The organism is Caulobacter sp. GW821-FHT11E11 (genome assembly GCF_058808315.1).
The window spans coordinates 260,735-375,059 of the sequence record NZ_JBXARO010000006.1 but is presented as its reverse complement, the minus strand read 5'-3'; the positions used below and the strand labels follow the sequence as shown (position 1 = coordinate 375,059).

Sequence of the window (114,325 nt, the reverse complement as noted above, 5' to 3'; positions counted from 1 at the left end):
GTCTTGTAGGTACGTTACTACGTCGTGTCGTTCCGGCAACAGAAATTTGGCCAACGAAAACAATCGACTGACAAGGCTGTCAAAAATGGGTGCGCCACATTGCGCTCCAGCGGGATTCCTGCGCGGCATGGGGGCAAGGCGCAAAGCCAGACGACATCTATTAGGGGGCTAAGACAGTGTCAGACCTACTCTCGCAGACCATCGCCACGGCGGCGGACCTGCTCAACAAGCACGGACCGGCCATCAAGGCCGCGCCCAACAGCTTCTCACCGACCGACTTTTCCGTTCACTTCTTCCTGCAGCTGGCCGTGATCGTGCTGGCCTGCCGCGTCGTCGGCTGGCTGGGCCAGAAGCTGCTGAAGCAGCCCCAGGTCGTGGGTGAGATGATCGCCGGCGTGGTGCTTGGCCCGTCGCTGCTGGGCCTGCTGGCCCCCGACCTCCAGGCCGCCATCTTCCCAAAGGAAACCAAGAACATCCTGTATGTCGGCGCTCAGCTGGGCGTGGGCCTCTACATGTTCATGGTCGGCACCAGCTTCCAGGCGGGCCACTTCAAGGCCAAGGCCAAGAGCGCCATGAGCGTCTCGTTCGCCGGCATCGCCGCGCCGTTCCTGATCGCCGCCGCCATCACGCCCTTCCTGCTGAAGGTGCCGGGCCTGTTCGCGGCCGGCATCAGCCAGGCCAACGCCACCCTGTTCATGGGCGCCTGCATCGCCCTGACCGCCTTCCCGATGCTGGCCCGGATCATCAACGAGCGCGGCCTGGCCAAGACCTCGCTGGGCACGCTGTCCCTGACCGCCGGCGCCTTTGACGACGCAGTGTCGTGGTGCGTGCTGGCCCTGGTGCTGGCCACCTTCGGCGGCGGCCCCGGCGTGGCGGGCCTGGCCATCGGCGGCGGCCTGCTGTGGGTGCTGTTCGTCGTCACCATGGGTCCCAAGATCCTGGCGCCGCTGGGCCGCATGGTCGAGCGCGATGGCGAGATGACCACCTCGACCCTGGCCCTGGTCATCCTGGCCTTCTGTACGTCGGCCTTCCTGATGGACGCCGTGGGCATCCACGCCATCTTCGGCGGCTTCATCCTGGGCGTGGTCATGCCGCGCGGCCTGCTGGTCGAGGAGCTGAAGAAGAAGGTCGAGCCGATCGCGGTCGTGCTGCTGCTGCCGATGTTCTTCACCTATTCGGGCCTCAACACCCGGATGGACATGGTCAACTCGCCGACCCTGCTGCTGATCGCCCTGGGGGTCCTGGCCTGCTCGATCCTGGCCAAGTGGGGCGCCTGCTACGTCGCCGCCCGCTTGACCGGCGAGAACCATGCGACCGCCATGGGCATCGGCGCCCTGATGAACTCGCGTGGCCTGATGGAGCTGATCATCATCAATATCGGCCTGCAGAAGGGCATCATCGGCCCGACCCTGTTCTCGATGCTGGTGCTGATGGCGATCGTCACCACGGTGATGGCCAGCCCGCTGTTCGAGGTCGTCTACGGCAAGAAGGCCCGCGAAAGCGGCGAGCTGGGCGCGGTCCCGGACGCCGCGAAGGCCTAGAGCCCGCGCAAACGAAACACTTCCCCTGGGCCCGCTTCGGCGGGCCCTTTCTTTGGGGCGTCCGACCCAGCATCGGATTGTTACAGTACGGCGGTAGCGCTGGTCATTCGCACCGGAGCCCGCCATGCGTCACGTCTATCTCTACGTCCACGACCTGCGGTCCAGCGGCGTGGTGCGCAACGCCATCGACTTCGCCAAGCGGCTCGCCCAGGACCATCCCACCACCCTGGTCGTGGGCTACGGCGAGGGCTTTTTCGCCGAGGAAGCCGCGCGCGGGCCGTTCGCGCTGAAGGTGCTGGCGCTCCGGGAAGGCGCGCTGGGACGGGGCGTGGCGGCCTTGCGGCTTCGGGCCTGGCTGTCGCGCCAGCCCGCGGGCGCGCTGATGTCGGTGGGCAATATGGGCCACTGGACGCCGTTCCTGGCCTGCCAGGGCCTGCGCCACATCGCCCGCATCTATTGCATCAGCAACGAGGTGGCCCGCGACGACGGCCTCAAGAGCCGTACGCGCCTGGCCTGGATGAAGCTTCTGACCCTGGACGCCGCCCGGATCGTCGTAGTCGGCCGCGCGCTGCGCCGCCTGCCGCTGTTCGCCGAGGCCATCGCCTCGGGCCGCGCGGTCGAGCTGCCGAACGGCGTCGACAACGCCCTGGCCGCCCGGCTCGCCCAGGCGCCGGCGCCGCATCCCTGGCTTGAGGACCAGGTCCCGGTCGTGGTCGGCATCGGTCGGCTGCGGCCGCAGAAGAACTTCGACCTGTTGATCGAGGCCATGGGCCGGGCTCGCCAGACGCGACGCCTGCGGCTGGCGATCATCGGCGGCGGCGCCCCGGCCGAGCAGGCGCGACTGACGGGCTTGGCGCAGGCCGCCGGGCTGGGGGAGGATTTCCTGCTCGCGGGCGAGACCGACAACGTCTTCGCCTGGCTGCGCCGCGCGGCGGTGTTCGCCCTGCCGTCCCGCTGGGAGACGTCGTCGCTGGCCCTGCTCGAGGCCCTGGCGGCGGGCGCGCCGGCAGTGGCGTCCAGGATCGCCGGCGACGCGGCCCAGGTGCTGGAGGAGGGCCGTTACGGCCTGCTGTTCGATGGCCAGGATCCCGACGCGCTGGCGGCGGCGCTGCTGGCCCAGGTCGAGGCCCCGGTCCGGCCGGGCGATCGCGCTCTGGCCTACGACCTCAGCCTGACCGATGACGCCTATGCCGCGCTGATCGCGGAGGTCCTGGCGTCCGGCTCAGCCCGCTGGACGCCCTCCACGGGTCCCGCGTTCGCAGGGTGATCGAGGCCCCTAGACCCCCTCTAGCGCCCGATCGAACCCGAACTTGTTGATCTGGGCGATCAGGTCGCGGTGGCTGGGCAGGTCCTGGGTCGCGCGGTCGGCGAAGCCTCGGATCTTGGCGAACAGCTTGGCGGCCGCCGCGACATCCGGGAACTCGCCCGCGCCGTCGGTCAGGTCGGTTTTGAAGCCCATGCCGTACAGAATGTACTGGTAGTTGAAGAAGGCGAAGGTCTCGAGGTCGAGGATGAAGTCGAAGCGGGCCGGCGGGCGGTGACGCCACTGTTCCAGCAGGTCGACCAGCCGCTCGGGGATGGTCGTCGGGTTGGCGTTCTCGCGCCAGAACCGCTCGGGCCGCTGGCTGAGGCAATAGTGCAGCTTCAGAAAGACGATGATGTTGTCGTAGCGCGCCGTCATCAGCTCGTTGAAGCGGCGGGCGGGGGCGCTGACCGGGCCCGAGTGCGGGAAGAGCTCGGCGATCATCGCCACGGCGGCTTCGATCAGCACCACGCCGGTGGACTCCAGCGGCTCCAGGAAGCCGGCCGAAAGGCCCACGGACACGCAGTTCTTGATCCACTGCTTCTCGCGATAGCCGGCGTCGAAGCTGATCTTGCGGGTCTCGATCTCGGCGCCGCCCAGGTAGTCGCGGAGGAGCGTCTCGGCGCGGTCGTCGTCGATGTGGTCGCTGGAATAGACGCAGCCGACGCCGCGACCGTGGGCCAGGGCGATGTCCCAGATCCAGCCGGCCTCGTGGGCGGTGGCGACGGTGTAGCTCTGGATCGGCGCGTCGGGTGCGGCGTAGGGCGCGCGGCAGGCCATGGCGCGGTCGGTGAACAGGATCGGCTTCACCGACTTGAACGGCGCGCCCAGGGCCTTGCCGATCAGCTCGGCGCGGAAGCCGGTGCAGTCGATATAGAGGTCGGCGGTGAGGTCGCCGTGCTCGGGGCTGACGATGTGGTCAATCGCGCCGGTCTCGTCCAGCACGGCCTCGGTCAGGTTGCCCTTCAGGTGGCGTACGCCCAGTTCCTGGGCGCGCTCCGCCAGCACCGCCGCCAGCTTGGCGGCGTCGAAGTGGTAGGCGTAGTTCAGCGGCCCGGCGAAGTCGCTCTCGTGCGGGCGCTTGGGCGCGCGCTGGGCGTCGGCGACGCGGGCCTGGATGGTCACGGCCTCGGCGAAGGGCGCGCGGGTGGCCTCGCTCTGCAGCAACCAGTAGGGCGCCAGGCTGGCCCCGTCGGTCGAGAACGGCGCCTCGAACGGGTGGAAGAAGGCGTGATGCTGGCCGGCTTCCGGCGCGCGCGCCCAGTCGACGAAGCGGATGCCCTGCTTGAACGTGGCCGAGGTCTCGCGGATGAACCGCGCCTCGTCGATGCCGAGGAACCGCAGGGTGTTGCGGATCGTGGGGAAGGTGGCCTCGCCGACGCCGATGATGCCGATGTCGGGCGACTCCAGGAGAGTGATCTCCAGGTGCGCCCGCTCGTCCACGCGCAGGGCCTTGGCCAGATAGGCGGCCGTCAGCCACCCGGCCGTCCCGCCGCCAACGATGAGGATGCTTCGCCTGCGTTGCATGCGGGATTGATAGCAGAGTTCGGCGACGGGCGAGGGTTTTCGCATTTCTACAATTAGCGCCCGAGGCCGGTCGGTAGCCTGACTTCACTGAAACGAAGACAGGACGCCCGCCATGAACCGCCGCGACTTCGGAAAGACGCTCCTCGCGACGGCCCTGCTGGGCGGCCTCGTCAGCCAACCCGCTCGCGCAAAGGACCGCCCCGCCATGACCCCGACGCCCCTCAAGATCGCCATCCCGGACGCGCAACTGGCCGACCTGAAGTCGCGCCTGCAACACACCCGCTGGCCGGACGAGCCCGCCGACTCCGCGTGGATGTTCGGGACCAGCCTGGGCTACATGAAGTCGCTGACCGACTATTGGCTGAACCGGTACGACTGGCGCGCGGCCGAGGCGAAGCTGAACGCCCTGCCGAACTACAGGGTGGCGATCGATGGGATCGAGCTGCACTTCGTCCATCAGCCGTCGAAGAAGAAGGACGCCCCGGCGCTGCTGTTGCTGCACGGCTGGCCCGACAGCTTCTATCGCTATCACAAGGTGATCGACGCCCTGTCGGAGGACTTCCACGTGGTCGTGCCGTCGATCCCGGGCACGGGCTTTTCGGGCCGCGTGGCCCAGCCGGCCGACCAGACCGCCGACCTTTTCGTGAAGCTGATGGGCCAGGTGCTGGGCCACGAGCGCTTCATGGTCGCCGGCGGCGACCTGGGCTCGGTGATCGCCATGTCGCTGACCCAGCGCCATGCGGACAAGGTCATCGGCATCCATGTCACCGACGTCGGCTATCCGGACCACACCACCGACTTCTCCGTGTTGAGCGGGGCCGAGCAGGCCTATGCGGGGGCCATCCAGCAGTGGTTCTTCACCCACGGCGCGTTCAACTTGGTGCAGGCCACCAAGCCGCAGAGTCTGGCCTTCGCGGTCAACGACTCGCCGGTCGGGCTGGCCGCCTGGATCATGAGTTTCATGTGCGGCATGGGCCTGGGCGACGCTGTGGACGCCAAGTTCGGCCGCGACGAACTGCTGACCAACATCATGATCTACTGGCTGACCGAGACGGCGGCGTCGTCGTTCCGGATCTACAGCCAGAACGCCATGAACGCGCCGACCATCAAGGGTGCGAACACCAAGGTTCCGGTGGCTGTGGCGACCGAGGCGCCGATCCCCGGCGGCGTGCGCCTGCCGCGCGAATGGGCCGATCGCCAGACGGGCGGCAATGTCGTGCGGTTCACCGACCTGGAGACGGCGGGCCACTTCGCGGCCTGGGAGGATCCCCAAGCCTTCGTGGCGGACCTCAAGGCCTTCCGTCAGAGCTTGTGAACGGCGTCGAGGTTCGAGGGCAGGGCGCCCATGATCTTCTTGATCGATTTGATCATGTGCGGCTGATCCGTGTAGCCCAGATCAGCCGCCACACCCGCCGAGGCCTCGCCCGCCTTCAGCCGCCGCACCGCTTCCTGGGCGCGGCGGATCTGCTGGAAGCTCTTCTGGGTGATGCCGGTGGTCTGCTTGAAGTGCTGCTGCACCGAGCGCGGCGAGGCGGCCTTGGGGGTCTCGCCGAAGGCCCGGGCCACCAGGTCGTTGGAGCGCAGCAAGCCCGCCGCGATCATGGCGTCGACCAGGAGCTCGACGTTCTCGAAGGTGGGCAGCGGGAACTCCACGCCATCCAGCTCGAAGACCGCGTCCCGCACCGGCAGGACGCGGATCTCTGGACCGACACGGGGCGTATCGTCCGCCGCCAGATAGACGTGGGCGGCGAAGGACAGGACGACCGAGCTCTCGCCGTTCTTGTAAGGCACCTCGACCGGCTCGGTGGCCTGGCCGCTCAGGAACACGAAGGATTGGCCGTCCGGAGCGATGCTGCGGATCAGGTCCCACGAGCCGTCGGGCGTGGCCGAATACAGGCCGTCGCTGAGACAGACCGTCTGCCAGACCGTGTCGATCCAGGGATGCGGGGACCGACGGCTCGTATGCTTCTGCATCAGCCTTTCGGGGTGATCTTGATCAGCTTGCCGTCGTCCTCGTCAGTGACGACATAGATCGCGCCGTCGGGGCCGGTGACGACGTCGCGGACGCGGCCGCCGATGTCGGTGAACAGGCGCTCCTCGCCGACGACCTTGCCGTCCTTCAGGACCAGGCGGTCGACATGCTGTTCCTTCAGCGAGCCGATCAGCACGCTGCCCTTCAAGGCCGGGAACAGGCTGGCTTCATAGAAGCTCATGCCCGAGGGGGCGATGACGGGGTCCCAATAATAGACCGGCTGCTCCAGGCCATCCTTCTGGGTGATGCCGTCGCCGATCGGCTTGCCGGAATATTCCTCGCCATAGGTGATGGTGGCCCAGCCGTAGTTCTTGCCGGCCTCGGGGTGGTTCAGCTCGTCGCCGCCCTTGGCGCCGTGCTCGACGGTCCACAGCTTGCCGCTGGGATCGAGGGCGGCGGCCTGCAGGTTGCGGTGACCGTACGACCAGATCTCGGGCTTGGCGCCCTCCTTACCGACGAAGGGGTTGTCGGAGGGGATCGAGCCGTCGGCGTTGATGCGCACGACCTTGCCCAGGGTGGCGTCCAGCTTCTGGGCTTGGGCGCGACCCGCGTCGATCGAGCGCTCGCCGGTGGTGATGAAGAGCTTGCCGTCCTTGGCGAAGACCAGGCGGCCGCCGAAGTGCAGGGCGCTGTCCATCTTCGGCGCCTGGCGCCAGATGACCTGGACGTTCTCCAGCTTGGGCGCGGCGCCCAGGACGAGCTTGCCGCGCGCGGCGCTGGTGCCGTTCACGCTGCCGTCGGCTTCCGAGAAGGTCCAATAGACCAGGCCGTTGCTGGCGTAGTTCGGGTCGATCGCGACGCCCAGCAGGCCGCCTTGGCCCTCGGCGAACACGGCGGGCAGGCCGGCGACGGCGGGGGACAGCTTGCCGTCCTTGGAGAGGATGCGCAGACGGCCGGCGCGCTCGGTGACCAGGATCTCGCCGGTCGGCAGGAAGGCCAGGCCCCAGGGGTGATCCAGGCCGCTGGCCAGGGTCGTGTACTGGCCGACGGTGTTTGAGTTCAGGCCCGGCGCGCGGGTCTGACCCGCGAAGGCCGGCTTCTGCTCGGGCGCGTTGGCGACGCGGCTCTCGACGGGCGCTCCGCCGGCTTGGCCCGGTTGGGCGGGGGCGGGACCACAGGCGGCCAGGGCGGCGGCGAGGGCGGCGGAGGCGGTGAGCAGGGAAGCGCGCATGCCGCGACCTTAGGATGATTTCCGTGACGGCGGCTAGCGGCGGGTTTCTCTAACCACGTCCAGGAAAGCGCGCAGCGCCGGCGGCACCGCGCGGTGGCCGGGATAGTAGACCGCCGCGGGCTCGGCGAACTGCAGCCAGGGCGCCAGCACCTCGCGCAGCTGGCCGGCGGCGAGGGCGGCCTGGGCGGTCGAGGCGATCACATAGGCCACGCCCAGGCCCCGGACGGCGGCCTCGACCATCAGCTCCTCGTCATCCAGCGTCACGGGGCCGGTGACGTCGAGGCTGATCGCCTGGCCGGCCCGTTCGAACTCCCAGCGATACAGGCGGGCGCTGGGCAGGCGGTGGCCGATGCAGCGGTGGCTGGCCAGCTCGTCGGGCGTGGTCGGGGTTCCGGCGCGATCCAGATAGGCGGGCGAGGCGACACAGACGAACCGCAGCGGCGCGCCGATCGGCACGGCTATCATGTCGCGGGGGATCGAGCCGGCCAGCCGCACCCCGGCGTCGAAGCCGGCCTGGACGATGTCGATCAGCTGGCCCTCGACGACCAGGTCCACGGTCACGTCCGGATAGCGCTCGGCCATGGTCGGCAGGACGTCGCGGACCAGGATGGCGGCCCCGGCGCGCGGGGCGTTGATGCGGACCGTGCCGGTCACCTGGCCCCGGAACGGCGCGACGCTGTCCAGGGCGTTGTCCAGCGAGGCCAGGGCCGGCTGCAGGCTTTGCAGCAGCTGGAAGCCGGCCTCGGTGGGCGAGACGCTGCGGGTCGTGCGGTTCAGCAGCCGCACGCCCATGCGCTCCTCCAGCGCCCGCATAGCGTGGCTCAGGGTCGACGGGGCCGCGCCCAGCTCGTCGGCCGCGCGCCGGAAGCTGCGGTGGGTGGCGACGGCCACGAAGGCGGCGAGGTCGTTTAGGGAGGGGCGTGTCATTACTGGTGATTTTGCATCAGCTTATGCCGATTTCAACGCCTAGTGGCGCACTGGCGCGGCGCCTATCTCGCTGGGACCGAGAAAGGAAACCCCCCATGTCCAAACGCGACGCCATCTTCCCCGCCGGCCGCCACGCTCTGTACGAGAAGCACCGGTACTCGCCCGCCATCCGCTCGGGTGACCTGTTGTTCGTCTCCGGCCAGGTCGGCAGCCGCGAGGACGGCACGCCCGAGCCGGTGTTCGAGGACCAGGTGCGGCTGGCCTTCTTCAACCTGCAGGCCGTGCTGGCCGCCGCCGGCGCCACCCTGGACGACGTGGTCGATGTCACCAGCTTCCACACCGATCCCGAGGCCCAGCTGGAGACCGTGCTGGCCGTGCGCGACGAGGTCATCGGCGCGCCGCCCTATCCGAACTGGACGGCGATCGGCGTCAACTGGCTGGCCGGCTTCGACTTCGAGATCAAGGTCATCGCCCGGATCCCGGCTTAAGCGACCGGCAGCTCCCGCCGCTCGTCGCTGGCCTTCTGGGCCAGTTCCAGCAGTTCCATGACCCGCAGCGCCTCTTCGACCGGCACGGGCGAGGGGGCGCCGTGCAGGATCGCCTCCCTTACCCCGGCGTAGAACTGCCGATATCCGGTGACTTCGGGCCGGACGTCCGTGTGGACCTGGACGTCGTTCTCGACCGTGGTCAGCACGCCGTGGCGGCTGTCGCGGCCCCAGCCGGACGCGCCGGGGACCATGCCGGCCTTCAGCTGGGCCTCCTGCGGATCGAGGCCATGCTTGACGAAGCTGGCCTTGGTCCCGTGCACGGCCATGCGCAGGTCCGAGGCGGCGGTCAGCAGGCTGCCGTGCAGGATCACCCGCAGGACGGGGTAGCGCAGGGTGACGTGGAAGTAGTCGTCGGCTTCGGCGCCCGCGCGCTGGGTTCCAATGTCGGCGGCGATGGCCAGCGGTTCGCCGAACAGCACCAGCGCCTGGTCCAGCAGGTGCGGCCCCAGATCCATCCACGCGCCCGAGCCCGGGCCGGCCCGCTCGCGCCAGCGGTCGCGCACTTCGGGGCGGAAGCGGTCGAAGTGGCTCTCGTACTGCGTGACATCGCCCAGCACGCCCTCGGCGATCAGGCGCTGCAGGGTCTGGAAGTCGCTGTCCCAGCGGCGGTTGTGGAACACGGCCAGCAGCTTGTCGGCGGCCTTGGCCGCGTCGGCCATGGTCCGCGCCTGGGCGGCGTCGAGGGCGAAGGGCTTGTCGACCACCACGTGCTTGCCGGCGGCGAGGGCGGCGATCGCCTGGGGCGCGTGCAGGACGTTGGGCGTGGCGATGACGACGAGGTCGATGGCCGGATCGGCCAGGGCCTTGCTCAGCTCAGCAACGACGCGGGCGTCCGGGAAGTCCGCCGCCACCTTGGCCGGATCGCTGGACACCACCGTGTGCAGGGCAAAGCCCGGCGTGGCGACGACCAACGGGGCGTGGAAGGTCTTGCCGACATAGCCATACCCAATGAGGGCGACGTTCAGATCTGAGCTCATGGCCGCGTTCTAACGAAAAGGGCCGGGGATTGCTCCCCGGCCCTGATCGCGTTCGCGTGAAGCGTGGCGGTCTCTATGCTTGGCGCGCGTCCGGGCGGCGAACCGCCCACACTTCGCCGACGCGCTAGATGACCACCGGCTCCATCTTGGGCGTCAGCAGGTGGATCACCAGCAGCGCGACCAGATAGGCCGAGCCGGCGACGATGAAGATCGGGGTGTAGGTGCCGATCTGCTCCAGCACGTTGCCGATGTACTTCGAGAAGGCCATGCCCCCGAAGGCGCCCAGCATGCCGCCGATGCCGACCACCGAACCGACCGCGCCGCGCGGGAACACGTCCGACGGCAGGGTGTAGAGGTTGGCCGAGAAGCCCTGGTGGGCCGCAGTGGCGATGCCGATGATCAGCACGGCGAGCCACAGGTTGTCGACATTGGCCGCGAACATGACCGGCACGGCCAGCAGGGCGCAGACCAGCATGGTGACCTTGCGAGCCTTGTTGATGGTCCAGCCCATCTTCATGAAGTTGGACGACAGCCAGCCGCCGCCAACGCTGCCGACGTCCGACAGCAGGTAGATGGCGATCAGCGGCGGGCCGAACGACTTCAGGTCAAGGCCGTAGCGTTTGCCCAGGAAGTCCGGCAGCCAGAACAGGAACATCCACCAGATCGGGTCGATCAGGAACTTGCCCAGGGCGAAGGCCCAGGTTTCCTTCTTGGTCAGCAGCTTGGCCCAGCCGATCTTCTCGACGGGGTCGGCCGGATCCTGCTCGATGTGGGCCAGTTCGGCGGCCGACAGGTTCTTGGCTTCGCGCGGACGGCGATAGACCAGCAGCCAGATCGGCAGCCAGATCAGGCCGGCGACGCCGGTGACGATGAAGGCCATCTGCCAACCGAAGGCCAGCACGATGCCCGGAACGACCAGCGGGGTGACGATGGCGCCGATGTTGGTGCCGGCGTTGAAGATGCCGGTGGCGAAAGCGCGTTCCTTCTTGGGGAACCACTCGGCCACGGCCTTGATGCCGCCCGGGAAGCCACCGGCTTCACCGATGCCCAGGCCCATGCGCGCCGCGACGAAGCCGCCGAAGCCGGCCGCCGCCGCGTGGGCGATGTGGGCGATCTGCCAGATGGCGAAGGCCACGCCGAAGCCCCAGCGGGCCCCGATCTTGTCCATGATCCTGCCCCAGGCCAGGTACGCGATCGCGTAGGCCAGCTGGAAGTAGAAGACCAGGTCGGCGTAGTGCGTTTCGTTCCAGCCGAATTCCTTCGACAGGTCCGCCTTCAGGAGGCCGATCGTCTGGCGATCGACGTAATTGATGACCATCGCCGCGAACAGCAGCGAGACGATCACCCAACGATACCGTCCAATTTTCTCGGACGGGGCGGGCGCTTTCGAAAAGTCCATGGACGCCTTCCTTCCCCCTTTGTTGTGTTGGGTCTTTTCTTATTTCGCCGGAACGGCGACGCAATCCACGGTTCCGAACGGGCCGAAATCGATGTGGGCGACGTCGCCGGCGGCCACGTCATGAATGCCCGTGGTCGCACCGGTGGTGACGATTTGACCCTTCTTCAGCGGCTTGCCACGTGCGGCGACGGCGCCGAGCAGGAAGGCCAGAGCGGCCAGCGGAGAGCCCGGGATCGTCGCAGCGGTCGCCTTACCGACCGACTTGCCGTTGATGATGGTCTCGACCGGCATATCCTCCCAGGCGATGTCGCGCCAGTTGGAAATGGCCTGACCAATGATCTGACCATCGTTGTTGCCGAAGTCCGAGCACACGACCGTCGGGCCCAGGGCGTTGATGGTGGCCAGCGGGCTGCCGGCGATCTCGACGCCGACCAGCAGCTCGCCGACATATTCGGCGGCTTCCTCGGCGGTCCACTCGGTCTTGTCGGCCGGGGCGTCCTTGCCCAGGCGGATGATGAACTCGGCCTCGACGGCGCAGAAGCCGCCTTCGATGGCGCGGAACTCGTTCGGGGCGCCGACCTTGGCGTCCTGGACCTTGGACTTGAAGATGCAGCCGGCCAGACGCTCGGCGCCCAGGCGCTCACGGTGCTGCGGCGGGACCAGGCCCACCTTCCACCCGACCAGCTCGTCGGGCCACAGGTCGATGGCGATGTCCTGGACCGAATAGCCCTCGGCCATGCTTGAGGGAATCACGCCGCCCGGATAGCCGGGGACCGAAACGCCATCCTGGCGCGCCTTGACGAATTGGGGGGCGATGGCCGCGGGGGCAAAAACCACGCTGTCGGCCTCAGAAACGGTCACGCCGTAGATCCTCCCTCGAAATTCGGCACAGGTCCCGCTTGGCGGGGGTTGTGACGTCTCTAGTGGAAACCGGTGTCATTGACAATGAGGCCATGCGAGCGAGCGCTTCTGGTCGAATACCCGACATGAGGTCCCGTCACGGTCGAGTTCGCTCGACAATTTCAATTGTCGGGCGCAGAACGTCGCCAGATTTGTGGATAGGGTTAACAGTAGAAGAAATGTCTTCTGTATCCTGACTTTTCCACTATCGCGTTGTTTGGGGTGCAACTCAGTGGTGTATCGCGGGGAAATGCTGCTCGAATACCTCGAGAAACGTAATCGCCATCTGCTTGAAATTTGCCGCGTTCAATCGAAGCTTGTGGCGGCTGATTTCGATCTCGATGAATTCATGCAGATGTCGGTCAACTTGCTGCGATCCGTGTTCGGGTCGGGCGGCGTGGTGGTCGAACTCGTGGACGGCGACGAGATGGTCTATGTCGCCATCGACGCCGACCATGCCCGTTATCAGGGTCTGCGCCTGTCGAAAGAGGCCTCGCTGTCGGGCCGCGCCGCGCGCGAAGGCCAGCTGCTGCACTGCGACGACACGCATCAGGACGCGCGTGTCGACCAGGTCGCCTGCGAGAAGATCGGCATCCGCTCGATGGTCTGCGCGCCGCTGTTCCAGGACGGCCAGGCGGTGGGCGTGCTGAAGGCGTTCGACGCTGCGCCGGGCGCCTTCGACCGCGACGACGTCGAGACCGTGACCCTGGTGGCCGAGACCCTGGGCGCGGCCCTGGCCAAGCAGCTGGCGTACGGCGATCGCGAAGGCCTGATGGTCGAGCTGGCCATGGCCCGCGACGAGGCCGAAGCCGAGGCGCGCCGAGCCCACATGGCCGAGGCGATGGGCGGCCTGGGCCGCTGGCGCCACGACTATGTCACCGGGCGCAACGACTGGTCGGATCAGATGTACGACCTGCACGGCCTGCCGCGCGACACGGTGCTGAACGGCGAGCAGATCATGGCCATGGTCCATCCCGACGACATCGATCGGGTGCGGGCGCTGGTGCGCGAGCCCCGGCCACTGGGCGCGCAGAGCCGGTTCATCGACTTCCGCCTGACCCGCACCGACGGCGCCGAGCGCCGCATGCAGGCCATGACCACGGTCGAGCTGGACTCCAAGGGCCAGCGCACGGCGGTGATGGGCGTGCTGCGCGACGTCACCGAGCAATATGAACGCGAGCAGGCGCTGGCCCAGGCTCAGCGCGAGGCCGAGGCCGCCGCCCGCACCAAGGCCGCCTTCCTGGCCAACATGACCCACGAGCTGCGCACGCCGCTGACGGCCGTGCTGGGCTTCTCGCGCCTGGTCGAGCGCCGCCCCGACGTGGGCGAGGAGAGCCGGGCGCTGGTCCGCCGGATCCTGAACGCCGGCGAGGCCCTGCTGCACACGATCAACGACTTGCTGGACTTCTCCAAGCTGGAGGACGGCTGCGTCGAGATCCGGCCGCGTCCGATGGGCGTGGAGGCCAGCGCCCGCGAGACCCTGGAACTGCTGGCCCCGCAGGCCGGCGCCAAGCGCCTGGACCTGGAGCTGGTCGTCGATCCCACCACGCCCGGGCGGGTGATGCTGGACCCCGACCGCGTGCGCCAGGTGCTGCTGAACCTGACCGGCAACGCCGTGAAGTTCACGGACGTCGGGGCGGTCACGGTGACCCTGGCGCCGTCGCCGGACCGAGGCTCTCTGGTCTGGAGCATCCGCGACAGCGGGCCCGGCATCTCGGCCGAGGGCGTCGAGCGCCTGTTCGTCCGCTTCTCGCAGGTCGAGGGCGGCGGCCAGAGCGGCGGGGCGGGCCTGGGCCTGGCCATCTGCAAGGGGCTGGTCGACGCCATGGGCGGGACGATCGGCGTCGAGAGCATCCCGGGCGAGGGCTCGCGCTTCTGGTTCTCGCTGCCGATCGTGGCGGTCGACGCCGCCGAGGTCGATGCGCTGGACCAGAGCGTCTGCGTCGACGGTCGCAAGGTGCTGGTGGCCGACGATAATCCGGCCAACCGGCTCCTGCTGCGCACCATCCTGCAGGCCTTCGGCGCCGAGGTGGCCGAGGCCTGCGACGGCGGCGAGGCGGTGGACATGGCCGACGGCGGCGGATTCGACCTGATCCTGATGGACCTGCGCATGCCCGGCCTGGACGGGATCAGCGCCGCGCGTCAGATCCATGCCTTGGCCGGCGAGCGTCCAACGCCGATCCTGGCCTTCTCGGCCGACCGCGACCCGGTCCTGGACGCCGCGCTATTCTGCGGCGCCGTGCCCAAGCCGATCGAACCGGAGACCCTGCTGGCCGCCATGGCCAAGGCGATGGCCTAAGCCGCCTTGTCGGGCCGCCAGCCGTTCTCCAGCAGGTCCAGCGCCATCAGGTGCGCGACCTCCAGGGTCAGGGCCTCCAGCCCGTCCAGCAGTTCCTGCCGGCGCTCCTGGATCGGGGTGTAGGCATAGAGCGCGCAGATGGCATGCAGCCGGGCGCGAATGTTCGGCGGCTCGAAGCTGGAGCCCAGCAGGCTGAACTCGGACGGCGGCGTCTGGGTGAGGCGGAGCTGGTGATAGGCGAGGGGCATGGATGTGACTCCTTTCTAGAGTTGGGGTTTAGGCGACCAGGGCGGCGTCGCGGCAGCGCAGGCCGTTCATGCGGACGTCGGCCTGGCCCAGGCGTACGCCGACCAGGGCGGTCAGGCTGTTGAGGGCGTCGTCCAACGGGGCGGCGACGGGGGTGAGCAGGGCGGCGACCGAGCCGGTCAGGGCGCTTTCGCCAAGTCCCAGCCCCAGGCCCAGGATCGAGGCCTTCAGCGACAGGTTGCCCAGCAGGCTCGAGACGGTGGCCTGGGCCAGGTCGTTGGTCGAGACGGTCTTGACCACCCGGCCGCGCACCTCGTCCTGGCGGAAACGTACGGTCTGCCAAACTTGACCGCCCAGGGATGCCGACGCCTTGCCGCTGACCGAGAACAGCGGGGCCTTGGCGATCGTCGCCGGAACGGGGGCCAGCGGCGTCTTGAAGTCGTCGAGCTTGTCGGTGTCGATCTCGCCGATCATCAGCGAGCCCAGGCCGGGGCTGACGTCCAGCGTGGCCTCGTCGGTCGCGCACGACATCGCCTTCAGCCTGGCCGCGCCCGAGGCGGCCTCGACCAGGATCGGCAGCTTGACCTGGGCCACCGACAGCAGGCCCGTGCCGCCGACCTTGGCCTCCAGGTAGAGGCGGGTCTGGGCGGTGCGGACGATGACGTCGCGACTGGCGGTGATCGTCATCCAGGAGGCGTTGTTGGGCGGCTCGCCGATGGCCAGCCAGGCCTTGAGGTCAGCGACGCCGGGGACAGTCGTCCCGAGGTCCAGTTCGACCTGGCGGGCGCCGTTCGACAGCTCCAGCACGGCCTTGGACAGGTCCAGGGCGTCCAGCTTCACCGCCGCCCCGCCGCCGCCGGTCACGTGGCTCTGCCGGCCGTAGGGACCGGGGTCGACCAGGCGGGTCAGGTCGGCCGGGGTGCGGTCGCCCGCCGCCTGGGCCAGGGTGCGGGCGGCGTTCGAGGCCCGCGTCTGACCCTGCTCGCCCAGGACCCGCGACAGGGCCTTCAGCGCCTTGCCGGTGCTCAGCTTGGCGTCCAGCACCTCGTCGTACGAGGCGGCGGTCAGGTTCAGCTCGGTCTTCAGCGCGTCCATGTAGTCGAACAGGTCGACATCGGCGTCGGCCAGGGCGTCGTAGTCCATCACCGACAGGCCGACCTTGGAGCCGGTCAGGCCGGTCAGCAGGGCGTTGGCCAGGCCGCCGTCCAGCGCCGCCAGCCGCGTGCCGATCGAGAAGCTGGCCAGCTGAGCGCGGGCCGCCGTGGCCTGGCGGCTGATGGCCAGGCTGGATTGGCCGCTGACCATGTGACCGAAATAGAGCGGGGTCTGGCTGCTGATCTTCACACGCACCGCGTCGGGGTCGGTCCCGCCGGGCTGGAAGCGGGCCTTGGCGGCCACGGCCTGGTCGCTGGCGTAGCGACCCTTCTCGACGACGACGGTCAGCGGACCGTCCCAGCCGTTGGCGCGGGCCGTGGCCAGGGCGGCGGCCTCGGCGTGCTCCAGGTCGCGGGCGGCGGCCAGGGCGGCCAGGTCGGCCGTGCCTTGCAGCTTGCGGGTCTGCAGGAACACTGAGCCCATGTCGACGACCAGGGCGGTGGTCCCCAGCAGGGCGGACATGGCGACCGCGCTGATCAGCGCGATGCCGCCGTCCTCGTCCGAGGCGAAGTTGGGGTTCGAGGCGAAGTCGCGGCGGGCCATGTCAGTAGCCCCCCAGGCGGACCGAGGCCTGGCGCAGCACGGTCTTGGGCGGCGAGGGGACCAGGCCGTCGAAGGCCCGGAAGGCGTCCTGAGCGGTGTCGTAGCGGATCGACACCGTCAGCCGGTCGCTGTGGTTCTCGACGACGACGGCCGCGGCGGCCGGGCGCAGGCTGGGATAGTCGGCGACCTCGGAGGCCAGCGCAGCGCGGGCCAGCGACTCGCGCTCGGCGGTGTCCAGACCCGCCAGGGCCGCGCGGGCCGAGTCGTTGGCCAGCTGCTGCACGGTATGGGCGACCCAGAAGTACTGCCCCCAGACCAGGATCCCGATCAGCATGACCAGGAACACCGGCCCGAGGATGGCGAACTCGACAGCGACAGCGCCGCTCTCGGCGCCGCGAACCATCCTTTGTTTTGCACGTCTTTTCATGCGCGCCTCCTCCTTAGGGAGAGAAGTGTGCAGATGCACGCCTTGGGATTGGTAACGGCCCGGCCGCGCGGATTCTTCGCGATTAGTGCGACACCCTGCCGCACGGGTCGTGCGCGCCCCGGATGTTGTGGCGCGCGTTATGCAACAATAACGTGCTCGCGTGATGGTTCAGGCAAACGTCCTTAAGGCGAGCTTTCCGGCGTTTCACGGATTTTACGGACAGCCAGGAGGCTGCGATGAAGACCCTGAACTCCGAGCCGGTCTCGGTCACCGCCGGCGAGATCAGCCGAAACTTCGGACATTGGCAGGATCGGGCCCTCGAGGCGCCGGTCATCGTCACCCACCACGGACGCCCGCGCGTGGCGGTGGTGTCGGCTGGCCTGTTCTTCGGACTGTCGGAGGATACAGGCGGGCGCGAAGCCGAAACCCGCTCGCAGACGGCGCTGTCGGCGCTGTTGGGCGCGATGAGCGAGGCGTTCGTGGCCTTCGACGAACAGCTCAAGGTCGCCGCGGTCAATCACCCCTTCGAGGCGCTGGCCGGGCTGGGCGCGGTTCAGCTGGAAGGGCTGTCCTGGGCCGACCTCTTTCCCGCGCCGTGCCAGGCCCTGATCGGCGAACAGCTGCTGCGGGCGCTGAAGGCCGGCGAGGTCGTCGAGTTCGAGGCCAGCGCCGCGCCTAGCGGCGGGCGCCGCTGCAGCATGCGCGCCTTCCCTTATCCGGGCGGGGTGGCCCTGCTGATGCTCAACCGCAGCGAGGAGCGCGACCTGCGCCGTCGCTTCGAGGCGGCCTCGGCCTTCCGCACGGCGACCTCGAATCTGCATGACCTGGGGGCCGCGCGCCTGAACGTGCGCGGCGCCTTCGCCGAGCTGGACGAGCGGTTCGCGGCCATGACCGGCTTCAAGGTCGAGGAACTGATCGACTATCGCCTGACCGACGTGGTGCGCCCGGCCGAACGCCACGCGCTGTCGGCCCAGATCGAGGCGGTGCTGCGGACCAACGCGCCGGCGGTGACCATCGCGACCCTGCTGGTCAAGAACGGCGGCGAGCGTCCGATCGAGCTCAGCCTGGCTCCTGTATTGGAGGACTATGCGCCGATGGGGCTGATCGCGGCGGCCAGGGACGCTTAACCGCGCTTGACACCTGTAATAGCGGGTATAGCGTCCCCCGTTGAATTACGGACGTAAGCGTCATGCACATCACCGCCGCCGAAGCCCACGTCATGGAAGCGCTCTGGCGCCGTCAGCCGCTGTCGGCCGACGAGCTGGTCGCCGAGGTCGGCGCGTCCCAGCAATGGGGCGAGGCCACCGTCAAGACGCTGATCAATCGCCTGCTGAAGAAGAAGGCGATCAAGTCCGAGCGCGCCGAGGGCAAGCATGGCTACCGCCCACTGGTCGACCGCACGGCCTATGTCCAGGCCGAGAGCCAGGGCCTGCTGGACCGCCTGTTCGAAGGCCAGCTGGCCCCGCTGATCAGCCACTTCGCCCAGCACCGCCCGCTGAAGGCCGACGAGGTCGCGCGGCTGAAGAAGCTGATCGACGAGATGGGCGAGAAGTAGCGCCAGGCCTAAGCCCGCATCGCCTTCGCTTCAGCCTGCTGCGCCCGAAGCTTCTTGGCCGTCACGTCAAGGCTCTGAACCGCCGCAGGTTCCTCGCGGTCGTCATTGTCCGGACCCGGACGCGACCTCAGCGCCGTGACGAAGTTGTCGCGCCAGGCGGTGACGTCCTCGCGGGTGACGTTCTCGAACAGGGCTTCCCAGCGGCGTTTGCGCTCGTCCAGGCCCATGGACAGGGCCCGCTCCAGCGCGTCGGAGATCTCCTCCGGGCTGTTGGGATTGACGATCAGGGCGTCCTTCATCTGCCGCGCGGCGCCGGCGAAGCGCGACAGGATCAGCACGCCGGGATCTTCCGGGTCCTGGGCCGCGACATACTCCTTGGCCACCAGGTTCATGCCGTCGCGCAGCGGCGTGACCAGGGCGGCCTTGGCGGCGCGATAAATACCGGCCAGCTCGTCGCGTCGGTAGGAGCGGTTCACGTAGCGGATGGGGGTGGAGTCCATCTCGGCATAGGCGCCGTTGATCCGGCCGATCAGGCCGTCCAGCCGCGCGCGCAGGTCCTGATAGGCCTCGACCTCGTCGCGTGAGATCGGGGCGATCTGCAGCAGCATGGTCTCGCGCACCAGGTCGGGATGGTCGTGCAGGAACCGCTCGAAGCCGATCAGCCGCTCTTCCAGGCCCTTGGAATAGTCCAGGCGGTCAACGCCGACGATCATCTTGCGGAAGACGCTGTGGGCCATCATCCGGTCGTAGGTCTTGCGGGCCGTCTCGCCCTTGACCAGCTGGGCGAAATCCTGGGCGTCGACGCCGATCGGGAAGGCCGAGGCGTGCAGCTTGCGCCCGAAGGCCTGCAGCTCGCCGCGCTCGTTCTTGCTGCCGTGCACTTCCGAGAACACGTAGCCCTCGAAGGCGTGCAGCGACTCCTCGGTCTGGAAGCCGATCAGGTCGTAGTCGAACAGGGCCTCCACCAGCTGACGGTGGCGGGGCAGGGTGGTGACCAGCTGGTGGGCCGGCCAGGGGATGTGCAGGAAGAAGCCGATCCGATTGGTCACGCCCATCCGCCGCAGTTCCCGCGCCAGCGGGATCAGGTGGTAGTCGTGGATCCAGACCACGTCGTCCGGCTCGATCAGCGGCAGCAGGGTCTCGGCGAAGCGCTTGTTGACCCGGTCATAGCCCTCGCCGAACGAGCGGTCATAGGCCGTCAGGTCGACGCGATAGTGGAACAGCGGCCACAGCGTCTTGTTGGCGTAGCCGTTGTAGTACTCTTGGTAGTCGGTTTCCTCGAGGTCGACGGTGGCGACCGTAACGCCCTCGATCCGCTGCATGTTCAGCTGGCCGGTGAATTCCGGGATGGTCTTGCCGCTCCAGCCGAACCAGATGCCGGAATACTCCCGCAGGGCCGCGGCCAGGGCCATGGCCAGCCCGCCCACCGAACCTTCGCCGTCTGCCGCCGGGTTCGGCGGATTGACGCGGTTCGAGACGACGATCAGCCGGCTCATGCGTGCACCCCGAAAGCAACTTGGGGGGCCGAGAGGCCCTCCAGCCATTGGAAGACGGCGTCGGTGTCTTCGAGGCAGTAGCGCGCCTCGGTCGGACGGCGATGGCCGACCAGGATGCCGAAGCCGCCCAGGCGATTGACGGCCGCGAAGCCGTCCTCGTCGGTCAGGTCATCGCCGATGAACACCGGCATGGCGCCCAGGAACGGGGCCTCGCGCAGGAAGGCGGTCACGGCCGCGCCTTTGTCGGCGCCGGGCGTGCGTAGCTCGGCGACCATGTCGCCGAGCTGCAAAACGAGGCCCGTGGCCTGCGACAGGCGCTCGGCGGCCTCGATCACCGCTTCGGCGCAGGCCGGGGCGTTGCGATAGTGCAGGGCGACGCTAAGGCCCTTGTCCTCGAACAGCAGGCCGCGTTCGCAGTGGGCCAGCTCGACCAGGATGCGGCGGGCGTCGGCCAGGCCGGGGTGGGGCTCGCGCGCGATGACCGCGCCGTCGGCGGTGCGGCGCACCAGGCCGTGGACGGCGCCGATCGCCTTCATCTCACCGCCGAGGATGTAGTCCAGGTTCGGCAGGTCGCGGCCGCTGACCACGGCGACGCGGTCCTCGAACGTCTGACGCAGGCGCGCCAGCACCCGCGCGCGGCGGGCGTCGGGACCCACATCGTCGGGGCGGGGCATGATCGGCGCGAGCGTGCCGTCGAGGTCGAGAAACAGCGCGCAGCGGCGCGGCAAATCGACAGGCGGGGGCGGGAGATCGACAGATTCCAGGCGCGAGACCGTTTGAGCCGCGGTCATGGCGAGAACCCCCTCATCAATAAGCAACATGCGCCAAGAACGTCGGACAGCCCGGTTCGATCCCGCGATAAACTGAAGCTCACGGGTTTTTGCGCATGTGCCTAAGGGATGGGCGCTCCTAGAAAAGCAACTTCCTGACGCTGAACTGGATCACACGGCCACGTGGGTCAAGGTAGTCCGGCTGATAGGTCACGGGGATGACGCCGGTGGCGTCGCGGACCGTCTGCTGCTGGTCGAACAGGTTGTTGACCGCGAACGTCAGGCGCGTGCCGCGCAGCAGCGGATGCTTCTGGACCAGCTCTCGTCGCACGCCCAGGTCGGCGAACAGGCGGAGGTTCACGGTGGCCAGGCTGGAGAAGTCCAGGTCGGTGCTCGCGCCGCCGGCGCCGGCCGCCACGTGGGTGCCGCTCTTCCAGTTGGCGGTCATCCGCGCGCCCAGGCCATAGCGTGTGATGCCCGCCTGGGCCTCGACCTCGTTGCGGGCCTGGCCGCCGCCCGAGCCGATGACGTCGCCGTTCAGCAGGTCCAGCACCGGAACGCCGCTGGCGATGGTCACCGTCTCCTTCAGGTGGACGGTGTGGAACAGGGCCAGTTGCAGGCGCGTGGCGCGCGGATTGCCGCCACCACCACCGCCTCGACCGCCGCCGCCAAAGCCGCGTCCGCCGCCACCACCACCGCCGCCGCCGAAGCGTTGACCGCCGCCCTGGCCGCCGCCGTCGCCGAAGGTCTGGCGCGGAGGCTCTTCGCCGGTCGGCTGAGTCTGGCCGGCCTGCTGTTGCTGGGTGTTAGGATCGCTGGGCGTCTCGGGCTGAGGCGCGCGCGGGGCGTCATTGCTGTCGCCGCCGGTGCGCGGTGAACGCTGCAGCAGCTCGGCGCCGGGCGGTTGCGCGCCCGTGCCGCCGCCTTGGCGACCGCGCCAGCCACCGGGAGGCGGCGGCGGAGCCTTGCCGATCTGGCGCGAGAAGTTGAAGCCCCAGCGGATCTGCTCGCTCTCGCGCTTCTGGAAGTTAACCGGCCGGGTGTCGATGCGGGTCAGCACGCCGTCCGCGTCGCGGGTGAAGCGGTCGGGGAAGGCGGCCTCGACCGCCGCCGTGGCGGCCGGGAAGCCGGCCACCGGATTGTCGATCCGCGAGCGGGTGTAGTTGGCGGTCAGGGACAGGCCCTGGATCTTCTCGGGCTTGTAGGTCGTGCCGAAGCGCAGGACGTTGCGGGTCTCGCCCTTCAGGTCGGGATTGCCGCCGCTGATGCGGGTGACGTCGACGCTGGTCCCGCGCACATAGTCGAAGACCTGGGCGTTGGGCGTAGTGATCAGCGGATTGCCCAGCTGGCTGATGCTGGGGGCGTTCTCCTGGCGGTTCACCGAGACGATGAAGCTGACCGGCTTGATCGGCGACCAGTTCACGCCGCCGCCGATCGTGATCAGGCTGCCGTAGTCGGCCACTTGGCGCACGGCCAGGTTCAGGTTGGTCGACAGGTCGCCGATCTGCGCCAGCACGCCCTTGCGACGGCTGGCCAGGGGCAGGTCGAAGCTGACCTGGGCGCTGGCGTCGCCGCGCGTCTGGGTGCTGTTGCTCTCGACGCCCGAACGGATCGAGGTCGCCTCCAGCCGCGAGCCGCTGACGCCCAGCTTCAGGGTCGAGGACAGGTCGCCGGCCCGCAGCTTGGCCAGGGCGCGGTTGGCGACGAACTGCAGGTCGGCGCTGTCGGTGGTCGACTTGGCGCGGTCGCTGTTGACCCGCTGGCCTTCCAGAGGTCCGAACGGGTTGAAGGTCGGGTCGAGCGCGGTCAAGCGGGCCTGGGTGTTGGTCAGGTCGACGCTGCGGTCGGTCTGCGTCTTGCTGACCGCGTGATCGTAGTTGCCGGTCAGGGACAGGCGCAGCGTCTCGGTGTCGCGGTTCAGGGTGAAGCCGGCATGGCCCGACAGGTTCTTCGAGGTCTGGCCCAACGCCGACTGGTCGCCCAGATAGCGATAGAGGGCCACGTCCTGGCCGAACGGCGAATAGGGGCTGGCGCCCGGGATCAGCAGCCGCGCGCGCGCCGGGCCCAGCAGCGAGTCGCTCTGCGTCGCCGTCGCGCCCAGGTTCAGGGTCGCCGAGACATTGTCGAGGATGTAGCGGTTGGTGACGCTGTTGATCGACACCTGGGTGTTGCGCGGCAGCAGGGTGCGGTCGCCGGTGATGTCGCTGCTGTTGGCCCGGTTGGCCGTCGGCAGGAAGCTCGCCAGGGTCGGTGCACCCGAACCGGCCGCGGTCGGGACGCCCGCCACGGTCACCGGGGTTCCGGCCAGGGTGCTCAGGGCGTTCAGGTTGGCGCCCGACGCCGGACCGATATTGCCGACATAGTCGTAGAGGCCGCTGTTGGTGCGGCTGACCAGGTCGCGGTCGCTTTCCAGAAGCTGGTCGGCGTTCTGGACCTTGATCGACAGGTTGGTGCGGCCCTGGCGGTTCAGGCGCAGCTGGCTCCAGTTCGCCTGCTCGGTCAGCTGGCCGCCCTTGGCCGATCCGCCGACGGTGGCGTCCACGGTCGAGGCGCGAAAGCGCTGTCGCAGGACGATGTTCACGACCTTCTGGTCGGCCGAGTAGCCGTATTTTAGGGCCACTTCCTCGGGCAGGATCTCGACGCGCTGGATGGCTTCCGTCGGGATGTCGCGGATCTCGCCCTGGCCGGAGATGCGGCGACCGTTCAGCAGCGTCACGGGATCGCCGCCCAGGCCGCTGGTGGTCTGCGGGGCCAGCTCGGTGAGCAGATCCTCCATCGACGAGACGCCGAACGAGCGCACGTCGGCGGCGCTGAAGGTCTCTTCCGGCGGAATGTCGCCTAGCACCGCGCCATACGGCTTGCCGCTGGCGGTGATGGTGACGGCCTCGACCTCGGTGTCGAGGTCTTCCGGCGTGACGGGTTTCTGAGCGGCCGGAGGCGCGGCGGCGGGCTTCGCCGCTGGTTTGGTAACCGGCGCTTGGGACGTGGGGACGGGCGGGGCGGCCTCCTGTGCGTGGGCGGCGCTCGTCGCGACACACCCCAGGAACCCGACCAGGGCCAGTTTGCGGCTCACCAAGGAGCTTCTCCGAATTCTCTACGTCCCACGATTGCGGTTGCCTGTCCGATGTGACGAACAGATTTCAGTGTTTGCCGAAACCGCAACATCCAGCCTTAGTCCAGGTCTAGCGAACAGATGTCCAGGGCCGGCTCAGCAGCACCGCGCAGTTGATCAGGCCGACCAGCGAATAGGTCTGCGGATAATTGCCCCACAGTTCGCCATCCGCGAAGCCGATGTCTTCCGAGAGCAGGCCCGCGCCCGTGCGGCGCGACAGCATGTCCTCGAACAGTTCGCGGGCCTCGTCGGTGCGACCTGACAGATGCAGGGCCTCGATCAGCCAGAAGGTGCAGATGTTGAACGCCGTCTGCGGTGAGCCGAAGTCGTCGGGAATGGCGTAGCGCAGCAGGTAGGCCCCGCGGCGCAGACCATCCTCGATCGCCGCCAGGGTGGCGACGTTGCGCGGGTCGTCGGCGGCGTGGAACCGCAGGTCCACCAGCTGCAGAAGGGAAGCGTCCAGCGTGTCGCCCTCGAAGGTGGCCGAGAAGCGGCCCAGCTCCTCGTTCCAGGCGCGCTCCTCGATGGTCTTGCGGACCTGGGCGGCGCGGCCGTTCCAGAAGGCGGCCTTCTCGGTCAGCCCCAGCTTCTCGGCGGCGTTACCCAGGCGGTCGCACGCGGCCCAGCACATGGCCGAGGAATAGGTGTGGACATTGGCCCGGCCCCGGAATTCCCACAGGCTGGCGTCGGGCTGGTCGTGCAGCTTGAAGGCCTGCTCGCCCACCGGCTCCAGGGCCTCGAAGTCCTCGACCGTGGCCGGGCGTAGCAGGCGCTCATCGAAGAAGGCCTGCACTGTCGACAGGATGATCTGGCCGTAGACGTCGTTCTGGATGTGCTCGAAGGCTTGGTTGCCCACCCGCACCGGCCCCATGCCGCGATAGCCGGCCAGGTCCGGGGCGAAGCGCTCGGTCAGCAGCTCCTCGAATCCCACCCCGAACAGCGGCTGGATATGGCCGCCGGCCGCCCGGTCGACGATGTTGCGCAGATAGCCGAGATAGTTCTCCAGGATATCGACCGCGCCCAGCCGGTTGAGGGCCTGGACCACGTAATAGGCGTCGCGCAGCCAGCAGTAGCGGTAATCCCAGTTGCGGCCGCTGTCGGCGTGCTCGGGGATCGAGGTGGTCAGGGCCGCGACGATCGCGCCGGTCTCCTCATGCATGCAGAGTTTGAGTGTGATGGCCGCGCGGATCACCGCCGTCTGCCAGTCCAGCGGGATGGCCAGGCCGCGCACCCAGTGCTTCCAGTAGGCTTCCGTTTCGCGCAGCATGCGTTCGCAGGTCGCGCCGACGGGGGCGTCGAAGCCCTCGTCCGCGCCCAGGAACATGGCGATCGGCTGCTCCAGGCGGAACGTGCGCTCCTCCAGGATGTGCGAGATCGGCGCGTCGGTGGTCAGGCGCATCGTCATGTCGGCGCACAGATAGCGGATGTGGTGCGAGCCCCGCGTGTGCTCGGCGATCTTGCCGCCCCAGCCGGCGGTGGGCCGCACGCGCAGGGTGACGCGGGCCACGCCCACGATCGGCCGGATAAGGCGGATGAAGGCGGTTGGGCGGAAGGTGCGACCGAACTGCAGGTAGCGCGGGGCGAAGTCCAGGATCTCGATGCGCGCCCCGTCCTCGTCGGCGATCTCGGTGCGCAGGATCGGCGTGTTGCGGATATAGCCCTGGCGGACCTCGGCCCGGCGGTCGACCTGGATATCCCACAGGCCCTTGGCGTCCGGGCCGTCGGCGTCGGCGTCGTCCAGCAAGGCGCTGAACACCGGATCGGAGTCGACGCGCGGCGCGCACGCCCACACGAACCGGCCGCAGCTGTCGATCAGCGCGCTGACGGCGCAGTTGCCGATCGGGAACAGGTCCAGGGTCTTCTGTTTGCTCTTGTCCAAGTGGTCCCCGATGCGTGCGGTTGGGCTTTCCCCATTTCGGGTGAAACCGACGGTGTGGCTTGCGGGTTCCTGTTCTTGAAAAACGTCTTCGCGAGGGACGGGGAGGGTTCGCCTTTCACGCTACTCGCGTTGACGCGACAGGCCGGTACCGGCCATCTGGTTTCCTTAACGCGGCTAGGCCGCGCGAGTGCGGCGGGCTGTTCGACAGTGATGCGATTTACGAGAACCTGCGGCGTCCTGGCGGCGGCGGTGAGCCTGCTTTCCCTGGAGACCGCACAGGCCCAGTCGCAGCGTCCCGCCCTGGCCGGCGGCCGTCCTCCGCAAGCGGCGCCGCAACAGGCCGTGCCGCTGGTCCAGCCGCGTCCGATGACGATGGCGCCCGACTTCTCCGCCCTGCAGCTGCGCGCCGACCAGGTCGAGCTGCTGCGCCGCGTGCTGGGTGACGCCTACACCCACGGCTTCGACGCCCGGATCTTCGCGCCTGAGCAGGCGGTCACCCAAGGCCAGCTGATCAACCTGACCCTGGCCTACGCCAAGGCCGTGCGCAGCGGTCGCCTGCCGGTCGACAAGTTCATGAACGAGTGGGGACTGAAGCCGGTCCCCTACGATCCGACGGTCGAGTTCTACAACGCCGTCCAGCAGGACCGCTTGGGCCCGTGGCTGGACACCCTGCCGCCGCCCTATACCGGCTACCAGACCCTGCGCGGGGGCCTGGCGACCTATCGAGACATCGCCGCCAAGGGTGGCTGGCTGCCCTTGGTCGCTGGCCCGGAGCTGAAGGAAGGCGCGACCGGCGCCCGCGTCGTGGCCCTGGAAGCGCGCCTGGCCGCCGAGGACCCGACCATCGCCGTCGATGCCGCCCCGGTGTTCGACGCCGCCCTGACCCAAGCGGTGCAGCGCGCGCAGAAGCGCTTCGGCCTCAATCCTAACGGCATCGTCAACAAGGCGACGCTGGACGCCCTGAACACGCCGGTCGAGCAGCGCATCGACCAGATCGTCGCCAACATGGAGCGCTGGCGCTGGCTGCCCCAGACCCTGCCGGCCGAGCGCATCCAGGTGAACGTCGCCGCCGCCATCCTGTCGGTGTTCAGCCATGACACCCCGACCCTGACCATGCGCGCGGTCACCGGCCGCCCCGGCGACGAGACTCCCATGCTGTCGTCGATGATCCACTCGATCGTCCTGAACCCGCCGTGGAACGTGCCGTCGTCAATCGCGACCAAGGAGCTGTGGCCCAAGGAGCGCAAGAGCCCGGGCTATCTGCGCCGCAATGACTTCATCGTGATCCCGACTGGCGACGGCGGCTCGCGTCTGCAGCAGAAGGCCGGCCCGCTGGCGGCGCTGGGCAAGCTGAAGTTCGACTTCGCCAACCCGTACGGCGTCTATCTGCACGACACCCCCAGCCGCGCCCGCTTCGACAGCTTCAGCCGCCTGGCCAGCCACGGCTGCGTGCGCCTGCAGAAGCCGACCGAGCTGGCCAAGGCCCTGCTGGAGAACGACGCGACCTGGACGCCCGAGAAGATCGACGCGACCCTGGCCTCGGGCGACACCGTGCGGGCCAAGTTGCCGCAACAGATCGCGGTCTTCCTGCTGTACTGGACGGCCTATGTGACCCCCGACGGGCAGGTCAATTTCCGCCAGGACCCGTATGGCTGGGATCGCGAGCTGGTGCAGCGGATCGCCGCACTGTGATCCGGCTCAGCTTGCTTTCTTAACATTCTTGCGGTGTCCTCCCGGCTCTTAGTGTCGGGATAGGGCGTACGCATGCATCGACGTAAGCTGCTCCAGTGGGGGCTGGGCGCTGTCGCAACGGGGCTTTTGCCCCTGGCCGCACGGGCTGATGACGACATCATCGGCGCGATCCTGGAAGGGAAACAAGTCGGCGTGCCGGCGGTTCCCACGGCGCCGGTTGGGCTACGTCCGACCCCGGTCGAGACGCCAATTGTAAACCCGGCAAGTCCTATTGGCGGCGCCATCATCGAGCCGCGCTGGGTGAAGCTGCGCAACATCCACACCGACGAGAAGCTGGAAGCCGTCTACTGGGAAAACGGCGAGTACGTTCCCGACGCGGTAAAGGCCCTGAACCACGTCCTGCGCGACTATCGCAACGACGAGACCCACCCGATCGACCCGGGCCTCTACGACATCCTGGGCAAGATCGCCGAAAAGACCCAGACCAAGGCCCACTTCCAGGTGATCTCCGGCTATCGCTCGCCGGCGACCAACCGCCTGCTGGCCGAGCGCAGCGGCGAAGTCGCCAAGCGCAGCCTGCACATGGACGGCAAGGCGATGGACATCTATCTCGAGGATATCGCCCTCGAAGATATCCGCGCCGAGGCCCTGGGCCTGCAGCTGGGCGGCGTCGGCTACTATCCCAAGAGCAAGTTCGTGCATGTCGACGTCGGCCCCGTGCGCAAGTGGTCGGGCACCTAAGGTTGCGCTATTCGCCTGCCAGGCGAGCCTCTTGGCGAAACGGGTAACCAAGCTCTAGTTCGGACGTTTAGAGCATGGTAGCCGGCTGAGGTCGGTAGCGTTGCAAGGGGAAGCAGGCCAGATGAGCGAGCGTCGCGGTAATCCGTTCGGCTGGATCATTCTGGGTTTCATCGTCGGCGTCCTGGTGACGTTCGGCACGATCCTGTTCCTGACCTCCAGCGGCGGCGGCTATGAAGACGGCCCCTCCGAAACGCGCACCGCCGCCGACGACGCCGCCACCGCGGCGATGAACGCCTCGAACAGCGGCGCGCAACCGGCCCCCCACAAGATGGAAACCTCGGCCCCCGCCGCGACCGACCCCACCGCCGCCGCCCCGCGCGCCGAGCGCCAGGCCGCGCCGCAGGACCTGGATCCGCAGGTGGCCGACGACGCCGCAGCCGCCGGCATGACCTCGCGCACGCGCTAAGGCGCGACAACCCGCCTCAGTCTTATCCACAGCCTGCTGCCACCAAGCTGGCGGCAGGGGAGGTGCATTTTCCCCAAAACACTCAAGGCATTGAGTGTCCAAGGAGATGCGCGTTTGACGATCAAGGGAAGTTGCTGCTGCGGCGGGGTGCGCTTCGAGCTGTTCGAGCCGCCGGCCCTGATGGGGACCTGCCACTGCTCGCGTTGCCGCAAGGCCGGGTCCAGCACCTATGTCTATGTGCGGGCCGAGGCCTTCCACTGGCTGGCGGGCAGGGACCTGGTCGTCCGGTACCAGCCCAAGCCGCCGATGAAGTTCAACCGCGCCTTCTGCAAGCGCTGCGGCACGTCGCTGGGCGATCCCGACAGCGGCCGCATCCTGGCCATCGCCGCCAACTGCCTGGACGATGATCCCGGCGTGCGGCTGGACTTCGACGAGTACACGCCCGACGCCCCGCCGTGGGAGAAGCCGGCATAGAAAAGGCGGCCGCATCAGCAACCGCCTTTCCTAAGCTCAAGCTCGTAAGGAGCTTATTCCTTCGGCATCGGCATGGCCGGCAGGGCGGTCGCCTTGCCCTTCATGGCCTGGTGCTGCGCGGGCGGCAGCGGGATCAGGCCACGGCCTTGCAGGTAGCCGCCACGACCGGTGGCCGAGTCCGACACGAACTCGGTGACGAACTCCTTCAGGCCCGGCGTCACGCCGACCTGCGACTTCTTCACATAGACGTACAGCGAGCGCGACAGCGGGTACTGGCCGCTGGCGATGGCCGCCGGGGTCGGCTTCACGCCGTTGACCGCCGCGCCCTTGATGCGCGAGGCGTTCTCTTCCAGGAACGAGAAGCCGAACACGCCCAGGGCGTTCGGGGTCTTCTCGATGGTGCCGACGATGGCGTTGTCGTTCTCGCCGGCGTCGACCCAGCCGCCGTCGGTGCGCATCGGCGAGACGGTGGCCTTGAACTTCTTCTCGTCGGCGGTCTTCATCTTGGCCAGCGTCGGCAGCTTGGCGGCGCCGCCTTCCATGGCCAGTTCGACGAAGGCGTCACGGGTGCCCGAGGTGGGCGGCGGGCCGTAGGCCAGGATGCGGGCCTTGGGCAGGCCGGGGCCGACCTCGTTCCAGTTCTTGTAGGGCTGCTTCACCAGCTGGCCGCCGCGCAGGGTCTGGTCGGCCAGGCCCAGGTACAGCTGCTCGAGCTTGAAGTTGAAGTCCGGGCCCTTCTTGTCGACCGCGACGACGATGCCGTCGAAGCCGATCTTGATCTCGACGATGTCCTTCACGCCGGCCTTCTGGCAGGCCTGGAACTCGGACTTCTTCATCGGGCGCGAGGCGTTGGCGATGTCGGGGAACTTCTCGCCGGCGCCGCCGCAGAACATCTTGATGCCGCCGCCGGTGCCCAGGCTCTCGACCTTGGGCGACTTCTTGCCGGTCTTCTTCGAGAAGTTTTCGGCGACGCGGGTGGAGAACGGGAACACGGTCGAGGAGCCGGCGGCCCACACGTAGTCGCGAGCCGCATGGGCTTGGTCGGCGACGGCGAGCAGGGCGAGCGTGGCGACCGCGCCAAGGAGCTTGTTCATGTCGTCAAATCCTGTGTGGTCCGGGGACGTGGGAGGACCGTGCCGGAGCAATGCAGGGGCTTTTGTCACAGTTCGACGACAGTTTTACGACGGCGTCCGTATGCGGACGAAAGTCAGCCTCGCACGACCTCGCCGTCTTCCTTGGTGAAGGTCTCCGGCGCGGTCTCCAGCAGGGCGTAGACCTTCTCCGAGGGGCGGGCCAAGGCCGCGCCCTTGGGGGTCACGACGATCGGGCGATTGACCAGGATCGGATGCTCGACCATCGCCGCCAGGATCGTCTCGTCCGCAACGCCATCGGCCAGCAGGCCCAGCTCTTCGGCGGGCGTGCCCTTCTCGCGCATCAGCTCGCGCACCGACAGGCCCGAGCGGGCTGACAGATCCAGCAACTGCTCGCGGGTCCAGCCGGCCTTCAGATATTCGACGACGGTCGGCGCGTAGCCGGCGGCCTCGACCATGGCCACGACATTGCGCGAGGTGCCGCACTTGGGATTGTGGAAGATGGTGACGGGGAAGTCTGCGATGGTCATGCGGGTTCCTGCGGGGCTCGCTAAAGCAAGCCAACAGAACGAACTGATGTGCGCGTGCAGCACGGAGGCGTGAGGCGTTTAACGTTTCAAGCCTTCGATTGCGAGGGCAATCCTTTGACAAGCGTCTCGTTAGCTACAGACTGTGCCAGCAGAGGCAGGGGACGAGATGTCATTCAACTGGAAGTGCCCGCATTGTGGCCATGCTCAGACGGTGGGTAGTGGGCAATTTGAGGCCACCACCCATAAGTTGGGCGTCTCTGGCCATCCAGCTGGCGAACTGGGAATCTACACGTTTGCGATCGTCTGTTCGAACGCTGAGTGTCGGCAGCTAACGCTGAGCGTGACGGTCGGACAGTGTCAAGATTGGCAATACGGCTATAGAATGCGGCCGGAAGGGGTGAAACTCTTAGAAGCGCGTCGTCTGTTGCCGGAAGGAAAAGCGAAGCCTCAACCTTCATGTGTACCAGCGGCCTTGGTAGAAGACTACCGTGAGGCATGCCTGGTAGCTGACCTAAGTCCGAAGGCTTCAGCGACGCTTTCCCGTCGCTGCTTGCAAGGCATGATTCGAGATTTCTGCGGCATTCAACGGGCGACGCTGGATCAAGAGATTAAGGCTCTCCGAACCGCAGTCGACGAAGGGAAGGTGGCGTCGGGCGTTACGCTCGAAGCGGTCGATGGAATCGACCACGTACGTCAAGTCGGCAATATCGGCGCGCATATGGAGAAAGACATCGACCTAATAATCCCGGTAGATCCGGGGGAGGCAATGGCGCTCATCGCTCTGGTCGAGATGTTATTTGAAGAATGGTATGTTGCGCGCGACCAGCGAAAGCAGAGGCTTGCTGCCATTGCTGCAATTGCCACAGAGAAGAAAGCGCTTAAGGCAGCCGCTCTTCCGGCTGCAGAAGCTCCCCTCGCTCTTCCGCCGAGCGCCGACTAAGCGGCGCAATTCTAGTCGGCCAGCGCCAGCAGCCGTCGCGCGCCGGTCTTGTCGGCCAGGATCTGCTCCAGGGTCTGGGCGTCCAGCACGGCCAGGAAGGCGGCGGCGGCCTGGTTCAGGGTGCGGGGCAGACCGCAGACCGGGGCGACCTTGCAGCTGCCGCAGTCGACCAGCTGGAAGCCGTCCTCGGTCTGACGCACCACGTCGCCGATACGGATCTCTGACGCCGGCTTGCCCAGCCGCAGGCCGCCGCCGCGTCCGCGCTGGGCGGCCACGAAGCCGGCCTTGGACAGCTGCTGCACCACCTTCATCAGGTGGTCCTTGGAGATGTCGTAGGCGCGCGCGATCTCCTGGATCGAGACCGTCTGGTCGTCGTGCGCGGCCAGGTGCATCAGCACGCGGATCGCATAGTCGGTGTAGCGGGTCAGGCGCATCGGTAGGGGTCGCTTACAGGTCCGTTTGGGCCGCGTCGAGCGGGGCGGCTAAACAGGTACTTAAGGAGCATCTTTTCTTGTTCCAGCTCTGGCGTGGGTATAGATGCATTTTGTCTGCATATTATAACCGAGAGCACCTCCGATGACGACCCCGCTGAGCGGCAAGACGATCGCCCTGGTCAAGGCTACGGTTCCGGCCCTGACGGAGCATGGCGCGACGATCACCGGCGCGATGTACAAGCGCTTGTTCGAGACCGACCACATCCGCGCCCTGTTCAACCAGGCCAACCAGGAGTCGGGCGCGCAGGTGAAGGCGCTGGCCGGCGGCATCCTGGCCTATGCCCGCAACATCGATAACCTCGGTGTCCTTGGCCCTGTCGTGGAGCGCATGGCCCAGAAGCACGTCGGCTATCACATCCTGCCCGAGCACTATCCCTATGTGGCCACGGCTCTGCTGGAGGCCATCAAGGAAGTCCTGGGCGACGTCGCCACCGACGAGATCCTCGAAGCCTGGGGCGAGGCCTACTGGTTCCTGGCCGCCATCCTGCAAGGCCGCGAGACCGACATCCGCCAGAGCGTCGAGGCCCAGGAGGGCGGCTGGAGCGGTTGGCGCGCCTTCGTGGTCGAGAGCAAGGTCCGCGAGAGCGCGGTGATCACCTCGTTCGTGCTGCGTCCGCAGGACGGCGGCAAGGTCGTGGCCCACAACCCCGGCCAGTTCCTGACCTTCGCCTTCGATACCGCGAGCCAGAAGGGCGTGAAGCGCAACTACTCGATCAGCCAGGCCGCCAACGGCGAGACCTATCGCATCTCGGTCAAGCGCGAGACGCATGGGGTCGCTTCGGGCCACCTGCACGACGCCATCCAGGTCGGCGACGTCCTGATGGCCACCCCGCCGGCCGGCGACTTCCACCTCAAGCCCGCCGAGCGTCCGGTGGTGCTGCTAAGCGGCGGCGTCGGCATGACCCCGATGGTCGCCATGCTGGAGACCATCGCCGCCGAGCATCCGGAGCTGGAGGCCCACTTCGTCCACGGCGCGCTGAACGGAGATGTCCACGCCATGGCCGATCATGTGAAGGCTCTGGCGGCGGCCCATGGCGGGACGCGGGTCTCGACCTTCTACAGTGAGCCGGCGGCCGGCGACGTACTGGGCGACAGCCACGACGTCGAAGGCTTCGTCTCGATCGCCTGGCTGCAGGCCCAGACGCCGTTCGACACGGCTGACTTCTACCTGTGCGGGCCCAAGCCCTTCCTGCGGATCCTGGTCAGCGGCCTGGCCGCCGCCGGGGTGCCCGCCGACCGCATCCACTACGAGTTCTTCGGCCCAGCCGACGAACTGCTCGCAGCCTAGTCTCGCGCAAGGAAAGGAGCGCAAGCCATGGAACACGCGCCGTATTCCGTCTTCGTCACCAATGTCGAGCCCTATGAAGGCCCGGCGCCGATCGCCGCCAGGATGGGCGAGGCGGCCGCGGCCGACCTGCCCAAGGCGGTGGGCTGGATGATCGTCGCCGCGTACGCCTCCATCCTGGTCGCGTTCGGCTGGGCCTTTCTCGGGGCCGGCGACGTGTTGTTCAACCTGGGTGTCTGCGCCGTTTATCTGGCCATGTACCTGGGCGTGCCGTGGGTGTTCCTGAAGGTCGAGCCCAAGACCGGCCAGCGTCGTCCCGACCTCGCCGACTTCCTGGAGCGGGGCCTGTCCACCTGGACCGGCCATGTCACGGGTCGTGAGGCTCTCGCCCAGATCCTGACGATCCCCGTCGCCGTGGCCTTCGCGGCCTTAGGGATCGGGATCATCGTGCGGTTGGCAGCCTAGTCGCGCAGCTCCACCCAGACCGGCGCGTGGTCGCTGGGCTTCTCGCGAGCCCGCACGTGCCGGTCGACCCCGGCGGCGACCAGCCGCTTGGCCAGGCGCGGGTCGAGCATCAGGTGGTCGATCCGCAGCCCCGCGTCCCGGTCGAACCGATGGCGCAGATAGTCCCAGAACGTATAGATCCGCTCATCCGGATGCAGGGTCCGCAAGGCGTCGGTCCAGCCTTGGTCGATCATGTAGCGATAGGCCGTTCGCACCTCGGACCGGAACAGCGCGTCGTCGCGCCAACGATCGGGAACATAGACGTCCAGGTCCGTCGGGATGATGTTGTAGTCGCCGGCCAGGATCACCGGCCGGTTACCCTCCAGCAGGTCTTCGGCATGCAGCAGGAACCGCGCCAGCCATTTCAGCTTGTAGTCGAACTTGGGCCCTGGCGCGGGATTGCCGTTCGGGGCGTAGAGGCAGCCGACGATCAGGTCGCCGACATCGGCCTCGATATAACGACTGTGGGTGTCTCCGGGATCGCCCGCCAGCCCTCGGCGGCGCTCGACGGGTTCGATCCCGCGCGCCAGGATCGCTACGCCATTCCAGGCGCTTTGGCCGTGCCAGACGGCGCCGTAGCCGGCAGCGCGGATCGCCGCAGCCGGAAAGCGGTCCTGCGGTGCCTTCAGCTCCTGCAGGCAGGCGATGTCGGGCTTGTCTTCCTCCAGCCATCGCAGAAGCGAGGCGAGTCGGCCGTTGACGCCGTTGATGTTGAACGTGGCGATGCGCATCGGGACTGAAACGCCTGCGCGCGCTTTCCGATGAAAAATTTCGCGAGCTGTGGTGTGCGTGAGGGGGCGATGTGCGTCATGACTGTGGAGAGCAGTCATGAGGTGCAAGCCGTGGGGCAAGCCACGCCACACGATCTTCGCGGGTTGGATCGGCGCTACAGGCCAGCGCTGATGGCCTTCTTCATGCGCCGCGCCGCCAGCCACAGCGACGCCGAGGACATGACCCAGGAGCTGTTCGCCAAGCTGGCGCGGGTGGAAGACCCGGCCATGCAGAACCCCGACGCCTATGTCTTCCAGATGGCTGCCAACCTGCTGCGCGACCGTCATCGGCGCGAGCGGGTGCGGGCCGGCTACCGCGCCGCCATGGCGGCCGGCGATCCGGCCGACCTGGAGCCGATCGACCCCGCCCGCATCCTGCAGGGCCGCGAGGACCTGGGCGAAGTCTCCCGGGCCCTGCGCGAGCTGCCCGAACGGACGCGGGCCATCTTCCTGTTGTACCGTCTGGAAGGCATGAAGCAGGCTGAACTGGCGACCCTCTACGGCATGACCACCAGCGGCGTGCAGAAGCATATCCTCAAGGCCATGGGCCATTTGACGCGACGCCTGAGGGCGAACCCATGAGCGGGCCAATGGACGACAAGCTGGACCTCGCCGCCGACGCCGCCGCCGAATGGTGTGTGCGCCTGTCGGAGGGCGACCTCTCGCCGGCCGAGCAGACCGCCCTGGACGCCTGGTTCGCCGCCGATCCGATCCATCGCGAGCTGCTCGACGACGCTGTCGCCGCCTGGCGGGCGGTGGACCAGCAGGCCGCGCTGCCCGGCATGATCGCCCTGCGCGGCGAGGCCCTGAACGACCTGCGCCGCGCCCAGCGCCAGCAGTGGAGCCGCAAGCCTGGCCCGCGCGTGGCCATCTGGAGCGCCGCCGCCGCGGTGGTCGCCGCCGTCGCCCTCGGCGGGGCCCTGACTTGGCGGGCCAGCCTGCCGGATGTCTATCGCACCACCGAGGGCGAGCGGCGCATCGTCGAGTTGGCCGACGGCTCGCGCGCCTCGCTGGACGCCGACACCGTGCTGAAGGTCCGCTACGATGGCGACCGTCGCCGCCTGTGGCTGGACCAGGGCCGCGCCAAGTTCGCGGTGGCCAAGGATCCGCTGCGGCCGTTCTCGGTCGCGGCTGGCGGCAAGCTGGTGGTCGCCACCGGCACCACCTTCAGCGTCGAGCGCGTCGCCGACCAGATGCGGGTCGTGCTCTACGAAGGTCATGTCGCCGTGCTGGACGGAGAGGGCGCCAAGGGCCGTCCGCCGCCGCTGCTGCGGGTCAACGGCGCGCCGACCGAGAAGTCTCTGACCCCCGACCACGAGCTGGTCGCCCAGGTCAATTCCGAGGTCGCTTCCGTGTCGCCCACCGATCCGGCGCGCGCCGGGGCCTGGGAAACCGGCCAGCTGGTCTTCCAGGATGAGCCCATGTCGCTGGCCGTCGAGCGGGTGAACCGCTACGCCCGCGAGAAGCTCCGGATCGGCGATCCGACCGTCGCCTCCTTGCGGATCAGCGGGGTCTTCACCTCTGGCGACACGCGCGCTTTCATCGACGGCGTCACCGCCGTGCTGCCCGTCCGCGCGGTGAGCGGGCAGGGCGGCGAGACCGTTCTGCGCGCCTTCCAGCGCCAGCCAAAAAACTTCACCGAAGGCGGTGAGTCCTCGGTGGAGTGAGGCGTCTCACTTACCGAAAGCGCCGATATACAAAACAAGCGGCGCGAGGGAGGGACGTATGAGCAAGTCTTTCGACCAACGCTGGCTGCTGGGCGCTTCGGCGGCCGTGCTGATGGCCTTTGCCGCGCCTGGCGCCGTGCAGGCCCAGGCCCGCGAACAAGCCCCAGAAAGGACTTATGACATTCCGGCCCAGGACCTGGCCGGCGCCCTGCGCGCCTTCGGCCGGGCCTCGGGCAAGCAACTGGCCTTTGACGAGAGCCTGACCCGCGGCAAGCGCGCGCCCAAGCTGAAGGGCGCCTATACCGCCGACGAGGGCCTGAGCCGTCTGCTGTCGGGCTCGAACCTGGTGGTGCAGGCCACCGCCAGCGGCGTCTACGCCATCCGCGAGCGGCCGTTGCTGGTCAGCGCCAGCGCCGCCGGCCAGTCGGCCGCGACGGCTGCCGCCGTAGAACAAAGCCGCCCCGAAGAACCCGCCGAAGTCGAGGAAGTGATCGTCGTCGGCACGCCCGGCGGCGCCGGCATCGACAAGCTGTCGGCCAGTTTCGCGGTCACCACCGTCAACGCCCAGGATATTCTGAAGGCCTCGCCCAAGAGCAGCGCCGAGCTGCTGAGCCTGGTGCCCGGTGTCTGGGTCGAGACCTCGGGCGGGGTGGCCGGCGCCAACGTCTTCGTGCGCGGCTTTCCCGCCACCGGCGACGCCGAGTTCCTGACCATCCAGCTGCAGGGCTCGCCGATCTATCCGCCGTCGACCCTGTCGTTCCTGGAGAACTCGTCGATCTTCCGCGTGGACGAGACGATCTCGCGGATGGAAGCCCTGCGCGGCGGTCCCAACCCGATCTTCTCGAACGGCCAGCCGGGCCTGACGACCAACTTCATGCTCAAGGAAGGCGGGCCGGAGACCAAGGGCCTGGTCAAGGCCACGACCTCCGACTACGGCCTGCGCCGCGTCGACGGGGTGATCAGCGGCAAGCTGGGCAATGATCTCTACTTCATGGCCGGCGGCTATGTGACCCGCTCGCCGGGCATCCGCGACACCCAGTTCGACAGCGAAAAGGGCCAGCAGTTCACGGTCAACCTGACCAAGCGACTTGAGCGCGGCAAGGTCAATTTCTACGCCCGCTTCACCGACGACCACGGCGCCTGGTACCTGCCGTTCGCGGTCAATGTGCCCGGCATCGACAAGGGCGAGTACACCCAGATCGGCGAGTTCTCGCGCCAGCAGACCCTGCAGGTCCACGCCAACGGCCGCACGCGCGACTTCGACATGGCCCACGGCCGCGGCTGGAAGGGCTATGTGGCCGGCGGCAGCTTCGAGCACGAGTTCGGCGATGGCTGGACCATCCGCGACCGCTTCAGCTTCACCAAGGGCGACGCCGACACCTACGGCCTGGTGCCCGACGGCGGGGCGGTGACGGCGGCCTCGGTCGCGTCGGTGATCGGCGGCCCGGTCCGCCTGCGCGGCGGTGCGACCCTGGGGACGGGCGACTACGTCCAGAACTGGGGCGCGTGGATCGTCGAGAAGGACATCGAGGCCTTCGTCAACGACTTCAGCATCAGCAAGACGATCGGCGACCACGCCATCTCGGCTGGTTACTACGCCTCCAGCTTCTCGTCGGACGACTTCTGGACCATCGGCAACTTCAAGCCGATGCAGGTGAAGGCCAATGGCGACTACCTGGCGGCCAACGTCAGTTGCGCCAACCTGGCGACGGCGGGCAGCGGCTCGGGCTGCTGGGCCTATGGCCTGACCTCGAACGGCGACGGCAAGGTCAACGCCTTCTACCTGGCCGACAGCTGGAAGATCAGCGAGGCCCTGCGCCTGGACGTTGGCGTGCGCCACGAGACCTTCGACACCGACTACGTCGTCGACGACGGCAATGGCTATCCGGACGGCCTGGCCATCCGCACAGTCGACTACAGCAAGAGCAAGCTCTCCTACACGGCGGGCCTGAACTACGACCTCTCGGAGACCTCCGGCGTCTTCGCGCGGTACTCCAAGGGCTACAAGTTCCCCAGCTTCGACAACTTCCGCGAAAACCTGACCGACACCCTCAGCGTCAAGCAGTACGAGCTGGGTTACAAGCTGCGCTCGGGGCCGTTCGAGCTGTACGCCACGGGCTTCGCCAACAGCTTCGACGGGGCCAAGTTCGCAGATGTCGGCGGCACGCTGGAGACCAATGGCAACAAGGCGCGCGGCATCGAGCTGGACGGTCGCTGGCGCTCGGACTTCGGCCTGTCGCTGGCGCTGAACGGCACCCTGCAGAAGACCGAGATCAAGAAGTCCTCGATCGCCGCCAACAAGGGCAATAGCGCCCAGCGCCAGCCCAACTGGCAGGTGCGCTTCACGCCCAGCTACGACGTCCGGTTTGGCGAGGTGGCCACCACCTTCTACGGCACGGTCAGCGCGGTGGACGACCGCTGGGGCGACAACGCCAATACCCAGAAGCTCAACGGCTACACCAAGGTCGACCTGGGCGCGATCTTCAACGTCGGCGACTTCAGCGTCCAGGTCGCCGCCGACAATCTGACCAACAGCCATGGCCTGACCGAGGGCGATCCGCGTTCCACCAGCGGCGCCAACGCCCGCCCGATCCTGGGCCGGTCGGTGCGGCTGTCGGTGGGTTACAATTTCTAGTCCCGCGTAACAGTATCCCCACTCCCTGCGCGCGGGCCGGCTCCCCCGGTCCGCGTTTCTTTTCGAAAGGCTCCGCATGGCCCGACTGATCGCCGCGACACTGGCCGCCCTGGCCGTGGCCTCGACCGCCCAGGCCCAGTTGGCGGCCAAGGTCCCGACGCCGGCGGACACCTATCAGGAGCTGTTCCACCAGGTGCAGACCCGGCGGCTGTTCGCGGACGGCAAGACCTTCGTCGACGCGGTTCCCCGGCGCGCGCCCGAGAAGATCCTGTCGGCCTATCGCGCCCACGCCCGGTTCAGCGACGCGGAGCTGAAGCGCTTCGTGCGCGCCAACTTCATCGTCCCCGAGGCCGGAGTGGCCCCGAAGTCCAGCGCCGCGCGGCCGCCGCTCAAGGCCCACATCGCCGCCTTGTGGCCGCACCTGACCAAGCCGTCGGTGATCCCCGTGGAGGGCGGCTCGGCGCTGGCCATGGCCAAGCCCTTCGTCGTGCCGGGCGGGCGTTTCCGCGAGATCTACTACTGGGACAGCTACTTCACGATGCTGGGCCTGAAGGCCGACGGTCGCGACGATCTCGTGGACAACATGATCGACGACTTCGGCGGGCTGATCGACGCCTATGGCCACATTCCCAACGGCGCGCGGACCTACTATCTGAGCCGCTCGCAGCCGCCGTTCTTCTTCGCCATGGTCGGGCTGTCGCCGGCCGCCCGCAACCCCGAGGCCTACAAGGCGCGCGTGGCTTTGATGCGCCGCGAACACGCCTTCTGGATGGAAGGCGAGCAGGACCTGAAGCCCGGTCAGGCCCACCGTCGCGTCGTGGCCCTGGCCGACGGCACGGTCCTGAACCGCTACTGGGACGACCGCGCCACGCCGCGCGACGAGTCCTACCGTGAGGACCTTGAGACGGCGCTGAAGAGTTCGCGCCCCGCCGCCGACGTGTTCCGCGACCTGCGGGCCGGGGCCGAGAGCGGCTGGGACTTCTCCTCGCGCTGGATGGCGGACGGTCAGTCGCTGTCGACGATCCAGACGACCGCGATCGTCCCCGTCGATCTCAACAGCCTGATGTACGGCCTGGAGACGGCGATCGTGCAGGGCTGCTCGATCCTGGCCGACTGGCGCTGCGTCGAGGATTTCGATAAGCGCGCCAAGGCCCGTAAGGTCGCGATCGATACCTGGCTGTGGGCGCCGGAGAAGGGCGCCTATCTGGACTATCAGTGGAAGACCGGCCAGCGCCTGGACCATCTGAGCGCGGCGACCTTCTACCCGCTGTTCGTGGGCGCGGCCGACGAGCGCAAGGCCCATGTCGTGGCCCAGAAGGCCTGGGACGAGCTGCTGGCCCCCGGCGGCTTGCGCACCACCACGGTCCGCACCGGCCAGCAGTGGGACACGCCCAACGGCTGGGCGCCCTTGCAGTGGGTCGCCGTCTCGGGCCTGCGCCGCTACGGCGAGGACGCCCTGGCCGCCGAGATCGCCAAGCGCTGGCTGGCCACGGTCGAGCGCGAATACCAGGCCAGCGGCAAGATGCTGGAGAAGTACGACGTCGAGGAGGCCAAGGCCGGCGGGGGCGGGGAGTATCCCACCCAGGACGGCTTCGGCTGGACCAACGGCGTCACCCGCGTGCTGATGGAGCCCGCCGCAAAGTAAAAGGCTCTCCTCCGTTGCCGGAGGAGAGCCTCGGGACGTCTACCCCTAGACGTCTGTCTTAGAACTCGAAGCCGATCGTGCCGAACACCTGGCGCGGGGCCGACGCGTGGAACACCAGGATGCTGCCGGCGGCGTCATCCGGGGCGAACACGCTGCTGTCGAAGTTCGAGGCGTGACGCTCGTTGGTCAGGTTGGTGACGTTCAGCGACGCCTTGGCGCCCTTCATGAAGCCGACCGGGCCGAACTTGTAGCTGACGCCCAGGTCGAAGGTCGTGTAGCCGCCGAAGCTCTGGTCGTTGGTGTAGGTGTAGTAGCGACGGCCGGTGTACTTGCCCTGCAGCATGGCCGAGAAGCCGCCCTGCTTCAGCGTCAGCACGCTAGCCAGCATTTCCTTCGGCGTGTCGACCTGCTGCTTGCCCTTGGTCTGCTTGATCACGCAGGTGGTCGTGCACCAGTTCAGGTCTTCGTCGTAGGTCGACTTGCTGTACGAGACCGAGTTGTACCAGTTCAGCCACGACACCGGACGCCACAGCACGCCAACCTCGGCGCCCTTGCTGGTGACGCCGCCGGCGTTGTGGAAGGAGTTGCCGCAGCCGGGGTTCTGCTGCTGGTTGGTCGGGCAGGGGTTGTACTGCAGCAGGCGGTTCTCGAACTTCACGTCATAGGCCGCGACCGAGACCTGCAGGGTGTCGCCGACGTAGCGGTAGCCGGCGTCGAAGCTCTTGGAGGTCTCCGGCTTCAGGTACTTGCCTTGCGCGTCCCAGACGGCCTGCGAGACCGACTGCGGGCCCAGCTTGAAGCCGCCCTGGAACATGGCCATGTTCTCGGCGTAGCTGGCGAAGACCTCGTGGCCCTCGGCGATGCGATAGCGGGCGCCGACTTCCGGCAGGAAGTCGTCCTTGGCGTACAGGACGCCGCTGGCGAACTGGCTCGAAGCCGTCACCGGGGCCTTGGCGACGCCGCGCAACGCCTGGGCGTCGGACTTGGCGTGGGTGCTCTTGAAGCCGAAGTCGATGCTCAGATCATCGTTCAGCAGGGTCACCGTGTCCTGCAGGTAGAACTGCTGGGTGGTCCAGTTGGTCTGCTGGACCCACTGGGCGGTGTCGGGCTGGCCTTCCAGGAACTTGGCCAGGCTGAACGGGCCGGTGACGTTGGTCCAGATGTAGCGGGCGGCGCTGGAGACGTTGTCTTCCAGCCAGACGCCGGCCTGGATGTGGTGGGCGCCGAGCGTCCAGTCGACATTGCCCACCACGCCCGTGCGGTCGATGGTGTAGCGGGTGTCGCGGATCTGGACCGGCAGGTCGTCGGCGGTCGAGGTCGTGCCCTGGTTCGACAGACCGGTGATGAAGTTGTTGCCCGCGCCCTCGTCGGTGTGGCGATAGACCTGCAGGCGCGCGGTGACGTTCTCGCGGACCTTGAAGTCGCCGGCTAGGTAGTAGAGCTCGTCGTTACGCAGGATCTGGCCGTTGGTGAAGGTGACGTCTGCCAGCTTTTCCGGCGCGGTCGAGGTCACGCACTTGGACGCCAGCGAGGCCACCGAGCAGGCGGCGCGAGCGACGTACGAGTCCCAGTTGGGGGCGTAACCGGCCCAGTCCCAGCCCAGACGCGTGACCATGTCCTTGGACAGGTAGGTGTCGTCGGCCTGGTTGGTGCGCGAGATGTCGGCGAAGGCCGTGATGACGTTGTCGCCGAAGCGGTACTGCGCCTTGCCGTTGAACTGCTTGCCGGTCGACTTGTTGTAGGCGCCCTGGTTCACGAACAGGTCCTGCTGGGCGTAGTGGCCCGACAGATAGGCCGAGAAGCCGCCGTGCTCGCCGGTGTCGAAGCGGACGAAGGTGCGGGCGGTGTCCTCGCTGCCCAGGGTGCCGTTGACCGACAGGCCCATGTCCTTCTTCGGATCGCTGGACGTGTAGATCAGCGCGCCGCCCAGGTTGCTGGTCGACGGGATCGACAAGCCCGCGATGCCGGTCGCGAGATCCGCGCGGCCCAGGTTCTCGGAGATCAGGGCGCGGCTGATGGTCAGGCCGTTGTAATTGTTGTAGGCGCCGTCGCCCAACGGCATGCCGTCCAGCGAGTAACCCAGGTGGGTGGTGTTGAAGCCGCGAACCTGCAGCGACAGCGACTGCTCGTTGACGCCCAGGGCGTCGATCGACTGAGCGTTGACGCCCGGCAGGAAGTTCAGCGCCTTCTGGATGCTGGTGCCCGGCGGCAGGACTTCCAGGCTGGCCGGAACCAGGGTGGTGACCGAGCGGGTCTGGCCGCTGCCGACGATGACGACGGCGTCGAGTTCGGTGCTGTCCGCGGCGGGCGCCGGCGCGTCGGCGGCGTGAGCTTGAGCGGACATCATGAGGCAGGCGGCGATAGCCACCACACTGGCGGTTCTGAGCAGCATTCGGATATCCCCTGATCTCGGTCGCCGCGCGGGATTCCCGTCTATGGCGCCGTTTTTGCGATGCGCCGCCTCTATTCCATGCGTTGATGACAGTTCTGCTGCGTCTAGATGACGGTGATCGTCACAAAACCTACGCAGTCGCTCCCTAAGAGCGCCCCCAAGGTCTAGAAAGCACTTGAGGAGCTCACGATGTCGCGCCGCCGTCTTGCCGGAACCATTGTGGGTATCGCCGCCCTGGCCTTTGCAGCGGGCGCTTCGGCTCAGTCCCAGACCTATGTCACCCAGCACTGGGACAAGACCCCGGGAGACGTCATCGTGCAGTTCGGCGGCAAGACCTATGTGAACCGCGGCCTGGTCGCCGTGGGCTGGTTGCCGGCCGCGACGCGCGACTTCGCCGGCGAGAGCCTGGGCTCGTTCTCCAGCATGGCGCTGTCCAACTGGAAGAAGGCCGCCGACGGGTCGTACACCGGCGTGCTCCGCACCCTGCCGGATCGCGGCCCCAACAATGTCGGGCCGTTCAAGAGCACGACCGACTACGCCAATCGTGTCCACGAGCACGCGATCAAGCTGGTCCCCGGCAAGGGCCTGACCATCACCCCGACCGGCGGCTTCCTGCTGAAGGACGACGCCGGCCAGCCGTTCACCGGCATGGATCCGGGCGCGGGCGTCGTCGAGCGCGGCGGCGTGCGTTATCCATCGCCGGCCAGCGGCGAGGGCGCGGGCAAGCTCAGCCTGGACAGCGAGGCGATCGTCTATCTGCCGGACGGCAGCTTCTACGTTTCCGATGAGTACGCGGCGGGCATCTACCTGTTCGACAAGACCGGCAAGCTGACCGGCGCGATCCAGACCGTTCCGGCCCTGCTGCCGATCAAGAAGGGCCAGCTGAACTTCGGGGCCGAGAAGGCGCCGGACCAGGGCCGCCGCAACAACCAGGGTATGGAGGCCCTGGCCGTCAGCCCGGACGGCACGCGGCTGATCGCGGTGCTGCAGAGCGCGGCCATGCAGGACCAGTCGTCCAGCGCCGCCACCCGCAACAACACCCGCGTGCTGGTCTACGACATCGCCAAGACCAAGCTGCCCAAGGCCCCGATCGGCCACTACGTGCTGCAGCTGCCGACCGTGCGTGAAAACGGCGACGGCCAGCCCGCCGACATCACCGCCGCCCAGTCCGAGGCTCTGGCGCTGAGCAACGACCGCCTGTTGGTCTTGGCGCGCGACGGCAACGGTCGCGGCAAGGGCACGGCCAATGCGCCGGTCTACAAGAGCATCCTGCTGGTCGACCTGGCGGGCGCGACCAACCTGGTCGGCACGCCCTACGAGCAGGACGTCCAGCCGATCGCCAAGGACGGCGCGCTGGACGCCGACATCAAGCCGGCCGCCCAGGCCGAGCTGATCAACATCCTCAACCCCGTCCAACTGGCCAAGTTCGGCGTCAACCTGTCGGTCAGCCCCTCCACCCCGACCAGCCTGCCCGAGAAGATCGAGGCCATGGCCATCGGCTCGGCCTTCGACAAGATCGGCGACGTCTTCCTGCTGGTCGGCTCGGACAATGACTTCGCCACGGCCAAGGGCCACGTCAATGGCCAGGACTTCGACGCCTCGCTGCACGGCGACACCGGGACCGGCGACAACGACAACCTGGTGCTGGTCTACCGGCTGTCCTTGCCGAAATGAGCCTGAGCCTCTAGGGGCGAGGCATGAGCATCCTGCGCGACGCCGACGACGGGACCGCCGTCGTGGTCTGCAACACCTGCCGCGTCGCGGCCGAAGAGCGCGAGACGCCGGACGGCGTGCGCGGCGGGGCGCTGCTGGCGGCGGCCCTGCGCGAGGCGGCGGCCGGGTCGGATGTGGCGATCCAGGAGATGCCGTGCCTGTTCAACTGCACCCAGCACTGCTCGATCCACCTGCGCGCGCCGGGCAAGATCGGCTACGTGCTGGGGCGGTTCGAACCGACGCCTGAGGCCGCGCAGGCGATCGTGGCGTACGCCGTGGCCTATGCCGCCAGCGAAGAGGGCGTGGTGCCGTATCGCCAGTGGCCCGAAGGCGTGAAGGGTCACTTCATCGTGCGCGTGCCGCCGGCGGGGAAGCTGGTGGGAGACTAAATCCCTCTCTCTAAGAGAGAAGGAGCCTTTAACTGAGCCCTTCCACCGCCGCCTGTTCCGCCCGCCAGTGATCGAACGCCATGACGATCTGCTGGGCGGTCGCATCGGCGATCAGCGCGCCGTCTTCGCGCCGGAACTCCGCCCGCGCCGTGATCAGCTGTCGGGTCCGCGCCACCACCTTGGCCTCGATCGCCAGCGGCCCGTCGCGGCCGACCTTCAGGAAGTTCATCTGCAGGTTCACGGTCCGATAGAGCTGGTCGTGCGGGACGACGGTCATCGCTGCGAAGGCGAGGACCTGATCGGCCAGCGCCGCCAGATAGCCGCCGAACAGCGAGCCGTCGGCCGTGGCCAGCTCCGGCGTGGGCCGCCAGGACTTCTTCACCCAGCCTTCGCCCCAGTCGTCGATCAGCCCCAGCTTCAGGGTCTGTACGATCGGCGGTGGCGTCGCAGCGCCCGCCTTCAGCGCGTCGAGGCGTTCGGTCGCCCAGGTCATGTCCGTCCCTCCGTATGATCCAGCGGAAGGCTAGGGGAGGCGGCCAAGCTCTGTTACTCGACTTTCCAAAGGACGGAGAGCAGCCATGAGCGCCGTTGAAAACATGCGGAAAATCCCGCGCCAGAGCCGAGCCCGGGACACCGTCGACGTCGTCCTGGAAGCGGCGGCTCAGGTTCTGGAAGCGTCAGGCGAGGCCGGCTTCAATACCAACGCCGTAGCCGAACGGGCGGGCGTGAGCATCGGCGCCCTCTACCGCTACTTCCCCGACAAGCAGGCGATCCTGCGCGCCCTGGCCCTGCGCGAGACGCAGGCGTATCACCAGACGGTGATGGCGGCAGCCGAGGGCGACACGGGAGGCCTGGCCCGCGACCGGGCGATGATCCGGTCCTTCGTCCAGGCCTTCGCCGGCCGCGAGCGGGCGCGACGGGTCGCGGTCTCGGCGTTGCTGGCCGACGCCGACCATGCCGAACTGGCGGAGCGGTTCGCGGCGGCCGAGGCGGGGGTCACCGATGCTCAAGGCCGACCGCTGACCCGCGTCCAGGCCTTCGTGCTGTCGCGGGCCGTCCACGGCGCCATGCGCGCGGCGGTGCTGGAGGGCGCCGACTTCCTGCAGAGCCGCGAGTTCGAGGACGAGCTTGTGCGGCTGGGCCGCGCCTATCTCGGCTACTAGCGCACCGGTCGCCGCACGGCCCAGGCCAGCAGCGCCGCCGACAGCAGGACGCCGCTGACGACGACCCCGAAGGTGATCAGGCCTTCGCGGGTGGCGCGGGCCTCGGCGCGGGCGCGGAACGGGCCGGCCTGGGCCTCGGCGAGGGCCGACAATTCATCGCGAACCAGATCGTCGGACATGTCGGTCTCCCTCGAGGGCCAGGTTAGGGGCGCGGCTCCGGCGGCGGCGGGGCCTGGGGCACGCCGCTGTTGGGCGCGGGGGCCAGGGGCTCGGCCGGGACGGTCGGCGTCAGCGGGGCTAGCGGGAGGCCGTCGGGGCCGATCTCGCCTTCCAGCGGCAGGCCCAGGTCGTCGAGCGGATCTTCCTCGACCGGCGCGGCGACCTGGCGACCCAGGGCGGCCAGCATGAAAGCCTTCCAGATCTTGGCGGGCTCGCCGCCGCCGACCACGCCGTTCATGGAGCTGTTGTCGTCGTTGCCGACCCACACGCCCACGACCAGGTCGTCGACGTAACCGACGAACAGGGCGTCGTGATAGTCCTGGGTGGTGCCGGTCTTGCCGAAGGCGCCGGGGATGGCCGCCTCCAGGCCCGTGCCGCGATGGGTGGCCGAGCGCAGCAGGTCGCGCATATTGGCCAGCACCTTGGGGTCGTAGGCGGTGGTCTTGGGCTTGGCGAAGCTGTCCAGGCCGTGGGCTACGACCGGATACTCGCCGGCCGCCACCGAAGCATAGGCCGCCGTCAGCCGCGTCAGGCTCATCGAGCCGGTGCCCAGCGCCATGGTCAGGTCGTCGGGGATCTTCTCGGTGACGCCAAGCTGGCGGGCGACCTTGATCACCTTGGCCGGGCCCAGGTCATGGGCCAGGCGCACGGCGGCGACGTTGGACGAGGCGGCGAAGGCGCTGATCAGCGGGATCTCGCGGTCGCGATACTTGCCCTCGTGGTTGCGGGGCGTGTAGCCGCTGACCTGCACCGGGGTGTCGAGGATCGGGCTGGTCGAGGTCATGCCCGACTGCAGGGCGGCCAGGTAGACGAACAGCTTGAACGACGAGCCCGACTGGCGCTCGCCGTCGGCGCGGTTGAACTGGCTGGTCTTGTAGTCGCGGCCGCCGACCATGGCGACGACGCGGCCGTCCTTGCGCATGGCCACCAAGGCGCCCTGGGTGATGTTCAGGACCTTGCCGTCGCGGGCGATGTAGTCGTTGAGGATCCGCTCGGCCTTCTCCTGCATCTCGGGATCCAGCGTCGTCTTGACGATCGTCTCGCCGTAGCGGGCGCCGATCGAGGCGCGGGCCTGGGGCAGGGCCCAGTCGGCGAAGTAGGAACCGGTCGGCAGCTTGTCCTGGGTCTCGACGGGCGAGACGTCGCCGACCGCGTCGGCCTGGGCCTGAGTGATGGTCTTGGTCTCGACCATGGCGCCCAGCACCACGCGCATGCGCTCGCGGGCGCCTTCGATGTTGTTGGTTGGGGCCAGGCGCGAAGGCGCCTTGACCAGGCCGGCCAGCATGGCGGCCTCGCCGATCGACAACTGCTCCGGCTGCTTGCCGAAATAGTGCCGGGCCGCGGCGCGCAGGCCAAAGGCGCCGTCGCCGAAATAGACCGATGACAGGTAGCGCGAAAGGATCTCTTTCTTGGTCAGCCGGGCTTCCAGATAGACCGCGATCATAGCCTCCTGAGCCTTGCGGCGCAGGTTGCGGTCGCTGCTGAGGAAGGCGTTCTTGGCCAGCTGCTGGGTGATGGTCGATCCGCCTTCCGAGACGCCGCCGGCCTGGGCGTTGCGGCCCACGGCGCGGGCGATGGCCTTCGGGTCCACGCCCATGTGGCTGTAGAAACGACGGTCCTCGATCGAGACGAAGGCGCCGGGCACGTACTCCGGCAGCTTGGCCACGTCGATCGGGGCTTCCTTGTACGAGCCCCGGCGGGCGATCGGCGAGCCGTCCTCGGCCACCAGCACGATGGCGGAATTGTTCAGCGGCTCCAGGGCGCGGCTCAGCGGCAGCGACCAGAACAGCGAGGCGAACAGGACGATCACCAGCACCACGGCGGCGACCGCGCCGATCAGCCAGGCGGGGCGTTTCCAGATCGGCGGCTTCTTCGCCAGCACCGGCTCGGCCGGGGAGAGGGCGGCTTCCGGAACCGCCTCGACGGCTTCCGGCAGCTGCGTCTCGGCGGGCTCGGGCGGCGCTTCTTGCGGCAGAACCTCGGGTTCTGCCACCGGCTCTTCGACGGTTTCCGGCTCGGGCGCGACCTGCTCGACGCCGCGCGGCTTGCGTGGGCGACGGGGCTTGGGAGCAGCAGGCTCGGCCGGGGTCTCGGGCAGCGCCGCCGCCTCGGTCATCGCGGCCTTGGCGCGAGGCTTCCTGGGCTTACGGACCGGGGTCTCGGGAGGGGTGTCGTTCGGATCGGTGGGATCGGACATGAGACTCGGCGCTCGCTTCGGGCGCAGGCCCTCAACCGTGGTCGGGCTCAATACCACAGGGCATGGGCAAGCCAAGCGCGGTGAAAGGGAAGTTTTTTCTGTGTTGCGACCTTGAAACCGATTTCATCGGACATAGATCACTCCTCGTGAGGCCGTTGGCCTCTGCCCTTCCTGGGCGTTTCCTCCCTAACTCCTTTAGCCCGGACGTTCATCGCCCGGGCTTTTCTTTTGCCTGTTACTCAGCCGCGACGGCGATGCCGCCGAAGCGCTGGGCGCGGGCCGCGCTGGAGCGCAGGTCCGAGAAGCTCTGGGCCACCAGCGGATAGTCGGCCGGCAGACCCCACTTGGCGCGGTACTGGTCGTCGGTCAGGCCCAGCTGGTTCAGGTGCCGGCGCAGCGAGCGATAGCGGCGACCGTTCTCGAAGCTGACGATGGCGTCCGGCGTGACGCTGGCGGTGATCTCTTCCGGCGTTGGCGTGGAGACGAAGGCGGGCGCGGCGGCCGGACCGGCGAACACCGCCTCGAGGGCGGCGTAGGTGCGGGCGGTCAGGGCCGGCAGGTCGTCGGGCGAGACGGTATTGTTGCTGAGATAGGCGCACAGAACCTGGGTGGCGATATCGGCGGCGCGTTCCTGGGCTTTGTTCATCTTGTCGTTCTCACGAAGAAAACCCGGGAGCGCGGTGGCGCTCCCGGGGAGTGGCGGGTGGGACTAGTGGGCGAGGGCCGCGCGGAGACGGTCGCCGAAGGCGCAAGAGCTGGGGAGTTCGACGTTCACCCCGGCCCGGGCCTTGCCTTTCAGCCAGTCGCTGAGAGCCTCGGCGACGGTGTGGTCCAGGCTGGTCAGGCCGCGGGTGTTCAGGCGAACCCGGCCCTTGGTGGGGGCGCCGTCCAGGACCTTGGCGATCTTGGGCAGCTGGATGAACGTGGCCGCGCCTTCCAGCCGGATCTCGCTCTCGTCGTCGCTCAGGCGGTGCTGGGCGATGTTGAGGCGCATCTTCTTGAGGCTGGGGATCAGCTCGAGCAGGGTCAGGGCCATGCCGACCAGCACGCCGGTCAGGAGGTCCGTGGCCACGACCATCACGAAGGTCGCCGCCCAGATCATCGCCGGCAGCAGGCCGTAGCGCGCGAACAGGTGGCGCACGTGTTGCAGGCTGACCAGCTTCCAGCCCGTGACGACCAGCACGCCGGCGAGGGCGGCGCTGGGCACCATGCGCAGCAGCCAGGGCAGCAGGGCGACGAAGCCCAGGATCCAGACGCCGTGCAGGATGGCCGACATGCGGCTCATGGCGCCGGCCTGGACGTTGGCCGAGCTGCGCACGATCACGCCGGTCATCGGCAGGGCGCCGACCAGGCCGCACAGCAGGTTGCCGACGCCCTGGGCGCCCAGCTCCTTGTTGTACTTGGTGCGTTCGCCGTCGTGCATGCGATCCACGGCGGCGGCCGACAGCAGGGTCTCGGCCGAGGCGATGAAGGCCACCGCGACAGCGGTCACCAGCAGCATCGGGTTGGCCATCTTGGCGAAGTCGGCGACGCCGGGGATGGCGATGGCCGCGGCGATCGACTCCGGTACGACGATCTTCTGAACGTCGAGGCCCAGGACCGTGGCCAGCACAGTGCCGGCGATGACGCCCAGCAGGGCGCCCGGAACCAGCTTCAGCGCCTTGGGACGGAACTTCTCCCACAGCAGGATCGAGCCGATCGTCACCACGCCGACGGCCAGGGCGGCCTCGACCTGGGTCAGGGTCGCGAACTGCACGCCAGCCAGGGCGCCGGGGATGGCGGCCAGGTTCTGCAGGCCGTGGGCCTTGGGCGAGTCGCCGAACAGGACGTGGAACTGGCCCGCCACGATCAGCACGCCGATGCCGGCCAGCATGCCGTGCACGACGGCCGGCGAGATAGCGCGGAACCAGTTGCCGAGCTTGGCGGCGCCGGCGATCAGCTGGATCAGGCCGGCGACGACCAGGATCGGGCCCAGCATGGACAGGCCATGCTTGGCGACGATCTCGAAGACGATGACGGCCAGGCCGGCGGCGGGACCGCTGACCTGCAGGGGCGAGCCGGCCAGGGCGCCGACGATGATGCCGCCGATGATGCCGGTGACCAGGCCGCGCTCGGCCGGAACGCCGGAGGCGACGGCGATGCCCATACACAGGGGCATCGCTACGAGGAAGACGACGATCGACGCGATGAAGTCACGCGACAGGATCGTCGAGAAGCCAGGCTTGACGCCAGGGGAGGAGGCGGCAGCTTGGGTCATTCGGCGGCGATGCCCAGGTGGTCGGCGGCGACCATGCGCTTGGAAGGGCGCTGGGCGACGGGCAGGGGCGAGCCTTCGTAGACTTGCTCGAACTGGCCGGTGTCGCCGTTATAGGCCTGGATCTGGCCGGTCTCGATCTCGAAGAACCAGCCGTGCAGGGTCAGCTTGCCCTGGGCGATGGCCGAGGCCACCGACGGGTGGGTGCGCAGGTGGTTCAGCTGGACGACGACGTTTTCCAGCGACAGCGCGCGGGTCGTGCCGTGCTCGTCCAGGCCGTGATAGGCGTTGCAGACGACGCTGTGGGCGGCGTGGGCGTGGCGCAGCCAGGCGGCCACGTTCGGCATCTTCTCCAGGGCCGCCGGGTTCGAGAACGCCTTCATGGCGCCGCAGTCGGAGTGGCCGCAGACGACGATGTCGCGCACGCCCAGGGCCATGACGGCGTATTCCACCGCCGACGAGACGCCGCCGTTGGCTTGGCTGAACGGCGGGACGATGTTGCCGGCGTTACGGCAGACGAACAGGTCGCCCGGGGCGGCCTGGGTGATGAGTTCCGGCACGACGCGGGAGTCCGCGCACGAGATCATCAGGGCCGACGGGCTTTGACCATGGCTGGCCAGACGCTCGTACAGCGCGCTCTGGGCGGGGAAGACCTGACCGCGAAACAGCGCGGCCCGTTCGAGAAACTGTTCCAAGGCAACCTCCGTACAAATAGCCGCCGCGACGCCAGGAAAGGGGGGAAGGCGTCGCGGCGAGCGACAGGACGGGCAGCGTCCGACGCAGTACGAAGGTGGTTTCTGGGTTTTGCTGCGTTGCAGCGGCTTTGTGACAAAGGATGTCGGCGAAGCGGCGCCTTGGGCGCTAAAGCGCGGGTAGTCTGATCTCGACGCGCAGGCCGCCTTGGGGGCGGTTCTTCAGCACCAGCGAGCCGCCTTCGCGGTGCAGGATCTGCTGGACGATGGTCAGGCCCAGGCCCAGGCCGGCCGTGTTGCGGGCGCGAGCGCTATCCAGGCGGTGGAAGGGCTGCAGCACTTCCGACAGCTCGTTCTCGGGGATGCCGGGACCGTTGTCCTCGACCGCCAGCACGGCGGTGCGGCCTTCGCGGGTGAGGATCACGCTGGCGTCGCCGCCATAGTGCAGGGCGTTCTCGACAATATTGCTGACCGCCCGCTTCAGCGACACGGGCCGGGCATGGACCGGCAGGTGGTCGAAGCCGGCATAGGTCGCCGGGCGCTCGGTGTCGGCAGCGGCGTCGACCAGGGTCATGGCGATGGCGGCCAGGTCGGTGCGGCGCTGCGGCTCGGGATCTTCCTGGCCGCCCAGATAGGCCAGCAGCGAGTCGAGCATGGCCGTCATCTCGTCGACATCGGCCTCCAGCGCCTCGCGGGCCTCGGCGTCCTTGACGAAGCCGGCCCGCAGGCGCAGGCGCGACAGGGGCGTGCGCAGGTCGTGGCCGACGGCGGCCAGGGCCTCGGTGCGAGTCGTCAGCAGGCCGGCGATGCGGTCCTGCATGGCGTTGAAGGCCTCGGCGACCAGCTTGAGGTCGCGGGCCCCGCTCTCGGCGATGCGGACATGGGCGCCTTGGCCAACCTTGTCGGCGGCCTCGGCCAGGGCCCGCAGGGGGCGACTGAGATTGTGCAGCACCAGCGCCGCGGCGGCGATGACGCCCAGGCCCAGGATGAAGGCCGAGCCGACGCTGCTCAGCAGCACCGCCCAGGGCGCGGCGCGGATCTTGGTCTTCAGGGTCAGCCAGGAGCCGTCACGCAGGCGCAGCGAGGTCTTCAGATAGGTGTCGCGCGGAAGGGCGTGGTCGGTGTCGGCGTTCAGGCGCAGGACGCGGCCACGCAAAGACGGCTCGGCCTCGCGCAGGCGGTCCTTCAGCTGGTTCTCGGCGGGACGGTTGCGGTCGACCAGATGAGGCAGGGGCGACCACGACAGCTCGGTGGTCCGGTTGGAGATCATCGCCGCCTCGGCGACGCGTTCGTTGGCCGGACCCGTTTCCAAGATCGTTTCGGCCGCGACCAGCTGTTCGGCGGCGCGGCGGATCTGATTGTCACGATTGGGGTAGAGGCGGCTGTTCTCGAACAGGATCGAGCTGCCGATGAATTCCAGGGCCACGGCCAACATCAGAACCAGGGTGACCTGGCCGACCAGGCGCTGCGGCCACAGCCGCAGCAGCTTCATCGCCGCTCCCAATTCATCGCCGTTCCCAGATTATCGCCGCTCAACGGGGGCGGTGAAGATATAGCCGACGCCGCGCACGGTGCGTAGCAGGGACTCCGCCTGGCCGGTGACGGCCAGTTTCCGCCGCAGCCGGCTGACCAGCACGTCGATGCTGCGGTCCGAGGCGTCCGAGAAACGGGCGCGCGACATCTCCAGCAGGCGCTCGCGGCCGATCACCCGCTGGGGCGAGCTGACGAAGGCCAGCAGCAGGTCGAACTCGGCGCCCGACAGGTCGACGAAGGCGCCGTCGGGCGACAGCAGCTCGCGGCGGCCCGGATCCAGGCTCCAGCCGGCGAAGGTCATCTGCTGGTGGCCGCGCGGCTGGCTGGACTGGGCCCCGGCCTGGGTGCGACGCAGGATGGCGCGGATGCGGGCGATCAGCTCCTTCTTGCTGAAGGGCTTGCCGATATAGTCGTCGGCGCCGAGCTCCAGGCCGATCAGGCGATCGGTCTCGTCGTCGCGGGCGCTGAGCATGACGATCGGCACGTCGCTCTCGCGGCGGATGCTGCGGCAGATGTCGAACCCGTTGCTGCCGGGCAGCATGACGTCCAGCAGGATGAGGTCGACCTTGTTGGTCTCCAGCACCCGCGCCATCTCGGCGCCGTGGCCGGCGCTGAGCGGCTGGAAGCCTTCCTCGCGCAGCAGCCGCATCAAGAGGGTGCGCAGGGCGGGATCGTCCTCGACAATCAGCACAGAAGGCGCGAGCGGCGCAGTCGCCATCTCACGCGGTAGAGCGATCGTTCCGTGACCTGAAGATTCCATACGCCTGGGCTACTTAAGCGCGGCTGGGCCGCGAACAAGGTCTTAGCACATGGCTTCGACCGAAAACGGTGACGAAAGGTCGCCCCCGCACGCGGTTTGCAGGTAGGGGTTGCGTGCGGGGGCGGACCGCCGGGGGCTCAGATCCCCAGCGGCCGTTCGTGGGCCGGGCCTAGCTGGCGCGGCGGGTCTCGGGAGCGGACTTGGCGTCCTTGCTGGTGCTGTCTGCCTGGCCAGCCTGGAGCTTGGCGGCGGCTTCGGCCTTCTTCTTCTGGTGGGCTTTCTTGGCGACCTCTTCGGTGAAGGTCAGGCCAGTGCCTTGGGGACCTGCGAATGCCGGGGAGGCGATCACGCAGGCGGCCGCGAGGGCGAGGGACGCGAGAACTTTCATAGCGGGTAACTCCGGGATACGGCGGGCGGCTTAGCTGCCTGAGACGGTGTCCGCGGCCGCCTGAGTGGCGGGCAGGGCGCGACGGTAGGTGTCGACGGCCTTCAGCAGACCGGCGATTTCGGCGTGGGTGATGGCGGTGCGGTGCTCGTAGCCCTTTGCCGACGAGAACTTGAAGGCCCAGGCGCCCGAGGTCGTGGCGGCGTTGCGCAGCTCGGCTTCGGAGACCGTGAAGGACACTTCCTCGCGGCACACTTCCGGCGCTTCGAACAGGAAGCAGTGGCTGGCGTTGTCGCGGATCTTGTTCAGCGGCGCCGAGACCGGCCATTGGCGGGTCTGGTACGAGACCTGGCCGTAGCCGCGGACCGAGCCGGGATACATCAGGGTCTGGCGCACTTCGAAGCGCGTGGCGCCAGAGCGCTTGTCGACGAAGGCGCGCAGGTGGTTGTCGCTGGCGGGCGACTTCAGCAGGCCCTGGCCGCTGCGGAAGCCCTGTTCCGAGCTGATCACGGTCTCGATGTCGAGCGGATCGTCGATGACCTGGGTCTTGGCGTGGAAGTGGTCGACGCTGAGGGCGGCCTGCTTGGCGGGCAGCTTGACCGGTTCGGCGGCGGCTGCGCCGGCGACGGCCACGCCGCCCAGCAGGGTCAAAGCCAACAAAGTGTTACGGGTCTTGATCATCCAAATTCTCCCGAACAGGGGCCGCTCCGGGGGGCGAGCGGCCCTGCTACGGGTCTGAGATTGGCGACGCCGCCTTGCGGCTCTGCATCGCGTTCGTGACAAAGAATGACAGGCGAAGCTTTCGCCGGATTCCCTTACAGTTTCAGCTTTTCCGCGATGGTCGACCACGGGACGAGCTTGAAGTTCTGGTGCTCGGGCGGGGAAATGTTGCGGCCGTCCTGGGCCACGAACGCCCCACCTTCCAGGCCCGAGCCCAGCGAGGCGCTGGTCACGTCCAGGCCGTCGGTCTCGGAAATCCCGTCGATCGCCTTGGACCCGTCGGCGGTGACGGCGAAGCTGCCGACATAGGCGTTGTCGCCCTCGCGGCGGAACACGGCGTAGGTGTTGTTGCCCTGGCTGGACAACACCAGGAAGCCCTTGCCGCCGGCTTGCGCGTAGAGGCCGATCCCTTCCAGGTCGTCCTTCAGGGCGAGGTTGTCGGCGACGCGGGCGATGGCCTTCTTGGTCTGGCCGGCCTTGGCGTCGGCGCCCAGCCGCCACAGGGCGACGTCCTCCTCGGCGACATACAGGGCGCCGCTCTCGTCGTCGGCGACGCAGCCTTCAGTCTGGGTGTCGAAGCGCAGGTCGCGGACGGCCTCGGCCTTGACCTTGCCGGCCGGGGTGGCGGTCAGCTTCCACTGGCGGACCAGGCCGTCGGGATCGCCGACGAACACGAAGGTCCCGCCCTTGCGGTCGCGGTACATGCACAGGCCGTACGGATCCGAAAGGTTCGTGGGCTGAATACCGTCGGCGACGCTGGTCAGTTGCCGCGTCTCCGGATCGATCGTGTAGAGCGCGATCGACTTGTGGGTGCGGTCGCTGGCGGCGATCAGGGTCACGGTCTTGCCGCCCAGCTTGAAGCCGCCGCGCAGGTCGACATTGTTCATCTTGCCGTCGGGCAGGAACTGCAGGCGCTTGCCCGACAGGTCGTAGACGGCCAGGCCGCCCTTCTTGTCGGTGCCGATGATGGCGCTCAAGTGCGGATCGGTCGGGTGGACCCAGATGGCCGGATCGTCGGCGGCGTCGCCATCGTGGTCGACCGGCTCTGTCTCCATGGTGGCGTGCACCAGGGCGACCTTGCTCTTGGGGGCGGCCGGGGCGTCGACGCCGGTCGGTAGCTTCAGGGCGGCGGCGATGTCGGCCCAGGACAGGATTTTGCTGTGGGCGCCTTGCTTGCGGTCGTCGGCGATCAAGAGGCCGCCAGCCGGCAGGCCCGGACCGACGGGCGCGCGCAGGCCAAACAGCGCCGAGGGGTTCTCGACCGTCCCGGCCTTGAACCCGCCCAGGAACTTGTCGCTCGCGCCGCGGTCATAGACGTTGAATTCACCGGCGTCGGTGTTGGCGGCCACCAGGTAATTGGCGCCTTGCCCGCCGTCGACGATGGCCAGGCCGCCGACCTCGCCGGCGATGCGGCCCAGGCGGTTGATGTCGACGATGGTCGGGACCGGCTCGGCCTCGGGATCGGCGTCATAGCGCCAGACGCCGACCGCCTGCTGGGCGACATAGAGCGCGCCGGTCGCGTCATCGGCGACGCAGAACTTGGCCTCGGACGATAGGCGCAGGCGGCGCACGACGCGGCCATCCATCTGGCCGCCCCCCTTGCCTTCATTGGCGGTGGGGTACAGCAGCCACTGGTCCAGCTGGCCGTCACGTCCCATGGCGAAGGCGTAGAGGGCGCCGTCGCGGGCGCTGCGGTGCAGGCACAGGCCTTCGCCCGAATAGCCCAGGCTCAGCGGCTTGGCGTTCAGCGCCGTGACCTGGCCGCTGGCGTAGTCACGACCGAACAGGCGCAGGGCGCCGGCCTGGCTGTCCAGCACGACCAGGATGGCGCGGGCGCCGTCGTCACGCGCGTCGACCGCCTCGACTTCGCCGCCGGGGACGCTGGAGAGACGCTGGCCGTCCAGGCCGTAGAACTCCAGCCCTGCCAGTTCGGCGCTGGCGGCGATCACGCTCTTCTTGGGATCGGTCGGGTCGCGCAGCAGCACCACGCCGTTGGCGCCGCCTCGGGCGGTGGGGGCGGTGGTCCCGATCGCCTGGATGTCCGGCGTGGCCACTTGCGCCAGGGCCGGCGCGGCGATGGTCAGGGCCAGCAGGCTGGCGGCGAGTTTCAGGTGGTTCATGGTGGGCGCCCCTCTTGTCACGTTTGCGTCTTGTCCATCGCCTAGACGCCCCTGGCTGACGTCCCGCTGACGAAGAACGTCATCTGAAGAAAAATTCCATTCGTATTGTAAAATGGAAAATCTGTTCGTATCGTGGGCGCCAATGAAATGGCCGCGAACAAATCGGTGGCCCACAGGGGAGATGTCATGGTGAGGCTTCGAAACGCTTTGATGACGGCGGCGGGCTTGGCGCTGCTGGCGGGCTCGGCCCAGGCGGCGAGCGGTGGTCCGACCGAGGGCCTGAAGCTGGAACGCGTAGTCATGATGATGCGCCACAGCGTCCGGCCGCCGACCAAGGCCCCGGCCACGCCCGCCGGTACGACCGCCCAGACCTGGGGAACCTGGACCACGCCCTATGGCGAGCTGACCCCGCATGGCGGGGAGGGCGCGCGACTGATGGGCGCCTATTACCGCACCTTCCTGAGCGCGCGCGGGCTGCTGCCCAGCAACGGCTGCGCGGCGTCGGGCGACATCGTCGCTTGGGCCAGCGGCAAGCAGCGGGCGATCAAGACCGCCGAGATGTTCGTCGAGGGCCTGCAGCCCGGCTGCGGCCTGAAGGTCACTCACCCCGAAGACGAGGCCAACGACCCGATCTTCCACCCCGCCGAGGGCATCGACGGCGACATCGCCCTGAAGGCCGCCCAGCGCCAGAAGCCGGGCGTCGCGGCGGAGGCGAAGGTCCATGCGGCGGACTTCGCCATCCTGCAACGCGTGCTCGGCTGTGATCCGGCGACCAAGGCCGGCTGCGACATCGCCAAGCGGCCTTCGAACCTGGCGGCCAACAAGGGCGACAACCCCGACGTCGAAGGCGCGCTGTCGATCGCCTCGACGGCCGGCCAGACGGTCTTGCTGGAATATGTCGAGGGCAAGCCGATGGATCAGGTCGGCTGGGGCCGCGCCTCCAAGGCCGACATCCAGGCCATGCTGCGCTTCCACCCGGTGAAGTTCCACTACGAGGTTGGCGCGCCCTACATCGCCGAGCGCTACGCCGCGCCGATCGCCAAGGAGGTGCTGGGCGCCCTGACCGGGGCCGAGGGCACGGGCGGCAAGCTGACCATGCTGGTCGGCCACGACACCAACATCGCCGCCCTGCGCGGCTTCTTCGGCGCGCACTTCACCGCCGCCGACTACCCGCAGGACGATCCGCCGCCCGGTGGGGCCATGGGCTTCGAGCTGCTGAAGGACGGCGCCGGCAAGGCCTATGTCCGCGCCTTCTACACCGCCCAGACCATGGACCAGTTGCGCGAGCTGCAACCGCTGACGGCCAGCAACCCGCCGTCCTATTCGTACTTTCCGCTGCCGGGTTGCGGCGTGAAGGGCGAGCCGACCCTGTGTCCCCTCGAGACCTTCCAGAAGATCGTCGAGGGCAAGCTGAAGGCTCCGGCGAAGAACTGATCGATCCTACTAGGCGACAACTCTGGCGGCGGCTCTCCTGCGGAGCCGCCGTTTTCTTTGTCCTGTCCGCCGCCCACGAAAAAGGGGCCGCCTGTGCGACCCCTCATCCGTCAGCTTCGCCGACACCTTCTCCCGCAAGGGGAGAAGGGGAATTACAGCTTCACCACCTGACCCGTCTTCGCCGACTGCCCCGCCGCCTCGGCCAGGGCCAGGGCCTCGACGCCATCCACATAGCCCACCGAGGGCAACGCCTCGCCGCGGATGATCTCGGCGAAGTGCGCCATCTCGCGGCGATAGGCTTCGGCGTAGCGGTCGAGGAAGAAGTTCTGGAAAGCGTCGCTGCTGGCGCCGTTCTCGCCCCAGACCGAGACCGTGCTCTCCATGACGTTGTCGGCGCGGACCAGGCCCTTGGCGCCGAACGCTTCGATGCGCTGGTCGTAGCCGTAGCCGCTACGGCGGCTGTTGCTGATCACGCAGATCTTGCCAGAGGCGGTGCGCAACAGGATCTTGGCGGTGTCGACATCGCCGGCCTCGCCGATGGCCGGATCGACCAGGCAGCTGGCGGCTGCGAACACCTCGGTCACCGGCTCGTCCAGCAGCCAGCGGGCCATGTCAAAGTCGTGGATGGCCATGTCCTTGAACAGGCCGCCCGAGACCTTGACGTAGGCGACCGGCGGCGGGGCCGGGTCGTGGCTGGTGATGTGCACCGTCTCCAGCGCGCCGACGACGCCGGCCGACAGCCGCGCCTTCAGGCCCTGGAAGTTGGGATCGAAGCGACGGTTGAAGCCCAGGAACAGCTTCACGCCCTTGCCACCTAGCTCGCCCTGCGCCGAGCGGGCGCGGGCCAGGTCCTGGTCGATCGGCTTCTCGCAGAACACCGCCTTGCCGGCCGCGATGGCCTTCAGGCTGTAGTCCAGATGGGTGTCGGTCGAGCTGGCGACGATGACGCCGCCCACCGACGGATCGTTCAGGGCGGTGTCGAGGTCGGCCACGGTCGCGCCGGTCTCGGCGGCCAGGCTGTCAGCGGCCGCGGCGACCGGATCGACGACGTACTTCAGGCGCAGGCCCGGTTGGCCGGCGACGTTCTTGGCGTGGATGCGGCCGATGCGGCCGGCGCCCAAAATGGCGATGTCGTGCATGGGAACCCTTATACTCTAGAGTCTGACAGGCGCGCCGGTCGCGGCCGAACGTGCGGCGGCTTCGGCGAGTTCGAGCGAGGCGATGCTGGCGACCAGGCCCGCCTCGGGCTTGGCCTTGCCGGCCAGCACGTCGGCGAAGTGGTCCATCTCGGCGGCATAGGCCCCGGCATAGCGATCGATGAAGGCGTAGGGGAACTTGTCGGCTTTCGCGCCGGCCTCGCCCCACACCGACACGGCGGTGTTGGTGACGTTGTCCACGCGCGCCGCGCCCTTGGAGCCGAAGGCCTCGATGCGTTGGTCGTAGCCATAGCCCGTGCGGCGGCTGTTGCTGATCATGCAGAGACGCCCGGTGGCGGTGGTCAGCAGCACCTTGGCGGTGTCGACATCGCCCAGTTCGCCGATCTGCGGATCGATCAGGCACGAGGCCCAGGCGAACACCTCGACCGGCCGCTCGCCCATCAGCCAGGGGGCCAGGTCGAAGTCGTGGATGGTGAAGTCCTTGAAGAGGCCGCCGCTGGTCGGGATGAAGGCCGGTGGCGGCGTGGCTGGGTCGTGGTTTACGATGTGCAGGCTTTCCAGCGCGCCGATGTCGCCGCCGTCGATCCGGGCCTTCAGGGTGCGGTAGTGCGGGTCGAAGCGGCGGTTGAAGGCTACGAACAGCCGGCCCTCGGCCGTTTCCAGCTCGCCCTTGGCGGCCAGCAGCGAGGCCAGGTGCAGGTCCAGCGGCTTCTCGCAGAAGACGGTCTTGCCGGCCCGCAGAGCCGACAGCGTGTTGTCCAGATGCGCGTCGGTCGAGCTGGCGACGATGACGCCCTTGATCTCGGGATCGGCCAGGACCTCGTCGAAGCTCCTGAGCTGCGCGCCCAGTTCGGCGGCCAGTGGCCCGGCGACGTCGGGGCGGGGGTCGACCAGCGCGACCAGGTCCAGTTTCGGATTGGCGGCGGCGTTGCGGGCGTGCACCGCCCCCATCCGTCCCGCGCCCAGTTGCGCCACCTTGATCATGTCCCGTCCCCTGATGTCGGCGGCTCATGCGACGGCCGCGTTTCATTCGGGTGTAATATGGAACAAAAATTCCTTCCAGATGGAAAGTGGAACGGAAGGGAGATTTCAGTCGCGTTTGTGTTCCGGCGCGGAACGGATATTCTAATTCTGAAGTGATCATATCGGGGCCGAAATGACCGACGACACCATGCCAGGGCACGCGCCGGCTTCCGCCGAGGAGCTGCGGGCGGCGATCCTCGAGCGCTACGATTCGCTCAGCAAGCGCTTGCAGCAGATCGCCCGCTACGTGCTGGACGAGCCCAACGAGATGGCGCTGGAGACCCTGGCGGTGATCTCCGAGCGCTGCGGCGTGCAGCCCTCGGCCATCGTCCGGTTCGCCAAGACCTTCGGCTATCCCGGCGCCAGCCAGATGCAGCGCCTGTTCCGCGACGGCCTGCTGTCGGGCCATGCCGGCCTGGGCTACGGCGAGCGCGTTCGCCACTTCAACGAAGCCGTGGCCCGCAAGCCCGAGGGCGGCTCGGATGTGCTCAGCGAGTTCGTCGAGGGCAACACTTTGGCCCTGCAGAACCTGGCGCAGACCGTCAGCGAAGCCGACATGGCCTATGCGGTGTCGCTGATCGACAAGGCCGAGACGGTCTATGTGATCGGCTTCCGGCGCTCGTTCCCGGTGGCCTCGTACCTGGCCTATTCGCTGCAGCAGGTGAACAAGCGCACCCTGTTCATCGACGGCGTGGCCGGCCTGACCAAGCAGCAGGTCCAGACCATCGGCCCACGCGACCTGCTGATCGCCGTCAGCTACCACCCCTATGCGGAGGAGACGGTGCAGGCCGTCGACATGGCCACCCAGCGCGGCGCGCGCATTCTCTCCATCAGCGACAGTCTGGTCAGCCCGATCGCCAAGCCGGCCGAACTGGTGCTCCACGTGCGCGAATCGGAGGTGCGGACCTTCCGCTCGCTGGCCGCCTCGATCTGCCTGGCCCAGGCCCTGGTGATCAGCTTCGCCTTCGAGGCCAACAAGGAAAAGAAGAAGCTCAAGAAGGGCGCCTAAGGGGCCTGCTGAACCATCCGTTCCATTCCAGATCGAAAATGAAATGGATGTTGCAAGCGTTCTAGGTTTGGAATATGCGTTACATATCGCCGGTGGGGAGCCGGCCAGAGAGTGACGTGGAACTGGCATGGCGCAGGACGCAAAGACCCTTGATCTGATCGCCATCGGCCGGTCTTCCGTCGACCTCTACGGACAACAGGTCGGTGGCCGGCTGGAGGACATGGCGTCCTTCGCCAAGTACCTGGGCGGCAGCCCGACCAACACCGCCGCGGGCGGCGCGCGCCTGGGGCTGAACACCGGTCTGCTGACCCGCGTCGGCGCCGACCACATGGGCCGCTTCATCCGTGAGCAGCTGCAACGCGAGGGCGTCGATGTCGCCGGCGTGCTGTCCGATCCCGACCGCCTGACGGCCCTAGTCATCCTGGGTATCCGCGATCGGGTGAACTTCCCGCTGATCTTCTATCGCGAGAACTGCGCCGACATGGCGCTGGAGCCGACCGACGTCGACGAGGCCTGGTTCGCCAAAACGGGCGCGGTGCTGATCAACGGTACGCACCTGTCGCAGCCGAACGTCTACGAGACCAGCTTGAAGGCCGCCCGCGCGGTCAAGGCGGCCGGCGGCCGCGTGGCCTTCGACATCGACTACCGCCCGGTGCTGTGGGGCCTGACCGGCAAGGACGCCGGCGAGAACCGCTTCGTCGAGAACCGAGACGTCACCGCCAAGCTGCAGGAGGTCGTGGCCCTGTGCGACCTGATCGTCGGCACCGAGGAAGAAATCCATATCCTGGGCGGCACGACCGACACGATCGCGGCCCTGCGCGCCATCCGTAAGGGCGCGCCCGAGGCGCTGCTGGTCTGCAAGCGCGGACCTGACGGCTGCGTCGCGTTTCCGGGCGAGGTTCCCGACAGCCTGGACGAAGGCGTCAGCGCCCGCGGCTTCAAGGTCGAGGTGTTCAACGTGCTGGGGGCAGGGGATGCCTTCATGGCCGGCTTCCTGCGCGGCTGGCTGCGCCACGAGAGCGTCGAGACCTGCTGCGAGTGGGGCAATGCCTGCGGGGCCATCGTCGTCTCGCGCCACGGCTGCACGCCGGCCATGCCGACCTGGGTCGAGCTGGAGGCCTTCCTGTCCGACCGGGAACGCCCGTTCCGCCTGCGCGAGGACGAGGAGCTGGAGCACATCCACTGGGCCACGACCCGCCAGCGCGTCTATGACGAGCTGACTGTCCTGGCCGTCGACCATCGCAGCCAGTTCCTGGACCTGATCGCCGAGACCGGCGGCGACCCCGAGCGGATTCCGCACTTCAAGACCCTGGCCCTGCGCGCGGTGCAGCAGGTGGCCGGCCGCGACGAGGCGCGCTTCGGCATGCTGCTGGACGGCCGTTTCGGCTTCGACGCCCTGGCCCAGGCCGCCGACCACGACTACTGGATCGCCCGCCCGATCGAGCTGCCCAAGTCGCGGCCGCTGGAGTTCGAGAGCTCGGCCGATGTCGCCACCGAACTGGCCGAATGGCCGGCGGGGCAGGTGGTCAAGTGCCTGGTCTTCTACCATCCCGACGACGAGATCGGGCTGCGCGAGCGCCAGGAGCGCCAGCTGCTGCGCCTGTTCGACGCCTGCCGGAAAACCCGTCACGAGCTGCTGCTGGAGCTGATCCTGCCCAACGGCATGGAAAGCGACAGCCACACGGTGGCCCGCGCCATCCGCCGGCTCTATGGGCTGGGCATCCGTCCCGACTGGTGGAAGCTGGAGCCGCTGCAGGACGCCGTCGCCTGGCGCGAGACCGAGATCGCCATCACCGAAAACGATCCGCTGTGCCGGGGCGTGGTGCTGCTGGGCCTGTCGGCGCCGGAGGCCGAACTGCTGGCCTCGTTCGAGGTCGTGGCCCCGTTCCCGATCGTGAAGGGCTTCGCCGTCGGCCGGACCATCTTCTACGACGTGGCCCGCGAGTGGCTGGCCAACCGTATCGACGATGATGCTGCCGTCGCGGCGCTCGTCGCCAAGTTCAAGGTGCTGGTCGACGCCTGGAAGCGTCTGCGCGGCGCTGCTGTGAAGGCCGCGTAGAATGGCGATAGTCCGTCTCACCGCCGCCCAGGCGACCGTCCGCTGGCTCTCGGCGCAATATGTCGAGACCGGGGAGGGCGAGGTCCCGTACTTCGCCGGGGTCTGGGCCATCTTCGGCCACGGCAATGTCGCCGGCCTGGGCGAGGCCCTGCACGGCGTCCGCGACGTGCTGCCGACGTATCGGGCGCACAACGAGCAGGGCATGGCCCACGCGGCCATCGCCTTCGCCAAGCAGTCGCGGCGTGAGCGGGCCATGGTCTGCACCACCTCGATCGGCCCCGGCGCGACCAACATGGTCACCGCCGCCGCCCTGGCGCATGTGAACCGCCTGCCGGTGCTGTTCCTGCCCGGCGATGTCTATGCCAGCCGGCGACCCGATCCGGTTCTCCAGCAGGTCGAGGACTTCGGCGACGGCACGGTCAGCGCCAACGACTGCTTTAAACCGGTGTCGCGCTATTTCGACCGCATCGTCCGGCCCGAACAAATCCTGGACGCCCTGCCACGGGCGCTCGCTACCATGCTGGACCCGGCCACCTGCGGCCCCGCGACCCTGGCCTTCTGCCAGGACGTCCAGGCCGAGGCCTTCGACTATCCGGAAGCCTTCTTCGCCAGGCGCGTCTGGCGCATCCGCGCGCCGCGTCCCGATCCGCGCGAACTCGCCGAGCTGGTGTCGCTGATCAAGGCGGCCAAGCGACCGCTGGTCGTGGCCGGCGGCGGGGTGCTGTACGCCCGCGCCGAGACAGCCCTGGCCGACCTCGCCCACGACACCGGCCTGCCGGTCGCCGAGACGCAGGGCGGGAAGGGGAGTTTGGCGTGGGATCACCCGCTGAACCTGGGCGCGGTCGGCGTCACCGGCACGACCGCCTCGGTGGCGGCGTCGGAAGAGGCCGACCTGATCATCGGGATCGGCACCCGTCTGCAAGACTTCACGACCGGCTCGCGCGCCCTGTTCGGCGCCGAGGGCCGCAAGCTGGTCCAGGTCAATGTCGCGCCGCACGACGCCCACAAGCACGGCGCCTCGGCCGTGGTCGGCGACGCCCTGGCGGTGGTCGAGGCGCTGGCCGAGCCCCTGGACGGCTGGCGTGCGCCCGAAGCCTGGACGCAGAAGGCCACCGGCGGTGTCGCCGGCTGGAACACGATCTTCGACGAGGCGACCCGCGCCGACGCGCGGCCGCTGCCGACCGACGCCCAGGTGCTGGGCGCGGTATGGCGGGCCTCGTCCGACGACAGCGTGGTCGTCTGCGCCGCCGGCGGCCTGCCGGGCGAGCTGCACAAGCTGTGGCGCACGCGCCAGCCCGGCGGCTACCACGTCGAATATGGCTTCTCGTGCATGGGCTACGAGATCGCCGGCGCCGTGGGCGTGAAGATGGCCGCGCCGGACCGCGAGGTCCACGTGATGGTCGGCGACGGCAGCTACCTGATGCTGAACTCTGAGCTCGCCACCTCGGTGATGCTGGGGACCAAGCTGATCGTCACCGTCCTTGACAACCGGGGCTATGGCTGCATCAACCGTCTGCAGGCGGCGACGGGTGGCGCGGCGTTCAACAACCTGCTGGCCGACACGCGCCACGAGACTCTGCCGGATATCGACTTCGCCGCCCACGCCGCGAGCCTGGGCGCGCGGTCGGAGAAGGTGGCCAATCTCGCCGAACTGGAGGCCGCCCTCCAGCGCGCCCAGGCCAGCGACCGGACCTACGTCGTGGTCATCGACACCGACCCGATGCCGACCACCGAAGGCGGCGCCTGGTGGGACGTGGCGGTGCCGGAAGTCTCGGTGCGTCCGACGGTGAACGCGGCCCGCAGCGACTACGAAACCAAGATCAAGCAACAGCGTACGGGGGACTAACCCATGACCATCCGTTTCGGCGTGAGCCCCATCGCCTGGATCAATGACGACATGCCCGAGCTGGGCGGCGACACCCCGCTGGAGAGCGTGCTGGCCGACTGCCAGGCGATCGGCTTCACGGGCGTCGAGCTGGGCGGCGTCTTCCCGCGCGACCCGGCGGTGCTGAAGCCGCTGCTGGACCGCTATGACCTGACCCTGGTCGGCGGCTGGTACAGCGGCAATCTCTTGGTGCAATCGGCCGACGACGAGATCGCGGCGCTGCAGAAGCATCTGGCTTTGCTGAAGGCCATGGGCTGCACCGTCTTCGTCCATGCCGAGACCAGCAACGCCATCCACGGCGACAAGACCAAGGCCTTGTCCGCCACCCCGCGTCTCGACGCCGAGGGCTGGAAGGAGTTCGGCGCCCGCCTGACCAAGGTGGCCGACTACATCGCCGCCCAAGGCATCAAGTTCGCCTACCACCACCACCTGGGCACCGTGGTCGAGCGGCCCGAGGACCTGGAGGCCTTCCTGGCCAATACCGGTCCCTCTGTTGGCCTGACCGTCGATACCGGCCACGCGGCGCTGGGCGGCCTGGACCCTGTCCAGGTCATCCGCAGCTATCCGCACCGCGTCGCCCATGTGCACTGCAAGGACATCCGCAGCGAGGTCTTCCACAAGGTGGTGTCGCGCGGTGGCGGCAGCTTCCTTGACGGGGTGCTGGCCGGCATGTTCACCGTGCCCGGCGACGGCTACCTCGACTATGCGGCGGTCATGCAGGCCCTCGCAGAGATCAACTACTCCGGCTGGATCATCGTCGAGGCTGAGCAGGACCCGGCCGTCGCCAATCCGCGCGAATATGGCGAGATCGGCCTGGCGACCCTGAAGAAGGAAGCCGCCGCCGCGGGCTTGAAGGCCGCGTGATGAGCAAGCTGCTGGTCCGCTCCCACGCCCCCGACGCCGACGGCTCGATCCTTGAGGTCACGCCGCAGAGCGCCGGCTGGGCCCATGTCGGCTTCCAGGTCGTCAAGCTGGCGGCTGGCGAGACCTTCGAAGGTTCCGAGCCGGGCCGCGAGACCTGCGTCGTCGTGATGAGCGGGACCGCCGAGGTCAGCGCCGAGGGCGTCTCGTTCGGCCAGATCGGCGGCCGCGCCAGTGTGTTCGAGGATCGGGCCCCAGGCGCGGTTTACGTGCCCGCCGCCACGGCCTTCGCCGTGACCGCCGTCACCGACGTCGAGCTGGCCCTGTGCACCGCGCCGGGCAAGCCGGGCGGCGAGGCGCGCCTGATCGCCGAGGGCGACATGCCGCGTGAGGTTCGCGGCAAGGGAACCAACGTCCGCCACGTCCGCAACATCCTGCCCGAGACCGCCCCGGCCGACGGCCTGCTGGTGGTCGAGGTGATCACCCCCGGCGGTCACTGGTCCAGCTATCCCCCGCACAAGCACGATACGGCGACGGAGGGCGAGGAGACGGCGCTGGAGGAGACCTACTATCACCGCCTGAATCCGCCGCAGGGCTTTGCCTTCCAGCGCGTCTATACCGACGACCGCAGCCTGGACGAGACGGTCTGCGTGCAGGACGGCGACGTGGTGATGGTGCCGCGCGGCTACCACCCGGTCGGGGCCCCGCACGGTTACGACCTCTACTACCTCAACGTCATGGCCGGTCCGCACCGCAAGTGGATCTTCCGCAACGACCCGGCCCACGACTGGATCATGCGGCAAGCCTGATCCTGGTCTTTCTGTAAGCGAAGGAGCGCGTCATGCGCAGCATCCCCCACTTCGTCGGCGGTCGCGCCGTCGAGGGTACGTCCGGCCGTTTTGGCGACGTCTTCGATCCCAACACCGGCAAGGTCCAGGCGCGCGTGGCGCTGGCCTCGGCTTCGGAACTGGAGGCCGCCATCGCCAACGCCAAGGCCGCCCAGCCGGCCTGGGCGGCGACCAATCCGCAGCGCCGCGCCCGGGTGATGTTCGAGTTCAAGCGCCTCCTGGAAATCCACATGGACGAGCTGGCGGAACTGCTGTCATCCGAGCACGGCAAGGTTGTCGCCGACAGTAAGGGCGACATTCAGCGCGGCCTGGAAGTCATTGAGTTCGCCTGCGGAATCCCGCACCTGCTGAAGGGCGAATACACCCAAGGCGCCGGCCCCGGCATCGACGTCTATTCGATGCGCCAGGCGCTTGGCGTCGTAGCGGGCATCACCCCATTCAACTTCCCGGCCATGATCCCGATGTGGATGATGGGCCCGGCCATCGCCTGCGGGAACGCTTTCATCCTCAAGCCCTCCGAGCGCGATCCGTCGGTGCCGGTGCGCCTCGCAGAGCTGATGATGGAAGCCGGCCTGCCGCCGGGGATCCTGAATGTCGTCCACGGCGACAAGGACTGCGTCGAGGGCATCCTCGACCATCCCGACATCAAGGCCGTCAGCTTCGTCGGCAGCTCGGACATCGCCCAGTCGGTGTTCCAGCGCGCCGGGGCCAGCGGCAAGCGCGTCCAGGCCATGGGCGGGGCCAAGAACCACGGCCTCGTCCTGCCCGACGCCGACCTGGACCAGGCGACCGCCGACATCATCGGCGCGGCCTACGGTTCGGCCGGCGAGCGCTGCATGGCCCTGCCGGTCGTCGTGCCGGTCGGCGAGAAGACCGCCATCGCCCTGCGCGAGAAGCTGGTCGCCGCGATCGGCGGCCTTCGGGTCGGCGTGAGCACCGACACGGACGCCCACTACGGCCCGGTGGTCAGCGCCGCCCACAAGGCGCGGATCGAGAACTACATCCAGATGGGCGTCGACGAGGGCGCCGAGCTGGTCGTCGACGGTCGCGGCTTTGCCCTGCAAGGCCACGAGGAGGGCTTCTTCGTCGGCCCGACCCTGTTCGACCACGTCAAGCCGACCAGCCGCTCGTACCACGACGAGATCTTCGGCCCGGTGCTGCAGATGGTCCGCGCCGAGAGCCTGGCGGAGGGCATCGGCCTGGCCTCGCGCCACCAGTACGGCAACGGCGTGGCGATCTTCACCCGGAACGGCGACGCCGCCCGCGAGTTCGCCGATCAGGTCGAGGTCGGCATGGTCGGCATCAACGTCCCGATCCCGGTGCCGGTCGCCTACCACAGCTTCGGCGGCTGGAAGCGCTCGGGCTTCGGCGACCTGAACCAGTACGGCCTGGACGGCGTGCGCTTCTACACCCGCACCAAGACCGTCACCCAGCGCTGGCCCAAGGGCGGCGCGGTGCTGGACCAGAGCTTCGTCATCCCCACCATGCGATAGCCAACCCAACGCGTTCCTGCGTGCGCGACTGGCCTCGGACGGTGACGTCCGGGGCCTTCTTTTTCGTGTTCCAAAGTGTTCTGTGAATGGAAAAAATCTTCCATTCATTGTCGTAATGGAATAGCGTGTTTCGAAACGGCTGATCGGTCCGCCACGTAGCGGGACGAGGGCAGGGGGAGACGAAGATGCTGAAGTTCTTCGCGCCGGGGCTGGACGCGGCGCCGCTGAGCGATCCCGCGACGATCGACACGCTGTACCGGCGCCATCGCTTCCGGATCATGCTGGCCATCACCCTGGGCTACGGCCTGTCCTACACCTGCCGCCTGGCGCTGGGGGTGGTGAAGAAGCCGCTGATCGACGCGGGCGTGTTCACGCCCACGGAGCTGGGGCTGATCGGCTCGGCGCTGTTCTACACCTACGCCTTCGGCAAGCTGACCAACGGCTTCCTGGCCGACCACGCCAACATGAAGCGGTTCTTCGCCTTCAGCGTGCTGATCTCGGCCATCGCCAATATCGGCATGGGCTTCTCGACCACCGTGGCGATGTCGGCGGTGCTGTGGGGCCTGAACGGCTGGTTCCAGAGCTTCGGCGCGCCGGCGGGCGTGGTGTCGATGAGCCAGTGGTTCTCAAACCGCGAGCGTGGTCGCTACTACGGCATATGGAGCACGGCCCACTCGATCGGCGAGGGCCTGACCTTCGTGGCGGTCGGCGGCATCGTCGGGGCGCTGGGCTGGCGTTACGGCTTCTGGGGACCGGCGGTGATTGGCGTGCTGGTGGCGATCGGCAGCTACCTGCTGATCCAGGACCGCCCGCAGACGCTTGGCCTGCCGCCCATCGCCCAGTGGCGCAATGACCTGTGGCAGGGCGACAAGCCCAAGCAGGAGGCCTCCAGCGTCTTCAAGACCCAGCTGCAGATCCTCAAGATCCCCGCCGTCTGGGCCTTGGCCTTGTCGTCGGCGCTGATTTACGTGACCCGCTACGCCATCAACAGTTGGGGCGTGCTGTATCTGCAGGAGGCGCGGGGCTACAGCCTGGCCGCCGCCGGTTCGCTGCTGATGATCTCGACCCTGGCCGGCATTATCGGCGCCGTCTCGTACGGCTTCATCTCCGATAAGCTGTTCAACGCCCGCCGTCCGCCCGCCAACCTGCTGTTTGGCCTGATGGAGCTGGCCGGTCTGTGGCTGATCTTCTACGGCCCCAACACCGGCCCGGTGCTGATCACCGGCATGATCCTGTTCGGCCTGGGCATGACCGCCCTGGTCACCTCCTTGGGCGGTCTGTTCGCCACCGACATCTGCCCCAAGCGCGTCGCGGGCGCGGCCATGGGCCTGATCGGCGTGTTCAGCTATCTGGGCGCGGCGATTCAGGAACAGGTCAGCGGCGCCCTGATCGACAAGGGCCTGCGGGTCGTGGACGGCGTGCGCCACTACGACTTCGCGCCCGCCATCGTCTTCTGGATGGGAGCGTCCGTCGCCTCCCTGACCCTGGCCACCTGCCTGTGGCGCACCAAGCTGAGAGACTGACCGTGACCGAACCTTCCCCGCTGCTGCAGACGATGATCCGCGCGGCCCGCGCCGCCGGCGACCGCCTCAAACAGGACTTCGCCGAGATCGCCACCCTGGAGATCAAGCACAAGAACGGTCCGGCCGACCCCTTCACCATCGCCGACGTACGCGCCGAACAGACCGTGAAGTCGATCCTGTCGGAGGCCCATCCCGACTACGGCTTCCTCGGCGAGGAGGGGGGGCTGGTCGAAGGCGCGGACCCCTCCAACACCTGGATCTGCGATCCGCTGGACGGCACCGCCAACTTCCTGATCGGCCTGCCGATCTGGGCGGTGAACGTGGCCCTGCAGCGCGACGGCGAGATCGTCGCCGGCGTCACCTACATCCCGATGTTGGGCGAGCTGTTCCGGGCGGAGAAAGGCAAGGGCGCGTATCTGAACGACGTCGCCATCAGCGTCTCCAGGCGCCAGGGCCTGGAACAGGCCATCCTGGCCGTCGGCGTGCCGTTCCTGGGCAAGCCGCGCCAGGAACAGTTCCACGCCGAGATGCAGCGCCTGACGCCCAGGGTCGGCGGCGTGCGTCGCCTGGGGGCGGGGGCCGTCGACATGGCCTATGTCGCCTGCGGCCGCTTCGACGCCTATTGGGAGCAGTCGGTCAGCGCCTGGGACATGGCGGCCGGCGCGGTGATCGTCCGCGAGGCCGGCGGCGTCGTCACCGACACCCTGGGCCGCGACCTCGACGTCATGAACGGCACCGTGCTGGCGACCACGCCACAGATGCAGGCTACGCTGCTGCACGAACTGCGTCCGGTCGACTAAAAACTATCGCCGTAATATTGCTATAAAATTCAATGACGGTACGCTCAAGGAGGGCGCGCCGCCGATCCCGTGCGCGCCAAAGGACGCTGCCGTCATGCTCGATCTCGTCACTGTCACGCCCGAGGAGTTCGCCGACCTGCGCATGAGCCTGCCGGCGATCACCGACCGTTATCTGTTCGACGTGCTGGGCATCAGCGAGACGACCTGGGTCAAGCTGCGCAAGGGTTTGCCGATCAAGCGCATCACCCTGGAACGGGCCCTTGCCAAGCGCGAGCGCTGGCGGGCCATGGGCGGGGGCGGGCGCATCGCCGCCTAAGCCGCACGGCCTAGGTCCCGCGTCAGGGGCGTGTCAGGATGGGTGTGGAATCGTCCAGACCATGATCCTTTCCCGCACCCCGTTCCGTAACCTGCTGATCGCCGTGGCCGCTGTCTCGACGCTGGCCGCCGGCGGGGCGACCGCCAGCGAGCACAAGAAGCAGGACCACGACGCCGCCCGTCAGGCGCTGCTGCGCAAGGAAGTCCTGCCGCTGACCCGAATCCTGGCCATCGCCGCCCAGCGCGCGCCCGGCGAGGTCATCGAGGTCGAGCTGGAGCAGGGCGACCATGGCCGGCTGAAGTACGACCTGAAGATCCTCTCCAAGACCGGTCGCATCCGCGAGCTGGAGCTCGACGCCAAGACCGGCGCGACCCTGAAGCTCGAGGACGACTGAGTGCGCGCGCTGGTCGTCGAGGACGATCCCGTCGTCGGTCCGGACCTGGTCAAGGCGCTGGCCGCCAGCGGCTTCGTCGTGGACCTGGCCCGCGACGGCGAGGACGCCTCGTTCAAGGGCGGGGTCGAGGACTATGCCGTCGCGATCCTGGACCTTGGCCTGCCGCGCCTGGACGGCCTGACGGTGCTGCGGCGCTGGCGCAAGGACGGCCGGGCCTTTCCGGTGCTGATCCTGTCGGCGCGCGGTGACTGGACCGAGAAGGTCGAGGGCATCGAGGCCGGGGCCGACGACTACCTGGCCAAGCCGTTCGAGATGGGCGAGCTGCTGGCCCGCGCCCGAGGCCTGGTGCGCCGCGCCGCCGGCCGCGTCTCGCCGGTGATCGAGGCCGGCCGCCTGGCGCTCGACACCCGCCGGATGTCGGCGACCCTGGACGGCGCGCCGATCAAGCTGTCGCCGCTGGAGTTCCGCCTGCTAGACTGCCTGGCGCACAATCCCGGCCGCGCCGTCTCGGCCGGCGAGCTGGCCGAGCAGCTGTACGGCGTGGCCGAGACCGCCGACGCCAACGCCATCGAGGCCTTGGTCACTCGTCTGCGCCGCAAGGTCGGCTCGGACGTGATCGAGACCCGGCGGGGCTTCGGCTACCTGCTGGTGGGACTGGCCGCGTGAAGGGACGCTCGCTCAGAGGTCGCCTGATCGCCGGCGGCATGCTGGCGATCCTGGCCGCCCTGGCGGTGTCGTGGCTGGCCATGACCTGGCTGTTCGAGCGCCACATCGAGCGCCGTGAGACCGCCGAACTGATCCGCACGGGCCAAGCCCTGGCCGCCGCCGTGCGCCTGGAGCCGAACGGCGCGCCGGCGGTCGAGCTCCTCCTGGCCGACCCGCGCCTGCGCAGGGCCATGGGCGGCCTGTATTGGCAGGTTTCGACACCGGCCGGACTGAAGACCTCGACCTCGCTCTGGGACCAGACGCTGAAGGCGCCGCTGGACGCGCCGGCCGACGACTGGGCCTCGCGCATCGCCGCCGGGCCGTTCGGCGATCGGCTTCTGCTGGTCGAACGCGCCGTGCGTCCCGACCGCAACGGCCCCGCCGTGCTGATCCAGGTGGCCAGCGACGAGAAGGTCCTGCGCCTGGCGCGGGCCGAGTTCGGTCGCGACCTGGCCCTGTTCCTGGCCGGGCTGTGGGTGGTGCTGTCGGCCGCCGCCGCCCTTCAGGTCACCTTGGGTCTCTCGCCGCTGGCTCGGGTCCGCGAGGACCTGTCGCGCCTGCGCAAGAGCCCCTCGGCCCGGATGTCCGACGAGCATCCCCAGGAGATCGCGCCCCTGGCCGAGGCGATCAACGCCCTGGCCGAGGCGCGGGAGGCGGATCTGGCCCGCGCCCGCCGCCGCGCCGGCGATCTGGCCCATAGCCTCAAGACTCCGCTGGCCGCCCTGTCAGCCCAGAGCCGCCGCGCCCGTGAGGCCGGCGCGACGGAAGCTGCCGACGGCCTGGACGCCGCCATCGCTGCCGTCGGCGCCGCCCTGGAGGCCGAGCTGGCTCGCGCCCGCGCCGCCGCCGCCCGCGAGGCCGCCTTCACCGCCGAGACCGCGCCCCTGGCCGTCGCCGAGCGCCTGGTGGCGGTGCTGGAGCGCACGGCCGACGGCGAGCGGCTGATCTTCGATGTCGAGATCCCCGCCGACCTGCTGGTTCCCGTCTCCGAGGACGCAGTGACCGAGATGCTAGGCGCCCTGATCGAGAACGCCGCCCGCTACGCCCGCCGCCAGGTGCGGGTTTCGGGTCGTCCGATGGCGGACGGTCCGGTGCTGTTCGTCGAGGATGATGGGCCCGGCATGGACGAGGGCCGGGCCGAGGCGGCCCTGGCGCGCGGCGCCAGGCTGGACGAGGCGGGACCGGGCCACGGCCTGGGCCTGGCGATCGTCCGCGACCTGGCCGAATCCTCCGGCGCAGCCCTGGCCATGGATCGCTCGGACCTGGGCGGCCTGCGCGTCGCCATCGCCTGGAAAACGTCCGTGTCCTGAAAACCTTTTCCAGCAACAGTTTGCACGAAATTTTCTATTCTGTTTGCAAAATAGAATTTTTGTTCGTATCGTCCTCTTCAGCGACCCAGAGCGCTCAATGGCGCCGTGGCGGAGTCGTCAACAGGGAAGGGGAGGATGATGAACGCATCCAAACTCGTGGGCGCTTTGCTGCTCACGACTTGCATCGTGGCGCCCGGCATGGCCGCCGCTCAATCACAGACAACGACGGTCGAAGAGGTGGTCGTCACCGGCCAACGGGCCTCTGACCGGGACTCGCTGCTGAAGAAGCGCGACGCGGTCAGCGCCGTCGAGGTCGTTTCGGCCAACGACGTGGGCAAGCTGCCCGACCAGAACGTCGCCGAGTCCGTCCGCCGCCTGACCGGGGTGTCGGTGGCCACCGACAAGGGCGAAGGCCGCTACCTGATCATCCGCGGCATCGAGCCGAACCTGGCCAACGTCACGATCAACAACCAGACCGCCTCGGCCCCCGAGCCGGAGTCGCGGAACGTGAAGCTGGACGACATTCCGTCGGCGCTGATCGGTTCGGTGACGGTCGTCAAATCGCTGACCGCCGACCTCGACGCCAACGCCATCGCCGGCCAGGTTGACATCAACACCCTGACGGCTTTCGACCGGAAGAAGAACATCCTCAGCGCCCGCTATGTGCGCGGCGTCTACGAGAACAGCGACCGTAAGGCCAACGAGGGCGACCTGTCGGTCGGCGGCAAGTTCGGTCCCGAGAAGCAGTTCGGCCTGGTCCTGGCCGTCAACTATTCCAAGCGTCCGTCCTATTCCGAGGACATCCTGGCCACCAGCCGCCAGGTCGTGAACGGCGTCGACCTGCCGGCCGAGATGGACCAGCGCATCTATGATCCGGCCTGGCGCACGCGGAAGGGCGCGGTGGCCAATTTCGACTGGCGTCCGAACGACAACGTCAAGCTCTACGCCCGCGTGATGTACTCGGAGTTCGGCGACTCTGAGAGCCGCAACCGCTTCCGGTTCTTCTTCCCGGGTTCGGCGGCCAGCTACACCAACCTGACGGCTGACGGCGGCGACATCAATGTCGGCTCGACCACGGCCCGCCGCCTGTTCCGCCAGCGCAGCGAGACCACCGACACCACTACCTTCTCGGTCGGCGGCGACGTCTACTGGGGTCCGGGCATGCTGACCATCCAGGCCACCCATGCGGAATCCAACAAGAAGGACCCGATCCGCGACGAGGTCGAGTTCCGCGCCGCCGCCTCCACGGGCCTGGGCGGCAGCTTCAAGCTGGGCGACGAGATGCCCGACAGCTTCACGGTCAACGCCGCGGCGCTGAACCCCGCCAACTATCGCCTGAACAACTACAAGCGCGTCTCGCGCAAGGCCGGCGAGGAGCTGAACCAGGTTCGCGCCGACTACAAGCTGCCGATGGCCAACTGGGGCGAGGGCAGCTACCTGAAGTTCGGCGCCAAGTACCTCAAGCGCGACCGCTTCCAGGACCAGACCGGCCGGACCTTCACGGCTGCCGGCGCGGCCGCCGCCCAGACCCTGGCCGCGTTCACCGCCGACAATTTCCCGCTGATCTCGGACGGCAAGTACAGCTTCGGCCCGACCATCAACTTCAAGTCCGCCCGCGACTATGTCGACGCCAACCAGAGTCTGTTCACGGTCAACGCCAGTGACCAGATCTCGCAGTCGGTGACCTCGGACTACAAGGTCGTCGAGAAGGTCACGGCCGCCTATGTGATGGCCAGCATCCAGAAGGGCGACCTGACGATCGTGCCGGGCCTGCGCGCCGAGCGCACCGAGGGCGACACCAAGGCCATCGCCTTCACCTCGGCCACCACCCTGACCAGCGGCTACAACTCGTTCGGCGGCTACAGCTACACGAACTGGTTCCCGAGCCTGAACCTGAAGTACCAGTTCAGCTCGCACCTCCTGGCGCGCGGCGCGATCACCACCGCCCTGGGCCGGCCGCCGTTCGTGGACCTGGTTCCGACCGTCACCGTCGACGTGGCCAGCAACACCGTCAGCATGGGCAACCCGAACCTGAAGGCGCAGAAGGCGACCAACTTCGACTTCTCGCTGGAATACTATTTCCCCAGCGAAGGCGGCATCTCGATCGGCCTCTTCCACAAGGACATCGAGAACCCGATCTTCAACTCGACGTCGACGAACCAGACCGGGACTTATGGCGGCGTGGCCCTGACCAACGCCATCGTCAACTCGTACGCCAACGGCACGAAGGCGAGCGTGACGGGCCTGGAGTTCAACATCCAGAAGCCGCTGACCTTCCTGCCGTCGCCGCTGGACGGCTTTGGGGTCAACTTCAACATGACCTTCACCGACGGTTCGCTGAAGGTCCCTGGTCGCAGCGTTAAGACCCCGCTGGTCGGCCAGGCCGACAAGATCGCCAGCGCCCAGGTCTATTACGAGAAGTACGGCTTCTCGGGTCGCGTGGCCTACACCTACCACTCGGCCTATCTGGACACCGACGGCGGCCTGAACGTCAGCGACGCTACCGGTCGTTCGGACGGCTATTTCGGCGAGCTCAGCACCCTGGACGCCAAGGTCGCCTACAAGGTCACCAAGCAGTTCGAGATCTTCGCCGAGGCCAACAACCTCAACGACGCGAGCGACTACTACTTCTTCCGGACCAGCAACCGGTTCCGCGAAAGCGAGAGCTACGGCCGCTCGTACCGTTTCGGCCTGTCCTTCACCTACTAGTCGAAGTCCCTCTGATCGGCCGGCCGTAGCGTTCACCTGCGGCCGGCCTTTTCATGCCCGGAGCGCGACCTTGATCGTAGGCAATTGGAAGATGAACGGCGATCTGGCCCTGCTGGACGCTCTGGCGGCCGCGCTGGCCGGCGGGGTTTGGACGGGCAGGGCGGTGGTCTGTCCGCCGGCTACCCTGCTCCGCGAGGCCCATCGTCGCCTGGCGCCGTTGGGCGTCGAGATCGGTGCGCAGGACTGCCATGTCGCCGAACGCGGAGCCCACACCGGCGACCTGTCGGCGAGCCTGCTGGCGGCGGCGGGCGCGCGGCACGTGATCGTCGGCCATTCCGAGCGCCGCGTCGCCCATGGCGAGGCCGACCTGCGGGTGCGGGAGAAGGCCTTGGCCGCCGTCGCGGCAGGCCTGTCGCCGATCATCTGCGTGGGCGACACCGCGCAGGAGAGGGCGTCGGGCGAGGCGGTCGAGGTCGTCACGCGCCAGGTGCGAGCGGTGCTGGACGAGCGGCTGGAGGGCCGCGCCTGGGCCCTGGCCTACGAGCCCGTCTGGGCGATCGGCTCGGGCCGGGCGGCGACGCGGGACGACATAATCGAGATGCATGCCGCCCTTCGCGCCGCGGTCGGGGGAACCACGCCGATCCTCTACGGAGGCTCGGTCAGCGCAGACAACGCCGGCGAGATCCTGGCCTGCCCGGAGGTGGGCGGCCTGCTGATCGGTGGCGCGTCGCTGCGTCCCGACCAGTTCGCCGCCATCCTCAGAACCTAGAGCCGCATCGACAACTCGACATCCTCGCCGAACGCCACCGACAGATAGCCGGCCATCGGCGAGCGCACCCGGCCCATATAGTCGGGGGCGTAGTCGGCATTGTCGGCGACGATCAGCGCGCCGCGCTTCAGGCGGCTCTCCAGCAAAGCGAGAATATCCGGGTAGAGGGCCTTGGCGCCGTCGAGCAGAACGAGGTCGATCTCGTCGGGCAGGTCGGTCGCCAGGGTCTGCAGTGCGTCGCCCTCACGGATCTCGACCAGATCGTAGACGCCGCCATCGATAAGGTTATGGCGAGCGCGGGCGGCCTTGGAGGCCTCGAACTCGGTGGTGATCAGCCGACCGCCGCCATTGTCACGCAAGGCCGCGGCCAGGTGCAGGGTCGAGAGGCCGAACGAGGTCCCGAACTCGACGATGGTCTTGACGTTGCTGCTGCGGGCCAGCATGTAGAGCAGGGTGCCCGTCTCGCGCGACACGGCCAGGGGGTAGTCCTTCAGGCGGCCGTACAACTCAAGATATTCTGTCTTGCTGCGCATCAACCGGGTATGCTCGTCGTCGGTCATGTCGGCGAAGGCCGGATCGTTCATCGGCGAGGCTTCGTCAGCCTCGGTGAACAGGCGCTCCAAAAGGGGCGCGATAGGAACGGTCGTCAGGGTCGTCATCGGTGTTTCCGAAGCTTGGACGGCGCGATCTTGCGCCGGTCTCGAAAATACGAATAAATCGTCGTGTTCCGGTATTCGCATTGGAAGGGCCTCTGATGGCCGATCGTCCAAGTCCCCGGATTTCCTCACGAAAGCAGCCTCAGCAGGCCCGCTCGACCGAGCTCGTGACGGCCATCCTGCAGGCGGCTGTTCAGGTTCTGGCCAAGGAAGGCGCGCACCGTTTCACGACCGCCCGGGTGGCCGAGAAGGCCGGGGTCAGCGTCGGCTCGATCTACCAGTACTTCCCCAACAAGGCCGCTATCCTGTTCCGCCTGCAGAGCGACGAGTGGCGGGAAACCAGCGACCTCTTGAAGAGCATCCTGGAAGACCAGAGCCAGCCGCCGCAGGAGCGCCTGCGGGCCCTGGTCCACGCCTTCATCCGCTCCGAGTGTGAGGAGGCCGGGATGCGCGTGGCCCTGCACGACGCCGCGCCGCTGTATCGCGACGCGCCTGAGGCCCAGGAGGCGCGGGTGTCGGGAACCCGCACCATGCAGGGCTTCATGCGCGAGCTGCTGACGGACGTGCCCGACGCGATCCGCGACCTGGCCGGCGACCTGATCTCCACGACCCTGGGCCAGGTGGGCAAGACGTTCTCGGAAGAGCCGCGCACCGAGGCCGAGATCGAGTCCTACGCCGACGCCATGGCTGACATGTTCCAGGGTTACATCGCCTGGATCGCCTGGCGCGACCCCAGCGCACTCGCCCGCCGCCCCCTGTCTCGTTAGGCCGCCTCGCCAAGACCCCTTGCGCAGTGGCCTTTCGCGTGTAAACACTGAACCAGATGGTTCAGTCTTCAGCAGCCCGCCTCGACGCCTCCTTCGCCGCGCTTTCGGACGCCACTCGCCGTGGCGTCCTGGAGCAGCTGGGGCGTTCGGACGCCTCGATCTCGGAACTCGCCGATCGCTTCCACATGACCCTGACGGGCATGAAGAAGCATGTCGGCGTCCTGGAGCAGGCGGGTCTGGTCACGACGCAGAAGGTCGGGCGGGTGAGGACCTGCCGGCTGGGCGGGCGCGGCTTCGAGGAAGAGGTCGCCTGGATCGAAGAACGACACCGGATCTGGAGCACGCGCTTCGACGCGCTGGACCAGGTGATCGAAGCGATGAAACGCAAGGAGAAGATGGATGGGCGAACGAGTGAGTGACGGCCGCACGGTGGTCGAACGGACTTCAGAACGCGAACTTGTCGTCACGCGGATCTTCAATGGCCCCGTGCGCATCGTTTATGACGCCTGGACCAAGGCGGAACTGTTCCAGTTGTGGTGGGCGCCCAAGTCCAGCGGCGTGCCGATGATCGCCTGCACGATGGATGCCCGCACCGGTGGCGGCTACAGCGTCACGTTCGGCCGCGACGCCGACAACACCATGACTTTCTTCGGCAAATACCTGGAAGTGACGCCGGGCGAGCGCCTCGTCTGGACCAATGACGAAGGCGAGGAAGAGGGCGCCGTCACCACAGTGACCTTCGCGGAGGAAGAGGGCGACAAGACCCGGCTGATCCTGAGCGAGCTCTATCCCTCGAAGGAAGCGCTGGACGCGTCGTTCGTCGGCATGGAGGACGCCATGCCCGAACAGTTCCGGCAACTTGACGAATTGCTCGCGTCTCAGACGGCCTAGGGCTCGGAGTCCAGCAATTTCAGGAAGTTGGCCAAGGTTGCCGAGATCTCGCCGCGTCGCCAGACAAGGCCGGTCTCCAGCTCTGGCACCGCGCCGGCCAGCGGGATGTAGCTGACGCCGGTGCGGGCCATGTTTCGCAGCGAGGCCGGGACCAGGGCGATGCCGAGGCCGCTGGAGACCAGGCTGATGATGGTCTGCATCTGGATGGCCTCCTGCACGATCCGGGGCGCGCCGCCCAGGGTCGCGTAGTAGCCGGTGACCAGGTCGTGGAAGGCCGGGGCCACCTGCTTGGGGAACAGGATCAGCGGCGAGGCCAGGACCTCGGTGCGGGTCAGGTGGTCCTCGCTGCCGATCCGTCCGTCATCGACCCAGGCCGTCGGCACGGCCGCGATCAGCGGCTCGCGCAGCAGGCGGCGATAGTCCAGCGGCGGCGGCAGGGCCTGGTCGGCGGGCGGGATGATGATGCCGGCATGGCGCTCGCCCGCGACCAGGGCCGGGATTTGGACGTCGCTGGTGGCCTCGAACAGGCGGATCTCGACGTCCGGAAAGGCCTGGGAGTAGCGCCGCACCAAGGCTGGCAGGACGCTGTAGTCGGCGGTGCTGACGAAGGAGAGGGTGAGCAGGCCCGTCTGGCCATCGCGGATCCGCCGGGCGGTGGTCGGCAGTTCCTCGACGCCCTCCAGCGCCGCCAGCACGTGCGGCAGCCACTGCTCGCCCAGGGCGCTTAGGCGCACGCTGCGCTTGGAGCGGATGAACAGCGGCGCGCCCAGGGTCTTTTCCAGCGCCATGATCGACTGGCTGAGCGGCGGCTGGGTCATGCCCAGCCGCTCGGCGGCCCGGCCGAAGTGCAGGGTCTGCGCGACGGCGGCGAAATGGCGGAGCGGGCGGATGTCCATTTGATATGCTCAGCGACCTAATGGTGCTGAACTAATATATTTTGTGCGCGGGAGGAACGGCCGTAGAAAGACCCTACAGCCGACATTGAGATTTCCCATGCCTCCCTATCGTTCACGCACCTCGACCCATGGCCGCAACATGGCCGGCGCCCGCGGCCTGTGGCGCGCCACCGGCATGAAGGACGAGGACTTCGGCAAGCCGATCATCGCGGTGGCCAACAGCTTCACCCAGTTCGTCCCGGGTCACGTGCACCTGAAGGACCTGGGCCAGCTGGTCGCCCGCGAGATCGAGGCGGCCGGGGGCGTGGCCAAGGAATTCAACACCATCGCGGTGGATGACGGCATCGCCATGGGCCACGGCGGCATGCTGTATTCGCTGCCCAGCCGCGAGCTGATCGCCGACAGCGTCGAATACATGGTCAACGCGCACTGCGCCGACGCCATCGTCTGCATCTCCAACTGCGACAAGATCACCCCCGGCATGCTGATGGCCGCTATGCGGCTGAACATCCCGGTGGTCTTCGTCTCGGGCGGTCCGATGGAAGCCGGCAAGGTGACGATCAAGGGCGAGATCCGTGCGCTGGACCTGGTCGACGCCATGGTCGTGGCCGCCGACGACAAGTACACGGACGAGGAAGTCACCGCGATCGAGAAGGCCGCGTGCCCGACCTGCGGCTCGTGCTCGGGCATGTTCACCGCCAATTCGATGAACTGCCTGACCGAGGCGCTCGGCCTGTCGCTGCCCGGCAACGGCTCGGTCCTCGCCACCCACGCCGACCGCGAGGCGCTGTTCCTCGAGGCTGGCCGCGTGATCGTCGACCTGTGCCAGCGCTGGTACGAGCAGGACGACGCCACGGCCCTGCCGCGCAACATCGCCACCCGGGCCGCGTTCGAGAACGCCATGAGCCTGGACATCGCCATGGGCGGCTCGACCAACACCGTGCTGCACCTGCTGGCCGCGGCCCAGGAAGGCGGGGTCGACTTCAAGATGGAAGACATCGACCGCCTGTCGCGCCGCGTGCCGTGCCTTTCCAAGGTGGCGCCGGCCAAGGCCGACGTGCACATGGAGGACGTCCACCGCGCCGGCGGCGTCATGGCCATCCTGGGCGAGCTGGAACGTGGCGGCCTGATCGACACCACTCAGCCGACCGTCCACGCCACGACGATGGCCGAAGCCCTGGCCCGCTGGGATATCGGTCGCACCAACAGCGCCACCGCCCACGAGTTCTTCCGCGCCGCGCCGGGTGGCAAGCCGACCCAGATCGCCTTCAGCCAGGCCGCCCGCTGGGAGAACCTGGACCTGGACCGCGAGAAGGGCGTCATCCGCTCGGTCGAGCACCCGTTCTCGAAGGACGGTGGCCTGGCCGTGCTGTTCGGCAACCTGGCCCCCGAGGGCTGCATCGTGAAGACGGCCGGGGTCGACGACTCGATCCTGACCTTCAAGGGCACGGCGCGGGTCTATGAGAGCCAGGAGGCGGCGGTCAGCGGCATCCTGGGCGGCCAGGTCAAGGCCGGCGAGGTCGTGGTCATCCGCTACGAAGGCCCAAAGGGCGGTCCGGGCATGCAGGAGATGCTGTACCCGACCACCTATCTGAAATCGAAGGGCCTGGGCGCGGCCTGCGCCCTGATCACCGACGGTCGCTTCTCGGGCGGCACCTCGGGCCTGTCGATCGGCCACGTCTCGCCGGAAGCCGGCGAGGGTGGCCTGATCGCCCTGGTCGAGACCGGCGACGACATCCTGATCGACATCCCCAACCGGGGCATCACTCTGGAGGTCTCGGACGCGGTCCTGGCCGAGCGCCGCGCCGCCCAGCTGGCGCGTGGCAAGGACGCCTGGAAGCCGCTGGACCGCAAGCGCGAGGTTTCGCCCGCCTTGCGCGCCTACGCCGCCATGACCACCAACGCCGCCAAGGGCGCGGTCCGCGACGTCAGCCAGGTCGAACGCGGCTAGAACCGGGACGGTAGGCCGCCACGTCGATGTCGTGGCGGTCCAACTTGTCGTAGAAGGTCTTGCGCGGAATGCGCAGGACCTCCAGCGCCTTGCGCACGTCGCCGTCGCAACCGGCCAGGGCCTCGCGGATCACGTGGGCCTCGTAGGTCGCCACGCGCTCGGGCAGGGGCGGCAGCTCTTCGGGCACGCCACCGGTCGCCTGGTCGGCCAGGCCCAGCGCCACCCGCTGGGCATAGTGGCCCAGCTCGCGCACATTGCCCGGCCAGTCGTGATTGTGCAGCCGCCAGCGGACCTGGTCGTCGATGACCGGGTGCGGGCCGTCCAGGCGCTCGCAGGCCCGCGCCAGGAAGTGGGCGAACAACAGCGGCACGTCATCGCGGCGCTCGCGCAGCGGCGGGATGCGGATGCGCACCACGTCCAGACGATGGAACAGGTCCTGGCGGAAGGTCCCGGCCGCCACGGCGTCGGCCAGGTTGCCCTTGGCGGCCGCCACGACGCGCAGGTCCAGGGTCTGGGCGCGGTTGGAGCCCAGGGGCGTGACCTCGCGCTCCTCCAGCACTCGCAGGAACTTGCCTTGCGCCTCAGGGGCCAGGGTCTCGATCTCGTCCAGGAAGAGCGTGCCGCGATCGGCCTGCTGGATGCGGCCCATGCGCTGGCGCACGGCGCCGCTGAACGCGCCCAACTCGTGGCCGAAGAGCTCGCTGTCGAGAGCGCTGGCGGGCAGGGCGGCGCAGTCGACGGCGACGAACTCGCGGTCGCGCCGCCGGCCCCAGGCGTGCAGGGCGCGGGCGGCCAGTTCCTTGCCGACCCCGGTCTCGCCTTCCAGCAGCACGTCGACATCGGCGCTGGCCAGTTGGCGCAGGGTGGCGCGAAGGCGCTCCATCACCGGGGTCTGGCCGATCAGCGGCCAGTCGCCTTGGGCCTGGGCGGCCAGGCTGCGCAGCTCGCGGTTCTCCAGCACCAGCCGGCGCTTCTCGATGGCGCGGCGGACGCTGCTGACCAGACGCTCGGGAGCGTAGGGCTTGGCCACGAAGTCGTAGACGCCGTCGTGCAAGGCCTCGACGGCTTCTGAGACGTCGGCATGGCCGGTGATCAGGATGACCGGCAGGTCGGGGTCCTGCTCCTTCAGGCGGCGGAACAGTTGGCGGCCGTCCATGCGCGGCATGCGGATGTCGCTGACCACCACGCCTGGAAAGTCGGCGGGCACGGCCGCGACGGCGGTCTCGGCGGAGTCGAAGGCCAGCACCTCGAACCCCGCCAACTGCAGGGTCTGGACGTTGGCGTCGCGCAGGACGTCGTCGTCGTCGATGAAAGCGACCTGGTTGACCGAAACGGGCATCACGAACGCGCCTTGGGCAAGGACATGAGGAAGCGGGCGCCGCCGGGGCCAGCCTCCAGGGAAAGCTCGCCGCCAAACTCGGCGACGATGTCGCGGCTGATCACCAGGCCAAGGCCGAGGCCCCGGGGCTTGGTGGTCGCGAACGGGGTGAACAGAGTCTTGGCCGCCTCGGGGGCGACGCCGGGGCCGTTGTCGGCGACCAGGATCCGCACCTGCGAACGCTTGACCGAGACCTGGACGCGGATCTCCGGATCGGCCGCGCCCTCCAGCGCCTCCAGGGCGTTCTGGAGCAGGTTGACCAGCACCTGCTCCAGGCGGAAGCGCTCGGCCATCACCCGGGCGGCCTCGTCGGCCTCGTCGCGGACGACACGCACGCCCTGCTGGCGCAGGCGTGGGCCGACCAGCAGCAGGGCGCCATCGACGGCCTCGCGCACCGTCACCGGCGCGGCTGGGGCGCTGGACTTGCGGGCGAAGGCGCGCAGCTCGTCGGTGATCAGGCCGATGCGCTCGGTCAGGCCCGAGATCAAACCGAGGTTGGCCTTGGCGGTCTTGTCGTCGGCGCGGTCCAGGAAGGCGGCGGCGTTGTCGGCATAGGCGCGGATGGCCGCCACCGGCTGGTTGATCTCGTGCGCCACGCCGGCGGCGATCTGGCCCAGGGTGGCCAGCTTGTTGGACTGCACCAGCTCGTCCTGCATGACGTGGACGTGAGCCTCGACGCGGCGGCGCTCCTCGATCTCGACGGTCAGGCGCTGGTTGGTCTCGCGCAGTTCGGCGGTGCGCTCCTGGACGCGGGCTTCCAGCTCCAGGCGGGCGGCCTCCTGGCGGGCGGCGCGGACGGCGGCCTGGCCGCGCCAGCGCAGCAGGGCGGCGGCCAGGGCGCAGGCGACAAGGCCGGCCAGCAGGGCGATGGCGCGCGCGCCGCTGACAGCCGTGCGCAGCGGCGCGCCGACGGGGGTTAGCGTGTAGACCGTCCAGCCCACCGCGCCGAGGTCGGCGCTGGCGGCCATGTAGCGGGTCTCGTCCTGACCGCGCGGCGCGACGTTGGTCAGGGTGGGCGCACGACCCGCGACCGGACGGGGCGAGGCCTTCAGCACGTCGAACGGCGCGTCGCCGAAGCGGTGCTCGGCGCGCAGCCGGTCCTGCTCGGTCGGGGGCAGGGGGCTGAGCGTCGAGAACCGCCACGCGGGGATCGAGGTCACAAGGATCACGCCGCGCGGGTCGGCGGCGAAGGCGGGTTCGGCGGCGGACCATTCGGCCTCCAGCGCCTCGAACTCGACCTTCACGACCACCACGCCCAACAGGCCCTCGGGTCCATCGACACGTCGCGACATGAAGAGGCCCGGACGGCGGCTGACCGTGCCCAGGGCGAAGAGCTCGGCCGTGCCGTCGGCCCTGGCCTCCTTGAAATAGGGCCGAAAGCTGTAGTCGGAGCCGACGAAGCTGGTCGGCTCGCGCCAGTTGCTGGCCGCGATGGTCATGCCCTTGGCGTTCAGGACGTAGATCACCGCCGCGCGCGTGCCGCCGCTCAAGGTCTCTAGCTTGCGGTTCATGGCTGCCAGGCCCTGAGCGTCCTCCGAGCGCAGCACCTCGGCCACGTCGGGGTCCTGGGCCAGGACGAAGGGCAGGGAACGGTGCTTGGCCAGCTCGCTACGCAGGACGGCCGCGTGCAGGGTCGCCGAGGCCTGGGCCTGGCGGGCGAGGTCGGCCGTGGCGCGCCGCTCTGCCACCGCGCCGGCGAAGCCGACGACGCCCGCCAGCAGGATCGCGCAGACCACGACGAACACCGCCCAGCGCCGCACGATCGGGTCGGCCAGATTCGGGAAAGGCGGCGTCTTGGTCATGGAAGCGGTTCCACGGTTTGTGCGGATTTTCGCACAAACTGCGCGATCGGCGTGGGGTTTTTCGCCGGGCGTGGATCGCCCTGGCTAGCCTTCGCGCGGGAAAACTCTAGATAAATCAACGTTTGAACGCTTTTCTCGAGGCCGCTTGCGTGGGGTCCTTCCGCCTAGGATCGTCTATCCAAGCGCCTCGGCAAAGGGGCGCGGGGTGGAAACGCGGCCTTCGGGCCAGGCCAAGAGGCGACTGTGCAGACGATCCAACCGGCCGCCGCGCGGCCTCCCGAACGACCCAAGCCGTTCTATCGTCACCTGTACTTCCAGGTGCTGCTCGCCATCGTCCTGGGCGGCGCCATCGGCCACTACCATCCCGCCTTTGGTGAATCCCTGAAGCCGCTGGGCGACGCCTTCATCAAGCTGGTGAAGATGGTCATCGCCCCGGTGATCTTCCTGACCGTGGTCACCGGCATCGCCGGCATGCGCGACCTGGAGAAGGTCGGCCGGGTGGCGATCAAGGCGCTGCTGTATTTCCTGGTGTTCTCGACGCTGGCCTTGGTCGTGGGCCTGATCGTCGCCAACGTCGTCCAGCCGGGCGCGGGCATGAACATCGATCCCGCCACCCTGAAGACCGACAAGGTCGCAGAGTACGCCGCCAAGGCGCACGACCAGTCGATCGTCGGCTTCCTGATGCATATCATCCCGACCACGGTGGTCGGCGCCTTCGCCGAGGGCGAGATCCTGCAGGTGCTGCTGATCTCCATCCTGTTCGGCCTGTCGCTGACCCTTGTCGGCGAGCCCGCCCGTCCGGTCGTCGACTTCCTGGAGCTGGTGGCTCAGGCCTTCTTCAAGTTCGTGCACATCGTGATGAAGGCCGCCCCGATCGGCGCTTTCGGGGCCTTCGCCTTCACGATCGGCAAGTACGGCATCGCCTCGGTCGCCAACCTGGCCATGCTGGTCGGCACCTTCTACCTGACCTCGGCGCTGTTCGTGGTCGTGGTGCTGGGCGCGGTCGGGCTCTTCAACGGCTTCTCGATCTTCAGCCTCATCCGCTATCTGAAGGCCGAGCTGCTGCTGGTCCTTGGCACCAGCTCGTCGGAAGCCGCGCTGCCCAGCCTGATCGAAAAGCTGGAAAAGGCCGGTTGCCCGAAGTCGGTCGTCGGCCTGGTCGTCCCGCTGGGCTACTCGTTCAATCTGGACGGCACCAACATCTACATGACCCTGGCGGCGCTGTTCATCGCCCAGGCCACGGGCGTGCACCTGTCGTGGGAAGAGCAGGCCCTGCTGCTGGGCGTAGCCATGCTGAGCTCCAAGGGCGCGGCTGGCGTAACGGGCGCCGGCTTCATCACCCTGGCCGCCACCCTGTCGGTCGTCCCCTCGGTCCCGGTGGCCGGCATGGCGCTGATCCTGGGCGTCGACCGCTTCATGTCCGAGTGCCGGGCCCTGACCAACTTCACCGGCAACGCGGTGGCGGCGATTGTCGTCTCGCGCTGGGAAAAAGGCCTGGACGTCGCCGCCTTCAAGTCGGCCCTGAACCCGAAGAAACACCCGCCGGCCGCCGGCGGCGCCATCCCGGACCCCGCGCGTCCCTAAGGGACGCCGGCCTCCATCCACCAAACTGACAACAAGAAAACATTGGGGAGCTAATCGTGACGAACCAAACCCTCCGCGGCTATCGCCGCCGTCTCGCCCAAGGCGCGGCTCTGGCCACGCTGCTGATCGCCACCGGCGCGGCCGCCCAGGAAGCCGCCACCGAAACCAAGGTCGAGGAAATCGTCGTCGTCGGCAGCCAGATCAAGGGCGCCAAGACCACGGCCGCCCTGCCGGTCACCGTGCTGGACAACAACCAGATCGCCGCCACCGGCGCGGTGTCAGGCGATGACCTGTTCCGCTCGATCCCGGCGATGGGCGATGTCTTCATCAACCCCAGCAACGCGGCCCAGACCAGCAACTCCACGCGCGGCGACGTCAACTCGATCAACCTGCGCAGCCTGGGCGTCGGCAACACCCTGGTGCTGCTGAACGGCCGCCGCCTGGTCTCGCACCCGACCAGCCAGTCGTCGGGCACCGTGCCGCTGCTGGGCTACAACGCCAACGCCATCCCGACCTCGAACCTGGAGCGCCTGGAAGTCCTGCGCGACGGCGCGGCCGCCATCTATGGCGCGGACGCCGTGGCCGGTGTGGTCAACACCGTGCTGCAGAGCGACTTCGACGGCCTGACGGTCGACGCCCAGTACGGCTGGGCCGAGGGCACGCACCGCAAGGAATACTCGAGCAACATCTTCGCCGGCCGCAACTTCGCCGAAGGCCGGGGCAACATCTCGCTGAACGGCAACTTCACCTGGCGCACAGCCCAGCGCCCCAGCGACCGGCCCTATACCGCGACCCAGGACCTGCGCTCGCTGTTCGCCGGCTATCCGGACTACGCCGCCAGCGCCGCTCCGGACAACCGTGGCAACCAGAACTCGTTCTCCAACTTCACGGTGTTCGGCGGTCCGGGGATCATCCGCCAGGGCACGACGGCCCTGACCACGGCGGCGGGGGCGACCCACGTCCAGCCCAACACCATCGCCGGCTGCGCCACCCAGATCGGCAACGGCCTGTGCCTGGGGACCGGCAACCTGGCCACCGGCAGCACCGCCAACGCCTATCGCTACAACGCCGTGCAGAACGACGCGACGACGGTCGCGCCCGAGATCGAGCGCCAGAACCTGTTCCTGAACGGCCACTACGACATCAGCGACACCCTGACGGCGTACGGCGAAGTCGGCTTCTACCACGCCACGTCGGAAGGCCTGACGACCCAGGGCACCAGCCTGGTGGCCATCGGCGTGCCGGCCAGCAACTACTGGAACCCCTTCGGTCCGGTGACCTTCGCTAACGGCACGGTCAATCCCAACCGCCTGCCGGGCCTGACCAACGTGCCGGCCGCCGGCCTGCCGGTGACCTTCACCAACTACCGCTTCAACGACCTGGGCCCGAGCAAGGTCGAGGTCGAGAACTATCAGACCCGCTTCCTGGGCGGCCTGAAGGGCGAGAAGTGGGGCTGGAGCTGGGACTCGGCGCTGCTGTACTCCAAGGCCGACGCCAAGGACGAAAGCGACGGCATCGACAGCAAGAAGCTGGCCGCCTCGCTGGCCCTGTCGACCCCCGACGCCTACAACCCTTTCAACGGCGGCTGCCTGGACGGCACGGGCGGTCGTGACTGCACGCCCAGCTCGAAGGCCGCGCTGGACGCCATCCGCTTCCGCCTGAAGCGCCATTCGACCACCACCCTGACCCTGGCCGACTTCAAGGTTTCGAAGCCGGACCTGCTGACCATCTGGTCGGGTGATGTCGGCGTCGCCGCCGGCGTCGAGTTCCGCCACGAGACGCAAGAAGACCGCCGCGACCCGCAGCTGGACGGCCGCACGCCGTTCACCGATCCGGTCACTGGCCTGACGTCCAACAGCAACGTCACCGGCGTCAACGACACGCCCAGCACCAAGGGCTCGCGCGATGTGGGCTCGGCCTTCGTCGAGTTCGCCCTGCCGCTGGTCTCGCCGGACATGAACATCCCGCTGGTCCGTCGCATCGACGTCCAGCTGGCTGGCCGTTTCGAGAACTACAGCGACTTCGGCTCGGTCGCGAAGCCCAAGGTGGCCTTCGCCTGGGACGTGGTCGACGGCGTTCGCTTCCGTGGCTCGTGGCAGCAGGGCTTCCGCGCCCCGAACCTGGAGACCACCAACCCCTTCAGCTACTCGCGGACCAACACGGTCACCGACTACTACCGCTGCGAGGCCGACCTGCGCGCCCGCCGCATCGCCACCTTCAGCGCCTGTAGCCGCGGCGTGGGCATCCGCTTCACCACGGCCGGCAACCCGAACCTGAAGGCCGAAGAGAGCGAGAGCTATTCCGTCGGCATGGTGCTGCAGCCGACCTTCATCCCCGAGCAGTTCGGCCGCTTCACGATCACGGTCGATCGCTGGCAGATCAAGCAGGAGGGCATCGTCGGCACGCTGGGCTCGACCAACATCGCGGTGCAAGACTACCTGGCCCGCCTGACCGGCTCGATCAACACCAACGTCATCCGTGCGGCCCCGACGGTGGACGACGTCGCCTTCTTCAACGGAACGGGCCTGACCCCGGTCGGCCAGATTCTGGAGATCCGCGACCAGTTCAAGAACCTGCAGCCCCAGACCGTCAGCGGCATCGACTTCGGCCTGAACTGGACCCTGCGCACCGACAACCTCGGCCGCTTCAGCGCCAATATCGACGGCACCTACATGGACAAGTTCTCGCAAGAGCTTGCCCCGCCGATCGCCGAGCTGTTCGCCGCCCGCGGCGCCGGCACGATCAACCCCGCCACCCCGCTGACCGATCCGGGCGACCTGCTCAAGCGTAACGGCAAGCCGAAGTGGAAGTGGAGCGGCACGGGCACCTGGCGCGGCGGTCCGGTCCAGATCGGCGCCTCGGTGATCTACACCGGCGCAGTGCTGGACACCGACCTGCTGTCGACGGTGGGCGAACCCTGGCGCGTGAAGCCGCTGACCACGGTCAACCTCTACGCCCAGTATCGCTTCGAGCAGAAGGGTTGGGCCAACGACACCCGCATCCGGGTGGGCGCGCGCAACATCTTCGACAAGGATCCGCCGCTGTCGTCGGGTGGGTTCATCGGCTCACTCTACAACCCCTATGCCCGCTACTGGTACATGAGCGTCAGCAAGTCGTTCTGACGTTCATTCCGGCCGGCCGCTCCTTCCTCCCCCGGAGCGGCCGGTCCCTCTTGTTTCGCGTGATGAGGTCTCTGGTGAAGAAGCTTTCCTCCGCTGTCCTGGGTCTGGGCCTCGCCCTGGCCGCGTCCGCCGCCCATGCGGAAGCGCCCAAGGAGAAGACCTGTCCGGAAGGCCTGCCCGCCGAGACGAAGTGCCTGGCCGGCCAGGACCAGAACGGCGCCTACTACTGGATCGCCATTCCCAAGGCCTGGAATGGTGCGCTGGTGCTGCACACCCACGGTGGCCCGCGCCTGAAGACGCCCAAGCCCGACGATGCGGTCGAGGACCTGCAACGCTTCGCCGTCACCGTGGCCGAGGGTTATGCCTGGGCGGGCTCGAACTATCGCCGCGAAGGCTACGGCGTCCGCTCGGCCGCCGAGGACAGCGACAATCTGCGCAAGCTGTTCTGGGATGCGTACGGCCGGCCCAAGCGCACGGTGCTGCACGGCCAGTCGTGGGGTGGCAATGTAGCTGCCAAGACCGCCGAGCTGTACGGCAAGGACGCCGACGGCAAGCTGATCTATGACGGCGTCATCCTGACCAGCGGCGTCGTCTCGGGCGGCACGCGGGCCTACGACTTCCGCGCCGACCTGCGGGCCGTCTACCAGTTCTACTGTGGCAATCACCCGGCCAAGGACGAGGTCCAGTACCCGCTGTGGCAGGGCCAGCCGGTCGGCTCGAAACTGACCAACAAGCAGTTGGACGAGCGCCTGAACGCCTGCACCGGTTTCAACCTGCCGGCCGACCAGCGGACGCCTGAGCAGAAGCGCAAGCTGGCCAACATCCTGGCGGTGACCAAGATCCCCGAGCGGACCCTGGACAACCACCTGGCGTGGGCGACCTTCACCTTCGCCGACATGGTCAACAAGCGCCTGGGCGGGGCCAACCCGTTCACGAACGTGGGCGTGGTCTACAAAGGCTCCGACGACGACAAGGCGCTGAACAAGGGCGTGCCGCGCTTCAAGGCCGATCCAGTGGGCGTGCAGCGCCTGGCCGAGGACAGCGACCTAACCGGCCAGCTCTTGGTCCCGACCCTGACCATGCACGCCATAGACGACCCGACGGCTTTCGTCGAGCTGGAGCAGGTGTTCCATGACACCGTCGCCAAGGCCGGCAAGAGCGACCTGCTGGTCCAGTCGTTTACCGACGAGCATGAGCACTCCAAGCTGGCCACGCCGGAATATGCCGCCCTGCTGCGGGCCATGGACGCCTGGATCGGGCAGGGGACCAGGCCCAGCCCCGCCAGCCTGGCCGCCGGCTGCGCCGAGGCCGTGAAGACCTATGGCGAGGCCTGCCACTTCCAGGTCGACTACAAGGTTCCGGCGCTCTCGACCCGTAGCTATCCGCGCAAGAAGCCCGGCCTCTAGGCCGCGACGGCGAAGCCGGCGGTCAGCAGGGGCTGCAGGGCCAGCATGGCCTGGGTGCGGTTGTGGACGCCCAGCTTGCGGAAGATGGCCGTCAGGTGCGCCTTGATCGCCGCCTCTGAGACGTTGAAGTCGGCGGCGACCTGCTTGTTCAGGCGGCCGTCGGCGATGTTCAGCAGCACCTTCAGCTGGGTCGAGGTCAGGGCCTCCAGCCGCTTGCGCATGGCCGCCAGGTCGTGATGCGCGCTGTTCGCGCCGCTCAACTGCGGGAAGACGCGTTCACCGGCGACGACCTGGTTCAAGCGGTCGGCCAGCTCAGCCATGCCGGCGGACTTGTGCAGATAGGAGGCCGCGCCCAGGGCGTTGCTGTGGCTGATGATCTGGTCGTCATCGCGCGAGGCGAAGACGACGATCGGCGCATGCGGCAGGCGCTGCTGCACGCTGACCAGGGCCGACAGGCCGGTGGTGTTGGCCAGGCACGGATCCATGATCACGAGGTCGATCGTCGCCCCAAAGCGACAGGCGCCGTCGAGGGCGGAAACATCCCCGACCTCGATGGTGTGGACCTTGGGCCAGACCGCCAGGGCGACCCTGCGAAGGGCCTCCAGCATCAGTGGATGGCTGTCTATCAATAGGACGCGCTTCACGCGTGTCTCCGCAAATCGCATCAATCACCAAGAGCATGCGATCGCAACGCGTCCGTGTCCTCGCGCCAAGTGTCGCATCGGGGCGACGACGTTCGCCGAGCGTGACTATTGTAAAGTCCGCGCGAAGCCTTCCCTGGCAGGCGTTTGCGCGATTTTTCAAGAGCTTGAGCGCGATAGCTCAGCCGGAGCATTGGCTGCGAAAACGATTGCGACAGGACGCCGCAGGGTTGTGGTGGAGTCCAAGCTCAAAGTTGGCGATACGCATTTTCGGGCGAGTGAAAAGCGGGCGCTCGCACTAGACGATAGTCTACAGGTTGGCCGTCTGTTCCCAATTGGTAAGGTCTGATTAGCCGTCCGAGCGCGGATGTGGGGCTCCACTTCGAGTTCCGCGCCACCCATGTTCCGTCTTCACACCCTGTTCGCCAGCCGACGCACCGCCTTGAGCGGCGCGGCCGCCTGCGCGCTGGTGTCGGTCGGCCTGGCGGCGATCCCCTCGCTGTCCCACGCCCAGACGATGACGGCGTCGGGTACGATGATCGACAACGTCGCGGCGCTGGGCTTCACAGACACCAAGGCCGGCCCCGTCACGCTGCCGTCCAACAAGGTCTCCCTGCAGGTGCAGGAGATCCTGGACGTCTCGGTCGAGGTGTTAACCCCGGAGCTGGAGGTCGAGGCCGACACCAGCAACCAGCGACTGGGCTTCCGGATCCGCAACCTGGGCAACGGGCATCAGGCTTTCGACCTGTCGCTGTCGGTGATGGACGGGGACTTCGACCCGCAGGCCTGCGCCATCTGGGTGGACTGGGACGGCGATGGTCACCTGGACACCACCCGCGACAAGCTCTCGACCGTCACGCCGGTGCTGGCCCCCGGCCAAGCCGTGGTCGCCTGGGTGTCGTGCAACATCCCGGAGGCTCGCGCCGGCGCCTGGGCCCGCATCCTGCTGCGCGCCTGGCCGTCGGTGCTGCGCAACGGCACGACCGAAGCGATCATGTCCACGGCCGGCAACGGCGGCGTCTATGTCGTGATGGGTCCCACTCTGCGCGGCGGCAATGGCGGCGGCACGGGCGGTGGAACCGGCGGCGGGACCACCTTCGCCACCTACCGCGTCGGCAAGGTCAACGCCCAGCTGATCAAGAGCCAGTCGGTCTTGGACGCGGCCGGCGGGACGCGCGCCAGCCCCGGCTCGATCGTCACCTACAGCCTGGAAGCCCGCTTCGGCGCCGGCGCCGGTGCGCGCCAGGTCAAGATCTCGGACGCCATTCCGGCCGGCTCGACCTACGTGGCCGGCAGCCTGACCGTCGACGGCGCGCCGCTCAGCGACGCCGACGACGGCGACGCGGGCCGCTTCGCCGCCGGCGCCGTCGAGGTCGCCCTGGGCGATGTCGACGCCAAGACCAGCCGGTTCGTCACCTTCAAAGTTCGCATCGACCCCCTCGGGAGCCCTTCATGACCAAGACCCTTCTGCTGGCCCTCATGGCCGCAGGCCTGCTGGCCCACGCTCCCGCCCAGGCGCGTCAAGCCAGCCTGACCTCCGCCGTCTTCAAGGAAGTCGAGAGCCGGGGCCCCGACGGCCGCGCGACCGTGGCCCTGAAGCCCGCCGCGCGCGTCACGCCCGGCGACCAGGTCGTCTACGTCCTGACCTACCACAACGGCGGCGACAAGCCGGCCGAGGGCGTGGTCGTCACCAACCCGCTGCCCGCGAACCTGACCTATGCGGGTCCCGCGGACGCCTTGCCGCCCCAGGCCTCGATCGACGGCCAGACCTTCGGGCCGCTGGCCACGCTGACCAAGACCAGCGCCGGCGTGACCGCCAAGGCCGTCGCCGCCGACGTCACCGCTCTCCGCTGGACCCTCGCTCAACCCGTCCCGGCGGGCGGCGAGGTCAAGCTGTCGTTCCGCGCGCGCCTGAAGTGACGCGCTCCTCCCCCTTCGAAAAGGAAAACCCCGTGAAGAACTCATGTCGTAGATTCTGGCTGGCGGGGGCGTCAGCGATCGCCGTCGGCCTCTGGAGCCAGGCCGCCCTGGCGGCCACCGGCACCCAGGCCGGTGTCAGCGTCACCAACACCGCCTCGGTCTCGTACTCCGTCGGCGGCGTCAGCCAGACGCCGGTGGCCTCGAACGCCGCCTCGTTCGTGGTCGACCGGAAGGCCAATGTGATGGTCGCCGAAGTCGGCGGCGCGGCGACGACCGTGGCGTTCGGTCAGACCAACCAGGTCACCACCTTCACCGTGACCAACACGACCAACGCGACCCAGGACTTCCGCCTGTTCGCCACGAACATCGGCCTGGGCGGCACGACCCAGCTGGGCCACACCGACAACTTCGGCATCACCAACATCCGGGTGTTCGTCGACGTCAACGGCAACGGCGCCTATGACTCCGGCGCCGATACGGCGACCTATATCGACGAACTGGCGCCGGATCAGACCAAGACCGTCTTCGTCGTCGCCGATATCCCGGCTTCTGGCCCGGCCAGCGGCATTTCGGGCGTTCAGCTGACCGCCGTCGTCGCCACCGGCGGCGTCGCCACGTCGCTGGGCGCGGATCTGACCCAGACGATTCTGGGCGATGACCCCAACCAGGTCGACACCGTCTTCGCCGACGCCGCCGGCTATGCCGACCTGCTGCGTGACGCCCGCTTCAGCGCCGGCGACGAATACGCCATCGCCGCCGCGACGGCCGAGGTGACCAAGACCGCCTGGATCGTCAGCGACCCGATGAACGGCCTCCTGTTGCCCAAGGCCATTCCGGGCGCGGTCGTCGAGTACTGCATCGCGGTCAAGAACATCGGCTCGAACCCGCTGACCAGCGTCGGCGTCACCGACAACATCCCGACCAACACGACCTACCTGGCCAGCAGCACCTATGTCGGCGGCAGCGTCGCTCTGGGCGCCTGCGTCCAGGACGGGGCTCAGGCCACGGACGGCAACGTGTTCAACGGCACGCGCATCGCCACCTCGATCGCCAGCATCGCGGTCGGAGCGACGGTGACGACGCGCTTCCGCGTCACGCTGAACTAGCGCCGACAGGCAGAAAGAGACGATCCGACCGGGCGGCCTCGCGCCGCCCGGAACGGTCCCGCACGCCCGCATGAAGCTTCTCGCCCGCATGAGACTCGCGCTGACAGGCCTGGCGATCGCCGCCGGGTTCTGCGCGCCTGCGCATGCGCGGCAGACCGCCGTCATCTCCAACACCGCGCGACTGTCGTACGCTGGCGGGACGGGGACGACCGGCGTCGATTCCAACACCACCACCTTGACCGTGACGACCTCGAAGGCGCCGGCGATCCGGCTGCTGCGCATGGCCGTCGGGGCCGAGGGCACGCCGCGCGACGTCAGCACCACCCAATGCCTAGTCGAGGGCAAGGGCTACGTCTCGCCCGACACGTCAAGCGGCGCCGGTTTCGATCCTACGGCTGTCAAGCTGCGCCCCGCGACCTCGTTCCACGCCGGCGAGCCGGTCTTCATCTTCATCTCCGCGCCTGACGCCAACCGCGATCCGAACGCGCGCGACATGATGGCCATCACCATCAAGACCTCGCTGGGCGACAAGGAGACGATCAAGGTCTGGGAGACCGCGGCCAACAATGGCCGGTTCCTGGGCTACATCCCGGTCACCGACACCACGCCGACCAGCTTCGACTGCCAGATCTCGGCCCCGCGCGGCAACAAGCTCGACGTCACGGTGGCCGACTTCTACGACGGCACGTCCGCGACCGCCCAGGCGCTGATCGATCCGTACGGCTACGTCTTCGACTCCCGCACCGGCAAGGCGATCGACGGGGCCCGCGTGACCCTGGTCGACCAGACGACCGGCGCGCCCGCCAAGGTGTTCGGCGACGACGGCGTCAGCGTCTATCCGTCGACGGTGATCAGCGGCCATGACGTCGTCGACGCCGGCGGCGCGGTCTATCAGTTCGCGCCCGGGCAGTACCGTTTCCCGCTCACGGCTTCTGGCCGCTACACCCTGTTCGTCGAGCCGCCCGACGGCTACTCCGCCCCATCCTCGGCGACCGAAAAGGCCCTGGCCAAGCTGACCGCGCCGGATGGCGACGGTTTCGTCATTTCGCCGGCCTCCTGGGGCGCGGCGTTCGACCTCGTCAACGCCGACCCGCTGCAGGTCGACATCCCGCTGGACAGCGGCAAGCTGCCCATCGTCGTTCGCCACTTCGTCAGCGGCCTGTCCCTGGAGAAGTCCGCGTCGGTCCAGAAGGGCTCGTTCGGCGACCTGGTGGGCTACACCCTGTCGATCCGCAACCTGGGCGCGGCGCGGACCATCAACACGGTCGAGGTCAAGGACACCCTGCCGCGTGGATTCCGATATGTGACGAATTCGTCGCGTCGTGACGGCGCACCGATTTCCAACCCTGTTCTCAGTCCGGACGGCCGGACCCTGACCTACGTCCTCGGCACGCTGGGACCGGCGGCGGCGGCCAAGATCACCTATGTCGTCGCGATCGGGCCCGACGCGCCAGTCGGGGTCGCGATCAACCGCGCCATCGCCACGGGCGCGCTGGGCGCGTCCAGCGGCGAGGCCGAGGCGCGCGTGCGCGTCACGCCGCCGCTGATGGCCGACGCCGGCACGATCGTCGGACGCGTCACCGAAGGCGCCTGCGCCAGGCGGCGCGAGGACGGCCGCCTGGGCGTGCCCGGCGTGCGCCTGGTCATGGAGGACGGCACCTATGTCGTCTCCGATCGCGACGGCCTGTTCCATTTCGAGGGCGTGAAGCCGGGCATTCACGTCGTGCAGCTGGACGCCGGGGCCTTGCCGGCCGGGCTGGAGGCCGTGGCCTGCGGTCGCGACACCCGCATCGCCGGCCGCGCCTTCTCGCAGTTCGTGGAGATCCGTGAAGGCGCGCTGCAGCGGGTGGAATTCCGCCTGCGCCGCGTGGCCGTCGAGACCAAGGCTCCGACCGTCGCCGAGCCGCCGCCCGAGGACGCCCCGGCGGGGACGATCGACTGGTTCGCGGGCCAGGAGCCCGGCGAGGGCTTCGTGTTCCCGACCGAGGGCCACAACCCGGTCGCGCCGGTCATCCGCGTGGCCGTCAAGCACGGGCCGGGCAACCGCGTGGCCCTGACCATCAACGGCGCGCCCGTCGACCCGCTGGCCCGCGATGGCGTCGAGACCAGCGCTGACGCGACCATGGCCGTGTCGCTGTGGCGCGGCGTGCCGCTGGTCGAAGGCTCCAACGTCCTGGTGGCGACCGTCACCAACGGCCGCGGCGACGTCCTGGCCGAGCTCAAGCGCGAGGTCGCCTACGCCAACACCCCGGCCAAGGCCGCGCTGGTCACCGAAGTCTCGCGCCTGACCGCCGACGGCCTGGACGGCCCGGTCGTCGCCGTGCGTTTCACCGACCGCTTCGGTCACCCCGTCCGTCCCGGCACGATGGGGACGGTCGAGGTCGCCGAGCCCTATGCGATTGCGCCGGACATCCAGTCGGACCTGCGGGTCGCGGGCGAGGCCGGACGGGCCTCGACCTGGCGGGTGACCGGTGAGGACGGCGTGGCCCTGATCGCCCTGGCCCCCACCACCAAGGCCGGTTCGGCGACCCTGCGCTTCAAGCTGCCGGGCCTGGACCAGGCCGCCCCGACCGAGGTCCGCGCCTGGCTCAGTGCGGCGCGCCAGGACTGGATCGTGGTCGGCTTCGCGGCCGGCACAGCGGGTTACAACACCCTGTCGCGCCACGCCGCGCCGCTGGCCCGCGCCGATCGCGACAAGACCATGGTCGACGGTCAACTGGCCTTCTACGCCAAGGGCCGCGTCCGCGGCTCGTGGCTGCTGACCCTGGCCTATGACAGCAAGAGCTCGCCCGATCCGGAACGCGGCCTGACCTATGGCGTCGACCCTGACCGCTACTACACCGTCTATGGCGACGGCTCGGGCCAGGCCTATGACGCCGCCAGCCAGCGCAAGCTGTATGTCCGCCTGGAGCGCAAGGCGTTCTACGCCCTGTTCGGCGACTTCCAGACCGGCTTCGACGCCACGCGCCTGGGCCGCTCGGACCGTGCGCTGAACGGCCTGAAGTTCGAGCGCCAGGGTCGGGTGGTCAGCGTCTCGGGTTTCGCTGCCGACACCGAGCAGGACCACGTGCGCGACGAGCTGCCGGGTTCGGGCCTGGCCAGCCTGTACCAGCTGTCGCGCCGGGACATCGTGCCCAACACCGAGACCATCACGATCGAGACCCGCGACCGCCTGCGGGCCGAGCGGGTGCTGAGCGCCCGTCCAATGACCCGTTATGTCGATTACGACATCGACTACACGACCGGCGCGGTGACCTTCCGCGACCCGATCGCCAGCCGCGACGCCGACCTGAACCCCAATGTCATCGTCGCCAACTACGAGATCCTGGGCAGCGGCGAGAAGAACACCGAGATCGGCGCGCGCGTCTCGGCCGACCTGCTGAAAGGCAAGGCCCGCGTCGGCGTCACCTATCTGCATGGCCGGCCGGGCGCGGCGCGCAGCGACACCGACCTGGTGGCCGCGGACCTGATCCTGCGCCCCCGCGCCGACACCGAGGTGCGCCTGGAGGCCGCCACCAGCCAGTCGGTCCAGGCCGGCCGCCAGGACGCCTGGATCGCCGAGGTCGAGCACCACTCGGCCCGCGTCGACGTCCTGGGTTATGCCCGCCAGGCCGACAAGGCCTTCGGCATGGGTCAGCAGAGCCTGGCCGAGCTGGGCGCGCGCAAGATCGGCGTCGACGGCAAGGCTCGCCTGACCCAGCGCCTGTCGCTGAACGTCTCGGCCTATCACGAGACCTATCTGGACAGCGGCGACGTCCGCGACGTGGTCGACGCCCGCCTGGACTACCAGGCCGGCGCCCTGCGCCTGGGCGCGGGCGTCAAGTCGGCGCACGACACGCCGGAGAAGGGTGAGGCGGTGCGGTCGGACCTGCTGACCCTGACGGCCGGCCGCGAATTCCTGAACCGCCGCCTGCAATTGACGGCTTCGTCGGATTTCGCCCTGGGCGACGCCGAGAGCCTGGACTTCCCGGTCCGCCGCCGCGTCGGCGCGACCTTCACGGTGCGCGAGGGCCTGCGCGTGCTGGCCAGCCGCGAGATCATCGAAGGCAAGGACTACAAGGCGGCCGTCACCGGCGGCGGCGTCGAGATCGCCCCGTGGAAGGGCGCGCGCCTGACTAGCGCCCTGAACCGCCAGGACCTGTCGGCCTTCGGCCCGCGCACCTTCGCCCAGCTGGGCCTGGCCCAGAGCATCCAGCTGAAGGGCGGCTGGACCCTGGACGCCTCGATCGACTCCGCCAGCACCCTGGCGGGCAAGGCGCCCGAGCCGAACACCGTCGCCACCCAAGCGACCGGCGCGGCCCTGGCCACCGAAGACTTCACCGCCGTCAGCCTGGGCGCGGCCTATCGCACCGATGGCTGGAGCGCCAATGGCCGGGTCGAGGCCCGCCGCGGCGACGTCGCCGACAGCTGGGCGGTGCGCGGCGCCTATCTGCGGCAGCTGCGCGAGGGCGTCACCGCCGCCCTGACCGTCCGCGCCGACGAGACCAAGGCCAAGACCGGCGCCATCTCGCGCGGGGCCGAGGTCGCCGGTTCGGTGGCCTGGCGTCCGCTCGACAGCCGCTGGTCGGTGCTGGACAAGCTGGAGGTCCGCCGCGAGGAGGCCCATGGCGTCGTGCAGGGGCAGGGGACCGCCGGCTACGGCGCCACCGCCCGCGGCGCCGGCGTCACCGCCAAGGTCATCAACAACCTGGCGGTCAATTTCGAGAGCGATCGCGGCGATCACACGCCCGGCGCGGTGCAGGCCAGCCTCTATCACGGCGCCAAGCTGGTGCGCGGCCGCTTCGAGGGCGAGGCGCGGACCAACCTGGTGCAGGTGATCGGCGCCGAGGCCCGCCTGGACCTGACCCGCAAGATCGACCTGGGCGTGAACCTGTCGCTGCGCCATGCCGGCAAGAACGGCGGCACGGCCTACGCCATCGGCCCGTCAGTCGGGATCTCGCCGGCCGAGAACACCTGGGTCAGCGTCGGCTGGAACGCCGTCGGCTACCACGATCCCGACTTCGCCGCCGCCGGCTACAGCCGCCAGGGCTTCTACGTCACGGCGCGGGTGAAGTTCAACCAGAACACCTTCGGCGGCCTGCTGGGCGCGCGCCGGTGACACCAACAGCGACAACAGGAGGAAACGGCGCGTGCGAATGCTGACCCAAACCGACCATGAGGAGCTGCTGCGGCTGGCGGCGCTGGTGCGCACCTCGGTGCTCGACACGTCGCGCGATCCCGAGTTCGACCGGATCGCGGAAGCCGCCAAGACCCTGTTCGGCGCGACGGCCGGCATGGTCACCTTCGTCGGCCAGGACCGCCAGTTCTACAAGGGCCGGGCCGGTGTCGACATCGCCGAGACGCCGCGCGACGTCTCGTTCTGCAGCCACTGCATCGCCTATCGTAGCCTGCTGTGGATCGAGGACACGCGCGAGGATCCGCGGGTGTTCGACAACCCGTTCGTGATCGGCGCGCCGCACATCCGCTTCTATGCCGGCGCGCCCGTCCGCGACGCCGACGGCTGGCTGCTGGGCACGGTCTGCGTCGTCGACCTCAAGCCCCGGCCGTTCGACCAGATCCTGTCGGCGGCGCTGGCGTCCCTGGCCGAGGTGGTGTCGGCGCGTCTCGCGACCCTGCCGGCCTAGGCGACAGCGGCGGTGATCTCGCAGACGAGGCCTTCGGGCTCGAAGGCCAGGACGCAGCTGCCGCCAACCTCGGGACCGACGCCGCGCTCCAGCAGGCGCGTGCCGAAGCCCCGGCGCTTGGGTCGCTTCACCGGCGGGCCGCCGGCTTCGCGCCAGGTCAGGACCAGCTTGTCCGCCGAGACCTCCCAGGCGACGTCCACCACACCCTCGGGCGAGGACCAGGCCCCGTACTTCAGCGCGTTGGTCGCCAGTTCCTGCAACGCCATGGCCAGACCCAGCGCGGTCTGCGGCGTCAGGCGCACATGCGGGCCGGCGACCCGCAGTCGCTCGGCCGGACCCGGCAGGTAGGGACGGGCGGCGACGTCGACGATCTCGGCCAGGTCGGCCGCTTCCCAGTTCTGGCGCGTCAGCACGTCGTGGGCGCGCGACAGGGCCAGGAGGCGGCCCTCGATCGCCGTCTGCACCGACGCGTCGGCCCCGCCGTTGCGCAGGGTCTGGAAGGTGATCGACTGCACGGTGGTCAGGGTGTTCTTGACCCGGTGGTTCAGCTCGTTGATCAGCAGGCCCTGCTGCTGGGCCCAGCGCTTTTCCTGGGTGATGTCGCGCACCACGCGCACGGCGTAGGCCGGCCGCCCGTCGCCGCCCTCGACCCGCGAGGAGCGCAACTCGACCCAGGCCGTCTCGCCGTCGGCGCGGATGAAGGCCTTCTCGATCGCATAGGTCTCGAGCTGGCCCGCCATCTGCTGGGCGAAGAGGTTGCGTTCGTCACCCTGGCCCTCGGTCGGGCAGTCGTCCCAGATGCTTCGGGACAGCAGAGTGCGGCGGTCGCGGCCGGTGATGGCGCACAGCGCCTCGTTGACCTTGCGGATCCGGCCGTCGTGGTCGACCTCGGCGATGCCGACCGGCGCGTGCTCGTAGGTGGCGCGCAGGCGCTGGTCCTGGTCGGCCAGGCGCTGGCGGGCGGTGACCTGCTCGGTCATGTCGCGCAACGAGGCGGTGAAGTGCAAGCCGTCGTCCAGCCGCGCCACATTGATGGAGAGCTCGGCCGGGAATGGGACGCCGTCTGCGCGCTGGACCTGCAGCTCCAGGCGCTGGCCCAGAACGGCCGCGCGCCCTCCGGCGGCCAGGCTGGCCAGGCGGCGGCGATGGCTATCGCGCTGGTCCGGCGGGATGATCAGTTCGGTCAGGTCGCGCCCGACGGCCTCGGCCTTGGTCAGCCGGAACATCCGCTCGGCCTCGCGGTTCCAGTCGACGACCCGGCCGTCGGTGGCGGTGGTGACGATGGCGTCCAAGGCGGCGTCGAAGACGGCGGCCTTGGTGGTCTGGGCGCGGGCGAGGGCGGCCTGGTGGCGGCTCTCGTCGGCGGCGGCGGCCAGCAGCAGCAGGGCGCCGGCCGTGACGGCGATGAAGTCCTGGGCGTAGAAGGCCCGGCTGGGCGCGCCGCCGATCAGCTCGGCCAGGGGGCCAGCGCCGATGCCGACGCTGATCAGGGTGGCTACCGACGCGCCGAGCATGGCCAGGGTGATCCCGCGCACCCGGAAGGCGATCGCCACCCAGGCCAGGACCGGCAGCAGATGCCAGGTCCGCAGCGGCAGCGGCGTCAGGTCCAGGAAGATCACCAGGGCCGCGCCCGTCGCGATGGCCACGGCGAACAGCAGTCGCCACGAGAACAGGCTGGGCTCGACGAAGATCCGCGACCAGACCAAGATCAGCGGGGTGAACAGCAGCGCGCCGGTGGTGTAGCCCAGGAACCAGGTCACACCGGCCAGCGGCGCCTGGGCAAGCGGACTGACGCCGCTGAGCACCAGGACGCCGACGCCGGGCGCGACCGAGATCACCGCGCCGACCAGCGACACGCCGATCAGCGCCATGACGTCGCGCACCCGCGCCAGGTCCGGATCCAGCCGCATGCGGGCCTTGATCACAGCGACGGGGAGGGCGGCGCTGACGGCGCTGGCCAGGGCGATCACCAGGTCGGCCCAGAACGGCGGGGCGCTGCCGACGATCACGGCGGCGGCCAGCCGGCCGACCAGGATGGCCGGCCATAGCCGCACCCCGCCCAGGAACATGGCCGCGAAGGCCAGGCCCGAGGCCGGCCAGACCGCCGTGCTGGCCCCGCGATAGACGCCCCAGTTCAGGCCGGCCAGGGCCAGGACCGCGTAGCCGATCGCCAGCAGGATCAGCGCCCGCGCATCCGATCGTCTAGGCAGGAAGTCGGTGGCGGTCACTCGGCGCTCATCGCGGTTGGGCGGCGGTCACCATGCCATGCGGCCGGATTCGCGCATGCCCAAATCGTCCCCGCATCAGGGTTTGGGCGAGGCCGGCGTCTTGATCTGCACCAGCACCTCGCGGATCGCGGCCACGACGACGGCCGGCTGGCTGGCCTGGATGTAGTGGGTCGAGTTGGGCACGCTGATGTTCCGTCCGCGGCTGGATCGCGCGGCCAGCGCCTGGTGTCCGCGCTTGACCACGTCCTCGACGGATTGGTTGAAGGCGTCCGAGGCGCCGGGCGTCGGTGGGAACTGGTCACGTGTCAGCACCACCAGCGGCAGGTCGCCCCAGGTCTTTTGCGGACCCTTGTCCTCGTCGACATGGACATATTCCGAGGCCACCGTCGTCCATCGCTCGGGGCGCTGGTACACGGGCAGCATCCGCGCGGCCTCGTCGGCGGTGTAGTAGGGCAGCTTGGCGGCGAAGCAGTTCTGCGGGGCGTCCAGCGTCATCCGGCCCTGGCGCGCTGCGTCTTCGCAGTTGGCCCACTTCGCCAGGACCTTGGTGCGCAGGCCGTCGAACAGGGCCTGATCGGTCGGCGACAGGCCCAGGTCGTCCTGGCCGTAGAAGCCCGGATCGACCAGGACCATGCCCGCGACCTGGGCGGGGAACCGCTCGTAGTAGTAGGGGACGTAGCGTCCGCCGATCGAGTGGCCCACCAGCACCACCGGCTGGCGCTCGCCGACCTTGCGCAGCAGGGCGTGCAGGTCGTCGGTGACGGCGCGGGGTGAGCGGGGCTGGTCGGAGGCGTCGCTGGCCCCATAACCCGCACGGTCATAGAAGCAGGCGCGGGTCATGGCGCTGACCTCGGTCTGAATGCGTTGCCAGTCCAGGATCGTGCCGCCCAGGGCCTGCTCGAAGACGACGGTCGGCGAGCCCTTGCCGATACAGACCATGTTCAGTCGCCGGCCATGGCCGATGTCGATCAGGTGTTTCTCGAGCAGCGCCGGGCTGCCCCGCGACATCTTCGGGACCGCCTCTTGCGCGAGTAGCGCGCCAGGCCAGAGCGACAACAGCGCCAGAACACAAAGACCAAAGCCGCGCATCAAGCCCTCCCAGCTGCGGATCAAGCTGAGCATTGGCGGCGGGCAAGACTTTTCGATGGCGGGCCTCAAGGCAGCCGGTGGCCGTTCATCCGGCGCATCCAGCGGGTCAGGTTCGGATCGGGGTGGCCGGCCAGGATTTCGCAGAGCGACTGGTCGGTTTCGTCCTGGCCCAGCTTGAACTTGGACGTCAGGCCGGTGACCTCGGCTTCGAAGGCGATGATCGCCTGCTCCATGGCGTCGTAGCGCGGGCCCACGTCGCGGGGCCGCCAGCCGGTCTGGTCGCCGGCGTCCATGGCGCGGGTCAGGCGGTCCAGCGCCTCGTGCCCCAGGTCGGGGCGGAAGCGGATCGTCGCCTCGATCCGGACCTTGGCGTAGTTCCAGGTCGGGGCCCAGGTCTTGTTGGAGACCAGGCCCGGCGAGACATAGCCCTGCGGGCCGGTGAACAGCAGCACCGCGCGCGGCTGGGCCTCCAGCGCGGCGTAGAGCGGGTTGCGCTTGGCCATATGGCCCAGCAGCGAGACGACCCGGTCCTCGGCGTCGGTGTCGGCCAGCATCGGCAGCAGGGTCGCGACCTGGGCGGCGTGGTCGTCGCGCGGGGCCACCCAGGCCAGCGGGAACTCGCGGATCAGGTCGAGCACGTCATTGGAGCCGCCCTGGTAGGGATCTTTGGCGCCGGACGGCGTCGACTCGGTCATGCATGGGCCTCGCGGTCTTCTAGGCCGACCCCCGGCCGACGCTGCTTTCCTGAGCACAATCGGGAACGGGCTGGCGCCGAACAAGCACCAAGACTGACAGGGGCACGGGTCCAGCCGGTGGATTGCCGTGGCGCTGGCCTCAGGGCATGTTGGACCCATAAGAGCAAGACTTTCGCGTACAGGGAGGGGCCAATGGCGCGCCCATGGAACATGGCGCTGGGCGAGGTGATCGACGCCTCCAAGCCCATGCCGCTGTATCTGCAGATCGTCCACGGCCTGATCCACGAGGTCGAGCGCGGCCGACTGGCCTCGGGCGCCTACCTGCCCAGCAGCCGGGGCCTGGCCACGATGCTGGGCGTCAACCGCAAGACCGTGGTGCTGGCCTATGAGGACCTGATCGCCCAGGGCTGGCTGACCTCGCACGGCACGCGCGGGACCATGGTCTCCGAGGTGCTGCCCAAGTCCGCGCCGGCCCGTGCGTCCCAGCCCGAGATCGCGGTCGAGACCGTCGACGCGAAAGCCCCGGCCTATGCCTTCAACCCGCCGCCGGCCCGGCCGCTGGCCCTGCCCAGCGACACCCGCACCCGCCTGGACGAGGGCTCGCCGGACAGCCGGCTGTTTCCCGAGGAAGTGCTGGGCCGCGCCTATCGCTCGGCGATCCAGCGGGCGGCGCGCCACAACCGCATGCTCTATGGCGACCCGCGCGGCTCGGCGGGCTTGCGCGAGGGCATCGCCGAGATGCTGCGCACCGAGCGCGGCCTGGCGGTGGGGGCGGAGAACATCTGCATCACGCGCGGCAGCCAGAACGCCATCTTCCTGGCGGCCCGCACCCTGATCGCGCCGGGCGACACCGTGCTGGTCGAGGCCCTGACCTACGAGCCGGCCGTCGCCGCCTTCCGCGCCTGCGGGGCCAAGGTCGAGGCCGTGGGGCTGGACGATCAGGGCGTCGATGTCGAGGACGTCGAGCGAAAGTGCCGGGAAGGCGGCGTGAAGGCCATCTTCCTGACCCCGCACCACCAGTTCCCCACCACCGTGGCCCTGCGGCCCGAGCGTCGCCTGCGCCTTTTGCTGCTGGCCCGACAGTTCAACTTCGCGATCATCGAGGACGACTACGACCACGAGTTCCATTTCGAGTCGCAGCCGCTGCTGCCGATCGCCAGCTACGCGCCGTCGTACGTGATCTATGCCGGCTCGCTGTCCAAGCTGCTGCTGCCGGCCTTGCGGATCGGCTACATCGCCGCGCCCAAGGCCTTCATCGACGCGGTGGCGCACACGGTGTCGCTGACCGACGGCATGGGCAACATGTTGACCGAGGACGCCGCCGCCGAGCTGATCGAGAGCGGCGAGCTGCGTCGCCACGCCCGCAAGGCGACCCAGGTCTATGCGGCCCGGCGGCTGGCCTTCGCCCAGGCCGTGACCGAGGCGTTCGGCGACCGCGTGCGGTTCAAGACCCCCGACGGCGGCCTGGCCTTCTGGCTGACCTTTCCCGACGAGGGCGATCTGGATCGGATCGAGGCGCGTGGGCCAGAGCTGGGCGTGCGCCTGGCCTCGTCCCGCTCGTTCGCCACGCGCGAGGACGCCGGCCGGGGCTTGCGCATCGGCTTCGCCAGCCTTCGCGAGGAGGAGTCGCGCAAGGCGCTACTCACCCTCGCGAAAGCGGCGGGGATCTAGGCCGAGTACCGCGCCTTGCCGCCCACGAAGGTGTGCAGGACCTTCACGTCCGGGATCTTCAGCGGGTCGATCGTGGTCAGGTCGGCGTCCATCACCGTCAGGTCGGCATAGTAGCCAGGCGCGATCTTGCCCGTGCGGTCGTCCATGAACCCGGCGAAGGCGTTGTTGAGCGTGTAGGCGGTCAGGGCCTGCTCGATGCTGACCTTCTGCTCGGGCAGCCAGCCGTTCGGATTGGCGCCGTCGATCGTCCGGCGGGTCACCGCGCCGTAGACGCCGGTCAGCGGGTCCAGCGGGGCCACCGGCCAGTCCGACCCGAAGGTCACGGTCGCGCCCGCGTCCATCAGCGACTTGAAGGCGTAGGTGCCCTTCAGCCGCTCGGCGCCAATGCGCTTGATGGCCCAGCGGCCGTCGTCGATGGCGTGATAGGGCTGGACCGAGGCGATCACCTTCTGCTGGGCGAAGCGCGGGATGGCGGCGGCGCTCAGGTGCTGGGCGTGCTCGATACGGAAGCGGCGATCCTTGACGCCGTTGGTCTTCTCGACGTCGCGATAGATGTCCAGCACGTCGTCATTGGCCTGGTCGCCGATGGCGTGGGTGGTGATGTGCAGGCCCTTGGCGTCGGCGGCTGTGATCCATTCGCGCAGATTGGCCAGGGTGGTGACCCGCACGCCGGTCTGGTCGGGCGCGTCGTCATAGTGGTCGTGGAACACGGCCGTGCGCGAGCCCAGCGAGCCGTCGGCCAGGGCCTTCAGGCCGCCCCAGCGCACCCAGTCGTCGCCCTTGCCTTCCTTGGCGACGATGGCCGCCATCTTCTCCCAGTCGGGCAGGGGGACGAAGGCGTAGAAGCGCATGTCCGTCTCGCCCTTGGCCCGCAGGCGGCGCAGCGACTCGTAGGTGCGCCAGTCCAGCTCCGGATTGTGGATCTGGGCCACGCCCTTGCTGAGACCGTGGGCGATGCCCTGGCGCATGATGGCGTCGGTCTCGGCGTCGCTCATCGGTGGAATGACACGCTCGACCAGAACCTTGGCGTTGTCCTTGACCACGCCGGTCGGCTCGCCATTGGCGTCGCGGACGATGACGCCGCCCGGCGGATCGGGCGTGTCGCGGGTGATGCCCGCCAGCTTCATCGCCACTTTGTTGAGCAGATAGAGGTGCAAATCCGTGCGCGGCACCGCGACCGGCGTGTCGGGCGTCACCGCGTCGATCCACTCATGGGTGGGAAGGGCGCCGCCCAGGCGCTGCTCGTCCCACGAGCCGCCCAGGATCCACTTGCCTGGCCGGGCCTTGGCCACCGCGCCGATGCGGGCGGCGAAGTCGGTGCGGTCGGTGGCGCTGAGCAGGTCAGCCTGCGACAGGGTCGTCGAGCCGATCAGGAAGTGGGTGTGATTGTCGGTGAAGGCCGGCGTCAGGAACGCGCCCTTCAGGTCGATGACCTTGGTCTTCGGGGTCACCAGCGCCTTGACCTGATCCGCGCCGACGGCCGCGATCCGCTCGCCCACGATGCCCACGGCCGACGGGTGTGAAGCGCCCGCGCCGGGCGTCCAGACCCGCGCATTGATCAGGGCCACGTCCAGGCCGCGCTCGGCCGCCAGCGCCTGCCACGGCGTCAGCATCATGAGGCCCGCGCTCGCGCGGATAAGGCTGCGTCGATCGATCATGGACCCCTCGTCGTCTCTTTCACTTGGGCCAGCCTGAGCGCTTCACTCAGGGGCCGGAACATCCAATCCGTGTCCGGGCAGGGGTCCAGCTTGCAAGAGCTTGGTCCCCTCGGCCTGCCATTTTTGGATGTTTTTGCTCCGCCACGAAAGGACAAGCCTCACCCTCACGAACGTTGTGACCGGTCGCTGAGCATCGCGAACCGAGCAAGCCGACCGCCGGCGTCCGTGGGGCTTCAAGGGGTTTGAACAGGGGCGTCGGTCATCTCGCCGTCGACCCCGAATAAGGGGATCGAGATATGCGCAAGACCAAACTGATGGGCGCGGCGTCGCTGTCGGCCTGCATCGTGGCCGCTGGCCTCTCGCTGGGAACGGCCGCCAGCGCCCAGACCACGGCCCAACCGGCCACCGAGCTGGACGCCCTGATCGTCACGGCCACCAAGCGCAGCGAGAGCGTGCGCGACGTCGCCATCCCGATCGGCGTCGTCGGCGGCGAGGCCTTACAGAAAGCCAACGCCAACAGCCTGGCCGACTACATCGTCCGCCTGCCGGGCGTGACCTTCAACGACTACCAGCCGGGCATCTCGGAAGTGGTCGTGCGCGGCATCTCGGCCACGACCTATCACGAGCAGGGCCAGACCACGACGGGCTACTATCTGAACGAAGTGGTGGTGGTGGAGCCGGGCTTCCCGATCGGCATCCCCGACGTCGACACCTTCGACCTGGAGCGCGTCGAAGTGCTGCGCGGCCCGCAAGGCACGCTGTTCGGCTCCTCGACCCTGGGCGGCCTCGTGAACTACGTGGCCAAGACGGCCAACACCAGCCAGTACCAGGCGGCGGCCTCGGGCCTGGTGGGGACCACCAAGAACGGCGGCCAGGCCAACTACGCGGCCAAGGCGATGGTCAACATCCCGATCATCACCGACAAGCTGGGCGTCCGTGTCGTCGCGCTGCAACGCTTCGACGCCGGCTTCCTGGACAATCCGGGCACCAAGCAGGACGGGGTCAATGACTTCCGCACCCGCGGCGTGCGCGGCTCGCTGGTGTTCACGCCGGCCGAGGGGACCAAGGTCACCTTCCTGTCGGCCTATCAGGACAGCCTGCTGGACGACCAGACCTACCTCTCGCACGACTATGTTCGGAACACCCCGCGCGCCGAGCCGCAAGAGACCGACTTCTGGCTCAACAGCCTGCGCCTGGACCAGGACGTCGGCTTCGCGGACCTGACGGTGATCGGCTCGACCAACCACAAGACCAACACCACGACCTACTCCTACCCCTATCCCTATGTGACCGGCGTCACGGCCGGCGCGGCCTCGGCCTACAGCATCGGCGCGGCGAAGGCCGACATCGACACCCTGGAAGGACGCCTGGCCTCCAAGGAGGACGACCGCCTGAAGTGGCTGATCGGCGCCAGCTACATGCGCGCCAAGAAGTCCAGCGCTGACCGTATCTACCAGCCCGGCGCGGCCGCCTATATCAACGCCCACCCGGGTGACTTCGGCGGCTACAGCGGCGCGATCCTGGCCCCGGGCGACGCCATCTACGGCTACATCTCCGACACCCTGAACAAGGACTTCGGGATCTTTGGCGAGGTGTCCTACAAGTTCACCCCGCAGTGGGAGATCACGGTGGGCGGCCGCTACTACGACACCAAGAACACCGCTGAGATCACCAACGCCGCCGGCAGCCTGGGCGCGGGCAGCTTCTCGCCGACCGCCTCGTCGTTCGGCACCGGCCAGAAGGAGAACGGCTTCACCCCGAAGGTGACCCTGGCCTTCCGCCCGCAGAAGGGCGTCATGGCCTACGCCACCTATTCGCGCGGCTTCCGCGTGGGCGGCCCGAACCCGAACGCGGCCATTCTGGCGGGTATCCCGACCAGCTACGGCAGCGACACGGTCGACAACTACGAGGCCGGCCTGAAGACCAGCCTGCTGGAGAACCGCCTGTCGCTGGACATCTCGGTCTTCCATCTGAAGTGGAAGGACATCCAGGCCCGTCTGTTCACCGCCGCACCGTACTTCTACTCGTACGTGACCAACGCCGGCTCGGCCAAGGTCGACGGCGTCGAGTTCGCCGGCCAGTTCAAGGTCAGCCAGCACATCACCTTCAGCAACAGCACCACCTATCAGGAAGCCAAGTTGACGACCCTGCTGCCCGACAGCTTCGCGGTCGGCGGCGGCTACGCGGCCGGCACGACCCTGCCAGGTTCGTCCAAGTGGTCGACCTCGAACACCCTGTCGTTCGAGTTCCCGGAAGTGAAGCTGGCCCCGACCTTCGAGGTGGCTCATCGCTACCTGAGCAAGGCCCCGGTGGCGTTCGGCAATCCGAACACCCGCGGCAACTTCAACATCTTCGACCTGCGGGCCTCGATCACCCCGACCGACAAGGTCCGGGTGCTGGGCTTCGTCAACAACTTCACCAACGAGTACGGCATCCTCAACGCGCCCTTCACGGACCAGGCCGCTCCGGCCTATTCCATCGTGCGTCCGCGCACGGCGGGCGTGCGCGTGGACGTGACCTTCTAAGAGCTTGAGTAGAATGCGGCGGACCCTTCCGAACACTTCGAAAGCGGTTCGCCGCGTCCTCCTGGCGGCGACGATGCTGGCTTCGGCCAGCGTCGCCGCTGCCGACGGCCTCAGCCTGAAGCCGGCTCGCACCCTGGACCTCACCCTGGGCGAGGCCACCTGGATGCAGCCGGACGTTTCGCCGGACGGCAAGACCATCGTCTTCAACCTGCTGGGCGACATCTACGCGATCGACGCCAAGGGCGGTGACGCGCGGCCGGTGCTGACCGGCCAGGCCTTCGAAACCGCGCCGGTGTTTTCGCCGGACGGCAAGTCGATCGCCTTCGTCAGCGACCGCTCGGGCGTGACCAACCTGTGGGTCGCGAGCGCCGACGGCTCCAATCCGCGCCAGGTCAGCCGCGAGGATAAGCTCACCGTCTTCGCCACGCCCGTCTGGGCCCCGGACGGCTCAGCGGTCTACGTCTCGCGCATGAAGCACCCGGTATTGGCCTTCGAGCTGTGGCGCTTTCCGTTGGACGGTTCCGAGGGCAAGGCGGTGGTCAAGGCCCAGCCGAACGGCGAGGACTGGGACAACCGCATCAACGCCATGGGCGCGGCGATCACGGCCGACGGCCGCTACGCCTACTACGCCCGCAAGACCGGCCACACCTGGACCGAGAAGGCCCCGCCGGCCTGGTCGATCGCCCGCCGTGACCTCAAGACCGACGTCGAGGACGTGATCATCCAGGGGCAGGGCGGGGCGATGAGCCCGGCGCTGTCGCATGACGGCCGTTTTATCGCCTATGCCAGCCGCTGGAAGAACCAGACCGGCCTGCGCCTGCGCGAACTGGCCACCGGCGCCGACCGCTGGCTGGCCTTCCCGATCGACCATGACGGTCAGGAGCAGGGCTATTATGCCGGCCTCACCCCGCGCTTCACCTTCACCGCCGACGACAAGGCGCTGATCGCCAGCGTCGACGGCAAGCTGCGTCGCATCGAGGTTGCCACCGGCGCGGCGACGCCGATCCCGTTCACGGTCCACGCCAAGGTCGACCTGGGCCCGCTGACCCGCGTCAGCCAGGTCGAGGAGACCGGCCCGGTCCGCGCCCGCCTGATCCAGGCTCCCAGCGTTTCGCCGGACGGCCAGCGCTTCGCCTTCACCGCCCTGGGCGGCCTGTACGTCCAGGCCCTGAAGCCGGGCAGCAAGCCGGCCAAGGTCAACGCCCCCGCCCAGGCCTTCCAGCCGCGCTGGTCGCCGGACGGCAAGGCGCTGGTCTTCGTCACCTGGGACCCGCGCGAGGGCGGGGCGATCTGGCGGATGCCGGCGAGCGGCGGCAAGGCCGTACGCCTGACCACCGACGGCGCCTTCTACACCGAGCCGACCTTCTCGCCGGACGGCGCATCGATCGTCGCCCTGAAGTCCAGCCAGTACGACCGCCTGCGCCGCGCCAGCGAGGCCGCGCCCGACTGGCCCACCGACATCGTCCGCCTGCCGGCCGCCGGCGGCGCGCAGGCGCTGGTCGCCCACACCTCGTCGGCCCGCCTGCTGTCCTTCGGCGCCGATCCCAAGCGGGTGCGGTTCTATGCGGGCGCGGTCCAGTCCGTGCCGCTCGCGGGCGACGAGAAGCCCAAGGCCGAGTTCATGGGCAAGGCCCGCGCCTGGTCGCAATATGTCGGCGTCCAGACGCCGGTCGAGGAGGTCAAGCTCAGCCCCGCCGGCGACAAGGCCATCCTCCGTACGGCGGCTGAGCTCTTCCTGGTCGATGTCCCGACCGCAGCCGAGGGCAAGACGCCCGAGGTCAATCTGGAGACGACGACGTCCGGCGTCGTGAAACTGACGAAGATCGGCGCGGACTTCTTCGACTGGGCCGACGGCGGCAAGTCGATCGTCTGGTCGGTCGGCTCGACCCTGCGCAAGATCGCCGTGGCCGACATCGACCGCACCGCGCCGGGCGCCAGCGAGGCCAAGGCCGTGGCGGTCAGCGCCTCGGTCGAGGTTCCGCGCGACACGCCCGACGGGACCATGGTCCTGCGCGGCGCGACCGTGGTCACAATGCGCGGCGACGAGGTGATCCAGAACGCCGACGTCGTCGTCTCGAACGGCCGCATCGTCTCGCTCGGCAAGGCCGGCGCGGCGCCGCTGTCAAAGGGGGCAGTGGTCCGCGACGTGTCGGGCAAGGTGATCACGCCGGGCTTCATCGACGCCCACGCCCACTGGTTCGACATCCGCCGGCAGGTCCAGGATCCGCAGCCGTGGTCGTTCCTGGTCAGCCTGTCGTTCGGGATCACCAGCAGCCTGGACCCGCAGACCTTCACCAACGACCAGTTCGTCTACCAGGACATGGCCGACGCCGGCCTGATCTTGGCGCCGCGTCTCTACTCGACCGGGCCGGGGGTGTTCACCGCCAGCCACATCGACAGCCAGGCGCAGGCGGAAGACGTCCTCAAGCGCTATCGCGACGAATATCGGACGCGGAACATCAAGTCGTACATGGTCGGCGACCGCGCCCAGCGGCAGTACATGGTCGAGGCCGCCAAGGCCCTGGGCATGATGCCGACCACCGAAGGCGCGTCGGACCTGAACCTCAACCTGACTCACGCCCTGGACGGCTTCTCGGGCAACGAGCACGCCCTGCCGGTGTCGCCGCTGCGCGAGGATGTCGTGCAGCTGTTCGCGCAGTCGCGCACCAGCCTGGTGCCGACCCTGAACGTGCTCTACGGCGGCGAGCCGCCCTTGTTCGACCTGATCATCACCCGCCGGCCGCAGGACGAGCCGCGCCTCAAGCGCTTCATGCCGCCGGGCGTCCTCTCGTCCAAGCTGGGCGACCGCCATTGGACGCCGCCGGAGAACATGTCCTACGCCAGCTTCGCCAAGGACGCCCTGGCCATCCAGCGCGCCGGGGGCGTCGTGGGCCTGGGCAGCCACAGCGAGGTCCAGGGCCTGGGTTTCGCCTGGGAGATGCAGCTGTTCGCCTCGGGTGGGGCGACTCCGCTGGAGACCATCCGCGCGGCGACCATGGGCTCGGCCGAGGCCATCGGCCGGACCCACGACATCGGCAGCCTGGAGCCGGGCAAGTTCGCCGACCTGCTGATCTTCGACGCCGACCCGCTGGCCAACATCGCCAATGTCGAGAAGCTGGGCCAGGTGATGAAGAACGGCCGT

The 114,325-nt window shown here is 68.6% G+C and carries 92 protein-coding genes (1 of these 92 only partly in view); 51 read left to right on the top strand and 41 right to left on the bottom strand.

Annotated features, from left to right (window positions below; genetic code table 11):
• Positions 1–176 precede the first annotated feature (176 nt).
• Positions 177–1,541, top strand: coding sequence for a cation:proton antiporter (locus AC1RR5_RS17150; RefSeq protein WP_492923258.1), 1,365 nt, complete (start codon positions 177–179; stop codon positions 1,539–1,541).
• A 124-nt stretch (positions 1,542–1,665) separates the two neighbouring features.
• Positions 1,666–2,808 carry a glycosyltransferase gene (locus AC1RR5_RS17145; protein ID WP_492923256.1) on the top strand — a complete coding sequence of 381 codons (1,143 nt, stop codon included), beginning with the start codon at positions 1,666–1,668 and terminating at the stop codon, positions 2,806–2,808.
• 9 nt (positions 2,809–2,817) lie between these two features.
• On the opposite strand, the gene AC1RR5_RS17140 is transcribed toward AC1RR5_RS17145, so the two are convergent.
• Positions 2,818–4,371, bottom strand: coding sequence for a tryptophan halogenase family protein (locus AC1RR5_RS17140; RefSeq protein WP_492923254.1), 1,554 nt, complete (start codon positions 4,369–4,371; stop codon positions 2,818–2,820).
• 112 nt (positions 4,372–4,483) lie between these two features.
• Between AC1RR5_RS17140 and AC1RR5_RS17135 the strand changes: the two genes are divergently transcribed.
• Positions 4,484–5,686 (top strand): epoxide hydrolase family protein, encoded by a 1,203-nt coding sequence (locus AC1RR5_RS17135; RefSeq protein ID WP_492923252.1) that lies wholly within the window; start codon positions 4,484–4,486, stop codon positions 5,684–5,686.
• Here the strand turns inward: AC1RR5_RS17135 and AC1RR5_RS17130 are convergent.
• The 3 genes from AC1RR5_RS17130 to AC1RR5_RS17120 are packed head-to-tail and all read right to left on the bottom strand — an operon-like array spanning position 5,674 to position 8,501.
• The gene (locus AC1RR5_RS17130; protein WP_492923250.1) at positions 5,674–6,345 is read right to left on the bottom strand and encodes a helix-turn-helix domain-containing protein; all 672 of its coding nucleotides are present in this window, start codon (positions 6,343–6,345) and stop codon (positions 5,674–5,676) included. The two genes, AC1RR5_RS17135 and AC1RR5_RS17130, sit on opposite strands and share 13 nt — an antisense overlap.
• On the bottom strand, positions 6,345–7,574 hold the full coding sequence (locus tag AC1RR5_RS17125; RefSeq protein WP_492923248.1) for a PQQ-dependent sugar dehydrogenase: 1,230 nt from the start codon (positions 7,572–7,574) through the stop codon (positions 6,345–6,347). The genes AC1RR5_RS17130 and AC1RR5_RS17125 overlap by 1 nt, the downstream gene beginning before the upstream one ends.
• Positions 7,575–7,607: 33 nt before the next feature.
• Positions 7,608–8,501, bottom strand: a complete 894-nt coding sequence (locus tag AC1RR5_RS17120; protein WP_492923246.1) for a LysR family transcriptional regulator — start codon at positions 8,499–8,501, stop codon at positions 7,608–7,610.
• Between the two features lie 95 nt (positions 8,502–8,596).
• Here AC1RR5_RS17120 and AC1RR5_RS17115 point away from each other — a divergent pair, with 95 nt between their 5' ends.
• Positions 8,597–8,989 (top strand): RidA family protein, encoded by a 393-nt coding sequence (locus AC1RR5_RS17115; RefSeq protein WP_492923244.1) that lies wholly within the window; start codon positions 8,597–8,599, stop codon positions 8,987–8,989.
• Here AC1RR5_RS17115 and AC1RR5_RS17110 read toward each other — a convergent pair.
• From AC1RR5_RS17110 to AC1RR5_RS17100, 3 genes are all read right to left on the bottom strand, one after another.
• Positions 8,986–10,026, bottom strand: a complete 1,041-nt coding sequence (locus AC1RR5_RS17110) for an oxidoreductase (RefSeq protein ID WP_492923242.1) — start codon at positions 10,024–10,026, stop codon at positions 8,986–8,988. The two genes, AC1RR5_RS17115 and AC1RR5_RS17110, sit on opposite strands and share 4 nt — an antisense overlap.
• 124 nt (positions 10,027–10,150) lie before the next feature.
• Positions 10,151–11,425 (bottom strand): MFS transporter, encoded by a 1,275-nt coding sequence (locus tag AC1RR5_RS17105; RefSeq protein ID WP_492923240.1) that lies wholly within the window; start codon positions 11,423–11,425, stop codon positions 10,151–10,153.
• A gap of 39 nt (positions 11,426–11,464) precedes the next feature.
• Complete coding sequence (locus tag AC1RR5_RS17100; RefSeq protein WP_492923238.1) at positions 11,465–12,286, bottom strand: 2-keto-4-pentenoate hydratase; 822 nt, start codon at positions 12,284–12,286, stop codon at positions 11,465–11,467.
• Between the two features lie 289 nt (positions 12,287–12,575).
• Between AC1RR5_RS17100 and AC1RR5_RS17095 the strand changes: the two genes are divergently transcribed.
• Complete coding sequence (locus tag AC1RR5_RS17095) at positions 12,576–14,624, top strand: hybrid sensor histidine kinase/response regulator (protein WP_492923236.1); 2,049 nt, start codon at positions 12,576–12,578, stop codon at positions 14,622–14,624.
• Here AC1RR5_RS17095 and AC1RR5_RS17090 read toward each other — a convergent pair.
• The 3 genes from AC1RR5_RS17090 to AC1RR5_RS17080 are packed head-to-tail and all read right to left on the bottom strand — an operon-like array spanning position 14,621 to position 16,995.
• On the bottom strand, positions 14,621–14,872 hold the full coding sequence (locus tag AC1RR5_RS17090) for a hypothetical protein (protein ID WP_492923234.1): 252 nt from the start codon (positions 14,870–14,872) through the stop codon (positions 14,621–14,623). The genes AC1RR5_RS17095 and AC1RR5_RS17090 overlap by 4 nt on opposite strands.
• A gap of 28 nt (positions 14,873–14,900) precedes the next feature.
• Positions 14,901–16,568 carry a TadG family pilus assembly protein gene (locus AC1RR5_RS17085; RefSeq protein WP_492923232.1) on the bottom strand — a complete coding sequence of 556 codons (1,668 nt, stop codon included), beginning with the start codon at positions 16,566–16,568 and terminating at the stop codon, positions 14,901–14,903.
• A gap of 1 nt (position 16,569) precedes the next feature.
• Positions 16,570–16,995 (bottom strand): TadE/TadG family type IV pilus assembly protein, encoded by a 426-nt coding sequence (locus AC1RR5_RS17080; RefSeq protein WP_492923230.1) that lies wholly within the window; start codon positions 16,993–16,995, stop codon positions 16,570–16,572.
• Positions 16,996–17,231: 236 nt separating this feature from the next.
• Between AC1RR5_RS17080 and AC1RR5_RS17075 the strand changes: the two genes are divergently transcribed.
• Together AC1RR5_RS17075 and AC1RR5_RS17070 are read left to right on the top strand one after the other, a co-directional pair.
• Positions 17,232–18,122 (top strand): PAS domain-containing protein, encoded by an 891-nt coding sequence (locus AC1RR5_RS17075; RefSeq protein ID WP_492923228.1) that lies wholly within the window; start codon positions 17,232–17,234, stop codon positions 18,120–18,122.
• 62 nt (positions 18,123–18,184) lie between these two features.
• Complete coding sequence (locus AC1RR5_RS17070) at positions 18,185–18,550, top strand: BlaI/MecI/CopY family transcriptional regulator (protein ID WP_492923226.1); 366 nt, start codon at positions 18,185–18,187, stop codon at positions 18,548–18,550.
• 8 nt (positions 18,551–18,558) lie between these two features.
• Here the strand turns inward: AC1RR5_RS17070 and otsA are convergent, their stop codons facing one another.
• The 4 genes from otsA to AC1RR5_RS17050 all read right to left on the bottom strand — a co-directional run bounded on the left by otsA (position 18,559) and on the right by AC1RR5_RS17050 (position 25,807).
• The gene (otsA, locus tag AC1RR5_RS17065) at positions 18,559–20,046 is read right to left on the bottom strand and encodes an alpha,alpha-trehalose-phosphate synthase (UDP-forming) (protein WP_492923224.1); all 1,488 of its coding nucleotides are present in this window, start codon (positions 20,044–20,046) and stop codon (positions 18,559–18,561) included.
• A complete protein-coding gene (gene otsB, locus AC1RR5_RS17060) occupies positions 20,043–20,837 on the bottom strand; it encodes a trehalose-phosphatase (RefSeq protein ID WP_492923222.1) in 795 nt (264 codons plus the stop codon). Before otsB ends, otsA begins: the two co-directional genes overlap by 4 nt.
• Before the next feature lie 118 nt (positions 20,838–20,955).
• Positions 20,956–23,889, bottom strand: a complete 2,934-nt coding sequence (locus tag AC1RR5_RS17055; RefSeq protein WP_492923220.1) for a TonB-dependent receptor — start codon at positions 23,887–23,889, stop codon at positions 20,956–20,958.
• 109 nt (positions 23,890–23,998) lie between these two features.
• Complete coding sequence (locus tag AC1RR5_RS17050) at positions 23,999–25,807, bottom strand: glycoside hydrolase family 15 protein (RefSeq protein ID WP_492923218.1); 1,809 nt, start codon at positions 25,805–25,807, stop codon at positions 23,999–24,001.
• Positions 25,808–26,017: 210 nt separating this feature from the next.
• Here AC1RR5_RS17050 and AC1RR5_RS17045 point away from each other — a divergent pair, with 210 nt between their 5' ends.
• The 4 genes from AC1RR5_RS17045 (at position 26,018) to AC1RR5_RS17030 (ending at position 29,180) form a co-directional block, all read left to right on the top strand.
• Positions 26,018–27,499: a L,D-transpeptidase family protein gene (locus tag AC1RR5_RS17045; RefSeq protein ID WP_492923216.1), complete on the top strand. Its 1,482-nt coding sequence runs from the start codon at positions 26,018–26,020 to the stop codon at positions 27,497–27,499.
• Between the two features lie 72 nt (positions 27,500–27,571).
• Complete coding sequence (gene mepK / locus AC1RR5_RS17040; RefSeq protein WP_492923214.1) at positions 27,572–28,240, top strand: peptidoglycan L,D-endopeptidase MepK; 669 nt, start codon at positions 27,572–27,574, stop codon at positions 28,238–28,240.
• A gap of 121 nt (positions 28,241–28,361) precedes the next feature.
• Positions 28,362–28,706 carry a hypothetical protein gene (locus AC1RR5_RS17035; protein WP_492923212.1) on the top strand — a complete coding sequence of 115 codons (345 nt, stop codon included), beginning with the start codon at positions 28,362–28,364 and terminating at the stop codon, positions 28,704–28,706.
• A 114-nt stretch (positions 28,707–28,820) separates the two neighbouring features.
• A complete protein-coding gene (locus tag AC1RR5_RS17030) occupies positions 28,821–29,180 on the top strand; it encodes a GFA family protein (protein ID WP_492923210.1) in 360 nt (119 codons plus the stop codon).
• A 53-nt stretch (positions 29,181–29,233) separates the two neighbouring features.
• On the opposite strand, the gene AC1RR5_RS17025 is transcribed toward AC1RR5_RS17030, so the two are convergent.
• Both AC1RR5_RS17025 and arsC read right to left on the bottom strand, forming a co-directional pair.
• Positions 29,234–30,274, bottom strand: coding sequence for a substrate-binding domain-containing protein (locus AC1RR5_RS17025; protein ID WP_492923208.1), 1,041 nt, complete (start codon positions 30,272–30,274; stop codon positions 29,234–29,236).
• Between the two features lie 113 nt (positions 30,275–30,387).
• Positions 30,388–30,801, bottom strand: a complete 414-nt coding sequence (arsC, locus tag AC1RR5_RS17020; RefSeq protein WP_492923206.1) for an arsenate reductase (glutaredoxin) — start codon at positions 30,799–30,801, stop codon at positions 30,388–30,390.
• 166 nt (positions 30,802–30,967) lie between these two features.
• Between arsC and AC1RR5_RS17015 the strand changes: the two genes are divergently transcribed.
• Positions 30,968–31,741, top strand: coding sequence for a DUF4145 domain-containing protein (locus tag AC1RR5_RS17015; protein WP_492923204.1), 774 nt, complete (start codon positions 30,968–30,970; stop codon positions 31,739–31,741).
• Between the two features lie 11 nt (positions 31,742–31,752).
• Here the strand turns inward: AC1RR5_RS17015 and AC1RR5_RS17010 are convergent, their stop codons facing one another.
• A complete protein-coding gene (locus tag AC1RR5_RS17010; protein ID WP_492923202.1) occupies positions 31,753–32,175 on the bottom strand; it encodes an Rrf2 family transcriptional regulator in 423 nt (140 codons plus the stop codon).
• A gap of 142 nt (positions 32,176–32,317) precedes the next feature.
• Between AC1RR5_RS17010 and hmpA the strand changes: the two genes are divergently transcribed.
• Both hmpA and AC1RR5_RS17000 read left to right on the top strand, forming a co-directional pair.
• A complete protein-coding gene (gene hmpA, locus AC1RR5_RS17005) occupies positions 32,318–33,523 on the top strand; it encodes an NO-inducible flavohemoprotein (protein WP_492923200.1) in 1,206 nt (401 codons plus the stop codon).
• A 27-nt stretch (positions 33,524–33,550) separates the two neighbouring features.
• A complete protein-coding gene (locus tag AC1RR5_RS17000; RefSeq protein ID WP_492923198.1) occupies positions 33,551–33,985 on the top strand; it encodes a hypothetical protein in 435 nt (144 codons plus the stop codon).
• On the opposite strand, the gene xth is transcribed toward AC1RR5_RS17000, so the two are convergent.
• Entirely contained in the window at positions 33,982–34,755 is a 774-nt protein-coding gene (xth, locus tag AC1RR5_RS16995) for an exodeoxyribonuclease III (RefSeq protein WP_492923196.1), read from the bottom strand. The genes AC1RR5_RS17000 and xth overlap by 4 nt on opposite strands.
• A gap of 69 nt (positions 34,756–34,824) precedes the next feature.
• Between xth and AC1RR5_RS16990 the strand changes: the two genes are divergently transcribed.
• The 4 genes from AC1RR5_RS16990 (at position 34,825) to treF (ending at position 40,741) form a co-directional block, all read left to right on the top strand.
• Entirely contained in the window at positions 34,825–35,376 is a 552-nt protein-coding gene (locus AC1RR5_RS16990) for an RNA polymerase sigma factor (protein ID WP_492923194.1), read from the top strand.
• Positions 35,377–35,384: 8 nt separating this feature from the next.
• Positions 35,385–36,461, top strand: coding sequence for a FecR family protein (locus tag AC1RR5_RS16985; protein WP_492923192.1), 1,077 nt, complete (start codon positions 35,385–35,387; stop codon positions 36,459–36,461).
• A gap of 58 nt (positions 36,462–36,519) precedes the next feature.
• A complete protein-coding gene (locus AC1RR5_RS16980) occupies positions 36,520–39,096 on the top strand; it encodes a TonB-dependent receptor (RefSeq protein WP_492923190.1) in 2,577 nt (858 codons plus the stop codon).
• A 76-nt stretch (positions 39,097–39,172) separates the two neighbouring features.
• A complete protein-coding gene (treF, locus tag AC1RR5_RS16975) occupies positions 39,173–40,741 on the top strand; it encodes an alpha,alpha-trehalase TreF (protein WP_492923188.1) in 1,569 nt (522 codons plus the stop codon).
• 58 nt (positions 40,742–40,799) lie between these two features.
• On the opposite strand, the gene AC1RR5_RS16970 is transcribed toward treF, so the two are convergent.
• Positions 40,800–43,133 (bottom strand): TonB-dependent receptor, encoded by a 2,334-nt coding sequence (locus AC1RR5_RS16970; protein WP_492923186.1) that lies wholly within the window; start codon positions 43,131–43,133, stop codon positions 40,800–40,802.
• A 189-nt stretch (positions 43,134–43,322) separates the two neighbouring features.
• On the opposite strand from AC1RR5_RS16970, the gene AC1RR5_RS16965 reads away from it, so the two are divergent.
• Together AC1RR5_RS16965 and AC1RR5_RS16960 are read left to right on the top strand one after the other, a co-directional pair.
• The gene (locus tag AC1RR5_RS16965; protein WP_492923184.1) at positions 43,323–44,807 is read left to right on the top strand and encodes an esterase-like activity of phytase family protein; all 1,485 of its coding nucleotides are present in this window, start codon (positions 43,323–43,325) and stop codon (positions 44,805–44,807) included.
• Between the two features lie 23 nt (positions 44,808–44,830).
• Complete coding sequence (locus AC1RR5_RS16960) at positions 44,831–45,235, top strand: DUF1636 domain-containing protein (RefSeq protein ID WP_492923182.1); 405 nt, start codon at positions 44,831–44,833, stop codon at positions 45,233–45,235.
• Between the two features lie 28 nt (positions 45,236–45,263).
• Here the strand turns inward: AC1RR5_RS16960 and AC1RR5_RS16955 are convergent, their stop codons facing one another.
• Complete coding sequence (locus AC1RR5_RS16955) at positions 45,264–45,728, bottom strand: PaaI family thioesterase (protein WP_492923180.1); 465 nt, start codon at positions 45,726–45,728, stop codon at positions 45,264–45,266.
• An 85-nt stretch (positions 45,729–45,813) separates the two neighbouring features.
• Between AC1RR5_RS16955 and AC1RR5_RS16950 the strand changes: the two genes are divergently transcribed.
• Positions 45,814–46,398, top strand: a complete 585-nt coding sequence (locus tag AC1RR5_RS16950; RefSeq protein ID WP_492923178.1) for a TetR/AcrR family transcriptional regulator — start codon at positions 45,814–45,816, stop codon at positions 46,396–46,398.
• Here AC1RR5_RS16950 and AC1RR5_RS16945 read toward each other — a convergent pair.
• From AC1RR5_RS16945 to AC1RR5_RS16900, 10 genes are all read right to left on the bottom strand, one after another.
• Positions 46,395–46,577, bottom strand: a complete 183-nt coding sequence (locus AC1RR5_RS16945) for a hypothetical protein (RefSeq protein ID WP_492923176.1) — start codon at positions 46,575–46,577, stop codon at positions 46,395–46,397. The genes AC1RR5_RS16950 and AC1RR5_RS16945 overlap by 4 nt on opposite strands.
• Positions 46,578–46,600: 23 nt before the next feature.
• The gene (locus tag AC1RR5_RS16940; RefSeq protein ID WP_492923174.1) at positions 46,601–48,814 is read right to left on the bottom strand and encodes a transglycosylase domain-containing protein; all 2,214 of its coding nucleotides are present in this window, start codon (positions 48,812–48,814) and stop codon (positions 46,601–46,603) included.
• 235 nt (positions 48,815–49,049) lie between these two features.
• Complete coding sequence (locus AC1RR5_RS16935) at positions 49,050–49,460, bottom strand: Ros/MucR family transcriptional regulator (RefSeq protein WP_492923172.1); 411 nt, start codon at positions 49,458–49,460, stop codon at positions 49,050–49,052.
• Between the two features lie 63 nt (positions 49,461–49,523).
• A complete protein-coding gene (locus AC1RR5_RS16930; protein WP_492923170.1) occupies positions 49,524–51,071 on the bottom strand; it encodes a SulP family inorganic anion transporter in 1,548 nt (515 codons plus the stop codon).
• A complete protein-coding gene (locus tag AC1RR5_RS16925; RefSeq protein ID WP_454715436.1) occupies positions 51,068–51,763 on the bottom strand; it encodes a carbonic anhydrase in 696 nt (231 codons plus the stop codon). Before AC1RR5_RS16925 ends, AC1RR5_RS16930 begins: the two co-directional genes overlap by 4 nt.
• A gap of 166 nt (positions 51,764–51,929) precedes the next feature.
• Positions 51,930–53,252: an ATP-binding protein gene (locus AC1RR5_RS16920; RefSeq protein WP_492923168.1), complete on the bottom strand. Its 1,323-nt coding sequence runs from the start codon at positions 53,250–53,252 to the stop codon at positions 51,930–51,932.
• A gap of 30 nt (positions 53,253–53,282) precedes the next feature.
• Positions 53,283–53,984, bottom strand: a complete 702-nt coding sequence (locus AC1RR5_RS16915; RefSeq protein ID WP_492923166.1) for a response regulator — start codon at positions 53,982–53,984, stop codon at positions 53,283–53,285.
• A gap of 238 nt (positions 53,985–54,222) precedes the next feature.
• On the bottom strand, positions 54,223–54,441 hold the full coding sequence (locus tag AC1RR5_RS16910) for a hypothetical protein (protein ID WP_492923164.1): 219 nt from the start codon (positions 54,439–54,441) through the stop codon (positions 54,223–54,225).
• A 30-nt stretch (positions 54,442–54,471) separates the two neighbouring features.
• A complete protein-coding gene (locus tag AC1RR5_RS16905) occupies positions 54,472–55,119 on the bottom strand; it encodes a hypothetical protein (protein ID WP_492923162.1) in 648 nt (215 codons plus the stop codon).
• Positions 55,120–55,253: 134 nt separating this feature from the next.
• A complete protein-coding gene (locus AC1RR5_RS16900) occupies positions 55,254–57,278 on the bottom strand; it encodes a phytase (protein ID WP_492923160.1) in 2,025 nt (674 codons plus the stop codon).
• A gap of 186 nt (positions 57,279–57,464) precedes the next feature.
• On the opposite strand from AC1RR5_RS16900, the gene AC1RR5_RS16895 reads away from it, so the two are divergent.
• On the top strand, positions 57,465–58,712 hold the full coding sequence (locus AC1RR5_RS16895; RefSeq protein ID WP_492923158.1) for a histidine-type phosphatase: 1,248 nt from the start codon (positions 57,465–57,467) through the stop codon (positions 58,710–58,712).
• A gap of 152 nt (positions 58,713–58,864) precedes the next feature.
• Here AC1RR5_RS16895 and iolG (AC1RR5_RS16890) read toward each other — a convergent pair whose 3' ends face one another.
• Both iolG (AC1RR5_RS16890) and iolG (AC1RR5_RS16885) read right to left on the bottom strand, forming a co-directional pair.
• Positions 58,865–59,851: an inositol 2-dehydrogenase gene (gene iolG / locus AC1RR5_RS16890; RefSeq protein WP_492923156.1), complete on the bottom strand. Its 987-nt coding sequence runs from the start codon at positions 59,849–59,851 to the stop codon at positions 58,865–58,867.
• 15 nt (positions 59,852–59,866) lie between these two features.
• Positions 59,867–60,853 (bottom strand): inositol 2-dehydrogenase, encoded by a 987-nt coding sequence (gene iolG, locus AC1RR5_RS16885; RefSeq protein WP_492923154.1) that lies wholly within the window; start codon positions 60,851–60,853, stop codon positions 59,867–59,869.
• A gap of 172 nt (positions 60,854–61,025) precedes the next feature.
• Here iolG (AC1RR5_RS16885) and AC1RR5_RS16880 point away from each other — a divergent pair, with 172 nt between their 5' ends.
• The 14 genes from AC1RR5_RS16880 (at position 61,026) to tpiA (ending at position 77,573) form a co-directional block, all read left to right on the top strand.
• On the top strand, positions 61,026–61,901 hold the full coding sequence (locus AC1RR5_RS16880) for a MurR/RpiR family transcriptional regulator (protein WP_492923152.1): 876 nt from the start codon (positions 61,026–61,028) through the stop codon (positions 61,899–61,901).
• Between the two features lie 127 nt (positions 61,902–62,028).
• Positions 62,029–63,960, top strand: a complete 1,932-nt coding sequence (locus AC1RR5_RS16875) for a bifunctional 5-dehydro-2-deoxygluconokinase/5-dehydro-2-deoxyphosphogluconate aldolase (protein ID WP_492923150.1) — start codon at positions 62,029–62,031, stop codon at positions 63,958–63,960.
• A gap of 1 nt (position 63,961) precedes the next feature.
• Positions 63,962–65,806, top strand: a complete 1,845-nt coding sequence (iolD, locus tag AC1RR5_RS16870) for a 3D-(3,5/4)-trihydroxycyclohexane-1,2-dione acylhydrolase (decyclizing) (protein WP_492923148.1) — start codon at positions 63,962–63,964, stop codon at positions 65,804–65,806.
• Between the two features lie 3 nt (positions 65,807–65,809).
• Positions 65,810–66,709, top strand: coding sequence for a myo-inosose-2 dehydratase (gene iolE / locus AC1RR5_RS16865; RefSeq protein WP_492923146.1), 900 nt, complete (start codon positions 65,810–65,812; stop codon positions 66,707–66,709).
• Positions 66,706–67,515: a 5-deoxy-glucuronate isomerase gene (gene iolB, locus AC1RR5_RS16860; protein WP_492923144.1), complete on the top strand. Its 810-nt coding sequence runs from the start codon at positions 66,706–66,708 to the stop codon at positions 67,513–67,515. Before iolE ends, iolB begins: the two co-directional genes overlap by 4 nt.
• Positions 67,516–67,547: 32 nt before the next feature.
• Positions 67,548–69,047 carry a CoA-acylating methylmalonate-semialdehyde dehydrogenase gene (locus AC1RR5_RS16855; protein ID WP_492923142.1) on the top strand — a complete coding sequence of 500 codons (1,500 nt, stop codon included), beginning with the start codon at positions 67,548–67,550 and terminating at the stop codon, positions 69,045–69,047.
• Between the two features lie 185 nt (positions 69,048–69,232).
• Entirely contained in the window at positions 69,233–70,570 is a 1,338-nt protein-coding gene (locus tag AC1RR5_RS16850; RefSeq protein ID WP_492923140.1) for an MFS transporter, read from the top strand.
• A gap of 2 nt (positions 70,571–70,572) precedes the next feature.
• The gene (locus tag AC1RR5_RS16845; RefSeq protein ID WP_492923138.1) at positions 70,573–71,370 is read left to right on the top strand and encodes an inositol monophosphatase family protein; all 798 of its coding nucleotides are present in this window, start codon (positions 70,573–70,575) and stop codon (positions 71,368–71,370) included.
• A gap of 94 nt (positions 71,371–71,464) precedes the next feature.
• Positions 71,465–71,686, top strand: coding sequence for a hypothetical protein (locus AC1RR5_RS16840; protein ID WP_492923136.1), 222 nt, complete (start codon positions 71,465–71,467; stop codon positions 71,684–71,686).
• A 61-nt stretch (positions 71,687–71,747) separates the two neighbouring features.
• Positions 71,748–72,080 (top strand): PepSY domain-containing protein, encoded by a 333-nt coding sequence (locus AC1RR5_RS16835; protein ID WP_492923134.1) that lies wholly within the window; start codon positions 71,748–71,750, stop codon positions 72,078–72,080.
• Positions 72,081–72,746 (top strand): response regulator transcription factor, encoded by a 666-nt coding sequence (locus AC1RR5_RS16830; protein WP_492923132.1) that lies wholly within the window; start codon positions 72,081–72,083, stop codon positions 72,744–72,746. It abuts the gene before it with no gap.
• Positions 72,743–74,095 carry an ATP-binding protein gene (locus tag AC1RR5_RS16825; RefSeq protein WP_492923130.1) on the top strand — a complete coding sequence of 451 codons (1,353 nt, stop codon included), beginning with the start codon at positions 72,743–72,745 and terminating at the stop codon, positions 74,093–74,095. Before AC1RR5_RS16830 ends, AC1RR5_RS16825 begins: the two co-directional genes overlap by 4 nt.
• Positions 74,096–74,233: 138 nt before the next feature.
• Positions 74,234–76,804, top strand: a complete 2,571-nt coding sequence (locus tag AC1RR5_RS16820; RefSeq protein WP_492923128.1) for a TonB-dependent receptor — start codon at positions 74,234–74,236, stop codon at positions 76,802–76,804.
• A 70-nt stretch (positions 76,805–76,874) separates the two neighbouring features.
• Positions 76,875–77,573 (top strand): triose-phosphate isomerase, encoded by a 699-nt coding sequence (gene tpiA / locus AC1RR5_RS16815; RefSeq protein WP_492923127.1) that lies wholly within the window; start codon positions 76,875–76,877, stop codon positions 77,571–77,573.
• On the opposite strand, the gene AC1RR5_RS16810 is transcribed toward tpiA, so the two are convergent.
• Entirely contained in the window at positions 77,570–78,232 is a 663-nt protein-coding gene (locus tag AC1RR5_RS16810) for an O-methyltransferase (protein WP_492923125.1), read from the bottom strand. The two genes, tpiA and AC1RR5_RS16810, sit on opposite strands and share 4 nt — an antisense overlap.
• Before the next feature lie 95 nt (positions 78,233–78,327).
• Here AC1RR5_RS16810 and AC1RR5_RS16805 point away from each other — a divergent pair, with 95 nt between their 5' ends.
• The 3 genes from AC1RR5_RS16805 to AC1RR5_RS16795 are packed head-to-tail and all read left to right on the top strand — an operon-like array spanning position 78,328 to position 79,887.
• A complete protein-coding gene (locus AC1RR5_RS16805; protein ID WP_492923123.1) occupies positions 78,328–78,996 on the top strand; it encodes a TetR/AcrR family transcriptional regulator in 669 nt (222 codons plus the stop codon).
• A gap of 56 nt (positions 78,997–79,052) precedes the next feature.
• Positions 79,053–79,415, top strand: a complete 363-nt coding sequence (locus AC1RR5_RS16800; RefSeq protein WP_492923121.1) for an ArsR/SmtB family transcription factor — start codon at positions 79,053–79,055, stop codon at positions 79,413–79,415.
• A complete protein-coding gene (locus tag AC1RR5_RS16795; RefSeq protein ID WP_492923120.1) occupies positions 79,408–79,887 on the top strand; it encodes an SRPBCC domain-containing protein in 480 nt (159 codons plus the stop codon). Before AC1RR5_RS16800 ends, AC1RR5_RS16795 begins: the two co-directional genes overlap by 8 nt.
• On the opposite strand, the gene AC1RR5_RS16790 is transcribed toward AC1RR5_RS16795, so the two are convergent.
• Positions 79,884–80,783 (bottom strand): LysR family transcriptional regulator, encoded by a 900-nt coding sequence (locus AC1RR5_RS16790; protein ID WP_492923118.1) that lies wholly within the window; start codon positions 80,781–80,783, stop codon positions 79,884–79,886. The two genes, AC1RR5_RS16795 and AC1RR5_RS16790, sit on opposite strands and share 4 nt — an antisense overlap.
• Before the next feature lie 97 nt (positions 80,784–80,880).
• Between AC1RR5_RS16790 and ilvD the strand changes: the two genes are divergently transcribed.
• A complete protein-coding gene (ilvD, locus tag AC1RR5_RS16785; RefSeq protein WP_492923116.1) occupies positions 80,881–82,734 on the top strand; it encodes a dihydroxy-acid dehydratase in 1,854 nt (617 codons plus the stop codon).
• On the opposite strand, the gene AC1RR5_RS16780 is transcribed toward ilvD, so the two are convergent.
• Positions 82,712–84,073, bottom strand: coding sequence for a sigma-54-dependent transcriptional regulator (locus tag AC1RR5_RS16780; protein WP_492923114.1), 1,362 nt, complete (start codon positions 84,071–84,073; stop codon positions 82,712–82,714). The genes ilvD and AC1RR5_RS16780 overlap by 23 nt on opposite strands.
• A complete protein-coding gene (locus AC1RR5_RS16775; RefSeq protein ID WP_492923112.1) occupies positions 84,073–85,914 on the bottom strand; it encodes a sensor histidine kinase in 1,842 nt (613 codons plus the stop codon). The genes AC1RR5_RS16780 and AC1RR5_RS16775 overlap by 1 nt, the downstream gene beginning before the upstream one ends.
• Positions 85,915–86,157: 243 nt before the next feature.
• Between AC1RR5_RS16775 and AC1RR5_RS16770 the strand changes: the two genes are divergently transcribed.
• The 3 genes from AC1RR5_RS16770 to AC1RR5_RS16760 all read left to right on the top strand — a co-directional run bounded on the left by AC1RR5_RS16770 (position 86,158) and on the right by AC1RR5_RS16760 (position 92,026).
• Complete coding sequence (locus AC1RR5_RS16770) at positions 86,158–87,498, top strand: dicarboxylate/amino acid:cation symporter (RefSeq protein WP_492923110.1); 1,341 nt, start codon at positions 86,158–86,160, stop codon at positions 87,496–87,498.
• Between the two features lie 56 nt (positions 87,499–87,554).
• Complete coding sequence (locus AC1RR5_RS16765; RefSeq protein ID WP_492923108.1) at positions 87,555–90,620, top strand: TonB-dependent receptor domain-containing protein; 3,066 nt, start codon at positions 87,555–87,557, stop codon at positions 90,618–90,620.
• Positions 90,621–90,694: 74 nt separating this feature from the next.
• Complete coding sequence (locus AC1RR5_RS16760) at positions 90,695–92,026, top strand: alpha/beta hydrolase (protein ID WP_492923106.1); 1,332 nt, start codon at positions 90,695–90,697, stop codon at positions 92,024–92,026.
• On the opposite strand, the gene AC1RR5_RS16755 is transcribed toward AC1RR5_RS16760, so the two are convergent.
• On the bottom strand, positions 92,023–92,670 hold the full coding sequence (locus AC1RR5_RS16755; RefSeq protein WP_492923104.1) for a response regulator transcription factor: 648 nt from the start codon (positions 92,668–92,670) through the stop codon (positions 92,023–92,025). The genes AC1RR5_RS16760 and AC1RR5_RS16755 overlap by 4 nt on opposite strands.
• Before the next feature lie 397 nt (positions 92,671–93,067).
• Here AC1RR5_RS16755 and AC1RR5_RS16750 point away from each other — a divergent pair, with 397 nt between their 5' ends.
• From AC1RR5_RS16750 to AC1RR5_RS16730, 5 genes are all read left to right on the top strand, one after another.
• Entirely contained in the window at positions 93,068–94,123 is a 1,056-nt protein-coding gene (locus AC1RR5_RS16750; RefSeq protein WP_492923102.1) for a hypothetical protein, read from the top strand.
• Positions 94,120–94,587: a hypothetical protein gene (locus tag AC1RR5_RS16745; protein ID WP_492923100.1), complete on the top strand. Its 468-nt coding sequence runs from the start codon at positions 94,120–94,122 to the stop codon at positions 94,585–94,587. Before AC1RR5_RS16750 ends, AC1RR5_RS16745 begins: the two co-directional genes overlap by 4 nt.
• 32 nt (positions 94,588–94,619) lie before the next feature.
• On the top strand, positions 94,620–95,693 hold the full coding sequence (locus tag AC1RR5_RS16740) for a hypothetical protein (RefSeq protein ID WP_492923098.1): 1,074 nt from the start codon (positions 94,620–94,622) through the stop codon (positions 95,691–95,693).
• Between the two features lie 88 nt (positions 95,694–95,781).
• Positions 95,782–100,791 (top strand): hypothetical protein, encoded by a 5,010-nt coding sequence (locus AC1RR5_RS16735; RefSeq protein WP_492923096.1) that lies wholly within the window; start codon positions 95,782–95,784, stop codon positions 100,789–100,791.
• A gap of 37 nt (positions 100,792–100,828) precedes the next feature.
• The gene (locus AC1RR5_RS16730) at positions 100,829–101,317 is read left to right on the top strand and encodes a GAF domain-containing protein (RefSeq protein ID WP_492923094.1); all 489 of its coding nucleotides are present in this window, start codon (positions 100,829–100,831) and stop codon (positions 101,315–101,317) included.
• Here AC1RR5_RS16730 and AC1RR5_RS16725 read toward each other — a convergent pair.
• The 3 genes from AC1RR5_RS16725 to AC1RR5_RS16715 form a co-directional block, all read right to left on the bottom strand.
• The gene (locus tag AC1RR5_RS16725) at positions 101,314–103,545 is read right to left on the bottom strand and encodes a PAS domain S-box protein (RefSeq protein ID WP_492923092.1); all 2,232 of its coding nucleotides are present in this window, start codon (positions 103,543–103,545) and stop codon (positions 101,314–101,316) included. The genes AC1RR5_RS16730 and AC1RR5_RS16725 overlap by 4 nt on opposite strands.
• A 75-nt stretch (positions 103,546–103,620) precedes the next feature.
• Complete coding sequence (locus AC1RR5_RS16720) at positions 103,621–104,553, bottom strand: alpha/beta fold hydrolase (RefSeq protein ID WP_492923090.1); 933 nt, start codon at positions 104,551–104,553, stop codon at positions 103,621–103,623.
• A gap of 146 nt (positions 104,554–104,699) precedes the next feature.
• Positions 104,700–105,329 carry an FMN-binding negative transcriptional regulator gene (locus tag AC1RR5_RS16715; RefSeq protein ID WP_492923088.1) on the bottom strand — a complete coding sequence of 210 codons (630 nt, stop codon included), beginning with the start codon at positions 105,327–105,329 and terminating at the stop codon, positions 104,700–104,702.
• Between the two features lie 192 nt (positions 105,330–105,521).
• On the opposite strand from AC1RR5_RS16715, the gene pdxR reads away from it, so the two are divergent.
• Entirely contained in the window at positions 105,522–107,000 is a 1,479-nt protein-coding gene (gene pdxR / locus AC1RR5_RS16710) for a MocR-like pyridoxine biosynthesis transcription factor PdxR (protein ID WP_492923087.1), read from the top strand.
• Here pdxR and AC1RR5_RS16705 read toward each other — a convergent pair.
• A complete protein-coding gene (locus AC1RR5_RS16705) occupies positions 106,997–108,658 on the bottom strand; it encodes an amidohydrolase (RefSeq protein ID WP_492923085.1) in 1,662 nt (553 codons plus the stop codon). The two genes, pdxR and AC1RR5_RS16705, sit on opposite strands and share 4 nt — an antisense overlap.
• A 296-nt stretch (positions 108,659–108,954) precedes the next feature.
• On the opposite strand from AC1RR5_RS16705, the gene AC1RR5_RS16700 reads away from it, so the two are divergent.
• Positions 108,955–111,183 (top strand): TonB-dependent receptor, encoded by a 2,229-nt coding sequence (locus tag AC1RR5_RS16700; RefSeq protein ID WP_492923083.1) that lies wholly within the window; start codon positions 108,955–108,957, stop codon positions 111,181–111,183.
• Positions 111,184–111,256: 73 nt separating this feature from the next.
• On the top strand, positions 111,257–114,325 hold the 5' portion of the coding sequence (locus AC1RR5_RS16695) for an amidohydrolase family protein (protein ID WP_492923081.1). 93 nt of this gene lie beyond the right edge of the window; only the first 3,069 of its 3,162 coding nucleotides appear in the window; its start codon is at positions 111,257–111,259; the stop codon falls past the right edge of the window.

What these genes read in the sequence shown, in the direction of transcription:
- arsC (WP_492923206.1), bottom strand. Translation starts at nt 30,801, where the DNA reads ATGACCATCGCAGACTTCCCCGTCACCATCTTCCACAATCCCAAGTGC.
- iolG (WP_492923154.1), bottom strand. Translation starts at nt 60,853, where the DNA reads ATGATCAAGGTGGCGCAACTGGGCGCGGGACGGATGGGGGCGGTGCAC.
- AC1RR5_RS16750 (WP_492923102.1), top strand. Translation starts at nt 93,068, where the DNA reads ATGTTCCGTCTTCACACCCTGTTCGCCAGCCGACGCACCGCCTTGAGC.
- AC1RR5_RS16895 (WP_492923158.1), top strand. Translation starts at nt 57,465, where the DNA reads ATGGTGAGGCTTCGAAACGCTTTGATGACGGCGGCGGGCTTGGCGCTG.
- AC1RR5_RS16955 (WP_492923180.1), bottom strand. Translation starts at nt 45,728, where the DNA reads ATGACCTGGGCGACCGAACGCCTCGACGCGCTGAAGGCGGGCGCTGCG.
- AC1RR5_RS17085 (WP_492923232.1), bottom strand. Translation starts at nt 16,568, where the DNA reads ATGGCCCGCCGCGACTTCGCCTCGAACCCCAACTTCGCCTCGGACGAG.
- AC1RR5_RS16835 (WP_492923134.1), top strand. Translation starts at nt 71,748, where the DNA reads ATGATCCTTTCCCGCACCCCGTTCCGTAACCTGCTGATCGCCGTGGCC.
- AC1RR5_RS17010 (WP_492923202.1), bottom strand. Translation starts at nt 32,175, where the DNA reads ATGCGCCTGACCCGCTACACCGACTATGCGATCCGCGTGCTGATGCAC.
- AC1RR5_RS16780 (WP_492923114.1), bottom strand. Translation starts at nt 84,073, where the DNA reads ATGCCCGTTTCGGTCAACCAGGTCGCTTTCATCGACGACGACGACGTC.
- AC1RR5_RS16935 (WP_492923172.1), bottom strand. Translation starts at nt 49,460, where the DNA reads ATGAACAAAGCCCAGGAACGCGCCGCCGATATCGCCACCCAGGTTCTG.
- AC1RR5_RS16880 (WP_492923152.1), top strand. Translation starts at nt 61,026, where the DNA reads ATGACCGACGACACCATGCCAGGGCACGCGCCGGCTTCCGCCGAGGAG.
- AC1RR5_RS16715 (WP_492923088.1), bottom strand. Translation starts at nt 105,329, where the DNA reads ATGACCGAGTCGACGCCGTCCGGCGCCAAAGATCCCTACCAGGGCGGC.
- AC1RR5_RS17115 (WP_492923244.1), top strand. Translation starts at nt 8,597, where the DNA reads ATGTCCAAACGCGACGCCATCTTCCCCGCCGGCCGCCACGCTCTGTAC.
- AC1RR5_RS16820 (WP_492923128.1), top strand. Translation starts at nt 74,234, where the DNA reads ATGAACGCATCCAAACTCGTGGGCGCTTTGCTGCTCACGACTTGCATC.
- iolD (WP_492923148.1), top strand. Translation starts at nt 63,962, where the DNA reads ATGGCGATAGTCCGTCTCACCGCCGCCCAGGCGACCGTCCGCTGGCTC.
- AC1RR5_RS16990 (WP_492923194.1), top strand. Translation starts at nt 34,825, where the DNA reads ATGTGCGTCATGACTGTGGAGAGCAGTCATGAGGTGCAAGCCGTGGGG.
- otsA (WP_492923224.1), bottom strand. Translation starts at nt 20,046, where the DNA reads ATGAGCCGGCTGATCGTCGTCTCGAACCGCGTCAATCCGCCGAACCCG.
- mepK (WP_492923214.1), top strand. Translation starts at nt 27,572, where the DNA reads ATGCATCGACGTAAGCTGCTCCAGTGGGGGCTGGGCGCTGTCGCAACG.
- AC1RR5_RS16940 (WP_492923174.1), bottom strand. Translation starts at nt 48,814, where the DNA reads ATGTCCGATCCCACCGATCCGAACGACACCCCTCCCGAGACCCCGGTC.
- AC1RR5_RS17125 (WP_492923248.1), bottom strand. Translation starts at nt 7,574, where the DNA reads ATGCGCGCTTCCCTGCTCACCGCCTCCGCCGCCCTCGCCGCCGCCCTG.
- AC1RR5_RS16910 (WP_492923164.1), bottom strand. Translation starts at nt 54,441, where the DNA reads ATGAAAGTTCTCGCGTCCCTCGCCCTCGCGGCCGCCTGCGTGATCGCC.
- AC1RR5_RS16985 (WP_492923192.1), top strand. Translation starts at nt 35,385, where the DNA reads ATGGACGACAAGCTGGACCTCGCCGCCGACGCCGCCGCCGAATGGTGT.
- AC1RR5_RS16960 (WP_492923182.1), top strand. Translation starts at nt 44,831, where the DNA reads ATGAGCATCCTGCGCGACGCCGACGACGGGACCGCCGTCGTGGTCTGC.
- treF (WP_492923188.1), top strand. Translation starts at nt 39,173, where the DNA reads ATGGCCCGACTGATCGCCGCGACACTGGCCGCCCTGGCCGTGGCCTCG.
- AC1RR5_RS17070 (WP_492923226.1), top strand. Translation starts at nt 18,185, where the DNA reads ATGCACATCACCGCCGCCGAAGCCCACGTCATGGAAGCGCTCTGGCGC.
- AC1RR5_RS16810 (WP_492923125.1), bottom strand. Translation starts at nt 78,232, where the DNA reads ATGACGACCCTGACGACCGTTCCTATCGCGCCCCTTTTGGAGCGCCTG.
- AC1RR5_RS17080 (WP_492923230.1), bottom strand. Translation starts at nt 16,995, where the DNA reads ATGAAAAGACGTGCAAAACAAAGGATGGTTCGCGGCGCCGAGAGCGGC.
- pdxR (WP_492923087.1), top strand. Translation starts at nt 105,522, where the DNA reads ATGGCGCGCCCATGGAACATGGCGCTGGGCGAGGTGATCGACGCCTCC.
- AC1RR5_RS17090 (WP_492923234.1), bottom strand. Translation starts at nt 14,872, where the DNA reads ATGCCCCTCGCCTATCACCAGCTCCGCCTCACCCAGACGCCGCCGTCC.
- AC1RR5_RS16950 (WP_492923178.1), top strand. Translation starts at nt 45,814, where the DNA reads ATGAGCGCCGTTGAAAACATGCGGAAAATCCCGCGCCAGAGCCGAGCC.
- AC1RR5_RS16790 (WP_492923118.1), bottom strand. Translation starts at nt 80,783, where the DNA reads ATGGACATCCGCCCGCTCCGCCATTTCGCCGCCGTCGCGCAGACCCTG.
- otsB (WP_492923222.1), bottom strand. Translation starts at nt 20,837, where the DNA reads ATGACCGCGGCTCAAACGGTCTCGCGCCTGGAATCTGTCGATCTCCCG.
- AC1RR5_RS16900 (WP_492923160.1), bottom strand. Translation starts at nt 57,278, where the DNA reads ATGAACCACCTGAAACTCGCCGCCAGCCTGCTGGCCCTGACCATCGCC.
- AC1RR5_RS17075 (WP_492923228.1), top strand. Translation starts at nt 17,232, where the DNA reads ATGAAGACCCTGAACTCCGAGCCGGTCTCGGTCACCGCCGGCGAGATC.
- AC1RR5_RS16965 (WP_492923184.1), top strand. Translation starts at nt 43,323, where the DNA reads ATGTCGCGCCGCCGTCTTGCCGGAACCATTGTGGGTATCGCCGCCCTG.
- AC1RR5_RS17095 (WP_492923236.1), top strand. Translation starts at nt 12,576, where the DNA reads ATGCTGCTCGAATACCTCGAGAAACGTAATCGCCATCTGCTTGAAATT.
- AC1RR5_RS16705 (WP_492923085.1), bottom strand. Translation starts at nt 108,658, where the DNA reads ATGATCGATCGACGCAGCCTTATCCGCGCGAGCGCGGGCCTCATGATG.
- AC1RR5_RS17135 (WP_492923252.1), top strand. Translation starts at nt 4,484, where the DNA reads ATGAACCGCCGCGACTTCGGAAAGACGCTCCTCGCGACGGCCCTGCTG.
- AC1RR5_RS16980 (WP_492923190.1), top strand. Translation starts at nt 36,520, where the DNA reads ATGAGCAAGTCTTTCGACCAACGCTGGCTGCTGGGCGCTTCGGCGGCC.
- AC1RR5_RS17140 (WP_492923254.1), bottom strand. Translation starts at nt 4,371, where the DNA reads ATGCAACGCAGGCGAAGCATCCTCATCGTTGGCGGCGGGACGGCCGGG.
- AC1RR5_RS16855 (WP_492923142.1), top strand. Translation starts at nt 67,548, where the DNA reads ATGCGCAGCATCCCCCACTTCGTCGGCGGTCGCGCCGTCGAGGGTACG.
- AC1RR5_RS17015 (WP_492923204.1), top strand. Translation starts at nt 30,968, where the DNA reads ATGTCATTCAACTGGAAGTGCCCGCATTGTGGCCATGCTCAGACGGTG.
- AC1RR5_RS16700 (WP_492923083.1), top strand. Translation starts at nt 108,955, where the DNA reads ATGCGCAAGACCAAACTGATGGGCGCGGCGTCGCTGTCGGCCTGCATC.
- AC1RR5_RS16970 (WP_492923186.1), bottom strand. Translation starts at nt 43,133, where the DNA reads ATGCTGCTCAGAACCGCCAGTGTGGTGGCTATCGCCGCCTGCCTCATG.
- AC1RR5_RS17105 (WP_492923240.1), bottom strand. Translation starts at nt 11,425, where the DNA reads ATGGACTTTTCGAAAGCGCCCGCCCCGTCCGAGAAAATTGGACGGTAT.
- AC1RR5_RS16720 (WP_492923090.1), bottom strand. Translation starts at nt 104,553, where the DNA reads ATGTCGCGGGGCAGCCCGGCGCTGCTCGAGAAACACCTGATCGACATC.
- AC1RR5_RS17130 (WP_492923250.1), bottom strand. Translation starts at nt 6,345, where the DNA reads ATGCAGAAGCATACGAGCCGTCGGTCCCCGCATCCCTGGATCGACACG.
- iolE (WP_492923146.1), top strand. Translation starts at nt 65,810, where the DNA reads ATGACCATCCGTTTCGGCGTGAGCCCCATCGCCTGGATCAATGACGAC.
- ilvD (WP_492923116.1), top strand. Translation starts at nt 80,881, where the DNA reads ATGCCTCCCTATCGTTCACGCACCTCGACCCATGGCCGCAACATGGCC.
- AC1RR5_RS16875 (WP_492923150.1), top strand. Translation starts at nt 62,029, where the DNA reads ATGGCGCAGGACGCAAAGACCCTTGATCTGATCGCCATCGGCCGGTCT.
- AC1RR5_RS17145 (WP_492923256.1), top strand. Translation starts at nt 1,666, where the DNA reads ATGCGTCACGTCTATCTCTACGTCCACGACCTGCGGTCCAGCGGCGTG.
- hmpA (WP_492923200.1), top strand. Translation starts at nt 32,318, where the DNA reads ATGACGACCCCGCTGAGCGGCAAGACGATCGCCCTGGTCAAGGCTACG.
- AC1RR5_RS16920 (WP_492923168.1), bottom strand. Translation starts at nt 53,252, where the DNA reads ATGAAGCTGCTGCGGCTGTGGCCGCAGCGCCTGGTCGGCCAGGTCACC.
- AC1RR5_RS16805 (WP_492923123.1), top strand. Translation starts at nt 78,328, where the DNA reads ATGGCCGATCGTCCAAGTCCCCGGATTTCCTCACGAAAGCAGCCTCAG.
- AC1RR5_RS17035 (WP_492923212.1), top strand. Translation starts at nt 28,362, where the DNA reads ATGAGCGAGCGTCGCGGTAATCCGTTCGGCTGGATCATTCTGGGTTTC.
- AC1RR5_RS16745 (WP_492923100.1), top strand. Translation starts at nt 94,120, where the DNA reads ATGACCAAGACCCTTCTGCTGGCCCTCATGGCCGCAGGCCTGCTGGCC.
- AC1RR5_RS17045 (WP_492923216.1), top strand. Translation starts at nt 26,018, where the DNA reads ATGCGATTTACGAGAACCTGCGGCGTCCTGGCGGCGGCGGTGAGCCTG.
- iolG (WP_492923156.1), bottom strand. Translation starts at nt 59,851, where the DNA reads ATGCACGACATCGCCATTTTGGGCGCCGGCCGCATCGGCCGCATCCAC.
- AC1RR5_RS16730 (WP_492923094.1), top strand. Translation starts at nt 100,829, where the DNA reads ATGCTGACCCAAACCGACCATGAGGAGCTGCTGCGGCTGGCGGCGCTG.
- AC1RR5_RS16945 (WP_492923176.1), bottom strand. Translation starts at nt 46,577, where the DNA reads ATGTCCGACGATCTGGTTCGCGATGAATTGTCGGCCCTCGCCGAGGCC.
- AC1RR5_RS16850 (WP_492923140.1), top strand. Translation starts at nt 69,233, where the DNA reads ATGCTGAAGTTCTTCGCGCCGGGGCTGGACGCGGCGCCGCTGAGCGAT.
- AC1RR5_RS16800 (WP_492923121.1), top strand. Translation starts at nt 79,053, where the DNA reads ATGGTTCAGTCTTCAGCAGCCCGCCTCGACGCCTCCTTCGCCGCGCTT.
- AC1RR5_RS16840 (WP_492923136.1), top strand. Translation starts at nt 71,465, where the DNA reads ATGCTCGATCTCGTCACTGTCACGCCCGAGGAGTTCGCCGACCTGCGC.
- xth (WP_492923196.1), bottom strand. Translation starts at nt 34,755, where the DNA reads ATGCGCATCGCCACGTTCAACATCAACGGCGTCAACGGCCGACTCGCC.
- AC1RR5_RS17110 (WP_492923242.1), bottom strand. Translation starts at nt 10,026, where the DNA reads ATGAGCTCAGATCTGAACGTCGCCCTCATTGGGTATGGCTATGTCGGC.
- AC1RR5_RS17120 (WP_492923246.1), bottom strand. Translation starts at nt 8,501, where the DNA reads ATGACACGCCCCTCCCTAAACGACCTCGCCGCCTTCGTGGCCGTCGCC.
- AC1RR5_RS16775 (WP_492923112.1), bottom strand. Translation starts at nt 85,914, where the DNA reads ATGACCAAGACGCCGCCTTTCCCGAATCTGGCCGACCCGATCGTGCGG.
- AC1RR5_RS17025 (WP_492923208.1), bottom strand. Translation starts at nt 30,274, where the DNA reads ATGAACAAGCTCCTTGGCGCGGTCGCCACGCTCGCCCTGCTCGCCGTC.
- AC1RR5_RS16735 (WP_492923096.1), top strand. Translation starts at nt 95,782, where the DNA reads ATGAGACTCGCGCTGACAGGCCTGGCGATCGCCGCCGGGTTCTGCGCG.
- AC1RR5_RS16930 (WP_492923170.1), bottom strand. Translation starts at nt 51,071, where the DNA reads ATGACCCAAGCTGCCGCCTCCTCCCCTGGCGTCAAGCCTGGCTTCTCG.
- AC1RR5_RS16905 (WP_492923162.1), bottom strand. Translation starts at nt 55,119, where the DNA reads ATGATCAAGACCCGTAACACTTTGTTGGCTTTGACCCTGCTGGGCGGC.
- AC1RR5_RS17000 (WP_492923198.1), top strand. Translation starts at nt 33,551, where the DNA reads ATGGAACACGCGCCGTATTCCGTCTTCGTCACCAATGTCGAGCCCTAT.